The sequence below is a fragment of the Undibacterium sp. Ji50W genome, assembly GCF_049340445.1.
GTDB lineage: Bacteria > Pseudomonadota > Gammaproteobacteria > Burkholderiales > Burkholderiaceae_D > Undibacterium.
Map to the genome: position 1 here is coordinate 114,785 of NZ_JBMPOX010000006.1, position 115,343 is coordinate 230,127.

Annotated in this window: 108 protein-coding genes and 2 pseudogenes (2 of these 110 running past the window's edge); 45 read left to right on the top strand and 65 right to left on the bottom strand. The window is 50.2% G+C overall.

The annotated features are described in order from the left end of the window. The 3 genes from ACO0K9_RS11695 to ACO0K9_RS11705 all read right to left on the bottom strand — a co-directional run. On the bottom strand, nt 1-54 hold the 5' portion of the coding sequence (locus ACO0K9_RS11695; protein ID WP_422984990.1) for a Gfo/Idh/MocA family oxidoreductase. It extends 918 nt beyond the left edge of the window; only the first 54 of its 972 coding nucleotides appear in the window; the start codon lies at nt 52-54; its stop codon lies off the left edge, out of view. A gap of 51 nt (nt 55-105) precedes the next feature. Beyond that, nucleotides 106-2,574 (bottom strand): TOMM precursor leader peptide-binding protein, encoded by a 2,469-nt coding sequence (locus ACO0K9_RS11700; RefSeq protein ID WP_422984992.1) that lies wholly within the window; start codon nt 2,572-2,574, stop codon nt 106-108. A 1,066-nt stretch (nt 2,575-3,640) separates the two neighbouring features. Further along, a complete protein-coding gene (locus tag ACO0K9_RS11705; protein WP_422984994.1) occupies nt 3,641-4,600 on the bottom strand; it encodes a heme-binding protein in 960 nt (319 codons plus the stop codon). Nucleotides 4,601-4,879: 279 nt separating this feature from the next. Between ACO0K9_RS11705 and ACO0K9_RS11710 the strand changes: the two genes are divergently transcribed. Both ACO0K9_RS11710 and ACO0K9_RS11715 read left to right on the top strand, forming a co-directional pair. Beyond that, complete coding sequence (locus tag ACO0K9_RS11710; RefSeq protein ID WP_422984996.1) at nt 4,880-5,116, top strand: hypothetical protein; 237 nt, start codon at nt 4,880-4,882, stop codon at nt 5,114-5,116. Nucleotides 5,117-5,381: 265 nt separating this feature from the next. Next, nucleotides 5,382-5,684 carry a hypothetical protein gene (locus ACO0K9_RS11715; protein WP_422984998.1) on the top strand — a complete coding sequence of 101 codons (303 nt, stop codon included), beginning with the start codon at nt 5,382-5,384 and terminating at the stop codon, nt 5,682-5,684. Nucleotides 5,685-6,088: 404 nt separating this feature from the next. Here the strand turns inward: ACO0K9_RS11715 and ACO0K9_RS11720 are convergent, their stop codons facing one another. The 4 genes from ACO0K9_RS11720 to ACO0K9_RS11735 form a co-directional block, all read right to left on the bottom strand. Next, nucleotides 6,089-6,778 carry a hypothetical protein gene (locus ACO0K9_RS11720; protein ID WP_422985000.1) on the bottom strand — a complete coding sequence of 230 codons (690 nt, stop codon included), beginning with the start codon at nt 6,776-6,778 and terminating at the stop codon, nt 6,089-6,091. Next, nucleotides 6,775-7,686 carry an ABC transporter ATP-binding protein gene (locus ACO0K9_RS11725; protein WP_422985002.1) on the bottom strand — a complete coding sequence of 304 codons (912 nt, stop codon included), beginning with the start codon at nt 7,684-7,686 and terminating at the stop codon, nt 6,775-6,777. Before ACO0K9_RS11725 ends, ACO0K9_RS11720 begins: the two co-directional genes overlap by 4 nt. A gap of 10 nt (nt 7,687-7,696) precedes the next feature. Then, nucleotides 7,697-8,008 carry a GntR family transcriptional regulator gene (locus ACO0K9_RS11730; RefSeq protein ID WP_422985004.1) on the bottom strand — a complete coding sequence of 104 codons (312 nt, stop codon included), beginning with the start codon at nt 8,006-8,008 and terminating at the stop codon, nt 7,697-7,699. A gap of 326 nt (nt 8,009-8,334) precedes the next feature. Continuing rightward, nucleotides 8,335-8,961: a DUF2306 domain-containing protein gene (locus ACO0K9_RS11735; RefSeq protein WP_422985006.1), complete on the bottom strand. Its 627-nt coding sequence runs from the start codon at nt 8,959-8,961 to the stop codon at nt 8,335-8,337. 310 nt (nt 8,962-9,271) lie between these two features. Between ACO0K9_RS11735 and ACO0K9_RS11740 the strand changes: the two genes are divergently transcribed. From ACO0K9_RS11740 to ACO0K9_RS11765, 6 genes are all read left to right on the top strand, one after another. Further along, complete coding sequence (locus ACO0K9_RS11740) at nt 9,272-9,829, top strand: contractile injection system tape measure protein (protein WP_422985008.1); 558 nt, start codon at nt 9,272-9,274, stop codon at nt 9,827-9,829. Nucleotides 9,830-9,901: 72 nt separating this feature from the next. Further along, nucleotides 9,902-10,423: a hypothetical protein gene (locus ACO0K9_RS11745; protein ID WP_422985010.1), complete on the top strand. Its 522-nt coding sequence runs from the start codon at nt 9,902-9,904 to the stop codon at nt 10,421-10,423. A gap of 73 nt (nt 10,424-10,496) precedes the next feature. Further along, entirely contained in the window at nt 10,497-10,841 is a 345-nt protein-coding gene (locus ACO0K9_RS11750) for a type II toxin-antitoxin system RelE/ParE family toxin (protein WP_422985012.1), read from the top strand. Next, nucleotides 10,838-11,173 (top strand): helix-turn-helix domain-containing protein, encoded by a 336-nt coding sequence (locus ACO0K9_RS11755; RefSeq protein ID WP_422985014.1) that lies wholly within the window; start codon nt 10,838-10,840, stop codon nt 11,171-11,173. Before ACO0K9_RS11750 ends, ACO0K9_RS11755 begins: the two co-directional genes overlap by 4 nt. A gap of 365 nt (nt 11,174-11,538) precedes the next feature. Continuing rightward, nucleotides 11,539-12,270 carry a hypothetical protein gene (locus ACO0K9_RS11760; RefSeq protein ID WP_422985016.1) on the top strand — a complete coding sequence of 244 codons (732 nt, stop codon included), beginning with the start codon at nt 11,539-11,541 and terminating at the stop codon, nt 12,268-12,270. 76 nt (nt 12,271-12,346) lie between these two features. After that, complete coding sequence (locus tag ACO0K9_RS11765; protein WP_422985018.1) at nt 12,347-13,060, top strand: hypothetical protein; 714 nt, start codon at nt 12,347-12,349, stop codon at nt 13,058-13,060. A 605-nt stretch (nt 13,061-13,665) separates the two neighbouring features. On the opposite strand, the gene ACO0K9_RS11770 is transcribed toward ACO0K9_RS11765, so the two are convergent. Then, nucleotides 13,666-14,508: a hypothetical protein gene (locus tag ACO0K9_RS11770; RefSeq protein ID WP_422985020.1), complete on the bottom strand. Its 843-nt coding sequence runs from the start codon at nt 14,506-14,508 to the stop codon at nt 13,666-13,668. A gap of 260 nt (nt 14,509-14,768) precedes the next feature. Then, complete coding sequence (locus tag ACO0K9_RS11775; RefSeq protein WP_422985022.1) at nt 14,769-15,734, bottom strand: helix-turn-helix transcriptional regulator; 966 nt, start codon at nt 15,732-15,734, stop codon at nt 14,769-14,771. A 163-nt stretch (nt 15,735-15,897) separates the two neighbouring features. On the opposite strand from ACO0K9_RS11775, the gene ACO0K9_RS11780 reads away from it, so the two are divergent. After that, complete coding sequence (locus ACO0K9_RS11780; RefSeq protein ID WP_422985024.1) at nt 15,898-16,572, top strand: glutathione S-transferase family protein; 675 nt, start codon at nt 15,898-15,900, stop codon at nt 16,570-16,572. Between the two features lie 218 nt (nt 16,573-16,790). On the opposite strand, the gene ACO0K9_RS11785 is transcribed toward ACO0K9_RS11780, so the two are convergent. Continuing rightward, nucleotides 16,791-17,747, bottom strand: a complete 957-nt coding sequence (locus ACO0K9_RS11785) for a tetratricopeptide repeat protein (RefSeq protein ID WP_422985026.1) — start codon at nt 17,745-17,747, stop codon at nt 16,791-16,793. 391 nt (nt 17,748-18,138) lie between these two features. On the opposite strand from ACO0K9_RS11785, the gene ACO0K9_RS11790 reads away from it, so the two are divergent. Continuing rightward, nucleotides 18,139-19,380 carry a hypothetical protein gene (locus ACO0K9_RS11790; RefSeq protein WP_422985028.1) on the top strand — a complete coding sequence of 414 codons (1,242 nt, stop codon included), beginning with the start codon at nt 18,139-18,141 and terminating at the stop codon, nt 19,378-19,380. 182 nt (nt 19,381-19,562) lie between these two features. Here ACO0K9_RS11790 and ACO0K9_RS11795 read toward each other — a convergent pair whose 3' ends face one another. The 4 genes from ACO0K9_RS11795 to ACO0K9_RS11810 form a co-directional block, all read right to left on the bottom strand. Next, the gene (locus tag ACO0K9_RS11795; protein WP_422985030.1) at nt 19,563-20,693 is read right to left on the bottom strand and encodes a hypothetical protein; all 1,131 of its coding nucleotides are present in this window, start codon (nt 20,691-20,693) and stop codon (nt 19,563-19,565) included. A 31-nt stretch (nt 20,694-20,724) separates the two neighbouring features. Then, complete coding sequence (locus tag ACO0K9_RS11800; RefSeq protein ID WP_422985032.1) at nt 20,725-22,362, bottom strand: tetratricopeptide repeat protein; 1,638 nt, start codon at nt 22,360-22,362, stop codon at nt 20,725-20,727. Nucleotides 22,363-22,576: 214 nt separating this feature from the next. After that, nucleotides 22,577-23,560 carry a hypothetical protein gene (locus ACO0K9_RS11805; RefSeq protein WP_422985034.1) on the bottom strand — a complete coding sequence of 328 codons (984 nt, stop codon included), beginning with the start codon at nt 23,558-23,560 and terminating at the stop codon, nt 22,577-22,579. A 218-nt stretch (nt 23,561-23,778) separates the two neighbouring features. Beyond that, nucleotides 23,779-27,264, bottom strand: coding sequence for a DUF4157 domain-containing protein (locus tag ACO0K9_RS11810; protein WP_422985036.1), 3,486 nt, complete (start codon nt 27,262-27,264; stop codon nt 23,779-23,781). 216 nt (nt 27,265-27,480) lie between these two features. Between ACO0K9_RS11810 and ACO0K9_RS11815 the strand changes: the two genes are divergently transcribed. The 10 genes from ACO0K9_RS11815 to ACO0K9_RS11860 all read left to right on the top strand — a co-directional run bounded on the left by ACO0K9_RS11815 (nt 27,481) and on the right by ACO0K9_RS11860 (nt 41,882). Beyond that, complete coding sequence (locus ACO0K9_RS11815) at nt 27,481-27,870, top strand: hypothetical protein (protein ID WP_422985038.1); 390 nt, start codon at nt 27,481-27,483, stop codon at nt 27,868-27,870. A 56-nt stretch (nt 27,871-27,926) separates the two neighbouring features. Beyond that, nucleotides 27,927-28,262 (top strand): hypothetical protein, encoded by a 336-nt coding sequence (locus ACO0K9_RS11820; protein ID WP_422985040.1) that lies wholly within the window; start codon nt 27,927-27,929, stop codon nt 28,260-28,262. Beyond that, the gene (locus ACO0K9_RS11825; RefSeq protein ID WP_422985042.1) at nt 28,198-29,850 is read left to right on the top strand and encodes a DUF4157 domain-containing protein; all 1,653 of its coding nucleotides are present in this window, start codon (nt 28,198-28,200) and stop codon (nt 29,848-29,850) included. Before ACO0K9_RS11820 ends, ACO0K9_RS11825 begins: the two co-directional genes overlap by 65 nt. Nucleotides 29,851-30,156: 306 nt before the next feature. Further along, nucleotides 30,157-31,749 carry a DUF2138 family protein gene (locus ACO0K9_RS11830; protein ID WP_422985044.1) on the top strand — a complete coding sequence of 531 codons (1,593 nt, stop codon included), beginning with the start codon at nt 30,157-30,159 and terminating at the stop codon, nt 31,747-31,749. Beyond that, a complete protein-coding gene (locus ACO0K9_RS11835) occupies nt 31,746-32,519 on the top strand; it encodes a DUF1175 family protein (RefSeq protein WP_422985046.1) in 774 nt (257 codons plus the stop codon). The genes ACO0K9_RS11830 and ACO0K9_RS11835 overlap by 4 nt, the downstream gene beginning before the upstream one ends. A gap of 9 nt (nt 32,520-32,528) precedes the next feature. Further along, a complete protein-coding gene (locus ACO0K9_RS11840) occupies nt 32,529-37,217 on the top strand; it encodes an alpha-2-macroglobulin family protein (protein WP_422985048.1) in 4,689 nt (1,562 codons plus the stop codon). Next, a complete protein-coding gene (locus ACO0K9_RS11845) occupies nt 37,195-38,994 on the top strand; it encodes a DUF2300 domain-containing protein (protein ID WP_422985050.1) in 1,800 nt (599 codons plus the stop codon). Before ACO0K9_RS11840 ends, ACO0K9_RS11845 begins: the two co-directional genes overlap by 23 nt. Beyond that, nucleotides 38,991-39,773, top strand: a complete 783-nt coding sequence (locus tag ACO0K9_RS11850) for a YfaP family protein (protein ID WP_422985052.1) — start codon at nt 38,991-38,993, stop codon at nt 39,771-39,773. Before ACO0K9_RS11845 ends, ACO0K9_RS11850 begins: the two co-directional genes overlap by 4 nt. Nucleotides 39,774-39,783: 10 nt before the next feature. After that, the gene (locus ACO0K9_RS11855; RefSeq protein WP_422985054.1) at nt 39,784-40,608 is read left to right on the top strand and encodes a YfaP family protein; all 825 of its coding nucleotides are present in this window, start codon (nt 39,784-39,786) and stop codon (nt 40,606-40,608) included. A gap of 74 nt (nt 40,609-40,682) precedes the next feature. Then, nucleotides 40,683-41,882, top strand: coding sequence for a serine hydrolase domain-containing protein (locus tag ACO0K9_RS11860; protein WP_422985056.1), 1,200 nt, complete (start codon nt 40,683-40,685; stop codon nt 41,880-41,882). An 870-nt stretch (nt 41,883-42,752) separates the two neighbouring features. Here the strand turns inward: ACO0K9_RS11860 and ACO0K9_RS11865 are convergent. The 3 genes from ACO0K9_RS11865 to ACO0K9_RS11875 form a co-directional block, all read right to left on the bottom strand. After that, nucleotides 42,753-42,995: a hypothetical protein gene (locus tag ACO0K9_RS11865; protein ID WP_422985058.1), complete on the bottom strand. Its 243-nt coding sequence runs from the start codon at nt 42,993-42,995 to the stop codon at nt 42,753-42,755. A 277-nt stretch (nt 42,996-43,272) separates the two neighbouring features. Further along, nucleotides 43,273-43,746 (bottom strand): hypothetical protein, encoded by a 474-nt coding sequence (locus tag ACO0K9_RS11870; RefSeq protein WP_422985060.1) that lies wholly within the window; start codon nt 43,744-43,746, stop codon nt 43,273-43,275. Between the two features lie 43 nt (nt 43,747-43,789). Next, on the bottom strand, nt 43,790-44,074 hold the full coding sequence (locus ACO0K9_RS11875; RefSeq protein ID WP_422985062.1) for a hypothetical protein: 285 nt from the start codon (nt 44,072-44,074) through the stop codon (nt 43,790-43,792). Nucleotides 44,075-44,366: 292 nt separating this feature from the next. On the opposite strand from ACO0K9_RS11875, the gene ACO0K9_RS11880 reads away from it, so the two are divergent. Beyond that, nucleotides 44,367-44,720: a helix-turn-helix domain-containing protein gene (locus ACO0K9_RS11880; protein ID WP_422985064.1), complete on the top strand. Its 354-nt coding sequence runs from the start codon at nt 44,367-44,369 to the stop codon at nt 44,718-44,720. On the opposite strand, the gene ACO0K9_RS11885 is transcribed toward ACO0K9_RS11880, so the two are convergent. The 3 genes from ACO0K9_RS11885 to ACO0K9_RS11895 form a co-directional block, all read right to left on the bottom strand. Next, nucleotides 44,669-47,644 (bottom strand): DUF4157 domain-containing protein, encoded by a 2,976-nt coding sequence (locus ACO0K9_RS11885; RefSeq protein ID WP_422985066.1) that lies wholly within the window; start codon nt 47,642-47,644, stop codon nt 44,669-44,671. The two genes, ACO0K9_RS11880 and ACO0K9_RS11885, sit on opposite strands and share 52 nt — an antisense overlap. A gap of 626 nt (nt 47,645-48,270) precedes the next feature. Next, a complete protein-coding gene (locus ACO0K9_RS11890; RefSeq protein ID WP_422985068.1) occupies nt 48,271-49,671 on the bottom strand; it encodes an alpha/beta hydrolase family protein in 1,401 nt (466 codons plus the stop codon). A gap of 98 nt (nt 49,672-49,769) precedes the next feature. Beyond that, nucleotides 49,770-50,429 carry a TetR family transcriptional regulator gene (locus tag ACO0K9_RS11895; protein ID WP_422985070.1) on the bottom strand — a complete coding sequence of 220 codons (660 nt, stop codon included), beginning with the start codon at nt 50,427-50,429 and terminating at the stop codon, nt 49,770-49,772. Nucleotides 50,430-50,774: 345 nt separating this feature from the next. On the opposite strand from ACO0K9_RS11895, the gene ACO0K9_RS11900 reads away from it, so the two are divergent. Next, nucleotides 50,775-51,659 carry an SHOCT domain-containing protein gene (locus tag ACO0K9_RS11900; protein WP_422985072.1) on the top strand — a complete coding sequence of 295 codons (885 nt, stop codon included), beginning with the start codon at nt 50,775-50,777 and terminating at the stop codon, nt 51,657-51,659. 250 nt (nt 51,660-51,909) lie between these two features. Here the strand turns inward: ACO0K9_RS11900 and ACO0K9_RS11905 are convergent, their stop codons facing one another. The 9 genes from ACO0K9_RS11905 to ACO0K9_RS11945 all read right to left on the bottom strand — a co-directional run bounded on the left by ACO0K9_RS11905 (nt 51,910) and on the right by ACO0K9_RS11945 (nt 63,319). Then, complete coding sequence (locus ACO0K9_RS11905; RefSeq protein WP_422985074.1) at nt 51,910-52,179, bottom strand: type II toxin-antitoxin system ParD family antitoxin; 270 nt, start codon at nt 52,177-52,179, stop codon at nt 51,910-51,912. 124 nt (nt 52,180-52,303) lie between these two features. Beyond that, nucleotides 52,304-54,664 carry a glycoside hydrolase family 31 protein gene (locus ACO0K9_RS11910; RefSeq protein ID WP_422985076.1) on the bottom strand — a complete coding sequence of 787 codons (2,361 nt, stop codon included), beginning with the start codon at nt 54,662-54,664 and terminating at the stop codon, nt 52,304-52,306. A gap of 170 nt (nt 54,665-54,834) precedes the next feature. Then, on the bottom strand, nt 54,835-56,148 hold the full coding sequence (locus tag ACO0K9_RS11915; RefSeq protein WP_422985078.1) for a right-handed parallel beta-helix repeat-containing protein: 1,314 nt from the start codon (nt 56,146-56,148) through the stop codon (nt 54,835-54,837). A 161-nt stretch (nt 56,149-56,309) separates the two neighbouring features. Next, nucleotides 56,310-57,611, bottom strand: a complete 1,302-nt coding sequence (locus ACO0K9_RS11920; protein WP_422985080.1) for a right-handed parallel beta-helix repeat-containing protein — start codon at nt 57,609-57,611, stop codon at nt 56,310-56,312. 249 nt (nt 57,612-57,860) lie between these two features. After that, nucleotides 57,861-58,190, bottom strand: coding sequence for a hypothetical protein (locus ACO0K9_RS11925; RefSeq protein WP_422985082.1), 330 nt, complete (start codon nt 58,188-58,190; stop codon nt 57,861-57,863). A gap of 248 nt (nt 58,191-58,438) precedes the next feature. Continuing rightward, a complete protein-coding gene (gene lepB / locus ACO0K9_RS11930) occupies nt 58,439-59,275 on the bottom strand; it encodes a signal peptidase I (protein WP_422985084.1) in 837 nt (278 codons plus the stop codon). Between the two features lie 54 nt (nt 59,276-59,329). Then, a complete protein-coding gene (gene murJ, locus ACO0K9_RS11935; RefSeq protein WP_422985086.1) occupies nt 59,330-60,883 on the bottom strand; it encodes a murein biosynthesis integral membrane protein MurJ in 1,554 nt (517 codons plus the stop codon). Between the two features lie 91 nt (nt 60,884-60,974). Next, nucleotides 60,975-62,453 (bottom strand): tetratricopeptide repeat protein, encoded by a 1,479-nt coding sequence (locus ACO0K9_RS11940; RefSeq protein ID WP_422985088.1) that lies wholly within the window; start codon nt 62,451-62,453, stop codon nt 60,975-60,977. 44 nt (nt 62,454-62,497) lie between these two features. Further along, a complete protein-coding gene (locus ACO0K9_RS11945) occupies nt 62,498-63,319 on the bottom strand; it encodes a hypothetical protein (RefSeq protein ID WP_422985090.1) in 822 nt (273 codons plus the stop codon). Nucleotides 63,320-63,508: 189 nt separating this feature from the next. Between ACO0K9_RS11945 and ACO0K9_RS11950 the strand changes: the two genes are divergently transcribed. The 4 genes from ACO0K9_RS11950 to ACO0K9_RS11965 all read left to right on the top strand — a co-directional run bounded on the left by ACO0K9_RS11950 (nt 63,509) and on the right by ACO0K9_RS11965 (nt 65,747). Continuing rightward, nucleotides 63,509-64,597 carry a serine hydrolase domain-containing protein gene (locus ACO0K9_RS11950; protein ID WP_422985092.1) on the top strand — a complete coding sequence of 363 codons (1,089 nt, stop codon included), beginning with the start codon at nt 63,509-63,511 and terminating at the stop codon, nt 64,595-64,597. A gap of 108 nt (nt 64,598-64,705) precedes the next feature. After that, complete coding sequence (locus ACO0K9_RS11955) at nt 64,706-65,164, top strand: polymorphic toxin-type HINT domain-containing protein (RefSeq protein ID WP_422985094.1); 459 nt, start codon at nt 64,706-64,708, stop codon at nt 65,162-65,164. Beyond that, nucleotides 65,127-65,213 (top strand): hypothetical protein, encoded by an 87-nt coding sequence (locus ACO0K9_RS11960; RefSeq protein WP_422985268.1) that lies wholly within the window; start codon nt 65,127-65,129, stop codon nt 65,211-65,213. The genes ACO0K9_RS11955 and ACO0K9_RS11960 overlap by 38 nt, the downstream gene beginning before the upstream one ends. Nucleotides 65,214-65,300: 87 nt before the next feature. Then, nucleotides 65,301-65,747, top strand: a complete 447-nt coding sequence (locus ACO0K9_RS11965; RefSeq protein ID WP_422985096.1) for a hypothetical protein — start codon at nt 65,301-65,303, stop codon at nt 65,745-65,747. A gap of 248 nt (nt 65,748-65,995) precedes the next feature. Here ACO0K9_RS11965 and ACO0K9_RS11970 read toward each other — a convergent pair whose 3' ends face one another. The 4 genes from ACO0K9_RS11970 to ACO0K9_RS11985 all read right to left on the bottom strand — a co-directional run bounded on the left by ACO0K9_RS11970 (nt 65,996) and on the right by ACO0K9_RS11985 (nt 70,771). Beyond that, nucleotides 65,996-66,169: a hypothetical protein gene (locus ACO0K9_RS11970; RefSeq protein WP_422985098.1), complete on the bottom strand. Its 174-nt coding sequence runs from the start codon at nt 66,167-66,169 to the stop codon at nt 65,996-65,998. A 131-nt stretch (nt 66,170-66,300) separates the two neighbouring features. Then, nucleotides 66,301-68,391: a hypothetical protein gene (locus tag ACO0K9_RS11975; protein WP_422985100.1), complete on the bottom strand. Its 2,091-nt coding sequence runs from the start codon at nt 68,389-68,391 to the stop codon at nt 66,301-66,303. A 473-nt stretch (nt 68,392-68,864) separates the two neighbouring features. Continuing rightward, entirely contained in the window at nt 68,865-69,794 is a 930-nt protein-coding gene (locus ACO0K9_RS11980) for a lysostaphin resistance A-like protein (protein ID WP_422985102.1), read from the bottom strand. A 425-nt stretch (nt 69,795-70,219) separates the two neighbouring features. Next, on the bottom strand, nt 70,220-70,771 hold the full coding sequence (locus ACO0K9_RS11985) for a suppressor of fused domain protein (protein ID WP_422985104.1): 552 nt from the start codon (nt 70,769-70,771) through the stop codon (nt 70,220-70,222). Between the two features lie 726 nt (nt 70,772-71,497). Here ACO0K9_RS11985 and ACO0K9_RS11990 point away from each other — a divergent pair. From ACO0K9_RS11990 to ACO0K9_RS12010, 5 genes are all read left to right on the top strand, one after another. After that, nucleotides 71,498-71,908 carry a hypothetical protein gene (locus ACO0K9_RS11990; protein WP_422985106.1) on the top strand — a complete coding sequence of 137 codons (411 nt, stop codon included), beginning with the start codon at nt 71,498-71,500 and terminating at the stop codon, nt 71,906-71,908. 148 nt (nt 71,909-72,056) lie between these two features. Beyond that, entirely contained in the window at nt 72,057-73,091 is a 1,035-nt protein-coding gene (locus ACO0K9_RS11995; protein ID WP_422985108.1) for a polymorphic toxin-type HINT domain-containing protein, read from the top strand. A gap of 88 nt (nt 73,092-73,179) precedes the next feature. Next, entirely contained in the window at nt 73,180-73,413 is a 234-nt protein-coding gene (locus ACO0K9_RS12000; RefSeq protein WP_422985110.1) for an HNH endonuclease, read from the top strand. Further along, entirely contained in the window at nt 73,410-73,730 is a 321-nt protein-coding gene (locus ACO0K9_RS12005) for a hypothetical protein (protein ID WP_422985112.1), read from the top strand. The genes ACO0K9_RS12000 and ACO0K9_RS12005 overlap by 4 nt, the downstream gene beginning before the upstream one ends. Before the next feature lie 156 nt (nt 73,731-73,886). Beyond that, nucleotides 73,887-74,342: a DUF6386 family protein gene (locus tag ACO0K9_RS12010; protein WP_422985270.1), complete on the top strand. Its 456-nt coding sequence runs from the start codon at nt 73,887-73,889 to the stop codon at nt 74,340-74,342. A gap of 649 nt (nt 74,343-74,991) precedes the next feature. On the opposite strand, the gene ACO0K9_RS12015 is transcribed toward ACO0K9_RS12010, so the two are convergent. The 3 genes from ACO0K9_RS12015 to ACO0K9_RS12025 all read right to left on the bottom strand — a co-directional run bounded on the left by ACO0K9_RS12015 (nt 74,992) and on the right by ACO0K9_RS12025 (nt 77,971). Further along, a complete protein-coding gene (locus ACO0K9_RS12015) occupies nt 74,992-75,591 on the bottom strand; it encodes a hypothetical protein (RefSeq protein WP_422985114.1) in 600 nt (199 codons plus the stop codon). A gap of 17 nt (nt 75,592-75,608) precedes the next feature. Beyond that, nucleotides 75,609-76,775, bottom strand: coding sequence for a hypothetical protein (locus ACO0K9_RS12020; RefSeq protein ID WP_422985116.1), 1,167 nt, complete (start codon nt 76,773-76,775; stop codon nt 75,609-75,611). A gap of 254 nt (nt 76,776-77,029) precedes the next feature. Continuing rightward, nucleotides 77,030-77,971: a LysR family transcriptional regulator gene (locus ACO0K9_RS12025; protein WP_422985118.1), complete on the bottom strand. Its 942-nt coding sequence runs from the start codon at nt 77,969-77,971 to the stop codon at nt 77,030-77,032. Nucleotides 77,972-78,075: 104 nt separating this feature from the next. Here ACO0K9_RS12025 and ACO0K9_RS12030 point away from each other — a divergent pair, with 104 nt between their 5' ends. Genes ACO0K9_RS12030 through ACO0K9_RS12040 form a run of 3 tightly spaced genes read left to right on the top strand, consistent with a single transcriptional unit; the run spans nt 78,076 to nt 79,576 of the window. Next, nucleotides 78,076-78,741 carry a chromate transporter gene (locus ACO0K9_RS12030; protein WP_422985120.1) on the top strand — a complete coding sequence of 222 codons (666 nt, stop codon included), beginning with the start codon at nt 78,076-78,078 and terminating at the stop codon, nt 78,739-78,741. Further along, nucleotides 78,734-79,267: a chromate transporter gene (locus ACO0K9_RS12035; RefSeq protein WP_422985122.1), complete on the top strand. Its 534-nt coding sequence runs from the start codon at nt 78,734-78,736 to the stop codon at nt 79,265-79,267. The genes ACO0K9_RS12030 and ACO0K9_RS12035 overlap by 8 nt, the downstream gene beginning before the upstream one ends. Before the next feature lie 33 nt (nt 79,268-79,300). Continuing rightward, entirely contained in the window at nt 79,301-79,576 is a 276-nt protein-coding gene (locus ACO0K9_RS12040) for a hypothetical protein (protein ID WP_422985124.1), read from the top strand. Nucleotides 79,577-79,658: 82 nt separating this feature from the next. Here the strand turns inward: ACO0K9_RS12040 and ACO0K9_RS12045 are convergent, their stop codons facing one another. Continuing rightward, nucleotides 79,659-79,874 carry a hypothetical protein gene (locus ACO0K9_RS12045; protein ID WP_422985126.1) on the bottom strand — a complete coding sequence of 72 codons (216 nt, stop codon included), beginning with the start codon at nt 79,872-79,874 and terminating at the stop codon, nt 79,659-79,661. A gap of 126 nt (nt 79,875-80,000) precedes the next feature. On the opposite strand from ACO0K9_RS12045, the gene ACO0K9_RS12050 reads away from it, so the two are divergent. Beyond that, the gene (locus ACO0K9_RS12050; RefSeq protein WP_422985128.1) at nt 80,001-80,672 is read left to right on the top strand and encodes a hypothetical protein; all 672 of its coding nucleotides are present in this window, start codon (nt 80,001-80,003) and stop codon (nt 80,670-80,672) included. A 233-nt stretch (nt 80,673-80,905) separates the two neighbouring features. Here the strand turns inward: ACO0K9_RS12050 and tolB are convergent, their stop codons facing one another. From tolB to ACO0K9_RS12065, 3 genes are all read right to left on the bottom strand, one after another. Further along, nucleotides 80,906-82,174 (bottom strand): Tol-Pal system beta propeller repeat protein TolB, encoded by a 1,269-nt coding sequence (gene tolB / locus ACO0K9_RS12055; protein ID WP_422985130.1) that lies wholly within the window; start codon nt 82,172-82,174, stop codon nt 80,906-80,908. A 496-nt stretch (nt 82,175-82,670) separates the two neighbouring features. Continuing rightward, a complete protein-coding gene (locus ACO0K9_RS12060; protein WP_422985132.1) occupies nt 82,671-82,904 on the bottom strand; it encodes a hypothetical protein in 234 nt (77 codons plus the stop codon). A gap of 183 nt (nt 82,905-83,087) precedes the next feature. Then, nucleotides 83,088-83,621: an NUDIX hydrolase gene (locus ACO0K9_RS12065; protein WP_422985134.1), complete on the bottom strand. Its 534-nt coding sequence runs from the start codon at nt 83,619-83,621 to the stop codon at nt 83,088-83,090. Between the two features lie 268 nt (nt 83,622-83,889). On the opposite strand from ACO0K9_RS12065, the gene ACO0K9_RS12070 reads away from it, so the two are divergent. From ACO0K9_RS12070 to ACO0K9_RS12080, 3 genes are all read left to right on the top strand, one after another. Then, the gene (locus ACO0K9_RS12070) at nt 83,890-84,453 is read left to right on the top strand and encodes a hypothetical protein (protein ID WP_422985136.1); all 564 of its coding nucleotides are present in this window, start codon (nt 83,890-83,892) and stop codon (nt 84,451-84,453) included. A gap of 25 nt (nt 84,454-84,478) precedes the next feature. Further along, nucleotides 84,479-85,252 carry a hypothetical protein gene (locus tag ACO0K9_RS12075; protein WP_422985138.1) on the top strand — a complete coding sequence of 258 codons (774 nt, stop codon included), beginning with the start codon at nt 84,479-84,481 and terminating at the stop codon, nt 85,250-85,252. Nucleotides 85,253-85,358: 106 nt separating this feature from the next. After that, on the top strand, nt 85,359-87,227 hold the full coding sequence (locus tag ACO0K9_RS12080; protein ID WP_422985140.1) for an AAA family ATPase: 1,869 nt from the start codon (nt 85,359-85,361) through the stop codon (nt 87,225-87,227). Between the two features lie 6 nt (nt 87,228-87,233). Here the strand turns inward: ACO0K9_RS12080 and ACO0K9_RS12085 are convergent, their stop codons facing one another. From ACO0K9_RS12085 to ACO0K9_RS12130, 10 genes and pseudogenes are all read right to left on the bottom strand, one after another. Then, nucleotides 87,234-87,845, bottom strand: coding sequence for a hypothetical protein (locus ACO0K9_RS12085; RefSeq protein ID WP_422985142.1), 612 nt, complete (start codon nt 87,843-87,845; stop codon nt 87,234-87,236). Nucleotides 87,846-87,941: 96 nt separating this feature from the next. After that, nucleotides 87,942-89,248 (bottom strand): annotated as a pseudogene (locus ACO0K9_RS12090) (type II toxin-antitoxin system HipA family toxin). Then, the gene (locus ACO0K9_RS12095; protein ID WP_422985144.1) at nt 89,214-89,582 is read right to left on the bottom strand and encodes a helix-turn-helix domain-containing protein; all 369 of its coding nucleotides are present in this window, start codon (nt 89,580-89,582) and stop codon (nt 89,214-89,216) included. The pseudogene ACO0K9_RS12090 and the gene ACO0K9_RS12095 overlap by 35 nt, the downstream one beginning before the upstream one ends. A gap of 135 nt (nt 89,583-89,717) precedes the next feature. Further along, a complete protein-coding gene (locus ACO0K9_RS12100; protein WP_422985146.1) occupies nt 89,718-90,245 on the bottom strand; it encodes a hypothetical protein in 528 nt (175 codons plus the stop codon). 183 nt (nt 90,246-90,428) lie between these two features. Beyond that, complete coding sequence (locus tag ACO0K9_RS12105; protein WP_422985148.1) at nt 90,429-90,866, bottom strand: DUF6691 family protein; 438 nt, start codon at nt 90,864-90,866, stop codon at nt 90,429-90,431. Next, the gene (locus ACO0K9_RS12110; RefSeq protein WP_422985150.1) at nt 90,866-91,294 is read right to left on the bottom strand and encodes a YeeE/YedE family protein; all 429 of its coding nucleotides are present in this window, start codon (nt 91,292-91,294) and stop codon (nt 90,866-90,868) included. The genes ACO0K9_RS12105 and ACO0K9_RS12110 overlap by 1 nt, the downstream gene beginning before the upstream one ends. Before the next feature lie 104 nt (nt 91,295-91,398). Further along, nucleotides 91,399-91,575 (bottom strand): annotated as a pseudogene (locus ACO0K9_RS12115) (long-chain fatty acid transporter); the annotation flags it as partial. A gap of 848 nt (nt 91,576-92,423) precedes the next feature. Further along, nucleotides 92,424-93,539, bottom strand: coding sequence for a serine hydrolase domain-containing protein (locus tag ACO0K9_RS12120; protein ID WP_422985152.1), 1,116 nt, complete (start codon nt 93,537-93,539; stop codon nt 92,424-92,426). Between the two features lie 65 nt (nt 93,540-93,604). Continuing rightward, entirely contained in the window at nt 93,605-94,666 is a 1,062-nt protein-coding gene (locus ACO0K9_RS12125; protein WP_422985154.1) for a serine hydrolase domain-containing protein, read from the bottom strand. A 225-nt stretch (nt 94,667-94,891) separates the two neighbouring features. Continuing rightward, nucleotides 94,892-95,773, bottom strand: a complete 882-nt coding sequence (locus ACO0K9_RS12130; RefSeq protein ID WP_422985156.1) for a polysaccharide deacetylase family protein — start codon at nt 95,771-95,773, stop codon at nt 94,892-94,894. 302 nt (nt 95,774-96,075) lie between these two features. On the opposite strand from ACO0K9_RS12130, the gene ACO0K9_RS12135 reads away from it, so the two are divergent. Beyond that, on the top strand, nt 96,076-96,540 hold the full coding sequence (locus ACO0K9_RS12135) for a hypothetical protein (protein ID WP_422985158.1): 465 nt from the start codon (nt 96,076-96,078) through the stop codon (nt 96,538-96,540). A 101-nt stretch (nt 96,541-96,641) separates the two neighbouring features. On the opposite strand, the gene ACO0K9_RS12140 is transcribed toward ACO0K9_RS12135, so the two are convergent. Next, complete coding sequence (locus tag ACO0K9_RS12140) at nt 96,642-97,127, bottom strand: glycine zipper 2TM domain-containing protein (RefSeq protein WP_422985160.1); 486 nt, start codon at nt 97,125-97,127, stop codon at nt 96,642-96,644. 330 nt (nt 97,128-97,457) lie between these two features. Next, a complete protein-coding gene (locus ACO0K9_RS12145; RefSeq protein ID WP_422985162.1) occupies nt 97,458-98,159 on the bottom strand; it encodes a hypothetical protein in 702 nt (233 codons plus the stop codon). 273 nt (nt 98,160-98,432) lie between these two features. On the opposite strand from ACO0K9_RS12145, the gene ACO0K9_RS12150 reads away from it, so the two are divergent. Then, nucleotides 98,433-99,431, top strand: coding sequence for a type II secretion system F family protein (locus ACO0K9_RS12150; RefSeq protein ID WP_422985164.1), 999 nt, complete (start codon nt 98,433-98,435; stop codon nt 99,429-99,431). Nucleotides 99,432-99,614: 183 nt separating this feature from the next. Here the strand turns inward: ACO0K9_RS12150 and ACO0K9_RS12155 are convergent, their stop codons facing one another. Continuing rightward, nucleotides 99,615-100,265, bottom strand: coding sequence for a helix-turn-helix transcriptional regulator (locus ACO0K9_RS12155; RefSeq protein ID WP_422985166.1), 651 nt, complete (start codon nt 100,263-100,265; stop codon nt 99,615-99,617). Between the two features lie 133 nt (nt 100,266-100,398). Between ACO0K9_RS12155 and ACO0K9_RS12160 the strand changes: the two genes are divergently transcribed. Next, nucleotides 100,399-101,403, top strand: a complete 1,005-nt coding sequence (locus ACO0K9_RS12160; protein ID WP_422985168.1) for a catalase family peroxidase — start codon at nt 100,399-100,401, stop codon at nt 101,401-101,403. A gap of 99 nt (nt 101,404-101,502) precedes the next feature. On the opposite strand, the gene ACO0K9_RS12165 is transcribed toward ACO0K9_RS12160, so the two are convergent. From ACO0K9_RS12165 to ACO0K9_RS12175, 3 genes are read right to left on the bottom strand one after another with little or no spacing between them, the layout of a single operon-like run. Further along, on the bottom strand, nt 101,503-102,261 hold the full coding sequence (locus ACO0K9_RS12165) for a hypothetical protein (RefSeq protein WP_422985170.1): 759 nt from the start codon (nt 102,259-102,261) through the stop codon (nt 101,503-101,505). A gap of 47 nt (nt 102,262-102,308) precedes the next feature. After that, nucleotides 102,309-102,797, bottom strand: a complete 489-nt coding sequence (locus tag ACO0K9_RS12170; RefSeq protein ID WP_422985172.1) for an NUDIX hydrolase — start codon at nt 102,795-102,797, stop codon at nt 102,309-102,311. A 25-nt stretch (nt 102,798-102,822) separates the two neighbouring features. Continuing rightward, nucleotides 102,823-103,302, bottom strand: coding sequence for an Lrp/AsnC family transcriptional regulator (locus tag ACO0K9_RS12175; protein ID WP_422985174.1), 480 nt, complete (start codon nt 103,300-103,302; stop codon nt 102,823-102,825). A 503-nt stretch (nt 103,303-103,805) separates the two neighbouring features. Here ACO0K9_RS12175 and kynB point away from each other — a divergent pair. From kynB to kynA, 3 genes are all read left to right on the top strand, one after another. After that, nucleotides 103,806-104,447, top strand: coding sequence for an arylformamidase (kynB, locus tag ACO0K9_RS12180; protein ID WP_422985176.1), 642 nt, complete (start codon nt 103,806-103,808; stop codon nt 104,445-104,447). Then, nucleotides 104,444-105,715, top strand: a complete 1,272-nt coding sequence (gene kynU, locus ACO0K9_RS12185; RefSeq protein WP_422985178.1) for a kynureninase — start codon at nt 104,444-104,446, stop codon at nt 105,713-105,715. The genes kynB and kynU overlap by 4 nt, the downstream gene beginning before the upstream one ends. 518 nt (nt 105,716-106,233) lie before the next feature. After that, the gene (gene kynA / locus ACO0K9_RS12190) at nt 106,234-107,085 is read left to right on the top strand and encodes a tryptophan 2,3-dioxygenase (protein WP_422985180.1); all 852 of its coding nucleotides are present in this window, start codon (nt 106,234-106,236) and stop codon (nt 107,083-107,085) included. Nucleotides 107,086-107,171: 86 nt separating this feature from the next. On the opposite strand, the gene ACO0K9_RS12195 is transcribed toward kynA, so the two are convergent. From ACO0K9_RS12195 to ACO0K9_RS12210, 4 genes are all read right to left on the bottom strand, one after another. After that, a complete protein-coding gene (locus tag ACO0K9_RS12195; RefSeq protein ID WP_422985182.1) occupies nt 107,172-107,951 on the bottom strand; it encodes an ATP-grasp domain-containing protein in 780 nt (259 codons plus the stop codon). A 69-nt stretch (nt 107,952-108,020) separates the two neighbouring features. Next, on the bottom strand, nt 108,021-108,446 hold the full coding sequence (locus ACO0K9_RS12200; RefSeq protein WP_422985184.1) for a hypothetical protein: 426 nt from the start codon (nt 108,444-108,446) through the stop codon (nt 108,021-108,023). A gap of 183 nt (nt 108,447-108,629) precedes the next feature. Beyond that, the gene (locus tag ACO0K9_RS12205) at nt 108,630-109,058 is read right to left on the bottom strand and encodes a hypothetical protein (protein ID WP_422985186.1); all 429 of its coding nucleotides are present in this window, start codon (nt 109,056-109,058) and stop codon (nt 108,630-108,632) included. Nucleotides 109,059-109,060: 2 nt separating this feature from the next. Continuing rightward, nucleotides 109,061-111,067 carry a hypothetical protein gene (locus ACO0K9_RS12210; protein WP_422985188.1) on the bottom strand — a complete coding sequence of 669 codons (2,007 nt, stop codon included), beginning with the start codon at nt 111,065-111,067 and terminating at the stop codon, nt 109,061-109,063. Nucleotides 111,068-111,177: 110 nt separating this feature from the next. Between ACO0K9_RS12210 and ACO0K9_RS12215 the strand changes: the two genes are divergently transcribed. Then, nucleotides 111,178-111,312: a hypothetical protein gene (locus ACO0K9_RS12215; RefSeq protein WP_422985190.1), complete on the top strand. Its 135-nt coding sequence runs from the start codon at nt 111,178-111,180 to the stop codon at nt 111,310-111,312. A 70-nt stretch (nt 111,313-111,382) separates the two neighbouring features. Here ACO0K9_RS12215 and ACO0K9_RS12220 read toward each other — a convergent pair whose 3' ends face one another. The 5 genes in view from ACO0K9_RS12220 to ACO0K9_RS12240 are tightly spaced (at most 33 nt apart) and all read right to left on the bottom strand, a layout consistent with a single transcriptional unit that may run on beyond the window. Continuing rightward, nucleotides 111,383-113,029 (bottom strand): transglycosylase SLT domain-containing protein, encoded by a 1,647-nt coding sequence (locus ACO0K9_RS12220; protein WP_422985192.1) that lies wholly within the window; start codon nt 113,027-113,029, stop codon nt 111,383-111,385. Nucleotides 113,030-113,062: 33 nt separating this feature from the next. Further along, nucleotides 113,063-113,530: a hypothetical protein gene (locus ACO0K9_RS12225; RefSeq protein WP_422985194.1), complete on the bottom strand. Its 468-nt coding sequence runs from the start codon at nt 113,528-113,530 to the stop codon at nt 113,063-113,065. Further along, nucleotides 113,530-114,618 carry a hypothetical protein gene (locus ACO0K9_RS12230; RefSeq protein ID WP_422985196.1) on the bottom strand — a complete coding sequence of 363 codons (1,089 nt, stop codon included), beginning with the start codon at nt 114,616-114,618 and terminating at the stop codon, nt 113,530-113,532. The genes ACO0K9_RS12225 and ACO0K9_RS12230 overlap by 1 nt, the downstream gene beginning before the upstream one ends. Then, nucleotides 114,581-115,054, bottom strand: a complete 474-nt coding sequence (locus ACO0K9_RS12235) for a hypothetical protein (protein WP_422985198.1) — start codon at nt 115,052-115,054, stop codon at nt 114,581-114,583. Before ACO0K9_RS12235 ends, ACO0K9_RS12230 begins: the two co-directional genes overlap by 38 nt. Further along, nucleotides 115,051-115,343, bottom strand: the 3' portion of a protein-coding gene (locus ACO0K9_RS12240; protein ID WP_422985200.1) for a DUF4214 domain-containing protein. The gene runs 1,744 nt beyond the window's last position; only the last 293 of its 2,037 coding nucleotides appear in the window; its start codon lies off the right edge, out of view — the gene reads right to left on this strand; its stop codon occupies nt 115,051-115,053. The genes ACO0K9_RS12235 and ACO0K9_RS12240 overlap by 4 nt, the downstream gene beginning before the upstream one ends.

Below are 115,343 nucleotides of genomic sequence, written 5' to 3' on the forward strand. Positions count from 1 at the left end.
AAGGGCGCGGATATAGGTTGCGCCGTAGTTGCTGCCACATACCAGTACTCTCATGCAAATTCTCCTTTATAGGACTTGCGCAAATTGATCTTGCACTCTGTCTCTTCAAGCAATCGGATGTGGGTTATTGTTGACGATACGGCCTTTGAGTAATTTGCGTAACCTGGGGTTGTCAATGCGCTTGAACTGTTCGCCGAAATGGATGGGCTGCATATGGATGCCCACTGCGCGCGCCACCCGGAAGGGGCTCAGGGCGACGTCGGGCGCGGTGACATCTACAATCGCCACGTCGACATTCGCTGCTAGCAAACGCTGACGCAGGTCTTCTGCATTCTGGACGTCTGGATAGGGCCAGTGGCTGGCATCCATTGCCATGGCGGCAGGTTGGCGCATGAAGTCGAACGCCCCCAGTTTATTGCTGGAAAAGTAGTAAGCGGCATGGTCTTCCAGCGTTTGTACTTCGTGTACTTGCTGTGGAATTTTATGCCCGTTCCTCATCAAGTGACATAGGTATGGCATCACATGTCCCTGTTCCAGCAAGGCTTTGCGCATCGCCACCTGAATGTCGCCGTGGGTAGCCAATGCGACTGAAACTGCCGGTGTGCCAATGCCATCGCCCAGGCCCAGGCACACCACGGTAGGTACGTGTATGCCGACATCCAGCAGATACAATTCCAGTTGCATGCCGCGCCCGGTAAGATCATCGATCATGAGGCGCATTTTTCCGTGGTACTGGCTATCGAGACTCAAGCGCTGGCAAGGCAACTGGGCATACCAGGTCAGCATCATGGCGTCACGTTCTATCAATTCATACGTGGCGCGAATGGCTGCATCGTCGTTGTTTTGTCCGGCAGCCAGGCCATTGGAGGATACCTGGCTGAACTGTTCTTCATAGGGTGAGCTGAAGTTGAAATAACTGACCAGGGCAGGCACCCATACCGGTTTTTGCAAACCCAGCCAATGTCCTTTCGTCCAATGAATTTTTTGTTTGGCACGCCACTGAGAAAAAGGAAAATTAGGTGTGCCGTATTGGCGTTTCGAGTACAAGACCAGTTTTTCTGGATCGACATAGTCGCCGTTTAATTCATTGACGTTGGCGTACTTGAAATCGCGCATGGTGTAGCGTGCGGCAGAATAGCGCTCTATCGCTTCGCCAATGGCGCTGATGTGGGCAGATACTTCATCCAGCCCTTTTCCTGAGCCAACCTGCCCCATGCTGCGAGGGTCGAATTTGCCAGCGGAAAAAGTCGACATCCCCGCCGATGCGGTGACCGGAAAATCAGGCAGATGCAATGCGTGGCCACTCAATTGACGGATAATTCCAGTGACTGGATCGATCCAGCCTGCCAATAATTTTTTTAGCTGTTCAACTGTGGTGATGTGATTAAGTGGATTGCTGCCCGCCTGTTCATACGACGCCACCGCACTCATTGCACCGAATTGCGGCAGATGGCCGACTGCTGTTGCAGGGATGCGTGGCTGGTCTTGATGTTGATGTTCATGTTGATGACCACAAATTTCACACCACGGCATGGGAATGATTTTGTGTTGTTCACTTTCACCTGTGACCAGGTTTTGTACCCTTACCTGGCCATCCAGGGTAGACGTGGTATAGCGCAGTAATAACTTCAGCACTTCCATCGACATTTGCTGCCCAACCATTACCGCCATCGGGCTTAGTAATGTGCGGGCGCGACTGGTTTGCTGGCTATCGGTCGCCACTTTATCCAGTTCGTGCGCCATCGAGGGCTGGTGTGCCGTACCCAGGCGGCGCAAGCGCAGGCAGTTCCAGCAACTGGTCTGGTTGGGGATGACCCACGGGCCTATCCAGGATTCAAGGCCATCCAGGCAGCCAAACAAGGCTTGGTAGCCGCCTGCATCGATATACGCTGATGCCTTGTGCAACCAGAATTGCGCCTCTTTACTGAGGCTGACTATCACCAGATCCCATTCGCCTTCACCGGCTACAGTCAACTGTTTTTTTTCATCCAGGGCGAGGCGACCTGTGGTGACTTTGCACCATGGCGCTTGTTGCGCCAGTACGGTCTGCAACACGTCGGCGCGCGACTGTCCAATATGCTCTTGTCCAAATGGCCGATGGCAAAGCACATCGTCTTTGGTCAGGGATTCGTTATCCAGCAGGTGTAAGTGACCGATACCGGCGTTGGCCAGTTCATCGATCATTTTGACTGACCAGGGTTCCAGGCCAATCACCAACAACCTGGCATGGCCAAGGTCATCTGTCGATTTTTTATCTGGATGCTGCCAGGCTTTGAGGAAACGTTCATGCGGTGACCATGGCGGCATGAACTGATTGCCCTCGTCAATTTCTTCCAGCAGGCCATGTTTCTTGAGTAAGTCGACTACCGCAATGATGCTGGCATCGGCATAACCGGGAAGTTGGGCGCACAGTTCAGTTTGACTATATTGCCCCTGCAATAGCGGACAAATATTGCTCACAAAATCGCGGACGTCTTTACCATGCAATTGAAAATCGCCCAGATCAGATTGCAATAGCACCCCTTGTGCATTAGGCGTGATCGTGGCAGCGGGAGATAATTGAAGTTTCTTCATCATGAGACGTCACTCTTTAATCAAAATGGTTGTGTCGATAACTAATTATTAGGGCTTAGAGCCTATTAGAACTTAAAACCTGTTGACGATCTTACTGCGGATAGTGGCATACATCTGCCACTATCCGCCTACTACTATCCTACTGCCGCTACCTGCTAACTACTACTGGTCGCACTCAGCACACACATAATTACCGGACTACATTGCGTAGGCTGGCACACTGCGCAGACAACATTCGCGGTCTGGCATTGCGCTGTTGGCTGGCAGGCGACACACTGATACCCGGTAGCACACGGGGTGCAGGGTGTGCATGGGGTGCAGAGGGTGCATGGCTGGCAGCAATAACATTGTGCAGTTGGGTGACACACGGCACACACTACATTCGCGGTTTGACACTGCGTCGTTGGCTGGCAACAGAAACATTGCTGGGTAGGATGACACACCGCACACACTACGTTCGAAGTTTGAAATTGCGCCGCTGGCTGGCAGGCAGTGCATTGAAAGCATGGTGCACAATTGCTACACTGCACGCACAAAGTACAAGGCGTACAGTGCACACACTGTACGCACAGAGTACAAGGAATACAGTGTATGCACTGTATGCACTGGACACACAATGTACAAGGAGTACAGTGTGTGCACTGTGCGCAAAGCGCGTTGGAGGATTGGAACTGCGATGGGTCCGGTTGGCAGGCTACACAAAAATTGATGCACGGTAAACAATAGTAGCAATGCAGGCAATGCACACAAAGTGTGACGCATGGCACACAATGCACAACGCAAGGCGTACATTTCAGACAGGTGTCGCATTTGAATACGGGAGCAGCATTGCTGCTAAGTGTTTCTTCCAGCGCCTTGACTTTTGATGTCAATTCGGTGAGTTGCAATTGAAGCTCTTGAATGTTATCGCTCATGATTTCTCTTCCTGAAATATTGGCGTTAGCCAATGGGTGTTGATAAGACAAGCTATGCCATGAATGGCGGGAGATACCGACCAGCGCTTGAAGCATCGTCTTTAGCTGCATCATTTCGCTCCATTAACGCTGTTGCTACTACAACAAATCAACTATTGGACTTTGCTCAGGCTGTTGGCAGTGATATGCGGGAACACATAAGACTGACCATCAGCCAGGTGTAACTGCAGACTGATATTCTGCGAATATTGCAACATCAACTGCCCGTTGGATAATTCTTCCAGCCACACGGTATGCGTGAACTGCTTCACGTTGTTATGCTCTTTAATGAAGGGATTATTGGTAATGCCACCGTTATTATTCGTATCCACATTGAGCCTGTGGGTGCGCAATACAGTAAGGCCTTGCTGGGACAGCGCCGCCAAAGCATCTTGCAAAACGATGTTAGGATTGATGTTGGGATTGCTTGGAACATCCTCGCCATACGCCGCATTAAAAGCAATCGGTGCATCAATCGGTAATGTGCTGACGTCGGGAATGTCAGGCGCACCATCAATGATCGTTACATCGCCCATCGCCAGGATGGAATTTCCATGCGGTACAGAAACCTGTTTAATGATTTGTCGCGCCGGGTTTTGCGGTGGAATGGGATCAGGTGCCGGCGGGCTGGGGATATAGGGTTGCGTATCGAGCGGCCCCTGACCTTGCTGGGTCGTGATCAAATTAAGCCAGGCACCGTTTTCTGCATGCACCAGGGTATTTGCCTGCACCCCGTCAGAGAAAAATACGCGCTGCTCGTAGAATAAGGTGTAGCTGTCTTGCTCATCCGTACCGCCACGATTGGCGACTTTCCCTTGCAGTGCGCTGAAGGTCATCACTTCATAGTAAAAAACATTCTTCAGGATAAACCCGTTCGGTGCTGTCGCCTGCGGCAAGGGCATGACGTTAAAGCCATTGGTTTTGGGGCTTACCCAGGTGCCAATCAAGCCTGCCAAAGGCCCCAGATTTTGCAACATCGTGGGGTTGTGATCGCCGCCGCCGGGCGCGAGTAAGGGAATGTTGTAGTCGGGTACAAAAGGGGAAACCGGGCCACAGGCACTGCATTTGCTCACAGGGCAATGGCACTGTTGCACAGCATGACTGACTGGACAGCTTGACGCGTGCAAGCGATCAACAACAGAGCTTAGTTGTTCTATGTCAACTCGCAATTGCTCAACTTCATTTTCAGATTTCATGTCGTTCTGGCTCCTTCTAAGGGTGAAATAAGTGTGTAATAAGTGAGAAACACCGGTCGATAAACAGCAGGGGATGCACGTATTGCGGTATTGCGATTTTTTGAAAATGGATATCACCGCTATCGCAGCGCACCACATAAAAACGCAGAAGCAGTCATGCTTAAAAAATTGCATTGCTTCATGCAACTATTTTTCAATGCAATGGGGCAAGTAGATTTTTTTCCGTTTAGAAAAATCTGTCTTGTTATTGAAATTCTGTGGCAGAGCCAAACCAGCAAGCCTTGGCACAGGCTGCCATTTAAAGAACCAAAAGCTTGCTGTAAAAGTCCAGCAGAAATAGGACGTGTGGATATTTTTCTTCGACAACCGAAAGGGATCTTACATTTCCCTTAGTTGAAATTCTTATATCCTTATTTGATAATAATATTATCCAAAAGATAATATAGCAATGTTAATTAATAGTTAAAACTACGTGCTGCTTACCGTAATGCCTTGACGCACTATTTCCAGGGAAAATAAAGACGCACAACCCTGCATCTCTCAAAATGCAAAAAAAAGTGAATCCGATTCGGAAATGTTGCCGTATATCCAGAGTGGCCCAGAGTGATCAAGAACGGCCCCGGTTAATACGAAGATATGAAGATACGAAGAGGATTGCATGACAAATTTGACTATTTCAATATCCGCTGGCAATCGCCGTCGGTTTGCCCGCACCATGTCGAGCATGGCGCTGTCGGCTACGGGTATTGCGCTGGTGACGGAGAATGAGGGGCTGGCGGCGAATGTGGTGGCCACTGCGGCAGTCAATGCTTACCTGGCCGCCAACCCAGCTTTCAAGGAAGGTGAACTGGTAAAAATCGTCGGCCGCCTGGCTACCGATGACACCATGCACTGGACTATTGTGTCAGCTACCCAAGGCACAGCCGTGCCAGAGCAGGCACAGAGTATGGTGCATAAGTGATGGTTTTCACGTAGCATCCAAGTAATTCCGTTACTGCCGTCACAAAGAATCAGGACTTTCGCAAAACTGTGCTAGCCGCGTTGCGCTATAAGAGTACGTAGGTGAGATTAGCGGCGCGTAATCGCACGTATGTTGAGCCTGACAATGACGAAGAAGCTTCAAATTTTCCTGTCTTCTGTCCGACAGGAGGAAATTTCCTGTTTTGTATTTTCTTCAGTAAATCAGCTGTTGAAGGCAGCATGCCGTGATAGACATGCGTACGATTACGCTCCTCTAATCGTACCTACGTTCTGGGACAATTTTGCGTAAGTCCTAAGAATAATTCAAAGGTTTTTACTATTTCCAGCTAGTTCATGGCGTTGCCCTGTCAGGCCTTACGTGATTGTCAGCCTGAGTGCTCCGGATCAGAGAAAGTCTCGTTTTGTGCTTTGAATATGTAGTGTCGCCAAGATCACGGATATAGCAATAATGACCTGGGTCACCACAATGGCAATTGCTGTTGAATTCCATACCATCGCTGAACCATAAACATAAGGTGCAATCGGGTCCAGAAAGGCAATTGTCCATAGATAAGCAGACGTGCCCAACTCGAAGGTCATTATGGACAAAACTGTGATAGCCAACGACTGGAAAAGCAAACTGACGCTGAGGATACAGGTGTAGGCGACAAACACACCCAGAAATACCATGGTGACAAATGGAACAGCACCTGGCGGAAACAGCTTAAGTCCAAAGGCGAAATAAAATGCTACCGCGCTGACCACCAGCCAGAAAATACCGAATACCGGCAGGTTGATCAGCAGCTTTGCCAGGGTGAATTCCTTCACTGAAACAGGAAGACTCATGATGAACGGCTGTGTCGATTTTTCTTTCTCGAACACATTGGTCTTCATAATGAGCACAATACCGCAAGTTGCGGCTGGACCCAGTAGCATCATAAAACCGATATTGACCAGTACCCAATTCGGTATGCGCCCATGGAGCAAGGGCAGGATGCCGATGGCGGTAAGACTCACCAGAGCGAACACGAATATGGTCCGGCTCATGATCTGGAAATCTTTTCTGACCAGTTGGGGGACGATCGAGATATTCATTGCGCAAACTCCCTATTGATACTCGCCTTGGCGCATTTGACGTTGGCCAGGAATATCTCTTCCAGGCTCAAACGCTCGATGGCCTTTATGACCTGACCGGCGCTGTTGAACTGCGCTGGAATGGACTCATCGTAATCATTGACAGTCACGGCACACAGGTGACCGCTCTGCTGGATATCCTTGATATTTGGCAGTTCCGGCAAGGGCTTGTTTTCCATGTTTATCAAACGCAGTCTTCGCCAGCCGTCCATGAAGTCTTCTTTGTTGCGGGATTCGATGATGCGGCCATCATAGATAAAGCTGATGTAATCGGATATCTGCTCTATATCCAATGTATTGTGCGATGAAAAAAGAATGGACCGTGTTTCGTCTTCTAGCGCATTCATCATTTCGTCAAGCACTTCCTTCCTGACAGCTGGGTCCAGGCCGGTGGTCGGCTCGTCGAACACCAACAGCTTGGGGCGGCGGGCAAGCGCTAACAACAGGGTAGCCTTGACTCTCTGGCCGTGAGACAGGCCTTTGACCTTCTGGTCTTTATGAAGGTCGAAGCGGCGCAACAGGGTGTTAGCGTAGTCGGAATCCCAAGAGTCGAATATCGATTTGATAAAGTCCATATGGAAAGTGATCGTCTCGCTCTCGTAGAGCCGCATGTCATCAGAGACAAAGCCGATATGTCGCTTTGCGGCGATTTGCTCGTCGGGCATGGAATGTCCCAATACCCTGACCGAGCCAGCGTCAGGCCCCAACAAGCCCATGACCAGCCGCAAGATCGTCGATTTTCCGGCACCATTCGGTCCGACCAGCCCCATGACGGCACCCTGTTCAAAAGACAGGTTAACGTCTTGCAGCTTAAAATGGTGATACCCCTTGCTGATGCCCTTACACTCTACTGCCAGCGGCAAATCCATCCCGATCTCCCTATTCCATAAATTGCTTTATCATCTGCAATATTTTGTTTTCCGGTATGGCAAGAGATTTTGCCAATTTGCCGGCTTGTTCCAGGTGCTGGATTAACTCTTCTTTCTGAAGTATCGTCAGATCAAGCGTGTCGTTTACCCAGCTCCCTTTGCCTTGTTGAGTAACAATGACACCTTCTCGTCCCAATTCCAGATAGGCACGCTTGATCGTAATAATGCTTAACTTAGTGTCAGTTGCCAGCTCACGCACTGAAGGTAAAGGTGTTTTGGGCGGCCAATCCCCCACAGCAATCCGCTGTTTAATTTGTTCCATGATCTGTTGATACATGGGACTTTTGTCCGTTTGAGAAAATACAAAACCATATTTCATATACACAGTATATACAGATGAACGCGCAATAGGCAAGCATTTAAAAAATTGAATATAGGGAATGTTTGTTTGCTTGCGGCCAATCAACCCTTAGGGTCTTTTTTTAAAATATCAGCGAGCTATAAATAACATGCCTATCTCTATGAGAATCAACGGCTACATTTATTTGAGAGTTGATGGCGGCTTTGACATACCAAAGCATGGCTACCTGGAAATACCAGCTTATGGTTAATTTTAGGTGCGAAAAAATGGTGTTTTTGAGCAAGACGTCAGGCAGCCCCTAACTGCCGGCCCGGCTGCAAGGATATGCACAACAAATCCGCCACCACCAGGGCCATGAAACTGCTGACCCAGATCAGGTTCGCGTTTCCACCAAAGCTGGCGTTGATATCCATTTTTAATACATCGACGAGCATGCGCGTGACAATAAAAGTCAGTGTCAGCGCATAACTGCGGGTGATCCAGATCTGGTGCATGATCAATTGCTTCTTGCAGGCCGTGACCACAGCGGCCAGGGTCGTGCCCAGCCACAAACAGCCTTGCGCAACTGCCGGCCATTTTTCAGCCGGGGCCAGGTGCATCAGCGCAATGTAAATCGCAAGCGGGGCGGCAATGGCTACCGCGATGGCGTACAGCCGCCCAAGTACCCGGTGCATCTGCAAATGCCTGCTACGAAATCCCGGGAAAAACTGTATCGGCGCGGCCAGCAATGCAAGCGTTGCCGCCAATGCATGCACATGCAGGCACCAGCGATAAGCATTTATTTTTTGTTCCCACTGCGGATTCATCCCCAGCAGCAAAGGCAGCTCCACCTTGCCCATCACCAGCATGAACAGCAAACCCACGACGAGGAAAAAAACCAGCTGGGGACGAGCGAATACCTCACGGGTTGCCATGATTTTCTCCCAAAAGATGCAAGCGCAATGGCTATGTGTTAGAGGGGATTAAAAGGTAATCAACGTCATTGACGAGGTTTTGACTGACACCGAAGCTGTAAAGTGTGTGAGCAAAAGTAAGTATCACAATGTAGGTGTGAACAATTTTAAGAAGCTGGGGCGATGGACAGGGTAATTGCCCTGCAAGAGCGTTGGTTGACAATTACGGTCTGTCAGAATGCATAACTATCTCAATCGGGCAGCAAGTGGTAAATTAGCATGTTTATACACCCCGCAACATCTGGACAGGTACAGCGACCAGGCTAGCGACATGTATACGCTGCGCCGGTATGCGGCTACGGCAACTCACAACAGGGACAATATGAACACAACATTCAACGTGAATAATTCAGGACTGGTGCTGCTGCAAAGCTATATCCCCTTGCTTTTTTCACGCTTGCATCTGACAGAGGACGACAGGTTCGTCTCCGCCGACGCGCAGCAACGCGCCGTGCATTACCTGCAGTTTTTAGCAACCGGACATAGCCAGACCGCAGACCACTACCTGGTGCTGAATAAAATCCTGTGCGGCTTCAAACCGCAAGACACCGTTGGCACCGGCATAACAATGCCCACAGCAGACACGGAACTGTGCGAAGGTCTGCTGCACGCCGCCATTAGCCATTGGACCGCCATAGGCGCCAGCTCGCTAGACGGCATGCGTGGCAACTGGCTGGTCAGGGATGGTTTGTTAATCGAAAACGGAGAGTGGCAACTGGCAGTGGAAAAGCGCGCTTACGATATCTTGATCAACAAGAGCCCGTTTAGTTTTTCCGTCATCAAATTTCCATGGATGAATAAGGCGTTGCGGGTGAGTTGGCCGACTTAGGGTGCAAGGGCATTTATTGATGCTGGCGAATGACACGCGCTATCTTGAGTTTATTTTGAAAAATACTCGTATATGAGAATTGCAATTAGTCGGTGGAATCGAACAACACTGCTTGTTATCGTTTTTTTGTTTTTAACCTTCGCTACTACGCTATTTTTCAAGTCGTCATTCACGCTAGCAGAAGTAAAAAATAAAATGGCAGAACATTTTTCTGTTGGCACAGCCAAAAACATTGAAAGGATAGAATGCTACCCTGGTACGAAGGGCCGGGATTTGCATGCATTTCTGGATTGTAATTATAAAATTCGGGGGAAAGACATTTGGAAAGCCAAAGAAGTGAATTACCCTGAGCACTTTTTTGGCGGTGGGGACTTCGGCGTTATTTTTTATGATCAAACTACCCAGCCAAAAGTCGGTCTCACCAGTTCAACAAGTGATAGTGATCTGTCCGTTAGCAGAGTCGATCTTTACTATTGCATGAGCGTAGTTGATCAAATTCTGGATCAACAGCCCAAATATCCGTCCTTGCATTCAGGGCCGAATATGATTCATCAATCCGAGCTTATGTGGACATATCGCCTCACCCGAAGGTAACAATTTATTACTAGAGTCCGGAACAGAATTCAGGGTTTGCATTCAACTCCAGCTTTGTATAAAATTTGATACAATGAATAACGATAAAGAAATTCGCTGGGTCGGGTCCTCATATGACGATCTGCTCAATTTTCCTCATGAACCAAGACGCGAAGCTGGCTTTCAACTAAGTAAAGTCCAGGCGGGCCTTGAACCCGACGACTGGAAGCCGTTTGACGATGTTGGATCAGGTGTACGGGAAATTCGTATTCGGGATGCGACAGGAATATTCCGCGTGATGTATGTGGCGAAGTTTGAAGAAGCGATATATGTGCTGCACAGTTTTCAGAAGAAAACTGAAGCTACCTCCAAACGCGACAAGGATATTACTGAAGCCCGGTATAGAGCGATAGTGCAAGAAAGGAAAGCAAAAAAATGAATAAAATTGACACCCAAGTCAGGCACATTACTAAACCTGGCACAAACTTGTTTGCAGAACTTGGTTTTTCACCAGACGAAGCTAAGCGTTATCAGGATGAATCACGTGACCGGATAGACCATACTCTGGCGCTCAAGGAACAGCTTATGGGAGAGTTGGTAGCCTGGATCAAGGAAAGCCACCTCAAGCAAGATGCCGCGGCTGAAATTTTGCATGTAACACGTCCTCGCGTTTCAGACGTTGTGAACAAGAAAACGAGCAAATTCACGATTGACGCGCTAGTGGACATGCTGGCCCGAGTTGGAAAGCCTGTCAAAGTTGTGGTCGGCTAACCAGGCCCGTTATTAAAACTACTTAAATGAATAGTTCAACAAGTGATAATGATATGTCCGTTAGCAGAGTCGATCTTTACTTTTGCATGAGCGTAGTTGATCAAATTCTGGATCAACAGCCCAAATAGCCGTCCTTGCATTCAAGAGCGAATATATTCTTTCAAGCACAGGCTTGCGGGCGATTTGGCGCTGCTAATCGCCCGTATAGCTTGTGTTTATATTAACTACAGTATTACCAATAGTTTTGTGCTTGGCTCTTCGCTTGTTAAAATTAAACCGAACTCAGGTCACGCGCAGACCATTCGGAATCAGCCACTGATCACATTTGAACTCTTTTTGTCAAGTTGACTACCCTCAAAAATAGTATGAACTCCCTTACCCCATTCTTTCGTTTAATTCGGTTAGCTCTAGGCAGCGGGTTTTTAGCTGGACAGGCCATGTTTCCCTTGTCTTCGTTTGCGACAGTATGCGATGGGGGCAGCAATATATCTGACATTAGGGAGAAAGATGGCGCCCTTAAGGTAATAGGCAAGTTTGGGCAAACCGCGAGCACCTCCGACATGGGTAAAACATGGTCAGTTGATAAACGGCGGGCACCAGATTTCGAGATATTCTGGAACAAAAGCTTCGTCTTGTCGAACGATCAAATGTACCAGAACGTACCAATTGGCGACAACGGCGCCATGTACGTCATTACTAAGAAAAAGAAAGCCAAGCTTTGGGAAGACGGCACCCAAAATTTGATTCTCTTTGCAAGAGACAATCAGCTTTTTAGTTTTAAGGGCAAGTTGTACAGGTCCGGCATGTCAATTAGCTTGCTTTCCGGCGAGATCTACGGCACGACCAGTAACGACAACCAAAGTGAAATCAGAGTGGAAGTCAGTAATAGCTATGTATGCAAGCTGACGTTTGAACACGGCGAATGCCGCAATCCATATTCCTGGGATTCCTTTGACCGGAAAGTCACAGGATTTTACGCACAGGAAAGCGGCAATTTTTTTCTTTCCACGTCTGACAGAATTTTATATTTCGATGCCAAGGCCGACCACTGGTCAAACATTTCCACGCCATATGAGTGGGCAATGCAGTGTACGTGAGATTGACTGCCTGCACCTTTTCAGCAATAACTTGCTGTGACGACAAAATTGACAAAGCAACCGACAAATTATCCGCATGATCTCAATCCGATTATTCTTACAATCCGCAACGCTGTTAATCTCTGCCATTGCGTCCCAACTATCCGTTGCGGCAATTTGCAACGGCCAGCATCTGATAACCAATGTAAGTGTCGAAAAAGATATCCTGTCTGTAACAAGTCAGGCGGGAGCGATTGCAACAACTTCAGACAGAGGTGAAACTTGGATTGTGGGACAACCCACAGGATTGGAGTCACCGCCCTTCTGGCTCAAGACCTACCTCTCAAATGGAACTGTCTTTCAAAATATTAAATTAGAGGAAAAGATGATCGCCATCAGCAAGGGAATCGAAGAGGAGTTTTGGTCCAAAAACAATTATCATGACCTGATCTTGTTTAGCAAAGGCCATCAACTGTTCGGTTTCCGAGGCAACATGTATGCGCGCAACGACTATATCCACTTGGACGCCGGACAAATAACTGGCAGTTCAGAAGATGGTTTTTCTCGGTCCATCACAATCGACATAACACCCCACACGTTTTGCCAACTGGCCAACGATATGACCAATCGGAGGAACGAGTGCCAACACCCCTTCCATGCGAGTGATGAGGACCACGGAGTTACCGGATTTTCTGCACAACCAAACGGCAATTTTTTTATATCTACTCACAAAGACATTCTTTATCTGGATGTGACGGCAGACAAATGGTTGCGCATCCCCCAACCTACAGAGTGGCAATGCACGCGGTGACAAATATCAAGATGAGTGGGTATGTCTGACACTCCAACATTTCTAACTTTGCGGGCGATTACGTGCCGCTAATCACCTCCTGCGCTATCATATGCGTGAGCGTTGCCACACAGTTTCTTTTGAATCTCTCCATGCTTGCCACCCTAACGGTAAATCAAATAACTCAGATAGGCCAGGGTCATGTTTAATTACGCTCTCTAAACTGACCAGGACAACGTCACTCTCCAAAGGATGCGATTCAGGTCCATGAAATTGCCATGTTCCATCATCCTCGTCATGCGAAACATACGCAATCCAGGTTTCAGCAGTAAATATTCTCTTATTTGCTATTACCGCCAAGTTTGGCGGGTCACTAAACATCCATGAATTCATTTTCAATCACTGCGTATAAGGTTAACTTAACGGGACAGGTTCAGGTCAAGATTTATATATTTCCAAGCTTGCGGGCGATTACGCGCCGCTAATCGCACGTGGGCTGACGAGGGGGAGGTGCCGTTCTAGGAAGGCACTAAACGCATAGTTGACGGCCAAGTCCCTCGGAAGCGGTCATCCAAATCTGCATGTACCACCGTTGGTGGTTAGAGGCCCAAGAGGATTGATGCCTCCTATAGTTGGACATGTCTGGGACCGTGGGGGAGCCTTGAACTGACGTCAATTTGCCAAGCAAAAAACGTCTTGGCTTCAAAGCTATAGCGCTCCTGAAAAGAAACTGTCTCGCTAGACATGAGTTCAGCATAGGTTTGCATGAGTGTTACAGCCTGAGTGAAACGTGACTGCGTAAGATATTCATGAATGGCAGAAAGCAGCAGAGGGTAGTCCGTGTTCTCTTTGGCGCCACCATACGTCAATTTGAGTTGAGTCTTGATAACCCAGATCGGGTCACGTTCAACTGAAGCAGTAGTGGGCTGCGAACAGAGCCAACGCAAGGCCTTTTGCGACCTTTCACCAAACGATGGTGGTGAAATAATTGCCTGGATAGCGATAGTGAGCGCTTCTTGGGTGCGACCTGAGCGAACATACTGCGCCCACAAGAGAGACTGCGCTGCCGTGTATTCAGGGATTATGGCAGTGGCTTTCTCAAGAAGATGGATAGCGGACTCAACGTCTTGGTTTTTTATGCTTTCTTTTGCTGCGTAAAAAAGAGCTCGGGGTGATGCAGGATCTTCAGCAAGAGTAGGTGGTTCTGGATATTCGTCTTCAGCAGCTTTCGCCGCTGAAAGAAAGGAGCCTAAGCTGGAGTAAGTCGGTTGAACTTGCCATGAATCGTGCCAAGTTTCAGCCACTATTGGTTCGATATTCTCCCGCCCGATTGGCCAATACAACCCGAAGGTATCTCCGTTACCCAATTCGTTTTCAAAAAAAGGTGTGAATCCAAGCGGCGGGAAAGAGGAATGGCACTCCCAGTTTTTGTGGGAAGTTACTTCTCGTAAGTTGGCTGGCAAAAGCATTGGCAGAACGCCCTAACGTTGGTGTTGGCGACTGGATGGCGATTTTCGATTATAGCAAAACATCAAAACTGTCGGGAGGCACGCCGCAAATCTCGAAGAGGTAACAGGAAGATTTGGGGCATAACCCCACCGGTTGCAACCCCTCAGCACAACGGCCATACAACTTTCCACGTTGCGCACTTTCATTTTAACAAAACCGCGTTCGACCGCCATCCTTACGCACTTTCAGACCGCCGTCAACAAAATTTTAAGCAAATCAATCACTCCCCATACAACGCCCCCATCTTCCCCACCACATCCCTCATCCTGCTACGCAATTCCGGTGGTTCCAGCACTTCTACATCGTCACCAAAGCGCAGTATTTCTGCGCTGGCTTGCCACAGTGTTCCTACCGGGATGGTGGCAGTGGTCCAACCGCGTTCGTCTACTTCTTTGGACAGGTGCATTTCGGCATAGACATACGGCGGCAAAAAGTGTTCGCACATTTTGACGCCCAGGGGTGACAGGCGGATGGTGGCCTGGCTGTTGTAGGTATCTTGTTCCACCCTGCGGGTGGAGGCGCGCCAGTAATGGGTGAGGTCAAAGCTGGTGGGGCGTTCAAAATACTGGTCGAGCAGATCAAAGTCCAGTATGCGTGAGATGCGGTAGGTGCGGGGTTTGTCGTCCACCTGCCCTACCAGATACCAGGCACCGCCTTTCATGACCATGCCCAGAGGTTGGACGGTTCTTTCCTTGATGCCTTTCCAGCTTTGATAGCGGATATGGATCAGGCGTTGCGTCCATACGGCATCGGCCACTTGCGGCAGGTAATGCGGCTGTTCTGTCAGTGAAAACCAGGCAGGCGCGTCCAGGTGAAAGCGCGAACGCATTTGCAGGGCACCATCGCGCAAGGCCACCGGCATGGCAGACAGCAGCTTGTTTTGCGCCGCCACCATGACCGACCCCAAACCCAAGTCAGTGGCAGCACCCGCCAGGCCGCTCATGAACAGGGCTTCGGCTTCTTTAGCAGACAGACCGTTCAATTGCGTGCGATAGCCGTCCAGCAGGCGATAACCGCCGGCAGAACCGCGTTCGCTATAGACCGGGATGCCTGCCTCGCTCATGGAATCAATGTCACGATAAATAGTGCGCAAGGTGACCCCACACTCGTCCGCCAGTTCAGGCGCAGTGGCAAAACCCCGCGCTTGCAGGATGGTGAGGATGGAAATCAGTCGGCTGGCGCGCATGTCTGGATGATATGGGGGACGGGAAAATAAATAATTTTTAAATAATTTTTTTAAATAATAATCTATCCTGACAAAAGATGACAGGTATGAAGCCGTATTCTGCTCACATCGGCCAAACAATGACGCTTTCAAGCCGCCAACCCTGACACAGAAAGGCAAGATCATGAGCAACAATGACAACATCACCCTGTTCTATTCCCCTCAAACCCGCGCTACCGGCGTGCTGACCTTACTGGAAGAACTGGGGGCGCCTTATCAATTGCATGTCTTGAACATGAAGGCAGGCGAACAAAGGCAGGGCCCGTATCTAGCCATTAACCCCATGGGTAAAGTACCGGCGCTGCTGCATCGTGGTGAGCTGATCACGGAACAGGTTGCCGTCTTCCTGTACCTGGCAGAGTTATTCCCGGAAGCAGGCCTTAGCCCTGCCCCAGGTAGCCACTTGCGCGGATCTTACCTGCGCTGGATGGCGTTTTATGCCGCCTGTTATGAACCGGCGCTGGTGGACAAGGCGCAGCAACACCCGCCAGCAGCGCCATCGATGTGCCCTTACGGTGATTTTGAGACAATGATCAATACCGTCACCGCCCAACTGGCAAAAGGGCCTTACCTGCTGGGCGCACAACTGTCCGCAGCAGATATCCTGTGGGGCAATGCCTTGAACTGGGGCACCATGTTCAAGCTGGTGCCTGAAACCCCGGTCATCATGGACTATATACAGCGCATCACCAGCCGCCCTTCATTCGTCAAAGTCAGCGCTATGGATGCCGCCTGGGCTGCTGAGCATGAGCGGGTTGTGAATGAAATGAATGAAGCGAAAGAGAGTAAGGCGGCGTAACTGACTTGCTTGAATTCAATTTGATGAAAATTGGCGAATTCCAGGCAATGCATGAAAACCAGTGCAGGCACAGAATGCCCGCGCTGGCTTTGCTTCATTTTGCGACGCAGAGGAGCAATTATTTTGAACCACCATTCGCAACATTTCCGCCATGCCAGGGAATTTCTTCGGCGAGGATAGGCATGCTCGATGCGAGATCAGAAAATTAGTCGGAATTTTTACATCTTACTTACCATCGATTTTTTCAAATAAGCATCAATCGATTTGGTTACACTTTTCGTTTTCAATATATCGTTTTTCAAGAGCCCTGCAGCGTTTATTTGTGCTGGCGTCATAGATTGAGCGATTCTTAATCGTGCATTTTCAATTTTTTCTGAAGTATCTTTCACCACCATGCTAAGAAGCGCATAAGCTATAACGTCATTGGTCGGGACACCTTTACCACTAAAGTACATAGCACCCAAATTATAGAGCCCACCTGTGTCGTTTTGGTCTGCCGCCTTCCTATACAATTTTATCGCTTCGGCATAGTCTTGTGGCACACCCCTACCAGTTTGGTACATTAACCCAAGATTGCCCTGCGCTTCAGCCAAACCTCTATCTGCAGCTTCACGCAATAGAAGAACTGACTGAGCAAAGTCCTGCTTTACACCAAGCCCTTTATAGTACAGAACACCTAGATTATAGAGGGCATAGATATTTTTCTCCGTCGCCGCTTCGCGATATAGCTTTACCGCTTCCACAATGTCCTGCTTTACTCCCTGTCCATTCTCATACATTGCAGCAAGATTAGTTTTCGCAGTAGTGTCACCTTGTCGGACCGCCCTGTTGAACCACATCATTGCGAGATCATAGTTCTGGTTTACCCCAATTCCATTTTGGTACATCACTCCAAGATTATTTAACGCTCCAGCATGATTCTGCTCTGCTGCTTTCTTTAACCAAGTCATAGCCATTTCATAGTCTTGCGCAACCCCTTTTCCTTCAGCATACATAATCCCCAAGTTGTATTGGGCGGTAGCATTTCCTTGATCGGCCAGAGGGGCGAATTCTCTCAAGGCACTTGGGAAATTGCCTTTTGCCAATGCAGTGAGTCCTTCGTTTACCCCGGCGATCGCCATGGTTGAAAGAAAACTTAAAACTATCGCGATAATTTGACTATATTTTCGGTTCATTTGAGATCATTTAAAAATTTTAGACAGGACTGGTATTCCACAATGAGTATCCACCTGGGCCAGAAATGCAACTATACATTCAGGAGTATTAATATTGTATTCAATCAACGCATTTTGCAATGGTGTAACCCACAATGGCACACACAACCCCCACCAAAGTCTACGCGCACCTTCCCTTACAATGTACATCGACGATATAGTTACCTCCCCCCTGTCAAAGATCAAGTTCACAAAGGCATTGACTTATCGCCCCAAAAAAGTGAGTTTTATAGAATCACTTCGAATTATATTGCGCGATACTGTGTCGTCAAATACCATGCGACTAAGAATGCAACGAATTCCACTAAACAGCCAGACTTAAGCAGATTGCCCGTTCGACACGGGAAAATCAATGAATAAAGTGATAGTAGACGATATGGATGAAGCGCTAACGCGAACTGAGCTAAGGCTCATTGCTACATTTATGGACACAGCGTCGCGCGAATTTTCACAACATGGCAGGAATATTTTCACGCTAAAGGCTACGCCAGAGAATAAAGAAATTGCTCTTGCTGCACACGCACACCATAGCGCAATACCACCTGGCGACTACAAGGAACTATCGACTGAAGACATCGTCGAGGCGACAGATGAAATCATCATATTTGACGATTGGTTAATGGCTCATTTCGCCCATCGCTGCCAGAAAATTAATGACGAAATCCATCCTGAACCTCCGTTTACCAAAGCAGAGTATGCTGTTTTGTCGGAACTTCTGGAACTTGCATATGAAGAGCATGAAAAGTACTCAGACGATGTCTGCTACGACTTAAGTCTGGAGCCAACAGAAGAAAACATCTTGATTATGTCGAAGACGGTAGATTTATTCAATTTGGAACACGTGCACTACCCTAAGAAATATCAACAATCTGTAGCAAAAAAATTGACTGAATTGCGTGTAGCACTAGCGAGCAATGCAGTAATTAATTTTCCAGATTATTGGATCATTCATCACTTCGCTTGTGAATGCCGTAAGCACTCAGGAAACCCCGAACCCATATACGATTTCAATGCCCCAAGAACAGATGAACTCGAATGGAGTCCGGGGTATGAACCCAGTAAGAATCAAATATCTACAGTCGATTTCTGCAAAGAAGTCCGCACCCTCGCCAGGTTAACTTTTGAGGACACACGTTGCGTTTACAATCTGGCAGGGGACAAATATTTGAGCATTGGTATCCTTACAGAGGATGATACGGATCGTGATATTCTGTACCACGACAAGGCATTTATAGAATCGCTGGAATTGATTCGCATGAAGTACGAAACGCAAGACTTGGAACTTCAATGCTTCGCATTTTTTTCAACCAACGCTGTCAATCGCGGTCTTCTCATTTGGTGGTTTGAAGGCGAATGTCCGCAAATTCGCTACGATAATGACGATCCCTCGGATTTAAAAAAATGGGCGCGCTGGGGTATTTCGCCAGAAATTCTCGATCTTGTTTCCAAAAATCATGAACAATCTACTCAAGCTGAGGCGTATATTGGCAGGGGAAAATCGTCAACAAGAATCAAAGCCTTCTTTTTAAAACACTGGATTGCAATAGCATTTGTTACATTTCTCCTTGCTATCCTGCTTTTTGGAAAACGCTAGTCAAATTCTGCAGCAGGTTCTGCATCTCTTAAATAAATCCTATTGATGTATTCCAACTTTAAACAAGCCCTACATAACTTGCCCCTTCGCTCAACGGTCATACTGACAGCCAGTTACATCAGCAGTAGAAATTGAAAAATCTTTCTCTGTCACTCAAATTCCTTTACGCGAATGTCCTTGAATTAGTCAGCGGGTGCTGGTTCATCGAATGCATTACCCAAATCAATATCTGCAGCTGGTTCTGCATCTCTTAAAGCAGCCGCCGCTTTCAACTGATCGTCCCTCTCTTTGTCCAACTCTGCCTGTCTCTTTGCCGCCCTCTCCTTGCCGGGAGCAACAGCATCATCAGGCATGTTCAACATCTTGCTGAAAGAGGCATGCAAATCGTCCCTTATATTCTTCGCGTACGCGTCGTGGTCTGCCTTTAATACAGCGCCATTGGCATTTCGCCCCTGCGGTAACTCCTTGCGGACCACGTCTACCTCAGGGGCAGGCACCGCCCACACATTACCTGCGCCTTTTTCACCTACGAATTTGTGCGATGTTTGGTTGCGCTTGGCTGCCTCAGCTGCATCGTCGCCCTGGACTCCTTTGGCTGTAACTACATGACCTTTCAAGGACACCTTTGCATCTGCCAGTTTCAAGTCAAACGCATGTGCATGACGTTCATCTTTCGACTCTACGTTCAGGTTCCAAGCATAGAATTCGCCCCCATCCCACTGTTTTAATTTCGTTTCACTTTCCGCGACGTCCCCCAACAACGGCAAACTAACTTTTGTACCATCCGTCACCGCCTGCACAACCTTGCTCCCGCCTGCCTGCGGCATCAGTTTCCCCTGTATGGGGACACGCGCCCCAATACCTTCGCTACTGTGCGCTGCCTGACCGTCACGCGCCAGTTGCGCCGTGCCCAGGTTCAGCGCCCTGCCACCCATCACATCTGCTTCACTCGCAAGGCCAGCGTCATCATTCACCGGCACGCCGGCCTTCATCTGGAAAGTTGGCCGGACACGGCCCTGTTTTTGTTGTAGTACGTGCAAGGCCGCATCATCTGCCATGCGCTGCACGGCCTGCATGCGTTGTGCACCTGGGCTGCTACGCATCATGGCTTGCAACGTGCTGGCTTGTGCTGCCTGCGGGCTGTTGTGCATCAGGGTCTGCAATTGCCGCTGCGCGACTGCTGCCGGGCGATTATCTGCAAATGCCGTCCTGGTCTCTGTGCTGAGTTGTGCCGGTTGCGTACCTTGCAATTCAGCCTTGATTGCTTGCTGTGCTGTTTGTGCTTCAGCCGGTGCCGGTAGTTGAGTTTTCATTGGCGTCAACATCTGTATAGGTTAGGGTCACTCAGCACATTTCACTTTTTATAGTGGTCAGCATGACACACGCAGGCTCATAGTGCGGGTCCATTTGCAGGGCGTCGTTAACATATTGCAATGCCTGCGGCAACTGACCCAGGTTGTAGTGGCACATGCCTAGGTTATACAGCGTGGGGCAGGCATTGCCATACAGACGGCAAGACCGTTCCAGATACACGATGGCCTCAGGATAATGTTCAATTTCATACAGCAAGCTGCCCAGCGCAAAGGCCAGGTCACGTACCTCACCCAGCGGATAATAGTGCTGCCATACCTGTGCGGCCATGTTGGCGACTTCCCGCTTGAGCGGGCCTTCCAGCGTTGTTGCATGTTGCATGAGGGCGACATAGCATCCCCAGAAATTGGTGGCATCCCAGCCGCTCATGCGCAGGTAGGCCAGTATTTGTTCCAGTTCCAGGCTGTCGGCATGGGCCTGGATAAAACGTTTTAAACTAAAGAAATCATCGGGACCGATATCGCTGATGTGTTCGGTAAACGCCTGCTGTGTCTCGATAAACTGCGCCGCGCTTTGCGGGATTGAATCAGGTGGTGCGTCAGCAAACACGGCAGCGCAAATATACAAATCCTGATGGCGCTGCGGGGTGGACATCCACAAGCCGCCTTGCTGACCAACGTAATGCGCTACGGCGTGGTAGTTGACCGACAGTGAAATGCTGCCGTGGCTGACCAGGCCAGGCGCGGCACGGAATCGCACGTCCTCTGCACGACCATAACCTTTATCAGCAGAAATCAGTAGCAAGCGCTTGTTGCTGATATGGCGTAAATGCGCGAGATAACGCAGCGACTGCACTGGCAACAGCACATGGCTGTCTGTCAGGTGTTGCTGGTAATGGGCCAATATCTGATTAAATTCTGGCTCGGGATAATAATCGCCAGACACCGGCACATCGCGCCACTGTGCCTGCACGCGCTGCAACAGGCTGACATCGTTCAGATCGGCTTCTGTTTGCTGGCTGTGCAGGCTCACCAGGCTTTCATGTAAGATGCCATCGTTGACGTAAAACGCATCTTGCTCGATGCTGTCAAACACGTAGTTGGCAATGACCACCAGCGGGTTGTTAAGCTGTGCCTGTGATAGCGTCACTTTGGAATTTTGCAAGCTGATGTCGTCGGTCTTGCTCATATCGACCAGGGCAAAATCGAGTACACCTTGGTTTATATAGGTTTGCAAAAACGGGTGCTGCCGCCAGAACGCAAGATTCTTTTCACAAAAATCGCTCATCACATAACACACAGGAATATGGCTGAGGGCCGACTGCTGCCAGACCGTAAAAAACTTTTTGATGAAATGGTAAGAGAAGCGCCCGGAGCCAGCGCCCAGTTCCAGCACGTATATAGGCTGGGTGGGGTCCAGTGGTGATTGCGCATCACGCAGCAAATCGCGCACATAGGCAAACACCAGCCTGGCATAGGCCTGGGCAATAAAGGTATTGCTGGTGATGTAATGCGGCACAATGCTGTGACGCCATGCGTCTATGCTTTGCTCGCTAAAAAAGCGGCGCTGCAAACGCCACAGCAAAGACGCAGACAGGCGCTGGTTTTTTTCCACCACAAAGCCAGGTGCCGGGGCTTCTTGTACGGTGTTTTCTTGCTCTGTGGTTTCCATACAATGGCCGGCTGGTAGGTATTGGGTAAGGAGTAAAAAGGGAGTTAACCTGATGCAACTGCCAGTGTAGATCAAAACATACTGCGCCCTAAATTATCACAATTGCCATTATCCGTCACCCATTTGCGATTTTTTCTGTTGGACTGCACAAGCGGCGTCTGGGGAATTGCCCTGCAAGTATTTCGTTTCAAGCGAATTTCAGTCTGACAATTTCTCAGTCCAGCAATTTCACAGAATAACCCTCTTTCCTGAACACCTCCAGCAATCCGTCACATCGCTCAGGGTTTGCTTTTGATTGAAAGACGTGGCTCAGGCCCAGTGCATAGAATTGCACACCTTCGCCCAGGTTCTGTTTTATTGTCCTTATCCAATTCTTGTTGCGACCACAGATAATCTCACGGTCAGATTCTTTCGAATCGCCTTCCCACAAGGGTGTCAAAAAACCTGTGGATACGCTGTCCGAAAATTCTTTATTGCTGTGAGCAATTCTTTCGTCAGACATGGGCTTGAAGTTGAATGGATCATAGGCCGTGACATATTTTTCCAAAAACTGAAGTCTTGCGTCCCCCATGTTGCAATAAGCTTCCAGCATTTCTGTGGCATTTTCTATAGATGCATTGGTTTTTTCTTTGCGCTCCAGGGCTATAAAGCTGGCAATTTGGGAACGGGCCGTGCGGTCTATACCAAGTTGGCGTTTCAATTCAGGATTTTTGCGCAGTATTTCTGAAAATTTTTCTATCATGGCGGCATGCAGGCCGTACTCAGAAAGATTCTCTACCCTGCTCTTCACAAAATACAAATTGGCCTGGTGAAGTTCGCGTTTTTGCTGCTCGTTTAATTCAAGCCTGGCAGCAGTGGCATCAGCTTGTTCATCCGTTGGCATGGTCATGGCCGCATCCGCTCTTGTCACGCGGTCACGTAGTGCCTGCAAGCGTTGACGGTTGTCGGGCGTATCAGACAGGGGTACCGGGCAAGCAGGCATCTTGAAACTGATCAGCAATGCAGCCTCATGCGAAAAGACATCTGCCTTCAGCGCCAGCGGCATGATCGTTCTTTGCAGATAATGGTCGTATTCCACATCCAGCCCGTTATGGGTAACAGGCAAGATATAGAATTTCCCGCTGACACCAGTCTGGTTTGTTCCAGATATTTCCCACAAGCGGGGTACATCGGCAGCAAATGCCAACCTGCTTCCCATTCCGCCCATCAGCATTGCGATGCACAGATGAAGAATGCAACTGAGGGTATTCTTCCGTTGCGCACGCGTGGTGGTTAGTGATCTGGTTTGTTCGTTGTTCAATTTCTGCAAGGGCTCATCCATACTTTCCTGATTTCAATATCTCGTTTCCATTGAGGGAATGGACTCTGTCCATCTTGTTTTTCCAATCCAGGTTAAATTGGTTGATCCAGTTCACGTCATATCTTCCACTTGGCGCTGATTATTTTTTTCAGTGTTGCGGCCCCAACACCACTTATTGTCGTTAAATTTTTCAGCGTATGGTCACCTGGATTGCTCTTCAACCATTTAACTATCGCAGTTGATCGTGTCATATTTTTAACGACGGCATTTATTTCCGTGGCAGTCATTGTCCGCATATCGTCCGACGCCACCGCCCCGCCGCTCACCGAGGTTTTTTGGCGCGCATATAAATAAACTGATTTCGCCTTTTTATAAGTTGCCTTCGGTTTTTTTGGGGGCTTTACCGGAAAAGGTAGTACGGTTCCGGTAGAACTATCTCCATCAGTAAAGACCGAAAACATGAAGCGTTCTGGTGCTGTCGGACTGTAGATACTACTCGCATTAATTGCAGTCAACACCTGAACACCTTCCTTCCTGCCTGTGACGCTCCCCTCCAGGTTCGAACTCACATCTTTTGCATTCGCATGCCAATATCCAGGTATGCGTGTCATGAACTTGAATTTGGTCGGTAAGCTACCATTTTTTGTATTTTTCTGAATGTAGTCAATGCCATCGTGCCAGGTTATACCGGACCCTCCAATTGTTTCGGTTTTCCCATCCATCACTCTGTCTACCAAATCCGACACAGGTACTTCATAGGTATCAGAGGGGTAACTGACTTCCGCTTTGACATACACTTCTTTTTTCTTCGTCACCGCTTTCGTCGCGCCATTCTCCAACACAGATGAATACACCGGTGCATTAAATTCGTTTTCCTGCGGGGCGAGATTCCATGATTCATATAAATTAAACTTTGTGGGATCCATAATCTGATCACCGATAAGATGCCCACCTTCATACTGCTTACTTAACAAGTCGCCTGTATTAATCAGCTCTTCTTGCACGCCCATCCTGCCCACCTTGGATTCCCCCGTTCCCGAACGTCCTTTCCCGCGGGGTGACGTCGATACAGCCTCGACAGATCCAGGTCTATAAAATGTCTCAGTCACGCTATCATTACCACTGTTTAACAAGGTGTCATTCTTATTCACTTTCGGAAGCGGGCTGCCACCAGCCTCAAACTCTTCTTTCATATAGTGCTTGTTGATATTTTTCAGGAACTGTCCCAATGGGCTCAGTTCCTGTCCATCATACTGGACCGCATCCAATTTATCCGTACCGCCGCCCCCTATCCGCCCGGACACTATTTTCGTAGTGACGGGAACATAAATGGAAGGTGATGCCGTTAACTCTGCATACATTTTGCTGTCTTCTGCATCGTGTACCAGATGTGATGCATCTAAATCAAACTGTGTTTGCAAGCTCTGCAATTTCCGGTTCAACCTGGGTACGTCTTCGTCGGTCACAGCGCCCTGCTTCATCCACGCATTAAAAATATCGCCGGCCGCCTTTTTTCGTCCGTCCGGATTCATCTTAGGCAATATTTTTTCTGTCCATTTTTTATTTGTGTACACCGCTTTTTCAGAATAGACGCCTGTATTGATGACATGAAAGAAAATTTGCTTGTTCTTTTCCGGGGAGTCAGACTCACCCAAATACAAGGCATTGCGTCCAGTTATTGCGGCCGCAATCCGAAGTTGCTGCTTCTGCTGCTCTTCCCATTGGCCATGATCATATTTTTCGTCGCCAAGAGAAATCCCTTCATTTTCTTCTTCAATAATTTCATTGCCATCTTCGTCTTTTTCCGTATAGTTAATTGAAGGAGAAAATCTCATCGCTTCCATTTCCTGGCTAAATTCATCGGATTCATCAAATGAATTAGCTTCCTCTCCTTCCTGGAAAATGTCTTCCTTCACTCCATGCTCTGCCACTGCCTGCCAGCCGTTTTCTTCGATCACATCGTCCACGGCTTCATCAAAAGCGCTTTCAAAATCAGCGAAAAATTCTTCTGTCAATTTCTGCTCAACCACATATTGAATGAAATCCTGATGAACACGATTTCCCTTTTCCTCAACGGTGATCTTTCCATTACTTTCCTCTGCGAATTGCATTCCATGCTCCCGCCCAAGATGGACAGCAAGGTCACTTTGATCTTCGATTTGTTTTTCAGGTACTTGAAGCTCAGGCTGGTAGGAACTAGAGGAAGAAGACCAGTCAATATCATCTTCAATTTCAATGGGAATTCCGACATCTTCAAACAAGTGGTGTTCGCTGAGAGCATCAACGTTCTCCTCTTTTCCCTCATCGATCATGGGGCGTCCTTTTTCCTCTTGCACGGAAAAACTGGAAGAAAACGCCTGTTCACCCAGCAGGAAGTTGTCTATGTAGCCCTGGTCTTCAGGCAAGGCAGAGGAATTCTGATAATCCACAGATTCGTCATCCTCCATGCCGGGCCCTGAACCCTCTGCTGCCTCATTATTGTGAAGCGGAGAACTAAAACTGGGTTCGTAACTGCCTTCATTTTTTAATTTCTTTTTTTGATTTTCAGAAGGCTTTTTCCTTTTTTCATCTCCAAACCTGGTGAATTTTCTTTTCAACGGTATTTCGGTCCGTCTAATTTCCCACTCACCTAACCACTGATCATTGATGAAATAGATGTTCAGTGTTTCCTGCCCACCCAAAATCATCAATTGTATTTTCCCTCCATCTCTGGCAATTTCCTTATAATATTGACCTGCTTCCATGTCTTGCCACAAGCCCCCCACTGTTTGTATAAACGCGCCTTGAACTACTTGCTGGCTCCCGGCACCTGATATCACCGTGGGAACGGTATCCGGCGCAGCACCGTGATATCCGGCACCACTAGTCAAAGCCCGCGCCCCCATGACATCAGCCTCGTTTTCCAGCCCAGCGTCATCATTGACAGGCACGCCCTGCTTCAATTGCGTAGTCGCCTGCACCCTGCCCTGCATTTGCTGCACTACGTGCCAGGCTTCGTGCGGCAAATGCTGTTCTTGCCCCGGTGCCAGGTGGATGTCGCTGCCCTGGGCATAGGCATGGGCCTGTAATTGCGCTGGCTGGGATGAGTTGTAGTGCACCTTGACGTGATTAAGACTCATACCGGACAGGTTTTCCACACCCGTCTTGAGTTCGTCTGGCAAACCCGTACGATTGGGACTGGCAGGTGCTGCCTGCGTGCGTACAGTGCTTGCGGTGCTTGCGCCAGAATCACTGCCCTGTACCTGACGCTGCGACGGTGCTTGCTTCATGGCGTCATCAGTATTGCTGCTGACAGGCAAGCGCTGTATCTGCGGGCTGTTCTGGCTGTTATGGCTGTTCTGGCTGTTGTCTGCCAATTGCCGGATAGATCGCAGTTGCCGTGCCTGTGGGCTGTTGTTGGCCAGTTGCTGCATGGACCGGAGTTGATGTGCTTGCGGGCTGTTGTCAGCCAGCGCCTGCAAGCGTCTTTGCATTTGTGCAATAGGTCGCTGATCAAAAAATTCCCGCCCTGCTTCATCGGGCAGTTGTTGCGCCGGCTGGGTAACAGTCTGCGTGCTGGTAGGTGCCTGGTCGCTGGTGACGCGCGCCGCCGTTTCACTCATGGTGTGATTTCATTCTGGTTTCTAGACGAAGTTACTGACCAACTTACTGACCAACTTACTGACAAGCACAAAGAATTTACATTGTTATTATAATAATTTTGGTGTAATTTATCACTTGTTTCGTTTTTTTCGTGTTGTAGACTGGTGCTTTGGCATTGCCTCAAGCGAGAAAAGCCAAATGCCAGTCAAACCATTCCATACATGCCAGGGTGATTTATGAAATCGCGTCTCTCAGCACCGGTAGAAGCAGCAAGACAAAGTCCTTCGTGGCAAAACACGCCGCTGCAAAAAAAGAAAAATCCGCCCGGCTTCACGGATCAAAGGCCGGCTGCCATCGCACAAATGAAATTGCAAGCCATGGCAAGCAACAGCCCGCAGGCGATGCAGCTCAAGGCAAGAATGGAAATGACAGGCCAGCACAACTTGCCGGTACAGCGGGCAAAAGAGGACGACCTCATGCAGGGCAAGTTTGACACTGCCCAATTGGCGAAGGAAGACGAACTTACGCAGGGCAAGTTTGACACTGCGCAATTGGCCAAAGAAGAAGACTTGATGCAAGGCAAGTTTGAACCTGTGCAGCGGGTGGAAGACGAAGAGCCGGTGTAAGGCAATCTGCTGCAGATTTGTAGCGCGTCATCAGGGAAGCAAGAAAACAGCCCGCCATGCAGACATACACCAGCCAGGACGCCGCCAGCAAAACCCTGTCATCCAGGACAAAAGGGAGCAAGACGCCAAGCCTGGCGGTGATAGACGCCGGCACCCGGACAGTCGATCAGCGCCATGAAGCAGGTGCCATGCGGCAATTGCAAAGCCGGGCAAACCACAGCCCACCGGCATTGCAATTGCAAAGCCTGCAGCAGATGGCCAGGCAAAGCCCGCAGGCTAAGCGGCTCCACACCTTGCAGGCCATGGCGGATGAGCGCAGCCCAACGCATGCAAAACCAGACCAACGATGCCGCAGGCAGCGCGCGCTCAACAAAAATCCACCCAGCAAATAAGCACGGCTTGCCAGCGCAACTGCAGGCAGGCATGGAAAGCCTGTCCGGCATGTCTTTAGACCATGTCCAGGTGCATTACAACTCCGACAAACCCGCCCAGTTACAAGCCCATGCTTATGCCCAGGGCAGCGACATCCACCTGGCACCGGGGCAAGAAAAGCACTTGCCGCATGAAGCCTGGCATGTGGTCCAGCAAGCACAGGGCCGCGTGCGCCCCACCCTGCAGATGAAGCAGGGGGTGGCAGTCAATGACGATGTGGGGCTGGAACAAGAGGCCGATGTGATGGGGGCCAGGGCTCTCGCCATCGCCCCTGTATCTGCTAAAACTACCAGTGGCAAAGAGCCTGGTTCTTTGTCAGTGCAAAAACTTGCCATTGCGCAGGCGATGCCGGTTATTCAGCGTGCGATTGTAACGACTGTTAAATACACGAAGCCTGTTGCAGATCAACACAAAAGTAAGATGGCGGCATTAGAAAAATATCTTGACACATCGCTAGCCGGTCTGGGCAACGAAATCAAAAAAATCAATATCGATGTCATGACCAGAAGCCTTACTGATCCTGCCAGGACCGATAAAAAAGGCGATACCATCGAGGTATATATTGGCGACTGGTTTGTCATTTCCGCTTCTGTGGGAGATCTTTGCGGCATGATCGCGCACGAAATAGGCGTACACACTCTGGCAAATGATCAAATGGGAGTGGGCGATAAAAGTGAAGAGAAAACATACGAGAAAATACCGTTCAATGTCAATGTAGGATGGCACACCCATACAATAAGCCCCTGGGATGACAAAAATAAAAAAGGGGGCCGCCAACAAGACCACGTCAATGTCGTGCGTGACAAGGGGACGGATGAGGGCCCAATGCGACAAATCAAAGGACAAGCCATCACAGATAAAAATGGAAAATCACTCAAGGGTGGGCCCTATGATGAGGATTCAGCCAATCGCCGGGCCGAGGTATATGCCAATACCATGCTAGGCCTGGGTGATGCAATCGATGCTGATAACACCATCAACCAAGAGGAAAAAGACCAGCGTCTGCACGATTTGCTGAATTCTTTCCTGTTCGATTATGGTCGCATGTTGGCAGGCAACGATGTCGCCCTGCGTGTGATAGACAAGACCCCACTTGTTGCACAAGTGTTCAACTGGTACAAGAACGTCATTATCACCCGCCACAGTGCAGCCCACGGCTGGTTACTCAGAAAAACCATGCAACCCGAAGCCAGCACCTGGGGGCTAAGAGCCTATTTACTGGGGCGAATGGCCCAGTCCGCCAGTGCAAAGGTATTACCTGAATCGGTACACAATCTTGGTGCCGGCATTGCCAATGTGGGTGGGCAGGTATTGGGAGGTTTGGGGTCAGTCGCATCCGCAATGACGCCAGGCTTCGTCAAAAAGGGACTCAATTATGGCTTGCGCACGGCTGATTTTTTATACGGTGAAGCAGAAAATCAAGTGTTTCCACGCGTGACTGAAGGCCTTGGCTGGGTCGGGGGCAAAGCGCTTGGAGGCCTTGGTTGGGCCGGCGGTAAAGCGATTGGAGGTCTTGGTTGGGCCGGGGGTAAATTAGGTTTGTGGTGACCAGGCTTGCACGCTGATCGGGATGATTGCCAGAACGGGTAAGCTTTAAAAGCATAGCGTGGTTGGAGTCATTACCTTGCCAATAATCAACATCATCAAAAACAAGCTGGACCGCCATCCCATAACCCCAGCTTATAGTCCCTGTATGCATTTGACGACCTTATTTGGCAACCTTATTGCCAAGCATGTGCATATTTACAGATGCTTACCAAAATTTAAAGCAATATAGAGAAATTCGATTGTCAGCCCTGTCTGCATTCGATAGTATTCGTGCAACTAAAGACCTCTGCGCAAAAGGGAGAATTCATGCGTCGTATTTGGATCGTCACCGGTACTGTTGTCACAGTGGCCGCCGCAGCTCTTGGCTACCAGTTGGGTAAGCACTGGAAAGATTATCACTATGTGGGCGGTCGCCTGAAAGTGGATATGTCACAAGCTGATGCGCTGATACGCACCACCAGCCTGTCTAAACTGCCGCGTGATTTGCTGCGGGTGCCCATCGCCAAAGATGTGCTGACCGAAGACCTGGCCTTTTATTACGAGCAGAACGAAGACCGCATGGGCCTGAACGGTGCCATCAAGCGTATTGCCTATGAGCATGAACTTGACTGGCAAGACAAGCTGTATGCCAGCATTTTTAATGAACCGGCAGAAGTCGCCTTCTGGCGCGATGGCAAAGGTGCGCTGCGCCATTATGCGGTCGTCATGCGCCGTGGCGTATTTACCAAGGCGCTGGAAGAAGCTGCCAAGGTCGCCTTGAAAGATGGCCAGTTGAAAAAAGCGGGCGACATCAGCACCAGCAATGGCAATGCGCTGGTCCTGGCACTGGAAGTCAACCCGCGCCGTACCCTGCTGTTGATCAGCCAGGGCGACCGCCTGGTGGTCTTGTCTGATCCCGGCCTGCTGTTTGATGAAAGCAACAGCATGGTGAAAGAAGCCCGTGCTGCCGTCACCAACTGGCTGGAACATGATGGTGCGCTGGCCAAGCAATTTGACCTGGACAATATAGTAAGCTCTGCGGCCCCGCCTGCGGACACCGCCAGACACACGCTGGCCATCGGTGCGCCTACCATGGCGCTGGGGTATGGCGCTTTTGTGTCGGGCTTTAAAGGTATGCGTTTTGATTTTGGTGGCGACTGGTCAACCTCGGTCTGGCTGGATTCAAATAAACTGACATCGGCCCAATTGCTGGACCCGGCCCTGTGGACAGCCGCCCCGGCCAACCCCAGCGCCTGCGTGGTGATGCCAGTTGACTGGGCGATGGTGAACAAGGTATTGAAAGAAGCATCTGCCAAACCCAATTTACCTGAGCAGGCGCTGGCCAGCCTGTCTGGCCCTGGCCTGGCTTGCTGGTACCGTGAATCGAACTTGTATTCACCGGTATTTATTGCCAAACTGCCCGCCAATACCGCCAACCGCGACACTACCTTGCAAGCCATGGCCACCTGGGCCATCGCCAGTGGCGAACAGGCCGCACCCGGCAAGGGTAAAACCAAGGCCAAGCCTGATCAAAAATTCTGGCGCAATGCCAACAGCAAGGCAACGCTGGCGGCCAGTGCCGATTTTGTGGTGTTTTCGCCGGACGGCGGGTTGGTTGAAAAAGTCATCGACACCATCGCCCGCAGCAACCCCAGCGTGGCAGACCAAAGCCCTGGCACACAGAACACACTGGGCCTGATCACGCCGCGCCCGCTGTCTGAAATGGCGCAGCGTGAAGTGTATGCAGCACTCAGCGGTCCGGATGACACGAATTTCCTGGATGCAGCCAAGACCCATCTGCCAGCGCGTATGAAAGCCCTGGCCAGTTACCCGCCTATCCGCCTGGAATTGAGCAAGACCCAGGCCAGTGGCAAAGCCTGGCAAAAAGTCGATTGGATCAGCAAGGAGAAATCCAATTGAACCGCCGACAAGTCTTGCACACCCTGGCACTGAAGGGCATGCTGGCCAGCAGCACTGCATTAGGCATATTAGGCTGGCAGCGGCTGGCGCTGGCGCAAAAAGTGACGGCACCAGCGGTACCTTTGCCGCTGCCAGTGACGTTGCCGACAGCCGGCAACAGCAAAGCGGCCAGCCTGGCTTCGCCATCAGTGAACAGCACGCCGATGGCACTGACACCAGCACAATCACGCAGTTTTAGAGGCTGGATGACACGCATCATCGCCGCCCAGTTAACCGCAGGCCCCACCCCGCGCTGGCAACAGCGTGACTGTGTGGGCCTGGTGCGTTTTGCCGTGGCCGAATCGCTGCGCGAGCATGATGAAAAATGGAAGCGTGCCAATGGCATGCTGGGCACCGCCTTGCCGCCAGAAATCGAGCTGGACAAAAGTACCCAGTCAGTGCGCCATCAGTGGCGGCTGGCAGATGGTTCGGTATCAGCCTATGTCAGCGCGATAGAAATGGTGCAGGAGAACGCCCGTTTTCGCAGCAAGGACTGTAACCTGGCAGCCCCCGGTGATTTGCTGTTTTATGACCAGGGCGATGCCCAGCATCTGATGGTGTGGATGAATTCTTACATTGCCTATCACACCGGCACCGTCACGCCCACTGACAATGGCTTGCGCGCCGTCAAGCTGCGCGACTTGCAAGCCTGGCGCGATACGCGCTGGCACCCTACCCAAGATAATCCCAATTTTGCGGGCGTGTATCGCCTCAATTTCTTGTCCGCCTGAAAGCGCCCAATGAAAGCCAAACTCAATCAATCTCGCTATTTCACTTTCCTGACAGCGCTGTGCGCCCTGTTATTGTTCATGCCTGCGATAGCGCAGGATGGCAGTAGCGGTTCATCGTTCTTCTTGCTCAGTGATGCGGCCTACGGTTCTGCCGACAATGCCACCGTGCGACTGGAAGCGCAAGACATGGGCCAGATCGCCGAATATGGTGGTGTCGATGTGTACGTCTATAAGGTCAAAGACCCGCTGGACTTTTTGAAGGCACAAAAAAACCTGCACCGCATTGATAGCCAGGGCAACTACAAAGGCAAGGGCATTGCTGATGCGCTGGCCCGTACCTGGGATAGCTGGTGGATGGCGTCGCGCCGCATGTGGCGCAGCCTGTTTTCTGCCGATGCCAGGAAAGCCGTGACCACGCAAGTGCCAGAAGTGCGTCTGCACCCGCTGGTCAAAGCCCCGACACCACAGCAACTGAACCCGCTGTACCAGCCGCTGAAGGCGCATACCCTGGTAGACAGCTTCCGTTACCCTGTGCACGTGGCCCAACCGATACAGCCGCCCAAAGGCGTCCAGCTCGATGGCAGCAGCAGCGAATTTATCGCTTCACCCAAAGGCAATGTCCTGATACCGCTGGGTAAAAAAGAACCCGGCCTGTACCTGGTGGAAGCCATGGTCGGCAGCTATCGCGCTGTGACTTTGGTGTTTGTATCTGATTCCATCGCCGTCACCAAAGTGTCCAGCAAACAAATGCTGGTATGGGTAGCAGACCGCCGTACCAGCCAGCCGGTGGCGGAAGCCAAAACCGTATGGACCGATGGTGCCGGTATCTTAAGTACCGGTAACACCGATGCCAGCGGCATCGCCAATTTTGAGCGCGATGCACCAGAAAAAACCTATGTCTATGGTGAAGACAGCAAAGGCGGTGTCTTTGTTGCAGAAAACTATTATTACGACAGCGAAATCTATAACACCAAACTGTATGCCGTCACCGACCGCCCCCTGTATCGCCCTGGCGAAACTGTATATGTGAAATTTTTGGGGCGTACCTTTGTCTCAGCCCGTGAATCCACACCCATCACCGCAGGTGAATTGAAGTTGCAGGTGTTTGATGCCAATGGCTTCCCGGTCGCGGCCCAGACCCTGCAAATGACACCGCAATCGGGTGGTGATACCGTATTCCAGTTGCCAGACAATGCTGTGGCCGGTGGTTACGAATTACGCTTCAACTACAAGGGCAATAACTACGGTGCCGCTTTCCGCGTGGCCGAATACCAAAAGCCGCATTTTGAAATTAATGTCTTGCCCGGCAAAAAAGATTACAAAACCAATGAAGCCATCAGCGGCAAGCTGCAACTGGTCTACCCCGACGGCAAACCCGTGGTCAATGCCAAGGCCGACCTGACCGTGCGCGCCCAGCGCCTGACGATCGTGGAAGGTGACCTGGGTTATGCAGGCCAGTTTCCCGTTCAGTTGAGCAACACCGTGCTGACCACTGACAGCAATGGCTTTGTCGACTTTAAACTGCCCGCAGCGACTGAACCCAGCCGCTACGTCTTGACGGTGTTGGCGACCGACGGTGCCGCCTACCGCGTGCGCGCCACCAAAGAAATTTTGGTGGAACGTGGTGCCGGTACCTATAGCCTGAAAGCCGAACGCGCCTTCTCTGCCGTTGGTGAAAACATGAACTTTGCCATGACTGCCCTGCCGGTACCCGGCAACGTGGTCAGCACCCTCAGCGCGCCAGCAACATGGGATTGGGTCAGGCTGGAAAACCAGAAAAAATCCAGCGGCAAACTTGGCAACAGCAATAAGCTGGGCCTGGCCTTCCCTGAACCTGGCACCTATACCCTGTCCGTGCGTGATGCTAACGGCAATATCCTTGGTGCGACATCCCATTATGTCAGCGGTGCCGGCGTCGCTGCGCCGCAGGGTTCGATAGAAATGGTGTTTGACAAGGCCAGCTACAAGCCGGGTGAAACAGCCAGTGCCCTGATCACCTTCCCGCAGCAAATCGACCAAGCCCTGTTCACGCTGGAGCGGGACAAGGTAGAAAAAACTGCACTCATGACCAATGCCAATGGCTGGCTCACTGCCAAGCGTTTATCACCGATGCAGTGGAAGGTAGAAATACCGGTGCAGGATACCTATGGCCCCAACATCACCCTGTCTGTGGTGTATGTGAAGGGTGCCGACTATGTGTTCCAGAACCTGGGCTTAAAAGTGGAACAGCCACGCATCAATGTCGCCGTCAAAGCCGACAAGGCCGTGTATGCGCCGGGTGACAAGGTCACGCTAGACCTGACCGCCATGGTCGCTGGCCAACCAGCAGGCGGCAGCCAGTTGACGGTGGGTGTGGTGGATGAAATGATCTATGTGCTGCAGCCTGAAATTGCACCGGACATTTCTGACTTTTTCTATCACCCGCGTCGCAACAACGTGCGCACCTCGGCCAGTCTGAGCTTTATCGCCTATGACCTGGCGGTGCCACCATCCAAGCTGGCCTTGCCGGCCAACGGGCAAACCCATGACCGTGCCATCAAGGTATTGGAAAGACCGCGCCGCGAAGACAAGGACACCGCCCTGTGGCAACCGAATGTCACGACTGATGCATCAGGCCGCGCCCGCCTGAGCTTCACCATGCCTGATTCGCTGACACGCTGGCGCATTACCGTGCGGGCCACGGCAGCCAGCGGCAATGTCGGCCAAAACATTGCCTACGTACGGTCTGACAAAGACTTTTATGTGAAATGGACCAGCCCGAACTGGATGCGCGTGCAAGATGCCCCTAACGCCAGCGTCGCCATCTTCAACCAGGGCAACCAGGATGCCAGCGCCAGCCTCAGTGTTACAGGTTCTGGCGTCAACAAACAAGAAAACCTGAAACTGAAACCGGGTGCCAATTTTGTGTCGCTGCCGCTGAAAGCCAATGGCCTGGACAATAAAATAGACCTGTCGCTGGCTGTGGGCGGCAAGACGGTGGATGCGCTGAACGTACCGCTGAAAATCATCCCCGTGCACTGGCTCAGCCAACGCTCGGTCAGCGTGCCGGTCACCGGCAAGGAAACCATATTGAAACTGCCAGCAGATGCCAGCAACCTGCAACTGCAATTTGCAGACAGCGCCAATGCCCAGTTCCGTCGTTTGATGGATGACCTGATCGACTACCCGTTTGGTTGTGTCGAGCAAACATCCAGCCGCCTGATCCCCTACAGCCTGGCCTTGCAGGCGACGCTGCCAAGTGAAGAGAAACTGACGGCACAACTGACCCAACGCCTGTACAGCTACCGCTTCCGCCTGGCGCAAATGGCTGGCCCCAACGCCAGCTTTGGCTGGTGGAGCGTGCCAGAAAAGGATGGTGATGCCCTGCTGACCACCTATGCCTACTATGCCGACTGGCATGCCAGCCGTGCCCTCAAACTGGCGCTGCCAGACGGCCATTTTGACCGCCTGACCGAAGTCTATCGCAAGGACGGCATCAACCAGCCCGTATGGCAACGCGCCCTGATGCTGTACTGGATGCAGGACATGGGCTTGCCGGTACGTTCACTGGCCGAAGCCCTGAGCGAAGAACTGGGCAACAAGGCTGCATCTGCCAAACCGGCCGCTGTGACCCCTCGCTCTGGTATGAGCAGCATGATCTTCGCCAACCGGGATGATGATCTGCAAAACGCCATGAGCACCCTGCTGGCCGCCTATGTGGTACAGCAAAGCAAGGGCAACCTGACAGCCGCCACCAGCGCAGCCCTGCCGGATGCCGCAGCACGCGTGCACCAGGCCGACCTGCCTTTGGGTGAAGCCCTGCTGATTTTGACTGGCAAACGCCCGGCCAATGAAAGCGCAGCGGTACTTGAATGGGTACGGGCTGAATACCCAACCATAGACCGCGCCTTGGCCCTGCTGTGGACTTACCGCGCCATGGGTGGCGGTACTGCCGGCAAATCTGGCGCCAATGACCCACTGCTGCGCAACAACATGGCCAAGGTAGAACTGGAAGCCGGCTGGCAGGCAAGGGAAACCATCACCGGCCAGAATGTATTCCGCTGGAATGTCACTGCCGCCACACCGGCACCAGGCGTCATCAAGATGACATCGACCCCAAGTGCCGGCATGATAGCAATCGCCCAGTTTGACAGCCGCGAGCCAGAAAAAACCAGCCTACCAGTGAAGCTGGAACGCCGCCTGTACCGCCTGGTACCAGAAGCCATCACAGCACCAAGCACCACGCCAAGCACCGCAAGCAAGCCTGCCGCCAACTCTGCCAGTGCTGTGGCGCAGCCTGTACCTGGCAAAGCTGGCTTCAAGCTGGAATTATTGGGCGATGGAGCCACATTGAAAACCGATGAAGTGTATCTGGATGAAGTCGTGCTGACCCGCACATCTGGCCCGACGCTGAACTTTGGCATCGTTGAAGTACCGCTGCCACCGGGTACCACGGCTGACCGCTCTACCTGGGGCATCAGCGTTCGTTTCCCTGGCGGCAAAGATATGGAAGCGATGGAACGTGCGCGTTATGAACAGACCCCACGCGGCTATGCCGTGCCAGTAGACGCACTGACAAATGAAGTCGTGGTGCGCCACCTGGTCAGGGCCGCGCAGACCGGCAAGTTTGCCCTGCCGCCTGCCCGCTACTACCGCATGTACCAGCCAGACCAGAAAGCCTTTGAGGACAAGCCACGTGCGATTATGGAAATTCGCTGACCCTGCGCGCAAGCTAGTCCGCATCACCATGCTTGCCAGCACAACCATAGGAACCATGGCGATGCTGCCTTTATCCGCACTTGCGGATGAAAGCGGCAACGCCACGGTGGCATGGTTGCGTGATGGCAAAGTAGAGGCGCGCGCCTTGTCGGGTACCTTGCCTGGTACCTCAGCCAGCACATCATCCAATCAGGATGGCAAAGCGGTAGAACAAAAGATTCCCCTCGGTAGCCTGTGGAAGCTGTTTGTCTACGCCTACCTGCAAGACAATCACGTGCAGGAAAGTGCCTATACTTGCAATGCAAAAAAAGACCTGCGCAGCAAGCTGGAAAAAGACGAAGAACGTTATTGCTGTGAACCCGGCGATCAGGTACAGCGCGACAGCGCCCTGGCAAGATCATGCGCGCCCTACTTTTCACCGGCACGCCTTGGCCTGAACGACAAGGACTGGAAAAGCTATTGGCAAACCCGCAGCGACGCCACCTGGTTACAGCGCACGGCGCAACTACAGCCAGACACCCAGATCAGCATCAGGGATTTGCTGGAGACCTTAAACAAGTTTTCACCACAGGCACGCGCCGCTGCCCGCACAGCCCTGCTGGAAACCGCCGTGCAAGGCTATGGCCGCGCAGCCTGGGCGCAACTGGGCACTGGCATCCGCTACAAAACCTATTCCTGGCATCTGCCTGACCAGAGCGCCTTTGGCGGTGCCGCAGGCTGGCTGGCCGATGGCACGCCATTCTGGTTTGGGGCGCGTGGGTCCAGCCGGTCTAGCCTCAGCACCTGGGCCAATGCGCTGGCCACCACCCTGCCCGCACCACGCTGGGCAGGCATCAATAACATGGACAATGTTGGTGACGAAGCCCATTGCGTCGATGTCGATTTTTTTGCGCGTTACCCTTTGCGCGAAGTGCTGCCTCTGCCAGTGCCTGTCAACTCGACCGGCACCACCGCCCGCGCCGGCACCATGACAGGCAAATATCGCCTGCAATTTTCCAATGGCAATACACTGGACATCAACAGCAATGGCAGCCTTAACCTGCAACGTGCGCCCGGCATGGCACCGCAAATCAGTGGCCGCCTCAGCGTCAATGACTATGTCGCCCGCGTGATAGACCGGGAAGGTGATGCCAGCAATGTGCAAGCCGCCCGCAGCCTGGCGATTGCTGCCCGCACTTACCTGGTACAAAATGCCACCCTTGACCATGGCTGCTGGCGCATCGCCGACGCCACCAGCCGCCAGCGCGTCAGCGCTAACCCGCCAACCGAAGCCGCCATGGACGCCGCCTGGTTTACCGATGACCTGATATTGCAAGGCGCAAACGTGCGCTATCACAATGACAGTGCCGGCACCAACCGCATGTCTTTGAAAGACGCGGCAAAGCAGGCCAGCCAGGGCTGGAATTTTGAACGCATCCTGGCCGCCAGTTATCCGCAAGCCAGCATCGCCAGCTTCAACGGCAAATCCGATTGCCAGCCGCTGGCCGCCGCACAAAGCTGGCTGGCCAATAACAGCAGCAAATGGCAAGCCCTGCTGCGCCGCGAGCCCGGTTTTGAAAACCCCGACACACCGCCCGCCGTATGTGCCCTGGCCAGCGGCAACCCGTATTCAGACCAGAAGCGCATGCGTATTTATGCACGCGGCTGGCGCAGCCTGGACGAACGCATCACCCTCGCCCATGAATACCTGCACCTGGCTTTACGATTTCATCCGAACGGCGCCAAAGAAGACTATGTAGAAAAACTGGCGCGCCGCCTCATAGAAGGAAGTACATGATCAAGCTCAAATTCACACGCCTGGCATTCGCCGTTGGCACAACCGTGGCCATGCTATCGGCGACCAGCGCCTTCGCTGCCGATGTCAATGTCGACGCCCCGCGTGGTGGCTGGCGGCATAGCGGTGGTGAATCATCACCTTTTACCCAGCCTGTGCATTACCCGGCATCGTCCGTCAATACCGAAGGCCAGAACGAAATGGCCCTGATCAAAGGCCGCATCAATGGCAACATCAAAAAAGGCCCGGGCAAACTGATCGTCAATGGTGTCGGCATGCCGCTGTCTGTGGGCGCAGCCGGTGAATTTGCCCGCCCCTACTCGTTCAGTTCTGGTTCCAACAATGTCGAAGTGCGCAGCCCTGACGGCAGCGATGTCAAGCGCGTGCAGTTTTTTGACACCAACACCAGCCGCCCATTGACACGCCTGCGCGTGGTCTTGTCGTGGGACAGCGATGGCACCGATCTTGATCTGCACGTTATTTCACCCGATGGCCAGCATGTGTTTTACGGCAACCGCGTGGTAGCCAATGGCGGCGCACTGGATGTCGATGTCACCACCGGCTATGGGCCAGAAATCTATGCCAACACCGCCCCCATCAAAGGCACTTACCATGTGTACGTCAACTACTATGGCAGCGGTGGTAACGACAAAGACCTGACCATCGCCAAGGTCGCCATCATCAGCCAGGAAGGCACGCTCTCAGAAAAGCAGCAAATTTTTCAGGTGCCCATGCGCAAAGCCGGTGAGCTGACGCTGATCAAATCCTTCACCTATCCTTGAGACCCACGCCATGAAGATCCCCCTTTTTTTGCTGGGCTGTGTCGTGCTAAGCGGTGCGATCGGCACCACCCATGCCCTGGCCGATGAAAAACCCGCCGCCACTGAACAACCCACCATCAACAGCCCGCGTGGTGGCTGGAACTATGGCGGCCTGACCGACAAATCCAGTGAAGGACGTGCCTCTTACCCGCTGCCACCGATAGACCGTGGCACGCAAAAAAACCGCACCCTGATCGAAGGCCACATCCGCGACGCCGGCAAGCAAAGAAAGCACACCCTCATCGTCAACGGCAACCCCATGGTACTTAACTATGGCACCGATGGCCGCTATGAACGCCACTATGCCTTTGGCAGCGGTTCCAACAATATAGAAATCATGGGGCCAGATGGCAAGAGCCTGCAACGCGTACAGTATTACGAAGCCAATACCCAGCAACTGTCGCCACAGCTACGCATCATCTGTTCATGGGATGCGCCAGAAGCCGAAGTGGACCTGCACATCATCACCCCCGACGGCCAGCACGCCTTTTTTGGCGTACCCACCTTGAATGGCGGTGGTGGCCTCGATGTGGATAGTGTCGACGGCCCCGGCCCCGAAATGTTCACCACCATCGCCCCCCTGCATGGCGCTTACCATGTGTTTGTCAATTATTGGGGTAACTATACCAGCGCTGGCGGTTATAACTTTGATGAAGGCCAACGCAAACAGCCCATCATCACCGCCCGCGTGACCCTGGTGTTTTATGAAAACACCGCCAGAGAAAAACGCGAAAGCTTCGTCATCCCGCTACGCAAGATCGGGGATTTGAATCTGGTGAAATCGTTCATGTTTTGAGGGTGTAATTTGAGATTTAATCTGAGGTGTAATCTAAAGTCTAATCTAAGGGTTAATCTGATCAGGAGAACCGCATGAAATGGACTAAAGCCATCGCCGCTTTTGTGGTCTTACCCCTGCTGGCCATCACAAATACGCCCACGCTGGCCGAACCAGTCACGATCAAGCGCCTTGATGGTTCCAGCATCTCGTCCACAGAAATAGAAACCCAGGTCACACGCCTGATGGCAGCGTCCTGCGTCACCGGCCTGGGCATCGCCATCCTCAACGACAATAAAATTGTCTACACCAAAAGCTTTGGCTGGCGCGACAAAGACCAGCAATTGCCATTGACCGAAGACACCGTCATGTATGGCGCATCCTTCACCAAGGCCGTATTTGCCACGCTGGTATCGCAACTGGTGACCGAAGGCGTGCTTGATCTGGATGTACCAATACAAAAATACCTGCCCAAGCCCCTGCCAGACTATGGCAATTACCGCGACCTGGCAGACGACCCACGCTACCTGACCATCACGCTGCGCATGCTGTTGAACCATACCGCCGGTTTCGCCAACTTCCGCTGGCTGAACGCCAGCAAGAAACTCGAAATCAATTTTACCCCCGGCAGCCGCTATGCGTATTCAGGCGAAGGTATTTATCTTGCCCAACTCGTCGTTGAAACCGTCACCGGCAAAAAAGCCGGCGACCTGATCCAGGAAAGAATTTTCAATCCCCTTGGCATGCACAACACCAGCATGCAGTGGCAAGACCGCTTCAGCGACAACCTGGCAGTCGGTCACGACAAAAATGAAAAATCGCTGGGCCATGTGAAAAGAAAAAAAGTACACGCCGCCGGTTCCATGGACACCACCCTGAATGACTACGCCCATTTCATCCAGGGCGTCATGCAGGCGACCATCATCAGCAAAGACGCCAAAGCCATCATGCTGGCACCACAAATCACCATCACCACACCCACCCAGTTCCCCACCCTGTCCACCGCATCGACGGATGAGAACAAGCCCATCCAACTATCCTACGGCCTGGGCTGGGGCATCTTCCAGACACCCCACGGCAAAGCCTACTTCAAAGAAGGCCACGACGACGGCTGGGAAAACCATTCCGTCGTCTTCGACGATCAAAAAACCGCCGTCGTCATCATGAGCAACAGCGCCAACGGCGACCACATCTTCAAAAACCTGCTGGAATTGCTGATACAGGATGTGTACACGCCGTGGAAATGGGAAGGGTATGTGCCCTTGCAGTGTAGTCGTGTGGTGGTGGGGAGTTAATATTTACAACCAGTGAAATGCAATCGCCCGCCTATATGTATCTGGCCCTCGGTGCAAATATGCGTCCTCCCGAGTGGGGCGTCATATTAAAACATTATTGGACTCAGTATCCGAATATACGTCTCACTGCATGTTGGAACACGCTCACAGCAACAACAATACGCATACTTCGAAACCAGTGCAGACTCAACGACAACGGATCGGATGAAAATATAGGCAAATACGAAAAAGAAAGTCACTGCAAGAACGTAGCGCAATGGACCAGTCTTTTTTTAAAGTTCACTATTCGGGCAATCAGCCATGCCCCAACTACTCCGCCGACGAAATACAGAGCCATTGTTACGGCCCCTATATAGTCAGGTTCAATCTCAGGGTTGAAGCCAATGAGCCGGAACAAACCAACTGTGTAGGCAGCCGCAATCGCACCCCAAATCAGGGGCGATAACCAAATCAATAAACAGGATAGTAGTGTGCGGCGTAACATATTATTTAGTTTTTGAATTTACCGCCTAAATGGGCATTGCCCCATTAAACTTGGTTTAACGGATATCGGTTCCATCCGAAAGTTTCAATATCTTCGCGACAAGCACTATCAATGTTTCTGCCTTGAAAATCAAAGTGTGTCTTAACATTGATCGACTCTGGATTTAGCCATGCCATTTCACATTCGTCACAAAGCAGAAATAATTCGCCTGATTCCCGAATTTTCACTACCAACAAACGACCTTGCTCACATGCGGGGCATACGCTGTGCCAATACGTCATTTCAAATTCCTAAAAAAGTCCTGTCAAAAGCCATTGGCATAAAGCGCTCATTTTTTTGCACATGTAGACGCATTCTTTTTTGAATTTCATCCTGGATCAAAGAAACTATTCGTAATTGCCCTGCAACTCTCGTCTTGCCAGCATTTCCTTGTATTCCACAGACAGTCGGAACAGAGAATCATGGAGTTCTACCATGCGTTTTTTTGCACCGATGTGTACTTCGACACTGTCGATAGTGACGACTACTCCGGCTGATTTGTCTTCATCTCCCCAATCACCGTCAAACCTGACAGTGGTAATTTCCTGCCCCATATGTCCAGAGTAAGGGATGAAGTAACATGTACGCACAAATTCTGCCGAATCAGGCTTTACGATGATTTTGCATCTCATTCCCAAAGCCAGGACAATAAATATGCCAACGCCCATCAGAAAAGCCTGAATACTCATGAAAGGCAAGCCGGGGACTACGCCTCCTGGTATAAATATAAAAAGGAAAGAAAAGAATACGGCTACGCCATCGCGTCCTGAGTATTCATAGAGTACGTCTGGCTTCACAGGTGTCTTATAGGTTGTGTGCGGTATGGTAACAGTCTAATTGAAAATTTTGCCAGAAACCAGATTTGAATTATTCCTCAGAATGTATAACGCCCAGGCCTTGCCTGATCGCTTCTTCGGCAACCGATCGGCAAATAATTTCGTCTTCTATAATCAGGCTGCGATTGGAAATCTGATTTATCAACCTATACGAAACAACTTGTCTGCCAGTGATTTCTACTTGTAAGCCCTGTGACTCGCACTGCTGAATTAGTTTTCTAGCACAGGCTGATTCATGTTCGCCTAAAGGAAACCGCTTTGCCTTCCTGACCAACGCCACTATCTCGCCTGGCGGCTTATCAGCAAACCCGGGTACAACAGCGCGTAGCGCGTTTATATCGGCAAGCGTCGGTCCTGCATCTGTGAATACAAGCTGAAGATGCTGCAAATTCCTGACGTGACAATGGACGACCCAGCCAAGCTCGGTGCCGTTCCACAGATGGGAAAACTGATGTACTGACTGCATAAATCTAATTTCAATATAGTTCAGCGTAGGCTCTGCCATATTCAGTTCAAGCGTCTACCCGCTGTAGATCTGTTCGAAGAGATTACATTTCAGCATCATGAACAGGTCGCCCAAGCGCAAGCGTCAGCCTGGCACACAATACCGTGAACCAGGCTGTCCAGAGTCCAGGCTCCATTTCACCGTCAAACAACAAGCCACTTGGTTCTGCAGATGCCGAAATATAACGATCACTTCCCTCTTTGCCATACCAGCACGGCCATTCAGAATTTTCTATCCAGCCATCCATTTCTCTATAGACTTTACTTACTTTTTCCCAATCGGATGCAGGCATATCGATGGGCAGGTTTATGGTGATTGTTTGGAACATATCAATTCATTGTGAGTGTGTGCTTTCAAATCCTAACACGGCAACTGAGCATTCAGTGCGTGGCAATCTGCTTAAAGCAATGCAGACACGCCCAACAAAGCCGGGGTCTGATATTCATATATTTCCAACCCGGCGGGCGATTACGCGCTGCTAATCGCCCCTACACAGGCTATCGCCGTCGCCCAGTCTCGTGAATGTCAGACCCTGTTTTTGCTGACCCCGCACCCGTTCTTGACGAAGGTATTTGTCAAGTGCGCCGAATTTATTGGTAAGCGCCAATTCTCTCCCCTAAGTGGAGATAGCCGAGCGGTCGAAAATGATTCTACTCGCGGCAGATGGCGCGACGGACAAGGAGATTAGCGCCGAGTTGGGCGTCTTGCGCGCCACTGTGGCACGTTGGCGTGGTCGCTACATCGAAGATGGTCTTTCGGGAATTGAGCAGGATGGAACGCGGCCAGGACGCAAGCCGCAGATTTCCGAGCGCAAGGTCAAGGCGATCGTGAAAATGACAACCCAGCAAACACCGGCCAGTGCAACGCACTGTACATTAACTCGTTCTGTCCATTTGGCCAGGGCTAGTACCGGCTATCTGAATTACTCAGCAATTTGTTTAATCTTCTCGATAGAAAAAAGTTCATTTAATTGATTGAGCTTAGTCTTCCATTTATTGACAAACGCCCGCGAACCGTTGCTCGTACCAGGTTCCACACGATTCAATTGCCTGTCTTCGATAATTTTCTGGGTTACCCAATTGGCTAGTGTAGGTGGGATATTCCCGTAACGGTCAGCAATCTGCAAAGCAATCATGGTTTGGTCATCTGTAACAAAATTCGATTCTTCCATACCGACGTAACCAGGTACATAGTCAATCAGCGCTTCTATTTGGGCACGCAAAGGTGTAAGTTGGTCATTATTCAAAATAGTAGGTGCAGACAAGGTTTTGACAAGTTGCCGCATTTTTTGTGCATTACCAAGCTGATTCAGATTGTTTGGAATAGTGTTGTTCAATAAAACTATTTCTTTGTTCAATTTTCTTTTATCTGCACCAAGCTTTTTGTAATCTTCCTCTTTTTTATTTCTTTCCCCGACCAGGACATCAATATAATCAAGTAAGCGGATAGCAGAGCCACCTATGATTTCCAGTGAATTATCACTGGCAGCCAAGCCTGTTGCGGTGCCCTCTGATAAAGTGACTGGTGCGAACTCTTTGACTTCCAAAATCTTTTGCGCCGATATCAACAATTTGTCCACACTCTTTATCTGGGTCGTTATCTTACTATCTTTCAACACCTTTTTTACTCGAGGCTCAATGCCTTTCCAGTAGATATTGTAGTTACTATGCTTCAACGATACATCGATACTATCACTCGATGTAGTTGAGCCAGTTGATATACCAAACCGGCCACTCGTATCATATTGCAAGCTCAAGTCCTTTCTGGCACTTGGATCAAAAGTATTCCATACTTTTTCTACTGCTGGTCCTTGGGCTATCACCAGGTAATCGACCAACTTATTCTTGGATTCCGAAACACGCCAACCTCCATTTTTTCTAACGAATTCTTGTCCTGCATTTACGCGGTCTACATCCTTTTTCCATTTTCCAGAAATATCCATCTTCACGCGATCGCCAGAAATAGTCCAGCCATTTAAATAGTCAAAATACAAGTCAACCCAACCTTTGTTCTTGATTTTATTCCCCATCCCCTCGGCAATAGCCGGGCCGCCGGTCACTACCCAGTCTACTCCCATGCCAAGATTGCTCGCGGTATAAGCTGCATCTACACCTGCATTGGGTCCGGCAACACCAATCAAGAGTATTCGCCCGAGCTTTTTCCGCTCGGTATAATCTTGCATGATGTTTGAAGTAGGAACATTCAATTGTCGCTGGAATTCATCAAGATCCATTACCCGGCGTTTTTCAGTATCCCGATCTTTTTCATCTATTTCTTCGTAGTGTTTATTACTTTTAATATTATCGAATTTATGTGGGCCTATACCTAATCCAGACACCACTTTGAGTGCATAGTAGGTGCCACGACCGCTTTGTATCTCATACCATTTGTTTGGCAATCTGCTGACCTTGCTGATTTCCGCATTAACCGTGGTGAAACGACTGCTGAAGTAAGCAATATCCTTTGACAGCGCTAAGGCATTGCCCTCAAACTCTTCATCTGTTCCATCTGATTTCTTGGGCAATTGTGTATGACTGCGCTTTGGCGAAATCATGTGCATAGGGTGATTGACGAAGCTGATTCCCCTGCTCTTGAGTGCTCGTGGATTCCAGGGCTGCACCTGTCCAATAATGACGGTACTGCGCGGGTCCAAAGAGCGACCATTGACATTGATGTAGTTGGCAATACTGGCTCCAGTCCCCAGTAAGGCGACTTGAAATGTTTTAGCGGGATCTAACGTTTGTTTTTTTTGCGCTTCAAATTCCTTATGCAACTCCCAAGGTTTTTTCTTTTTGTCCAGTTCTGAAGACTCCAACTGATCTTTTTTCTGTTGTGCCCGGTAGTTCTTATTAAGGAATTTTTTCGCACTTTGAAAGTAACTGGCCACGTGTTGGGGGTTGTCCAGGTTGATTTCACCATAATCAATAGAACTATTCACCAAATCCCAGAGATTATTGGCAAATGCCAGTTTTCTATCCAGTTCTGCTTTTACTTCTTCATAGTCAGGAAAAAACGCGTTTAATTCAATGAAATTTTTTTCTATCGCCTGCTTCACCTTGGCGTGCAATGCTTCAGCCCGTATATGAATTTGAAGAAAATCTGGGCGCAGAGGGTCCTCTCCAGAAAAATCAATTTTTCTTTGTACTGGAACCTGATGTTGGGTACTGGCCGAGTGAAGTGAATATTGTCCATCTACGTTTGCTGAAGCCCCTTTGTTATTGTCACTCAACTGCACTGGCCGAGACTGCATTGCCTTGAGACCCATCCTGTCTGCCTCTTCTTCCAATCCACGGTCATCGTTGACTGGTATTCCACCTTTCTTTTGCATGGTTGGCCGTACACGCCCCTGCGCCTGTTGCACCACATGCCAGGCTTCATGCGGCACATGCTGCTCCTGACCCGGTGCAACATGAATCTCGCTGCCTTGCGCGTAGGCGTGGGCATTGAGTTGCGCCGGCTTTGAGGAATTGTAATGAACCTTTACATGATTCATGCTGAGGCCGGACAAGTTTTCAATGCCCGATTTGAGACTCTCCGAAAGACCCGTGTTATTGGTTTTGGAGCTGGTCTGTACAACGCCTTTGGCACTATCGGTTTCTGATGAATTGCTTCGGAGCACATGCGCATCCATCATTGTGCGCGTAGCATTAAGTTGCAGGGTCCGCTTACTGGTTTGTGCCATCCGCTGGTAGGCCTGCAATTTCTTGGCCTGGTTACTGTTATTGGCAATGTCCGAAAGCCGACGCTGAGCGATGGCCTGGGCCCGGTTGTCGCTGAGTCCATTCCCCAATTTACCTTCCAACTGACTCCCGTTATCGACGGCAAGTTGTACGCCTTGCGAAGTATCGTTCTTTGGAGCTTCAGTTTGTTTATGTTGCATCGGCAATGGCGAACCCATGAGCAACCTCACTTATTTCTAATGAATTAAGAGACTAAATATGAAACTAAATAATTAGGACTTACGCAAAACCGCCCCAGCTGCGTTGCAGCTCCGCATTTAGCAAGATTCGGTACTAAAGTACTGTCTTCGTCGCTGACGGTGTAGTCGGGGTTTCAGGCAACATGTTGCCTGCCGACGAAACGAACCTCCCTTGCAAGGGAGGTTTCCTAAAAGCGATAGCCTTGCTGGGACAATTTTGCGTAAGTCCTAATAATCGTATTGAAAGGGGCGATAAAGAATGAGAATGTCAATTTTATCGTTTTTATTGATTCAAAAGTGATCCATTAGAAAATAATTTTTAGCAACATTCGTTCACTTGGGGTAAGTAATTTTCGGTCATATAATCAAAGTCGAGCTAGGAAACTAGTAGATTCAACTGATGTAACTTCGTTTGTCTGCGCCCGCAACTATCCAAAAGCCGGGGCCAGGTCTGACATTCATACATTTCCAACCCGGCGGGCGATTACGCGCTGCTAATCGCCCCACACAGGCTGTCGCCGTCGCCCAGTCTCGTGAATGTCAGACCCTATTTTTGCTGACCCCGCGCCCGTTCTTGACGAAGGTGTTTGGCAAGTGCATTGAATTTATTGTTGTAAGATCCAACCAGACATAGCGTCTAAGGCTACAGGCGACAAAGTTTCCTCGATTTTTCCGTATTCAGCCGATGAACCGTTGGTCGCGGTTTGAAACAGATGATTGAGTTTAGGCAGTTCTTTGATGACGACGTTTTTGTTCGCTTTCATATTCGCCCGTATCCCATCAAGATTCATTTTAGCGGGAACTTGCAGATCCAGTTCGCCATTCAAAACCAGTGTTGCTTGCTTCACTTTCGCCAGGGTCGGTGCAGGGTCGTATTTGATAAATGCTCTAAACCAGGGGCTTGCCAAGGTGCTTAATTGTCCCGCGCCTGCCCCCTTGGCCAGATCACCGTTTTTTTCTGCTTGGTCGAAATATGCTGTCAGTCGCTCGCTGATCGTCTTGTCGTCTGCGCCCGAATTCATAATGGCATAAGCTTCACGACTTACTTTCTGCGCTTTCTCGACTTCGGTTTGGCTTTCACCATTGGCAAGTCCAAGTAGTCGCCCCTGTTCCAGCATTAAAGCATCGATGCGTATGCCAGGACCTGCCATCAACACGATAAATTTCAGTTTGGGATCATTTGCTGCCAGCACGGGCGCGATCAGACCACCCTCGGAATGGCCTATCATTCCCAATTTGTCCTGGTTGATTTCAGAGCGGGTGCGCAGATAGTCCACCGCTGTTTGCGCATCGTCGGCAAAGTCAAAGGTCGTAGCACTCTTGTAATCGCCTTTCGATGCTGCGATGCCGCGTTTATCATAGCGCAGCACCGCTATCCCTTGTTTGCTTAAATGATCTGCCAATACCAGAAAAATTTTATGGTCTTTAATGGTTTCGTCTCTATCATTGGGACCTGATCCATGCACCAAAACGACTGCGGGAAATGGGCCCTTGCCTTGCGGTAGTGTCAGTGTGCCAGCCAAACTTATCTTGGCTTTTGCATTTTGAAAACTCACATCTGTACTTGAATAGTTGCGCGGGCTTTTTGCTATTGCTTCTTCCTGTGGGCGCTTTTTCACTTGTGCCGCCAAGGCTTTGGCGTCTAAACGCGTAAGCTTAAGTTTGGCTTGCTGTCCCTGTGTCCACGTGCCGAGCCATGCTTTCTGTGTCTCGTCCCATTTTGCTTCATAGTTGCAATTGAGTTTCGCAATGCTAAAACGCATGAAATTTTCACCGGCGTCTACTTTGTCGGCTTTGATGGTGAAGTTGCCCTGATCAGGGCTGATGACCGTGACTTGGTGTTGCCCACTTTGTGTTTTAGTGACGGAAATATTCAGACGAATCGCACCCTCTATTAAACCTGTCCAATCCCCCACGGGATCTTCCGCGAAAGCAGGCAGACTGGCTGACATGGCGAGCAACGTGCTGCAAGTGATGAGAAATTTTTTCATTTGGTATTCTTTCATAAATAGTGTTTATTTCGCTCAAGGGATATGCTTGTCAGGGGCAAGCTCAAATGGGTGCCCCCGGCTTTTGAACCGAACATACCTATGCATAAGCTAGCTCACACCGGCTCAAGGCCACGTAGCAGCAACAACAGTCCGGACGTAAAATCGGTTTCAAAGTCATACCGCAAGACTTGCAGTTCGGGTAGCGAGAGCACGCCAGCCAGGGCTGAGGCCGGGCGGCTGAGTGGCCATAGGCCGATCAGCATCGCCATCGCCAGGCGTACAAACCTGACATATGATTCAAATGGCAGCGTTGGTGCGCTGAGGTGCAATTGTTCTGCCAGCCCCACCATCAAGGCCAATGAGTTCAGCTTGAATTCGGTCAGGCGTTCGCGCGAAACGTTGTGTTCTATGATGGATGGTAAAACGCTGAACAGGCGACACATCAGCGGATAAGCCACGCTTGCACCGGCGAAAGCCTGGGCGATCTGTTCTGCCGTGGCCTGTGGTGTAATGGCCAGCCGCTCGACCAGTTCATCGCGCCACAGCACCGATTCTTCCTCCAGCAGGGCCAGCAGCAGCGCCTCGCGATTCTCAAAGTAGCGGTACACGTTCGACTTGGTCATCTGCGCCTTGCGCGCCAGCTCGTTCAGGCCCAGATCGCTGACCTCCGTGCCGCCATGCAGGGCCGCCTTGGCCGTTGCCAGCAAATGCATACGGCGCTCTTCTTTTTGTTCTGGCTTGCGTGCGCGCTGGAATGTTTCTGATGTTGTCATAAAAAATAAGCAAAAATAAGCGTACGGCCTGCCACTGTATCGATTACCGTCGTGCTTTACAAGAAACTGGCGGTCTTACACAATAAAGACTACTGGTTGTTTAATTAAGGCATTTTACCCGGAGCACGCTGTGCCCACCCCGCTGATGGTCCAGCCAGAACTGCTCACCAGACTGGGCCCGGTAGAGGCGCTAGCCAGGGCTTGAATCAAATCAACATAGTGAAGCTAAGTGCAAGCCCGGATGACATCATCTTCGGGCTTGCATTATGTTGAATAGTGATTTTTTTACAACCTGTCGGTCATGATTCAATTTATACTTATGTCATCTCCACTGATAAAAAAATCATGCGCTCATTTTTGACTAAGGCAGCTCTGCTCGCCTTTCTGTTTCCTGTTGCATCCACGCCGCTGCTGGCAGGCGCCTTGTATGAACGGGGCTTGACGACTATTCCGCAAAAGAACGTCCCGCCCACCAATCCGCTTGACAAGTTTTTTGCCACATTCAAACCGATGAACCTAGTTGAAAAGACGGAGTTATGTCACGGCATACAACGTAAGCCAGGTATTTTTTCTGATGACAAATACGATATGTACGTGATCCGCACCAAGGTCTATGAAAAGGCCCCTGACGGTGACAGCTATCTCTTTGATATCTATGCGCAGTTCAACGATGATGCCGTCACCGCGACTTTCATTTGGAACGCCGAAACTGCCAGCGGCATGACGACCACTGACATCACGGTCAAAACAATGTACCAAGGTATTTGCAATCAAAGCGCCGTTGTCTTGCGGACCAAGGAAGAGCAACTGGCGATCAGCAGTAAAAATCCTTCCTTTGCCCCTGTCACGGCCAAACCCTGTGAACCAGAGAGGACGGCGCTAAAAGTAGTTGAAGCCAGGCTGGCCAAGGCAGAGCTGGATGCCGAATTTGATCCAGGCAAACGTGAAATATACAGCAGCTCATCACCCGCCTACCGGATTCAGGCTGCGACTGAAAATGCCACTATCCAAAGCAGGCACAATGTCATCATTCAATCCATCATGACAGAGAAAGTGATGGCAGAAAAAACCCTGATGGATTGCAAAAACCCGGGCAAACAGCAAGCAGCCGCGCCAGTTTCCCCTGCACCCGACCCACTGGACCAGATTCGCAAACTGAAAGCCCTGCTCGACGATAAAATTATCACGCAGGAAGAGTTCGACAAGAAAAAGGCGGATCTGTTGAAGTAAGAAAACCCTGCTTCGGCTTATCTCACAAGACAGGCATAGTGGTGACGGACGGTCATCACTTTGCCTGTCCGTCAATAAAGATCATTGATATGAATTTGATGCCCACCTGTGTGGGTAAAGCCAGAGAAAGTGCACCAACACTTTCGTAAAAAGTCACATCACAGATGTCGCTGCACATCCATGCGGTCGTGCAGGATACGGACAATGGCAATTCCATACGTCGTGATGCGGAAGTAAATCATATTTACTTTCAGCAGCAGGGGTAAGACGAAATTCGGCCACGCTTGACCAACATCCTTTGTTTGAAAGCTAGCGCATTAAAGGGGCGCGCTTCACCACTGGCTTCACCCTCTATCAGCGCAGCGCGAATTGCTTCTATTTCAGTATTACGGTCCTGTTCACGCCGTATCAGATCACGTATGTATTCACTGTCGTTGGTGTAATACCCCGCAGCGATCTGCGCTTTTATCCAGTCATCTTGCTGGCCGGTCAAAGTAATAGTCTTGCGCACAGTTGTCATGATATCAACTCCAGATTCGCTATTCCCCACATCAAAAATCATACTATTGGTGCAATATCGCGCATATTGAAGCAATGTGCCAACAGCAGGATATATGGTGTTAATTGGGGAACATGTAGAAGCATCACCTGCACCCTGGCAAAGCCAGTGTCACGCCCTGCCCCGTATATTTAACCTCTTGCACCGCCCTGGATGCGCTGGCAGAACCGGCGCAAGTGATTCTAAAAGCCCGGTTTTTGCTCATGCCGGGGAACTGGCCATCGCGTGGCGCAATGTCCAGGCTGTGGCTGGCGTCGTTCCACACGAATTTGATCACTGAAAACTGGCCTGCCTGGTAGCCATAGCCATCACCGGCATCGTCATACAGTTCAAACTGACCGTTCTTGCCGGCATAGACGCGGATTTCTGTGGCTTCTTCACTTTGCTGGTCGGCGTATTGAATCACCGGCCCCAGCGGCAGGATACTGCCTGCACGTACCAACAGGGGGATGGTGTCGATGTCGGCAGCGACCGTGATGGTCTGGCCGGCCTCGTGGCGCTGGCCGGTTTTGAAATCGTACCAGGGATCGGTACCCGGCAAGTAGACGTTTCTGGCTTTGGTTTTGGGGGTGGTGACGGGGGCCACCATCAGCGCCTTGCCGAACATATATTGATCGGGAATGTTGAGCGCCTGCACATCGGTGCGAAAATCCATCACCAGTGGCCGCATCATGGTGCTCTTGTTGTGGGTCACGTCCCACGACGTTGAATAGATGTAAGGGATGAAGCGGTAACGCAGTTTGTCGTAATCGATCAATATTTTTTGTGTCGCCGTATCAAATTTCCAGATCTCTTTACCAGCCGAGGTGCCGTGGATACGGAACATGGGATTGAATGCCGCAAATTGATACCAGCGGGTGAATAATTCTGCATAGGCAGCATCAAGCTTCCCTGCGCCAAAAAAACCACCAATATCGACCGACCAGTAAGGTATGCCGGTGATGGAGAAATTTAACGCTGCCGGTATCTGGCGACGCAATACATCCCAGGTGCCAGCAACATCACCCGACCAGGTGATGGCGGCATTGCGCTGTTGCCCCAGATAGGCAGAACGGGTCAGGATAATCGGGCGTTTTTCGGGGATGTCTTTTCGCATGCCGTCAAACACGGCGGTGGTGTGCATCAATGGGTAGGCGTTATACACTTCAGCGCCAGGGCCTGCCGCTGTTTGTATGTTGCGCAGCTCGCCCCAATTGCCACCCAGTTCGGCTTCACTAGCATCCAGCCACCAGCCATCAAAACCGACTGTGCCCAGGTTCTTCATGATCTGTGACCAATACATTGCCCGCCCTTTGGGGCCATATGGGTCATACCATTTGCCCTTACCTGCCGGATACACATTGTTATACACCGGTGGGAAGACGGCACCTGCCTGCTCCAGTTCAGCCAGATTGGCAGTACCGACATCAAAACGCGGCCAGACAGAAATGATGGCGTGGATATTTTGCGCATGCAGTGTGGCCAGCATGGCCTTGGGGTCAGGATAGCGGCTGGCCTCCATCACGTGACTGCCCCAATTAACGGGTGCCCAGTATTGCCAGTCCTGGACGACGGCATCGAAAGGAATCTTTAGCTCGCGGTATTTGGCGGCAACGCCCAGTATTTCTGCCTGGGTACTGTAACGTTCTTTGGATTGCCACAGGCCCCAGGTCCAGCGTGCCATCATCGGCGCGTCGCCGGTCAGGCTGCGGTATTCGGCAATGATCTGGTCGGCGTCGGGGCCATAAATAAAGTGATAATCGATGCCACCACCCGCTTCTGAACGAATGCCCAGCCAGCCGTGGTTTTGCGGCAGGCGCACATCGACATTGGTGACGGATGCATTGTTCCACAGGATGCCAAAACCCTTTGATGCCAGCAACATGGGGACGCCGACATCGGTGTTCACCTGCTGTAAACGCACCGAGCTGCCGGTATAGTCCATCAAGCCATTCTGATGCTGACCCAGACCATAAATTGCGCTGCCATCACGAATAGCAAATTGCTGGCTGACTGCGGACGTAGGGGTCGGTTGATCTGCCAGCACGCGGGCATTGCCGGGTTCACTCACTATTTCGTTGCCGGCCTGATCGTGGAAAGACAGCGTGCCCTTGTTACGGTCAATACGCACCTGAAGAAAATCAGTGGCGATCTGATAGGCTGCCGGTGTTTCGCTGATGCTCCATTTGACTGATGTGGGCTGCGCTATCACCACAGGATTATAGGTGCCAGGCCAGGCCGCATCCTTATGGAATCTGACCCGGATGTCCCGTGCGGACCAGGGTTCCAGCGTGATCGTGCCTTGTGCAGTCTGGGCGACGATGCCCGTTTCTGTTTTGGTTATGGTGACTGCCGAGCTCGCTTGTACCACGTTGGCAGATGGCTCGGCTGCGATGACAATGTGGGGGGTGCTGTATGCGGCTAAGGCCAGAATGGAAATGCACAGAGGCCGGACACGAAAAGACATTTTTTTCCTTCATTTTATGTTGGGCGCTCTTACCCAAAGAAAATAAAGGCTAACCAGATGCATCAACAAATACCAATCATATTTTGCGTGTTGCTGATACCGAATCGAATATCAGCAACAAACATTGAACAAACGTAGAACAGATGCTAAACAAACGCTGCGATGCACAATCAGTCGTCAAACGCCCCCAAGTCAGGTGCTGCCCCTTTGTAAGGCAGGTTGACGTTGGTGCCCTTGTTTTTCAGCGCGCTGCCTGGTGCCAGGTGAAAATGCTTGAGCACGGGCAGGCTGCCATCGGCTTGGCGGGGTGCATCCCAACCAGCGTTTGAGATACTCTGGAAGTCGGCTGCAGTGACACTTACCGGCAGGTTCCAGGAATTGAATTGATTATCTGTACCTTCCATATTCGCTACCAGGGTGCCGCCGAAGGCAATGTTATTGCGCAAATTACCCAGATGGACTGGCTTGCCGTTTTCATCAATGCCCAGCATATTGAAATCGATACCGTTGTCAAAGCTGGTATTGTTGAAGAAGTCATTCGCTAGCGGATGATGATTGGCGTAAAAACCCGACACTTTATTATTGAATGCCACTGAATTCCGAATGGTATGCTTGACGCCATTTGCTACATATTTGCCACCATACCCTCCCAGCTTGAAGCCATTGCCATTGCCGTCTGGCAGCGATATGCGGGTGCCCGGTATGTAACCTTGCGACCAGGTCCAGGAATTTTCTATCAGCACGGGTGAAAAGGCATTGATCAAATCAAAACCATCATCGGTATTGGCCCAGGCGCGGCAGCCACGGAATACATTGCCAGGGTTATCGGCCTTGACGTGGGCACCAAAACCATCGGCACTCTGCCCGGCACCATTCGAGGTGTAAGGGTCAAAGTTGTGGTGGGAATCGCTATTGAGGACCAGGTTATAGCCGCCGTTTTTGATGAACACACCTGGCCCCATATTGTGATGGGTATTGAGTTGTTCAAAAATATTATGGCTACCGTTGATCCACACCCCCCATGATTCATGGTTGAGATGATTCTCTGGCTGCTGCGGCACACCGGTGACTTCCAGCCCTTTTAAATGCAGCCAGTTGGCAACGACGTTAAAGCCTTTGACGCGGCAATCGTCTTTCATTTGCGAAAAATCGAATACCGGTGTTTCACCCGGATAAGCCCAGTAACGAATCGGGCTGCCATCACTGCCGCTTTTGTCCAGCGTGACGGCATTGACGGTGTCGGTGCGGGTGGCACAGGTATTGACGCCTGCGGTGTAGGTATAGTTACCGCCCCTGAAGTAGACGGTGTCACCAGCGCTGGCGGCTGTCTGTGCACGGGCTATGGTTTTCCATGGTGCGTCTTTGCTGCCGCTTGCAGCATCGTCACCAGTCGGTGCCACGTAATAGGTGGCGGCGTTGCTTGCTGTGGACAGACTCGCCATCAGACTCAACATCAGGCTGGCTACTATCAATTGCTTGTTCATCTTGCGTGGGCCTCTTGGGTATTTCAATAAAACAAAGGACAAGGTACACGCACCGCATGTACCCCGCCCCCTCATTCCTCTTGGAACCTGTTTACGATCTTACCGCGCATGCGTGATCGTAAACAGGCTTACATCTAGGTCTTACATCTGTTGCAGGTCTATCAGTTTTCAAACGCTCCCAAATCAGGTGCAGCGCCATTGAAAGGCAGGCCGACATTGGTGCCTTTGTCGATCAGGTCACTGCCAGCAACCAGGCGGAACTTGTTCAACACCGGCAAGCTGCCATCGGCCTGACGTGGCGCATCCCAGCCAGTGGTGGATATGCTTTGGAAGTCAGCTGACGACACCGTGACTGCCAGGTTCCATGAATTGAACTGATCGTTGGCACCTGTCATATTGGACACCAGTGTACCGCCAAATGCAATGTTATTGCGCAAGTTGCCCAGGTTAACCGCATTGCCATTCACATCAATACCCAGCATGTTGAAATCGCTATTGTTACCGTAGCTGGTATTGTTGTAGAAGTCATTCGCGATCGGGTGATGATTGGCGTAAAAACCCGCAGCCTTGTTATTGAAAGCGACCGAGAATCGTATGGTGTGCTTGGCGGCATTGGATACATACACGCCACCATAACCACCCAGCTTGAAGCCATTGCCGTTACCCGCTGTCACAGGTGTCGTGGTGCCTGGCAGATAACCTTGCTGCCAGGTCCAGGAATTTTCTATCAGCACCGGTGAATACGCATTGATCAGATCAAAACCATCATCCGAATTGGCCCATGCACGGCAGCCACGGAATACATTGCCGGGGTTGCCCGCTTTGATGTGGGCACCAAAACCGTCGGCACTCTGGCCTGCGCCATTGGAGGTGTAAGGGTCGTAGTTGTGGTGGGAATCACTATTGAGAACGAGGTTGTTGCCACCATTCTGGATGAACAGGCCCGGCCCCATATTGTGGTGGGTATTCAACTGTTCAAAGGTATTATTGCTGCCGTTGATCCATACGGCCCATGATTCATGGTTGAGGCGGTTGCCGGGTTGTTGTGGCGCGCCTGTGACTTCCAGCCCTTTCAAATGCACCCAGTTGGCGACCACATTGAAGGCTTTGACGCGGCAATCATCCGTCATTTGCGAAAAATCGAATACCGGCGTTTCACCTGGATAAGCCCAGTAACGAATCGGGCTGCCATCACTGCCGCTCTTGTTCAGTGTAATGGCGTTGACGATGTCAGTGCGGGTGGCACAGGTGTTGATGCCTGCGGTGTAGATGTAGTTGCCGCCTCTAAAATACACGGTGTCGCCGGCGGCAGCGGCTGTCTGGGCGCGGGCGATGGATTTCCATGGTGCTGCCTTGGTACCGGCAGCGGCATCATTGCCGGTGGGCGCAACGTAATACGTGGCGGCATTGCTTGCAGCAGACAAACCCAACATCAGGCTTGCCAATATCAGTTTTTTATTCATCTTGCGTGTCTCCTTGTTACATCGTTGATATACATTCATATGCCGAATGCGATGTGAATGCGTGAAGGATTCTTACTGATCCTTGATCGCATTATCGAACGTATATCACCGGAATTGTACGAAGTTAACCCGCGTTTTCGATCATCTTGCTGATTCTTTTATCTTATGGCACTGCACAAAAATTTGCTTGTTCGCTTGATGTTCATTTGATGGAAGCCGGTTCTGTACCAGCGCAAGACGGGCTACGCATTACTTCATGCAAGACAGAAAACTCTCTTTGTTCAGTGTGTATTTGCGACTAAATTTGCCGGTCTTGTGTGATTCGGAATGCAGTTCCAGGCAGATATCCAGTCGGTTATTCACTGCCGTCAGACAGGCAGCATCACCGGCACAGGCTGTCTCGGCCAGGCTGCGTGATTCGGCAACAAATTTCGCTTTCTGATCGCTTTTCAGACCGGCGATAAATTGAACGACAACGATCAAAATGATGATCGTCACCACCCAGCCGATTATCTTTGACAACCAGGATTTTTTCGGTGGATCTTCAGCATCGGTAATCTGGGCATGGTTTTCAGACATGGGAGTGCTCTTTCACAGTGAATGGGTTTGATTGACATGGAATACAGCGAGAAAGTGAGAAAGACAGCACAAAAACACATAAGCGCATAAACACATAAGCGCATAAGCAAATGCGTAAATTGCATTCACTTTCCCGACAGGCTTGTGGGCATTGTAATCAGCCTCCGGTCAGGCAACAATGATGACTATGTCAGGTGCGGCTGACGACGGTTGACACCGCGTCAAGTGGCGGGGCAACTCTGTAGAATTTATTTCACTGCCAGGCCCAGTCTGTCCCAGCGCACCGACGATACCCCGTATGAAAACCAGACCAGCTCTACACGGGCGTAAATTTTCTCGGCAGGTACCGGGCCAAAATGGCGGCTGTCAAGACTTGCGTTGCGGTTGTCACCCAATACAAAATAACTGTCGGGCGGCACGGTAAATTGCTGATTGCTGACTTGCTCTGGCTTGCTGAGATCATGAAAGGCGTGTTCATCCGCAATCGCCTTGCCATTGATCAGCACCCGGCCATCACGCATGGACACCTGCTCGCCCGGCAAACCCATGATGCGTTCAACGTATTTGAGTTTGGCCTTCACCGGGTTCTGCAATACCACCACGTCACCACGCTGTGGGCCCTGCCCACCTGATCGACTATAAGCCAGGGTATTGGCAATGAAGTCATCGCCGACCAGCAGAGTAGTTTCCATCGATGAGGCAGGCATATTGAAGATGTCATAGCCAAACAGAACGCCACGAAAAGATATGCAAAATTGCAGCGCAGCGTAAGCACCTATGCCAATTGCCAGCAGCACATACCAGCGCTGCAACCAGCCACGGCTTGCCAGTGGATGACGCCGCGCCAGCCTGAACACTACGATGGCAGACGCCAGCCAGAAACAGGTCAGCAGCAAGGTCACCAGCAAAAACCCCAAGGCAGAAAAAACCAGGCCGGCACGACCAGCAATCAACAGCAACAGCGGAAAGAAAAGAATAGTGGCCGCCGCCAGCGCCAGCCGGTTCAGATACACCAAACCCAGTCCCGGCATAAAGAGATTCAGCAAGACTGCGAGCCAGGGGCGGGATTTATAGTCTGTAGTCATAGCACGCTGTTTTCCATCTTGAACAAGTCATGGGCCGGAATGTGCACTTGCGCATCAGACCCTGGTCACCTTCTTGAAATCCCTGGGCCTGAAACCCATGGCGGCCAGTGCTGCAAAATAGGTGGCGGCAGAAGCCACCAGCACCAGGCCCAGTGCACCGGCACGCAGGATGGGTGTACCGCGCATGGCCATCCACTGGAATTGCTGCGAGGTCCACAAGGCCACGCCCCCCATCAGGATCAGGGCCGCGCACAGTTTGAGCAGGAACATCAGCCAGCCTTTTTTAGGCTGATAAATGCCACGCTTGCGCAAGCCGGTGTACAGCAAGACCGCATTCACACAAGCCCCCAGGCCGACCGAAAGCGCCAGGCCAGCATGCGCAAAGTAAGGCACAAACACCAGGTTCAGCAACTGCGTGACGATCATCACGGCAACAGCGATTTTAACGGGGGTGCGGATATTTTGTTTGGCATAAAAGCCGGGGGCCAGGATCTTGACGACGATCAGGCCCAGCAAACCCAGGCCATAGGCGATCAGGGCATTGGATGTCATGTGCACCGCGTGGGCGCTGTATTTTTCATGGTGATACAGGGTCGCCGTCAAGGCTTCGGGGATGGTGGCCAGGCCGACAGCGGCGGGCATGGCCAGCAAGAAGGTCAGGCGCAGGCCCCAGTCCAGCAGGGAAGAATATTCTGCCGTGTCGCCATCGCTGTTGGCCTTGGACAGGCCAGGCAGCAAGATCGTGCCCAGCGCCACCCCCAGCAAAGCAGTGGGAAATTCCATCAACCTGTCCGCATTGGCCAGCCAGGTGACACTACCGGCTGGCAGCGTGGAGGCGATGCTGGTATTGATGGCGATGCTGATCTGGGTGGCAGATACCGCCAGGATGGCCGGCACCATATTGCGCACGATGCGGCGCACACCCTCATCTTGCCAGGCCGTGCCAACGCGCCAGCTAATGCTGGGCAACATGCCGACACGGATCAGGGCTGGCACCTGGGCCACCAGTTGCAACACGCCACCGACAAAGACCGCAATCGCCAGCGCATAAATCGGCTGATCCAGAAACGGGGCAAGAAACAGAGAGCCGGCAATTGATGACAGATTGTATAAAACCGGGGTAAAGGCTGGCACCTTGAATTCGCGCCAGGTATTCAAGATGCCGCCCGCCAGCGCCACCATGGACATAAACCCGATATACGGGAACATGATGCGCGTCATGACGATGGCAGCATTAAACACATCCGGCTGGCCGACTTTGCCATTGGCCATGAAGTACAACAATATGGGCGCACCGGCAATGCCCAGTATGCAGGTCAGCACCAGCGTCCAGGTCATGATGGTGGACACATGGTCTACCAGGGTCTTGGTGGCGGCATCGCCCTGCTTTTCTTTGTATTCTGCCAGGATGGGCACAAAGGCCTGAGAAAACGCGCCTTCGGCAAACATGCGCCGCAACAGGTTGGGGATGCGAAAGGCGATGTTAAAGACATCCGTATAGGCATCGGCGCCAAAACGGGTGGCAATCAGCACATCGCGCACCAGGCCGGTGAGCCGTGACAGCATGGTCATGCCACTGATGGCAGCAAGGGTTCGTAATAAATTCATGGTGCGGCATTATACTTTGTCATGCCGATGGGGATGGAAAATGACAGTACATGGGGTCAGTATCAACCTATTTTAATGCAAAATTAATAATTCAGGCTTTGCCTGAACCTGCCGCCAGCCCAGCCAGTTGCCTACTGACTTGCTGCACCACACCGGCCCAGTCACCCGCCCTGTCTTGTCTGAACAGGCGCACCACGCCCGGATACCAGGGGCTGTCGTCGCGCCCATCCAGCCAGCGCCAGTCAGGCTGATAAGCGGGCAGCATGACCCAGCAGGGCTTACCCAGGGCCGCTGCCAGGTGCGCCACGGCGGTGTCCACCGTCAGCACCAGATCCAGTTGCATGATGATGGCGGCGGCATCTGCAAAATCATGGATGTGCGGTGCCAAGTTGCTCAGTTGCGTGCTCAGTTGCTTGTTCAGTTGCAGGGGCATGGCAGCAGTTGCATCATCGTCTGCATGCAATTCCCCCGCTCCCTTTTGCAGACTGAAAAAATGCACGCCCGCGACAGCGGCCAGCGGCTGCAAGACTTGCAGTGTGTGGATAGAGCGGTCAGCATCGTTTTCAAATTGCGGATTGCCCTGCCACACCAGCCCCACGCGCAGATCGCTGCCTGCGATGTTGATGATGTCGGTATGGCTTTCCAGGTCTTGCCGGGCTTGCAAAGGCGCGTGCAAATATGGCAGGTCAGCAGGAATATTGTCCAGCCGCGTACCAAACAGGCCGGGCAAGCTCAGCGGCGCCACCCAATAGTCCCAATCATTGATGGCCAGATCTTCATCAAAGGCCCATGCATCATCCAGGCCATGCAGGCTGGCAAACAGTCTTTTCAAGGCCGGGTGGCACAGGCAACTGACACGCACAGCGCCACGCTGCTTCAGCAGGCTGGCATAGCGGGCAAACTGTATCATGTCGCCATGGCCGGATTCAAACAGGATGATAATGGATTTGCCAGCCAGGTCTTGCCCCAGCCAACGCTGCACGGATGGTGCATCAGGCAAATGATCTTGCAGCAGATTTTGCAGCATATCCAGACTGTCCCGCGCTTCCAGCATGGCCCAGCCTTCGTCATAGCGCCCCTGGCGCAATAACAGATACGCCAGGTTGAATGCCGCCTTGCGATAATCCGGCGCTAAGACCAGCGCCTGCCGGTAACAGGCTTCGGCCTCGTCTTCACGCTGCATGCTGGCCAGCAAGACACCCAGGTTGGACCAGGCAGGCACCCTGCCCGCATCCTGCGCCAGTATCTGGCGATACCATTGTTCGGCCTCGACAAAGCGCTTTTGCGCCGCCAGCATGACGGCAAAGTTCAGGGCAATCTGCAGATTGTCGGGGGCCAGTCGCAAGGCTTGCAGATACGCTGCCTCAGCCTGCACAAATCGCCCTTGCTGTTTCAGCAACCAGGCCAGGTTGGCATGTACCTCTGCCAGATCCGGTTCCAACACCAGCGCTTGCCGCAAAGTGGCTTCGGCAGCATCCACCTGGCCCTGCGCCATCAGATCATTGGCCTGATAGAACAGGGCTTCGGCAGAAGTGACGGTGTCAGTATCAGTGTCAGTGTCGGGGTTCATGCATCACTATGCAGGCAAACATCAGGCAAATTGCCATGTATTTTCTACTCAGTTTTAAAAGACAAAATTAACTTCTTGGGGTACAACTCAATTAGCCCTTCCGACCAAAAAGTAAAATAAGCATCCTGAATGTCGTCAGGATAAAAAAAAGTAAGCCAACGACCACTATTTGAATACGTCATTAACGCCTTTATAAATTTACCTGACTTTGCCGCCTCTAAAAATTCCCCGGAATAATGGCGTTTATAAGCTATCGAAATACCTCTTAAACAATCTGTAGATGCTTGCTGAAAATCATCAAATGACATGGGATTTTTATTAGCGTCTTTGAGAATCGCGGCGCGCCTGTTCCTATATATCCGGGAGTAAAGTTTGCTGCCATTTTCAAAGTGTGTCACCTGTAAATCACATTGAACAACGACGTTATTATCCTCAGAGTACAAGTTGACGTGAGGAGAAAACTGTACATAATTTTTTACTCCAAGTTCAAATTTTTCGAATGGCTTCCCAAATAGTTCGTCGCCTAGTTTCTCATAAGATTTAACAATATTCGCATCTGCGAGATTTTTGTATCTTGAGTCTTTAGCAATTGGATTTGGTTCATTTCCCATACCTGCAAAGTTCATCCCAAATTGCGCGCTTCCAGATGCGGAGCCTGCTACGGTAGCAGCAATAACGCCAACAACCCAATCATATTCGTTTGATTTTGTAATCACACTTCGATCGCCAGAAACAAGGAATCTACTATCCTGGCTCGTTCTAAGTGGAAGTTCTACATTCTCAATAAGGAAATTTACAGGGCGAGCGCATCCAACCAATAGACTGAAAAAGGCTATGCATGTAGACAAACGGACTAATGAATTCATATTACTTTCAGATAAATAACACAACTGCCCATGATCTACCAGATGAACAAAAGAGTCAATTTCAAAAAATCGGGATCAATTCTTTGAATGTGTCATTTTCCGATAACACATAGCGCGCATGCTTTTGTTACACTGTGTGCAAAGGTAAAACCGCCGCTGTCTTGCCCCCCTACATCGCACGGAGCATACATGCCATCCATTCGCAAAGCCACCCGCTCTATCCTGGCCAGCCTTGTCGTGCTCGCTGCCCAGTTCGCCACCACCCACAGCATTGCCGCACCGGCCGGCAACATCCCCAGCCTGGAAGTGGCCGTCAAAAACCTGAAAAACAGCGGCTTTCAGGGCATCGTCTTTGCTGCCCGTGGCGATAAAATCTTGCTGGAAAAAAGTCTGGGCGCCGTCAAAGACAGCAAGCAGACCTTCCGCTTTGCCTCTATCACCAAGCAGATGACCGCCCTACTCGTCATGCAGGAAGTGGAAGCCGGCAAGCTGCAACTGGATCAGCCGCTGGGCACCTACTGGCCCGACTACCCCAACCCGCAGGCGCGTGCCGCCACCTTGCGGCAACTGCTGACCCATTATTCGGGCCTGTACAATGACATGAGCAACCCGGCTTTTCACATGCTCAACGCCAATAGCGGTGATGACATCCAGAAATTTGCCACCGGTATTTGTGCCAGCCCCGGCAATGCCGCCCCCGGCACCAAGTTTGACTACAATAATTGCGATTACATCGTGCTGGGCGCATTGCTGGAAAAAATCAACCAGCAAAGTTTTATCACCCTGCTGCAACAACGCATCTTCACCCCCGCCGGCATGAACAGCGCCAGCTACTACACCGCCGCCCTGCCCGACGCCAAACAACATATCCACGGCAACCTGGGCGGTAAACCCGAACCCGAAGTCAATTTCGCCAGCTACGGCCCGGCCGGTTCCAGCTTTGGCACATTAAAAGACCTGCACGCCTTTGACCTGGCCTTTATCAACAACAAACTGCTGTCACAAAATAGCCGTGATGTGATGGTCAAACCGAATGCCGTCGGCGGCGCCATCGGCGTCTGGTCCTACCCCTTCAAAGGCGCAGACGAACGCAACCCCACCATCATCGTCGAACGCCAGGGCTGGATAGCCGGCGTACGCATCCTCAACCTGGTCGATCTGCAAACCCAGAACATCCTCATCCTGGTCAGCACCAACGGCGACCTGGACTTGAGCCAGACCTGGGCGAATCAGGGGCCAGCGGCGGAGGTGTTGAAGGCGTTGATTTTGACGAAGTAGGGGAAACTGGAACTCTACTCCATTGCAATTGCCATAAAAGTCATTGAAAAATCAAGTTATAGGACGTGAAAAACTTGTGAAGATACGTTTATCTAAAGAAAGAAAATTATGACACGTGCGCGATTGCCAATCGCTCAGACGCGGGCGAACACCGAAACGGCAAATGAGGCCGCGTGTTTTATTTATGATACTTATGTTCAGATGCGGTGTGGACATGTAGAAATTCAATTTATAAGCCCAGGCGACGAAGTACTTTCTCGTTGTGAAAGTACTGGTGAAATTGCGTATCGCAAAGTCGCTAAAACTTTTACTCGCGAAAAAAAGCAGATTTATGGCCTTGGTTACATCACTCTGGATGGTCGAGAATTTGGTGAGGGGACAACAGGTGAGCATCCATTTTGGGTGAAAGATGTTGGTTGGACAGAGGTTAGAAATCTTCAACCGGGAAATGTAATCGAAACCTATGACGATAATGCAGTTAAGATTACTTCAGTAAAAAAAAACAGATCATTACTTTACTGTCTACAATCTGGAAGTCGAGGAATTTCACACCTACTTTGTCGGTAGCAGAGGACTGTGGGTACATAACAAGTGCATAAACAGAGGTCAAGTTTAACATTCATATATTTTCAAACAAGTGGGCGATTACTCGATTGCCAAACGCTCCTACGTGCTAAAACGCTCCATCTTAAATAGATAGAATATGAAAAAAATTTGTGATATCTGCGGAAAATATTCAGAATCCGATAAGACTTGCTCAAATTGCGGCGCTAAAATTTTTATGGATGAAGAAATAGCCGCATTACCAATCCGTGATCGTTGGGGCTGGGCGATTTTCAGCCTAGATGCTTTAAACGTTGATTTACGAGTGGATGCATTAAATTTTATGCGTGATCAATGGACTACACTTGAAAGTTTTACGGTATTGCACCTTGTAAATTCACAGCTCGGACAATTTTGTGCAGATGCCACAAAAATAAAGGTCATTATTAGAGAAGATTTTTTCTCGTCTTTATGGCAAGAGCTTTCAATTAAATTTGACGGGCTAACAGTCGAATTTAATCCTGAATTTCATTTTAAAACTACAGACGAAATCAATGAGTTGTTAAGCAAAGAACTGGGGAATTCTGAGGTTAGCAAAACTACATAGGTGCATCTTTAATTATGAAAAACTTTATTTCCCTGTTATCCCCCAGCTTTGTGACCCCAGCTTTCGGCTTTTGCTAAAAAATATTTTTTTCCCCAAAGCCGCCCATGTCCTACCAGAGTCTATGCTTTTAAAAATAACGTCTTCAGTGAGGACGTATAAATATCAATCGCCACTCATTTGGAAATCTCCTCTCTGGATATTCGGATAAACAGGTTCAAAATCGACTCTATTTAATATGCGGAAATTTTTTACATAATAAATAAATTTGTCGTCGTAACGTCAGTATTTATGTCATAACTCGCTGAAGTACCACCAGGGCCTGCAACGCTTACTTTTCCTTGATTGTTACCTTTAACTGCGACACTAATTTTGAATACACCCAAACTAAATACAATGTTGTCGCCCTTGAGTTTTAATGTCATGCTTCTCTTTCTGATGAGAACCTTCGTTCTCTAAAGTAATATTTTTTCCCCGCCCATTGTTACGCGTATGCAAAAAACTAGCGACAGGGGTTTCTATAATCGATCTCTTGACGAGAGTCATTTCTCTTGCTTCAAGGAAGCTGCAATTTGAGAATGGCATTTCCTGAAATGACGGCAAATGTTTTCGGTCCCAATCTGAACAAACTAGAGGGATAGTACAGACTACCTATCAAACCTAATTGCGTGCCATGCGCACGGGTAACACCGGCCAGCGTTGTGATAACGCCGCTGGCTGTTCTTTTACGTATTGTTGAATCAAACGTAAAATAAATATCGTCATTTTTGTCTACGACTATGCTTCGGGGATAATATAAATACTTATAGTCTTTCTGAACTATAAATTCTTCCCCATACTCCCCCCAACTGGAAACGTTCGCTGTAGGGGTAATTTTTCGCAGCACTTGATCATCAAAAACAACCATGTCGCCTCTGCGGTCTAACACTATATTCGTCATGGATAAGAAAACAGCGTCCTGACCAATGCCATCTTTTCTGAAGTGCTCCGTGCTACCTGCGAAGACAGTAGGCAAGCCTTTAGCATTAACCTCATACAAGACAGAACCGGATGTAAAGAATATTTTCCCACTCGAGTCTATAACGACGTTGGCTGGCACAAACCTATGGTCCGCTTCCATTTTTCCAGTTAAGATAGACCGTACTTCGGGGGCTTTAACGACGGTGCTTACGTTTCCTTTTGCGTCTATTTTTCGTATATCTCGATTATAAATCTCAGGAACATACAGGTTACCTTGACCATCCAAAGCCAAATCACGTAACCCATTAAATTTAGCCGATTTTGCCTCACCATCTTCGTGCCCCATACCGGACAAGCCGGGTATGCCAGCAACAGTACTAACTATGCCTTCGGGGCTAATTTTACGAATCAAAAAATTCCCGCGATCAGACACGTACAAATTACCCTGTCTATCTGCTACTAAACCGGAAGGTGAATCGAATCGTGCTTCTGCACCAGCACCATCAACGTATCCTCCTTTCAACTCCTGACCAGCTATCGTGCTTACATCGCCTTGTTGTGTAATTTTTCGAATGTAATTGTCGTCTGCGACATATAGATTTCCGGCCGGGTCAAAAGCAATTTTCCCAATTGCTCTAAATAATGCATCGCTGCCGCGTCCATCTACATGGCCCGCATTATTTTGACCTGCGACAACTATTGCTCGCCCATCTTTTTTGATCAGTCTTACAATTGCACCCTCTGTAATATACAAATTTCCGACATCATCAAAAGCTACGCCATCAGGTGTATGTAAGCCAGGCTCCAAGTCCTCCGCAAATTTTTCTGACTCCACTATTAACTTTAAAGTAGAGACCACACCATCTTTAGAAATTTTGCGTATTTGATTGTTCGATCCGTCAGCAACATAGAGCATGCCCTCCCGATTTACCGCAATATCCATAGCCTTGCCAAACCTTGCATTAGAAGCAGCGCCATCGCTCAAACCCTTTTTACCCGGCTGACCAGCAATGGTTGTTACCATGCCGTTAGGGCTGATTTTACGAATGCAATAGTTGTTCATATCAGTGACAAACACTTCCCCAGAAGAGTTGACCGCGATACCCATGGGACGATTGAACCTGGCTTCAGCGCCAGTACCGTCAGCCCAAGAAAATTGGCCAGAAGATCCTGCCAACGTGGATACAAGGCCGTCTGGCGATATTTTACGCACGGTTGAATTCGCCACATCGGTAACGTAAAGATTATTCTGTGCATCAATCGCCATGCCAGCTGGATATTTGAACCGAGCTGCTGCGCCGATACCATCATTACTACCAACCTGTCCAGCCTTACCTGCGATGGTCGTAACCACGCCTTGCGGCGTCATCTTACGTATGATGTGATTGCCAGAATCAGCAATATACATATTGCCAATCGCATCAGAAACGATACCTTTACGGTCACCACCGAAATCACTTAAGGTTGCACGACTGAACTGGGCGCGCAGACCTATTCCATCAGCCCAACCAGGACCATCCATACTGCCAGCAATCAAGCTCAAGGTACCAGGAGCAATGGTGGGAGCCTTGTTTTCAAGTTTTATATCTGGTTTATTTTTCGTATTCGTTTGCGCATTGCAATCGAAACTAGCTAATCCAAGAGATACGCTAAGCGCAAAGAAAACGCGAGGTATTATTAATTTCATCTGCAATCCTCAATACAATTTAAAAACAACATTGATAATTAGTAGAATTAAGCGCTCATCTTTTCGTTCACTACTTCTACTAGCTACATCAAATTTCAATACAAGAAATAACAATCAATAAAGTTGCTGTTTTCTATAACCATTTCATTCCTTACGTGTGCCTATCCTCACCACCTCATCCACAACCAAATTCTTCGGCAAGGCATGCGTAACAAAGCCGGGGTCAAGTCTTTCATTACGACATTTCTAACCTGATCGCCGTGCCTGTCGATGTTTGAGGCACGACGCCAAGCAAAGAAAACTCTGTCAGTCTGCACGGTCTCACCGCGAGGCCGTGCAACCGCTGCGGTCATCTCGGCCAGAATTTCCTCATGGGGCTTTACGGTGCGGGTCACAGGCCGGGGTCAGGTCGTATATTACGACAATTCTACGTCGGGCAAATGTATGAATGTCTGGCATTGCCCTGGCTTCCCTTAGTGCTGAATGGCTGGATAGGTGAAGGCGAGGAAATGAATTGCGTTCAAAGCAAAATGCAAGCCGATACTGAGCTCAATTCGCTTTGTTTTTTGGTATACATACCCATAACCCAGGCCTGCGACCGTAGCGATAAGAACTGTGTACAGCCCCCAGGGAGGCGGAATTTTGGAAGAAAAGTGCGCTAATCCAAATAAAATACTGATAGCTACCAGCGAAATTTGCGGGCCAAAGCGAAAGCGCTTTAAGCCGTCAGAAAGTCTTTGTTGCAATAAGCCTCTAAAAAAAGCCTCTTCAGCAATACAAGTTACGAACAAATTTAAAAATAAAAATTCGCCAACGTGAGGCTTGATAGATATCTCTGGTCTTGTCCAGCCTAAAAGTACGGAAAACCCCAAAGTCAATGCTACTGTGATTACACATGGCAGCCAGGCGTCTTTTAAGCTTTGACGAAGCTCTGCCACACTTTGGTATCTGGAGCAAAAAAATCCTAGCAAAATAAGTCCGACAAGTCCCTTGTCCAAATTGGCGTACAGAGTGAACGGCATCGCTCCTGGCGTGAGCACTTCATCGATGGTAATTGGAATGTTAGTGAAGCCTGGCCACTTGTGTATTGAGATAGCCAGGGCAAGGACGATCGTCACCGCTAATGATACTGCGCGCACAAAAACCGGCTTTTTAGGCGTAGTCGAAACGTAAGCGGCCAACGCCAAAATGATCACTCCAAGTAAACCAAGTGCATTTACAGCGCCAGTGAGCACACCGGCGACAGAGATGATACCGACACACCATGCGAAAACGGTATCTGAAAATCTGTAATTTAGTCTCTGAAGAATGACTGCCAGAGAAAGAAGCACGAACGGGGTGGATGGATACATGAAAAATAAGTAAAAGTAAAAATTATGGAAAGCCAGGGTCAGGTCGCACATTACGACATTTCTAACCTGGTCACCGTGCCTGTCGATGTTTGAGGCACGACACCAAGCAAAGCAAACTCAGTCAGTCTACCGGTCTCACCGCAAGGCCATGCAAACGCTGCGGGCACCTCGGCCTGAATTTACTCATGCGGCTTCACCGTGCAGGGTCACTGGCCAGGGTGCAGGTCCTATATTACGACAATTCTACGCCGAGCAAATGTATGAATGTCAGCGTAGTAATCGGCCCCTGCCTAAAATCGTGCCGAAGAAAACACGAGATTTTTAATCATTGAAAATCAATGAATTAGAATGTTTGCTTAAGAGGCCTTGGGCCGTAGGCTGGAATTTTATAAAAGCGTCGACAAATTTTATAAAAAATTTCCGTTTCCGCGTTAGTGTTTTTACGAAATGGACGCGGGTGAGACAATGACGACAATTCAACAAACGCTCGTTCGAATCGGATCAAGATAATTAAATTCAGCCGCTTCGAATCGCTCTTCTAGATTTTCAACACCATTAATTTTCTTATATTCGACTTCACGTTGAGTAATGGGAATAAGCCAAAAAAATTTCACGCATTTCCCATTTTCGATCTCCATATCCTCTAGCTGCGGACCATCCAGATAAGGAAGGGAAATCAATCCATACTCGCACTTCGATTCATTTATCCACGATTTTCCAAAATTAACAGAATCGCCAAGACCTAGCCTTGCCCCGGTCCGATGATAGTGGGCAGTCGCCACCATGATCTCCACTATCTCCTCACTTTTCTCTGGACTAAACATGTGTAATTCAATAGGATATTCGTCAGATTCTTGAGACATGCAACACGTTGCATATGTCCACATATTTCTATTCGCGCGCGGCGCAAACTCAAGAACCGAAAATTCCTTTGGTAAGTCACTCACCGGCCCTTTTGCAAAATTGATGCCGACCCCTTTCGATTTCCAAATTTCGGCATAGTGTGAGATTACTTTCTTCTTGTACATTGAGGCCCCTAATATCATAATCCGTGTTCCTTCTTCTTGGCACGAGAATGACATCGCCCCATGCAATCAAAAATATATACGCGCTTTTGCACAGGCCCGTAAAACCAGGGTCAAGTCTCTTAAGCAAACATTCTAAGTCATTGATTTTCAGTTGATAAAAATCTCGTGTTTGCTTCGACGCGATTTTCGCGCAGAGGCAGATTACTACGCTTACAATACGACATTTCTAACCTGATCGCCGTACCTGCCGATGTTTGAGGCACGTCGCCAAGCAAAGCAAACTCACTCAGTCTGCACGGTCTCACCGCGGGGCCATGCAAACCCTGCGGGCATCTCGGCCAGAATTCCCTCATACGGTTTCACCGTGCGGGGTCACAGGCCAGGGACAGGTTCTATATTACGACAATTCTACGCCGAGAAAATGTATGAATGCCAGACCTGCCCCAGGCTTCCGGCTATGTATTCAGAGATTTGGACGCCGTATTGGCAGAAATTGAATGGGGATAAATGGTAGCGAATAACAGTTTGTAATTGTCGTTCTTGCTATTAATTAATTTTTAATTTAAATTAGCAACAATGCACAATTCTGCTGTTCAGGTTGGCAGCCGAGTTCCCTTATTTTCATCGCAAAATGCCTTAAAAGCATAAGCAAGTGTATTGAATGTTTGTAAGAACACTTAAACAATCAACACCATTCGCATTCAGACTCACAAAAAGGAAGATCTAGTGACATCACTAACCGTTTCAGGTTTACCAGCACTTGCTTGGGAAATTGGATTTGTAATCGTTGGCGCGCTACCAGTTTGGTTTGGTGCAAAGATTACAGATGCGACCAATCCGACATTGGTACGTTCAGTTTTAGCACTTTTATTGGGAACAATTGGCAGTATTGCTGGATTCATGATTGGCGGCCCTTTGGGAATAATTTTAGCGCCTGTATCTTACATACTTTCTTTTAAATTTATACTCGGCACTTCTTTAGTCGGTGCATTTTTGTTGGGCATTTTATCTTTGTTTGGCTATTTTTTGATGGCAAAATTAATTGGCGGAGGGTTCTCTGTTAATGAAGAACCTAAAGAAAAAACCGAAACGCAGACTTCCAGTTTTTTAGAACAAAGAGCGACGCAACAAGGCTAGGGATCACAAGGCAAGGCTTAGGGCCGGTTCGTGCATTCATACATTCATACATTTCCAGAGTTGTGGGCGATTACGCGTTGCTATTCGCCCCTACGCGCTGGGACAATAGTGACGCGACTCTTCTCGACTATTCAAAGCATGGAGCAACATGAATAAAGATTTTGCCCGAAAATTAATCGACGACCCAAGTGATCAAATAATCAAACAGCTCTTTCAAGGTGTCGACGGCGTATTCTGGGTCGATTGGCGGGAAGCTGATGAAGCCATTATTGATTTGGCCGCAAAGCTCATTGGCAACGACGAGTTAAGCCACGAATGGCATAACGACAAACTGACCGTGAAATTTCGCGGCAAATTGACGGAAGTTCCCTTGAAGTTTGAACCAGGCGAGCAATATATCACCCTCGCAACTCTGCACGAGGCTATTTACCCTGAATATGAAATACGCTATATCAAGGCGTCCGAGGGTGGTGATACGACCGCCTTCATGATTTTGAAAAAGCAAACCTTGTTCGAGCTTGATGCTGAGTTCGACGCAAGGGTGGCTGATGCCTTGCAAAAAGTTGAACGCGGCTCGGCGCACTTCAAACAAGCAGCCCTGGAGCAGGCTGAAATGAAGGCAGCCAAAGAAGCTGCGGCGCGGGAACTTACCGAGCAAAAAGCGCGCGTCGCCGCAGGTGGGCCAGAGTATCTCACGCTGGTGCATACGAGGGATGGATTGAAACCCATTGATGAGATTCAGGTAGGGGATTGGGTCTTGTCGCATCCTGAGAATGAACCACCACCCATTCCAAAGCCTGGGCCAATTCAACCTAAGCCCGCTGAGGCGTACTTTTACCGGCAGGTTGTGAAGGTCTTTGTGCGGGAGAATCAAAAAGTGTCTCATGTCCAATATATAGATGTCGGCAGAGGCAAAGATACTTTGCAGCTCGCGCCACATCACCTTATCTGGACGAAATACGGCGGCTGGACTCGCGTCGCAAGCATGAAAACGGGGAATGTGCTCTGGTTAGCGAATGACGGGAACGCTTTGGTAGGCAAGGTGAAGCACACCGAGGAAACCGCGCGCGTCTACCATATCGAGGTGGATGAATTCCATACCTATTTCGTTGGAAAAAGTGGGGTATGGGTTCATGATGAAAGCAATGCTACAAGGTCAGGCGTTGCTGACAACCAAACCTGAGGCCAGTCGCAAGGCTAGCGGTCAGACAGTACTTTCGTACATTTCCAGATCCGTGGGCGATTACGCGTCGCCCCTACGGGCTGGGCAAATGAAAATGGCCACGAGAAATCTGCGTGATATGATTGGAGAAGGAATTGTGTTGCCTGATAAATTCGCAGCGGCGCAGTTGAAAGCAATTCAACGTGGGTCAGAAAGAATACCTGACTATACTTGGCATCATCATCAAGACACTAGAAGAATGCAACTCGTACCAGAAAAAATTCATGGTACTGCAAGGCATGTGGGCTGGGAATCTATGAGTAAAGGTCCGTACGTATTATGAGAAATGATTTGGAATGGGGCTCGTACTGGGGAAGTGTCAATAGGTCAATTGTCGATGCATTTGAGATCCAGACTGGGAAGAAATTTCCAGCGGAATATAAAAATGTTGTAACAACATTCGATGGCGCTTATATCAATAATGCGGATGCATATCGGTTTTACAGTAATGAAACGAAAAGTGAAGTGGTCTATGGACTTGGACTATTTCATGCTGTTAGCGGCGGCACGTATTCGCACAAAAATGGCGGTCGAACGCGGTTTTGGCCATTGAAGAAAAGTGTTGGAGGAAAGCGTAGTCCTGAGCTTCGGTTCGATTGATGTCAATCAGAACTACTGCCGTTGAGCTAGACTGGAGTTGCGTTGCCTCCATAAATTGGTGCCGCGGCTGGCGGAACGTTTGGTCTCTGTTGCGAGACATGCACAGAGACGTGACGCCCGCACTTGATGAAGTTCAGTTTGAAAGCTTAATTGAATATGAATGAATCATTTCCATTTTCAACAGATACTGCAACGATTGCAATTTTTGATGTCGCAGCTCTGAAGCATCGGTTAAATGACGTTGGTGATTGGTGGAGTGTTCCGACGTTCGAGCTGGCCGAGGTCAATTTGGGTAACGTTTTAATAATTGCGTTGGGGCAGGACGGCACCTACACCGTGGACGTAACTGATAAAACGTTTGCAGAAGTAAAGTGCCTTTCTGGAATGTTGAAGTGTCCGTCGGGCCAGATCTATATTGGAGCTGGCGAAGATATTTCTGGTGGCGGCTTTGATCCAGAAAATACACGACACCTAAGCGGTCGAGTCATCCATTGCCCTCCTGGAACTTACCAGGTAAATGTTTCTCGCAAGGGCAGCTCTATCTCAATATTTTTTGCCTCGTCACAGGGCTCTGGCAGTAATGCATTTCGGCAACCATTGGAGTTGTCGTGATTGCCCCCTGCATCTGATTTGCCAACCATTGTGGGATGGCGGAACATCGGGAACGCGATAACGCGGACGACAACGGCATTGGCAAGGTGCCTGACTGGATTGTTACTGTGCACGCCTCAATAAATGGGATCGAGCCAGCAACCCGTGCAATGGCCGCCAGCATCAGATCTGACTGCGCTAGGTGTTGTCGACTAACTCAGTTCAGTAAAAAAGCTAGGGTCAAAAAAGCTAGGGTCAAAAAGCTAGGGTCAAGTCTCTTAAGCAAACATTCTAAGCCATTGATTTTCAATAAGTAAATCTAGTGTTTGCTTCGGCGCGATTTTCGGCAGGGGCCGATTACTACGCAAACATGACGACATTTCTAAGCTGATCGCCGTGCATGTCGATGTTTGAGGCAAGACGCCAAGCAAAGCAAACTCAGTCAGTCTGCACGGTCTCACCGCGAGGCCATGCAAACGCTGCGGGCATCTCGGCCAGAATTTCCTCATGCAGCTTCACGCAAGGCGGGCAGTACATTCGTACATTTCCAGAGCCGTGGGCGATTACGCGTTGCTAATCGCCCCTACGCGCTCCCGATAGCCGTCGTTCAATGCGTTACAACGACAGCTATTTATAGATTTTTCGCAACTTGCGCATGCGGGTTACAAAATCAAAACCAGATTCTACTAGCACCACAAATTCGATCGAGTCCCGTATGGGGCGGGGTCGCGATAAGACTGATCAAATGCGTAAGTGAATCAGCAAACGGCTTTCCGCACCAATAGTTAATATCGGGATCCTGATCTGCATACACGATCTTTCCTGCAAGGCTTCCCGCTCTGATCAAAACAAAGTAATTTCCGGTGGCAACGGCTTCACCGATGGCTATACCGTCTGCATAGATCGGCATCTCGCCGCCCATATTGACCATGCTCATGACGGATGAGCGTAAGGTTGCGGTTTCGTTCGCAAGGCGTTCCAAAGGGTAAAATTCGATCGAAGGGATGAAATATTTGCCTGAATCGTCATTATCAGTCTCATTGTGAAAAAGCTTGATTCCATTCGCAAACTGATAGAAGGGCTGAAGTTCCAACTCGAGAATGTCGTGGGGAACGTAAAGGTCGTCGGACAGTTCTCGTGACACTGTTGCGGAGTTCGCCGGTAGCGAAAGAGTGTGTCGGTAGGTCTTGCTGTAGTGCGCACCGTGGAGTTCCAAGTGCATGACCGGCGGTAGTGCTGCAATTGTTTGTAGTAGATCTAGGATTGGCATTTGTTCTCTTGTTCCGGCTAAATTGTAATAGTACATTCAGGCCCTTTGTAATCTGCTCGCTTGGCCTCTTTGTTTAGAAGATGAATTAAATTAGTCCACTGTGAATCAGATTGATAAGTCGGCTCAAATATATACGCTCTTTTTATAGCATTGCACGCCTCACCATATAAGCCCTCGGCTTGATAATGGTAGATGACAGATCTAACTATAATAGGCCATATACGATCACCATATTGCTGAATTAGATTTTCAGTATATTCGATATAATTTTTCCGTTCAGCAGAGGAAAATTGAGAACGATTCTTTGACGATACGTCTAATTTTCTTTCAAAAGCACCCAAAAATATATTAGGGTTTGAACGATTCATTTCCGTTGCTTTAGACAGATCTGCTTTACGTTGTGGCTTTTGTGATGTGTACCCATTGGTATACCCAATAATCGTTTCAGTACCATCCTCTTTTCTAATCACATCCACAGACGGTAAATACGCAAGGTTATAATATGCAGCACTAGCCTTGTCATCTTGATGGCCTTGCTCCAAAATCAGTGCGAGATCCCGTAATTGCTGGTGTGCCCGCAACAAAATCTGACGGCGATCTTCTTGCATAATTTCTGCACCAGTGGCAGCTGGAATATAAGCGCTTGCACGTATCAAATCAAATTGCAACATCTGCGCATCAACCTGCGTTTTTGTATCTGGTTCTAAGACAATCCTTACATCCTGCGTGCTGTTCTTATGTGCGGTATCACTGAACACAGTCGGAACATAACCTCTTTTTATCACAGCATATATGGTAGTGACATCCGATTTCTTATGATAAGTCATGTTCTCAGTATCAATAAGAACTCCTTCTTTATTGGCGTAATCGACTAGCAAATTCGGATGGATATCTTTTTTTATGAAATCAGCATCTGATGCGTAGCGACGAACCATTCTCCGCATCAAATCAACATTCAACTGATCTCTGTCGTCTGGGATCAAGCGCCATACCGTTGCGGCAGGTATGGCCACCCCTTGTTTATCGACCACATGTACGCGCCAAGTTAACGTGTCTGTATTCAGTTTCTTTATCAATTCTGTTAAACCTGCTTCAGACGTATTCGCGCCCAATAAAGCTAGCGTGAAGCAGAATAATTTGAATTGAATGATCCGTCGTCCTTTTCCAGCTTTATAAAACAGCATTTCGCTCTCCGGTAATGCACGCAATATTATTCAGCATTTTTTTGATCTAATGGTCCAGATGTTGGATTACAAAGCTAGCGATAAGGTAATGCATTCATACATTTTCAGGCTGGCGGGTTATTACGAGCTGCTAATCGCCTCTTACGCTGAACAGCACATGCGTGCGAATACGCAGAGCTATTCGCACCTACGCCTACTGGCTATGGTACGCAAACCACAACAAATGTCCATTCGCTTTTTTGTTTACTTTTACCCTATTTAACAACCCGGCTATTTTTAATCATGTCATACAAAAGCTGTGCCGCCGGTGACAGGCGGGCGGCTTTACGGGCGACCAGGACCAGGGTTCTGGAAATGACCGGGTCTTGCAACTTGATCACACGCAGGCGTGGATAGGTGCCTTTTTGCATGGCAAGATTGGGCACGATGGCGGCGGCAATGCCGGCTTCCACCAGGCCCAGGGCCGTGGAGTTGCGCTGTACTTCGTAATGTATCTGCAAGCTCAGGCCAGCTTGGCCACCCTGGCCGCTTTGGCCCATTTGCTCACCTCGCAGGCTTTCGCTACCCAGATAACCGTCGAGCAGGGCACGGTTACCGCTGGCCTGTCCGGCAAAGATCAGCGGGTGTGACTGTAACTGTGTCCAGGTGATGCTCTTGCGTCTGGCCAGTGCATGGTCATCGCGGCAGACCAGCACGAACTGATCTTGCAGCAAAGGCGTGGTGCTCAGTTCAGGATGATTGGGGCCAGCCAGGTTGATGCCAAATTCGGCTTCGCGCCGCAATACGGCTTCGGCAACGCCGACCGATGCGTGATCCAGTATCTTGATACGATTGTCGGGGAACAATGCCGAATATTCACGGATGACCTGCGGCAGGTAACGTATGCCTGCCGTCGGTATGCAGGCAATCGACACATCACCGCGCTGGGCTTTGCCGGTTTCGCGTATCTCGGTCAATGCTGCTGACAGCTCCTGCAGCAGACGTCTGGCTTGCGGCAAAAAATCCTGCCCCGTCCTGGTCAGGGCGATGGAACGCGTGGTTCTTTCCAGCAGCGTCACCCCCAGAAAAATCTCCAGATTGCGCAGCCGCTGCGTCACCGCCGTTTGCGTGACATGCAGCACATCTGCCGCCTTGTTGAAACTGCCATGGTCTGCAATGGCGACAAAAGCCTGTACCCCGAGGATATCGATTTTCATAAGAGAAATGAATCAATTGTCTAAATAAATTCATTGTACTTTTAATTGACCGGGTACGAAGATAGCCATATAGAAAAAATTTTCCAGGCTTTCAAGAGTGTCTTATGTTGAATCCACCATTGCCCACAGTTACCGTTGCCGTTGCTGAACCTGCCAAGCTGTCGGCGATGCGTCTGTTTTTTGCCTTTTCAAAAATTGCCCTGACTGGTTTTGGTGGTGTCATGCCCTTTGCCTACCGCGCACTGGTCGAGCAATACCGCTGGCTGAGTGCAGAAGAATTCGCCCGCTATCTGGCCCTGAGCCAGGTCTTGCCCGGCCCGACGATCTGCAATGTGGCATTAATGATAGGCAAGCGCCATGCTGGCATCGCGGGTGCCCTGGCCGCCATGGCTGGCCTGATCATTGCCCCTTTTCTGCTAGTGATAACGCTGGGTGTCGCTTATCAGCGCTTTGGCCAACTGGCCATGGTGCAGGATGCGCTGACCGGCATGACGGCAGTGGCAGCAGGCCTGGTACTGGCAACCGCCGTCAAGATGGCGATGCAACTGTTTGGCAAAGCTGGGAATGCCGGTAAGGCTGGTAAGACAGTTGGAATTGACTGCCCGCACAAAGACAAAACGCGCAGCCACCAGGCCACTTTGCAGGCGGTCTTGATGGCATTGGCTTTTGCTGGCCTGGCCTTGCTTAAATGGCGTTTGATTGTTGTGTTTTTCTTGCTGGCACTGCCTGGCAGCATCGTTGCGTATTTTTTGAAAGATAAAAATGGATGAGCAATCCCCCCTGCTGGACCTGTGCCTGCACCTGTCCCTGTTGTCGATGATGGCAATCGGCGGCGGCCTGGTGATGATGGCACCCGACATCAGTCATTTTGTCGTGACTGAAAAACACTGGGTGACCAGCGCGCAGTTCGCCTCTGCCTATGCCATCGCGCAGGCAGCGCCCGGCCCCAATTTATTGTTCATATCCCTGGTGGGCTGGCTGATCGCCGGCTGGACGGGGGCGATTGTGACGACCCTGGCAGTCATCATCCCGTCTACCCTACTGACCTTGTCCGTCGTCAGCTTGAAGACCTCAAACTTCAACACCCGTCTGACAGCCGCAGTGCGAGATACCTTTGCGCCGATTTCCATCGGCGTCTTGCTGGCGACAGCCTGCCTGTTCAGCCAGTTGGACCATGCCAGTTGGCGCACCGACGTGATCACGCTGCTGACCGCCGTCATCATCTTGCGCAGCAAGCTTAACCCCGTCATCCTGATTGCTGCCGCCGCCGCCGCAGGGATGCTGCACATCCTATAAGCTAATCTACACACAACTCAGGGGGAATACACCATGCCCGACGCCCACACCAGCCTGACCCTGCAAATGCTGGAATGGATACAGCAACAACCGCGCAGTTATTCAGAAGTACTGGACGCCTGGCACAGCACCTGCCCACGCCTGTGCATCTGGGAAGATGCCTGCGCTGACGGTTTGATCAGTTGTGATGGTGGTAGAGGTGGTCTGGTGACCGTATCGGCAAAAGGCAGGGATATGCTGGTAGGCACAATAGAGGTAACAGCGTCTTTTTCAACCCTGACGCATAGGGGTGAAGGTATTGCAGATTAAGTTGCTAAAATGACGAATAAGGAAACGCGCCTTAACAGGACGGCCGCTCAAACACTTATTAAAGCATCGCAAAAAAACTCAACTATATTTCGAAATCCGGATCAATCTCAGGAAAATTTTTGACTATAGGACGCATTAAAGAAAGATATATTTCTCCCATGGCATTAGATAACTCCACGCGCAATTTTTTTTGAAGATCAACATCGTCAATCGTATCAACAATGAGTGCAATGTTATTGAGATGCACATTGACATCAGCACAGCCACGCATGATTAATTTTGCTTCTTCCAAATCCATAAATTGTCCTTGTAAAAAAAACCGGCATTTTCTGAAAACTTTCTTTCCAAGAATCGGTATGCTGAAAAATCGACTCCGTCAAGTATTCGGCCACCAAAATTTACTAAAATCATCGGCGCACCGAACTTGGCAACAGATAATCTGTCAAGTGATATAGTAACCTCAACTTTGAACGTAAATCAAAATAACGAGGATATTGTCGTGTTAGAAAGTTTATTTTTTCCGAATGCACCTCTGGAATTAACACCAGCTTTGTCGACCGCTAATATGATATTGGCTCAAAATCAAACTAACGGAATTACATTACCTGTTCAAGCAAAACAAATAGATAAACCAGAAATGGTTTTGGCTGAATGTGGTGATGTGCAAGGGGAAGTTCCTCCTCCTAGTGATGGAAGTTTGAGGGAGATATCAGGCACTACACTTGCGCCAGGATCCACTTTGAAGAGATATTGGGGGCTCAAATTTAAAGAGAATTTGGATGTTTCGCTTGCAAAAGTAAATATACTCGATCAGCCGAAAAATGGAAAAGTGACTCGAATAACTACGACTCTTGAATTAGGACCATATTTCCAATACTTTCCCAAGCCGGGCTATCTTGGGCAAGACAAAATCACGTTTTTGGTAGAAGTAGGTGGCAAGAGAATAAAAGTTATAAAGACTCTTTATATTGTTCCTCAAATTTTTGATCGTGAATTGAAGTGCCAAAAACCGAGCCGTATTAGTTTGATTGATGGTAGCCCCAATCAAGCTACGACATGGGCTCTGGAATCGGAACATAGGGGTCACGGAACATAGGGGCCACACGGAACATGGAGGTCTTGCATTACGACAATTCTACGCCAAGGAAATGTGTAAATGTAAGACCTGAACCCGGCTCCGCACCGATTTAGACCAGGACTATGATTTCACCACCTGAGCAGGTCAGAAATGCGTCCGGCATAATCAAAATGGGTTCAGGCTACGCACTTTGATGATGCGGGACCGATCAAAAAAGCAGTTTTGCAACTGGCTCTTTAGGCCAATGGTGGTCATTGCATAAAAGGCCCCCAAGCGGGCTCTATGATGTTGCCCGCCTTTGTGGTCAAGCGTTGTTTCACACGTCCATCTACCGACACTACGACCAGTGATTTGCGGTTACCGGACCGGGTCGCGTAAATGACATATTTACCGTTCGGGGCAAAACTTGGAGACTCGTCATCAGTCGCGTCCGACAGCCGTTGCTCCTGGCCGCTGGCAAGATCCAATGCGAACAGTTGATAGTTGCCGTCACGGCGAGAAATATAAACCAGGGTTTTTCCGTCAGCCGAGATACGCGGGCTGATATTCTCGCCACTGTTGAAGGTCAAGCGCTGGGCCTCGCCGCCGTCTGAGCTCATGCGGTAGATTTGCCCTTTGCTGCTACGGTTACTGGTGAAATAAATGTTCTCGCCGTCTGCGGACCATTGCGGTTCGGTGTCGATGTCAGCGCCGTTTGAGACGCGCCGTAACCCGCTGCCGTCGACGTTAACGGTGTAGATCTGCGTGTGCTCGTCTTTCGACAGCACCACTGCCATCTTGTTGCCCCTCGGTGCCCAAGAGGGACCCGAGTTGTTACCTTTTTCGTTTGCCACCACGGTGCGGGCACCAGTAACCAGATTCTGCACGTAGACCACTGGCTTATTTAGTTCAAATGACACATAGGCCAACTTGGTGCCATCCGGTGACCATGATGGCGACATGATTGGTTCCTTCGAACGTAGCGCCACTTGCTCGTTCTCGCCGTCGGCGTCGGCCACCATCAGATGGTAGTTGCTGCTCTCCTCCTTGACATAAGAAATGCGGGTCGAGAACACGCCGCGGATGCCGGTCAGCTTGAAGTACACGTCATCGGCAATCAGGTGGGCCGACTGGCGCGCGAATTTAGCGGTGACAGCCTTGTCCAGGTCAGATATCTTTTCTTGCTTGACAGTGTCTAGCAGTTGGTAGCGCACGTCATAGTGGCCATCGGCGAAGACATCGACGGTGCCGACCACCAGCGCGTCGGCGCCTTTGGCTTTCCAGCCGCTGTAGTCGATGTTGTTGAGGTCGCTCACGACGCCGGCGTCGATGATCTTGAAGGCACCACTGCGTTCCAGGTCGGCCTTAATGATTTCGGAGATTTTTTGCGGTGAGACGCCTTCGTTGACGAAGCCAGCCACGGCAACCGGAATCTGGTTGCCGCCGACGCCGGAAATCTCAACCCGCATCTGGGCGTGGGTGTCACTTATGGCGGCCACAATAGCCAAGCCGGTGAAAAGCATACTACTCAGTTTTTTCATATCAGTGCAATTTCTTTCAGCTTGAAGTCAAGGAAATGGCCACGCTCTACTCCCATACCGACTCTATTGGTAGCTGCCGAGCGCGTGGAAAAAGGGGCACGGGGAAAAAAGGGCCAGGCCTTATATTACGACAATTCTAGGCAGAGGAAATGTGTGCGTATAAGACCTAACCCAGGCTTCACTGGATACAGCCAAATGAGGGAATTTTCTATCATTGAGTAACCCTGATGCTTTGACGTTTGGTGCCCATCAAAAAATCCGACTAACCTGCAAAAATAAAAGTTGGACAGGATACTCGTTCAATCGAACGTTTAACAGGTTAGAAATTTCCTTAATCCGGTTTTCGTTTATGCCCACATTGAATTATTTCACCGCCTTGCTGCACAAGAAAACTGGAAGAAAAATTCAAGTAAATTTGAATCATATTTTCCTCTCTGATTAATCGTATTTCACTCGCTATATCGATATGATTTAAAGTAGCGACCTTCCTTTAATTTTAATCAGGCACATCTGCATCTTTCCCGAACAGAAGCTTATCAACAATCATGGCTACAATTGTTGCGCCGCAAATCAATCCTAATAATGCTATCGAATTTGTATATAAGGCGTTAAAAAAACCAATTTCTGGAAAAACCGGGATCAACCCAAGGGGAATGCAAACGAGCAGCAAAAAAATTATTGTAAAAATAATTTCCCTTCTTCCTACATTACGAGATTTTTTATTTTTCATTTTCATTTATGAGTAATGTTATAAAACCAGGTCCTGAGCGTACCATTTGGATTATTATTGGTATCACAATACCATGTTCCGGGTGAACTCTTGCACCCGCTAGCAATTGACCACGTTTCATTGATTGCTCGCCCCAACTCGATACCACCAAGGAAGGAAGACGATCATGCTCATCACTCGCTGTCAAACCTGATCCAACGCCATATAGAACGACGCAATGTGTAGTGATTGCGAAAACTCGCCGCTGGTGATCATCGCTTTCACCTCAGATGGATGGGCGAAAGATTCAGTGATGTCTTCGCTGGCATCCAGTGTTTTTTCAGCCTGCCGTTGAAGGCCGCGCGCAATGAACAGGTGGATGCTGTTTGTCTGGCGTGCTGGGTTGGCGTAGTATTTTCCATGCGGGGTCCAGCTTGACGCGACGTAGCCTGTTTCTTCCAGCAATTCGCGCTGTGCTGCATCCAGCACAGACTCACCGGCATCCACTACCCCACCCGGCAATTCGGTACAGACCACATTTGCCGCATAACGGTATTGCCGGACCACGAGAATTTTTCCATCCGCAGCCTGGGCAAACACATGTACCCATTGGGGTTCTTCAACCACATAGTAAGGTTCAATGATCTGGCCATTGTGCAACTCGCAGGTGTCAGCACGCAGGGTGAGCCAGCGGTCATCAATAAGAGATTTGCTAGCTAACTGGCGCCATGGATGCATGTTGATCGCTTTCAATTAAAAAGAAACATATACAGATATCTTGAGGTAGCCAAGCCGGTCTTCCCACCGGTTCATATTGGTGGGTGCATCCTTCACATGGCGGATGAATCAAACTGCCAGCGTCCCGCCTGTAACGTTTGATTACACAATCACCCGTGGTAATTAAATAATTAACATGCCCTTACAATTATAATATCCCGTTGTCAGGCAAGTGCAGGTCCGGCTTGGGCCGCCCCCTTTTTTTAACCAAACGCGAGGTCTATGCAAGATGTTGTCTTTACTAAAGCTGAATTTTGTCAGAAACGTGTTGATCGGTTGCTTTTTGATTTACCTGATAGAACAAACCATCAGCTTCCAGTACATGAAAAATATACTGGCATTGCCGGTGCTGTTGTGGATAGCTGGCAATGTCATTTATGGACTGGGGCACAATCGGCGCGAGCGCAAGAAGTTTGAGAAAAAGGTCCATGCCTTTTGCAAGTTCACTGACGACAATTGCCTGGACATCGATGAAGGCAATGCCATGGCGCTGCATTACGACAGCAAGACCATTTACCTGATCAACAAAACAGGACAAATCGCCCTGCAACCAGAACAGATCTTGCGCTGGGAAATCGGCATGGCCCGTGATCGGATCACAACCACGCTTACCTCTGCCACGGCCTATACCCCAAGCAGCGCGCAGGTCACCATGACACCGGGTGGCGTGTCCCATGTCACATTCTGGATTAACGGCGGCGCTTACCACGTGTTTACCGTGGCCGTGTCTTCTGAAAAGATCGTCAACAGGCTCAAGCATTTTTCGCTGGTCAACAATATTACCATCGTCTGATACTCTTTTTTACCCTGATAACTCTATGAAGACTTTACGCCTTGCCTTGCGCGCGACGCTGGCCAGCATCGGCTTTGCCAGTGCAAGCATCACCTGCCACGCCCAGACCTGGACGGACATGCCTGCCATGGACACCAAATCCAATGTCGTCACCCAGCGTGCAGATAGCCCCATCTACAGCCGCATGGCAACTGATAAGAAATTCCGTGATTTTGCCTACAATGCCATCAACGTCAGAGGTGAAAAACTGAATTATGAGCTGGTGCTGGAATCGCGCGCTGCCTTGTTTAGTACGAGCAACTTGCGCAAGGTCTATGAAACCCGCGCCGGCACATATTATGTCAGCTATTGGGTGAAAGAAGGCCGCGCCTACCGCTCTATGCCTTTCCGTCGCAATGCTTACCTGGCCCTGATCGTGGTCGACACCGTGCCAGCAGACCAGAGCAACCCGCAGTTCAAGGCCGTTGCCAGCAAGCTGCCATATGCGGTGTACCAGATCAAGTGGGAACAACCCAAAAGCAATGACCGTGGCACCATGCGGGTAGACGATAGCGGTTCTGCCGTCAAATGGAATTGCAAGACCAAAGACGGCCGCGCCATGCCGACCATGCTACAAACCATGATCATCCATAAACCCAATTTCGAAAAAGAAACCGAGTACTACCACACCGCGTATTACGTCACCGACGACGGCCAGTTGAAAGACAACGGCTGGGGCAAATCCAACATCTGCACAAACCGCAGCGTGGGGCCGGATGATGAGGTGTCGAAGTGGGTGAGGTTTTTTGGTGGGGAGTGAGACTGTTTGAATAACTACCGTGCTTTAGAGATCATATCCAAAAATTCGAAGCAATAATTTACAGCAGAATGTAATATAGAGAACAATTACAATTTTTGCATCTCATATGCTAATCAGTGAACTACATATCTCGCAAGATGATGCTCATCAATTTGGACTGGATGAAGTACGCATGTCGCGCTTGAGCCAATTTGTAGCTATTGCCGGAAAGAATGGTGCAGGTAAGTCACGATTACTAAAGAAATTAAGTGAGATGATCACATTTCGAGACCAGTCTTTAGGCAAGCTAGATGAATTTTTGGCCAACCCAGGCCTCTTTGGGAAAATGCCAGAGGTACAACAAGGTAAAGAACTCCAAGCAATAAACTGGTCAAATCTTGATCCAACTAAAAAAATTTTTGAAGATGGTCAGTCCGGAGTTATAGTAAAAAACGACACTCGCATCAAATCGCTACGTTTTGTACCGAAAAGCCTGGAGTTATTGGACCCTTTACAATTAAGCACTGGGACACTTATAGAAAAACACTCTTCTACGAGAAGCATCCGGATAGAAGAACTTGCAACATCATGCAATGCATATATCCAGCAAGAGCAAAATCTCTGGTGGAATGCTGGTCACCCTAAATTCACAGAAACTGAAGGTTACCCTAGTAAAAATGAGTCGATCGATTCATATGAACGTTTAAACAGGATGATTTTTGAACTACTGGGAGAAAAACTTAACCGCTCACCTCACAATGAAGTAACGATTTTCAATAAATCATTCATAAATGCAGGGCTTTCAGATGGTCAGATAATTCTCCTGCAAATAGCTGTCGCTATCCATTCAAGAAGTGGGTCATTGAATGACACTGTTTTCATCCTGGACGAACTTGAAAACCATCTCCATCCGTCTTTAGCTATCGATATCATCGAAAAAATAAGTTCGGCAGCACCAAACGCTCAGTTTTGGATTGCCACACATTCCGTCCCTTTACTTGCCTATGTTCACAGTAAAGATCCTTCAGCTTTGTGGTTCATGGAGAACGGACGAATTAGTCACGCTGGCAGGGACCCCGAAAGAGTTTTAAATAGCCTTCTTGGCGATGATGAACGTATAGGTCAACTAAACACATTTACCGGCTTACCTGCGCAACTTGCCACAACAACTTATGCTGTCGAAAGCTTGATGCCCCCCAAGGTCGTTTCCCTACAAAAGAATGATCCTCAAATTAATCAGATTGCTTCATTCATAAAAGAAAAGCAATCTGAAGGTGCTGTTTCCATTCTTGATTTTGGAGCAGGAAAAGGAAGATTGCTTGAGGGTTTGGCTGCAGAATTTAAAGCGGATGGACAATCGCAAATCACTGACAAAATATCCTATTTTGCTTTTGATGAATTTCCAGCCGATAAAGATACCTGTCTGGCGTTAATCAAGGAATACTATCCAGATGACAAGAATAGGTATTTCGGATCTCAAACAGAGTTTTTCGAAAACAAAGACAATGCATCCATTGATATTGTTGTGATGTGCAATGTCCTTCACGAAATACCGCCGAAAGACTGGCTAGAGTTGTTTTCATCTTCAAATTCAGCCTCATCAATAATCAATCAAGCACTACGTGAAAACGGATATTTACTGCTGGTTGAAGATCAACGAATTCCTGTTGGAGAAAAAGCACATGAGCATGGATTTTTGGTGCTGGACACTGCTGAATTGAGGATTTTGTTTAAAGTGACAGAAGCAGATATTAATAACGAGAAATTTATTGCCAATAGTCAGAAAAATGGCCGTCTAAAAGCACACTTGATTTCAAAAGAACTGTTAACCCGAATTGACGCAACCAGCCGAAAAGCTGCGATCACCCAATTGCAGAGCTCTGCACAAGATCAAATAAAAAATATTCGCCAAAAACCTGCTACATATGCAAATGGACAATTACACGGATTTTGGACTCAGCAGTTCACAAACGCGTCCTTGTATCTTAAAGTGTAAAGAAATTTAAACGCTATTTAGCTCAGCAAATACAAACATAAAACCTGACTCAGCTGCATGTCGTAGCAAGGCGAGGTGTGACTTCAATATTCCAAAAGCGTATTCCAGCCCCTCGCCGTCGTCATCATATGGTGGGCAAGGGTCTTCTGAGGACTGAGCGCTCTGTAAATATGCGAGCACTTCAGATTTTTCATAGCTGTACACCCAGCCATCTTTAATCGTGGGGTTGCCCGTATGTACAACCTGAAGTTCAAGTGGTTCAAAACCATCTAACTGTACTTGCATTGTTGGTCTGTATGCTTGCTTGGTCGCTTCCACGACGAAACCTGGGTCATGCTCAATGGCATTGATAAGTGCCTGGATGCTGTCTGCCGCGCGGGAAATGTCATCACCTTCCAACACTGCGGGTTCATTGACGATATACAAATCAGAACCAACAGGAGAATGGTCGCAGATGTCTTTCAACAAATCAAAGACGGCCCCTCTTCTTGAGTTAGTCAAGACAAAGCGACGTTTCTCTATCTGATTGTGCGACAAAATTTTCTCGTGAGGACTTAGGTCTTTATCAAACTCTGCTGAAGGTCCTGCAATTGCGACGGTATAAGAGTGCCAGGCCATGTGTCCCCCACTTTGTAGATGTTAACGATTTTACCGAATAAAACATTCGGCAGCCAGACCAATAAGGCCGCCCACCTGGATGCATTTTCTCATCATTCATTGAGAAAATTCATTAAAAACGTTGGCCATTTTCTGAATCTCGAACGAGGGCATACTCAGGCGGTTGGCCCGGTCACGCCACCCCATGATCACGTCCGTTACTTCTTTCTCTATGGTAGTTGCCTGGTCGCGACTAAGTCGATAAAAGTCCCCCGCAGTTTCACGAACAAGCTTCATATTCGGGGTAGCCACATGTCCGTCCAGGGTCAAAACATGCTCTTGCTTATGGATGTTCGGGTTCATATCAAATGCGGGTGAAAGGCGCCAACCGGTTTTAACGCGTAGGCATCCGTGATTGCGCAAGTGATCATCCCGGTTTCCTACAAGCACATTGAAGACAACGCGGCATAGAGTTGTGCCAGATCGGTGTCGATGTGGTCCTGTGCGCCCTGGTCCGAAATCAGTTCTGCCAGATCGAGATAGCTAGCGCCGTCTTGACCGTCCTGGCGTTCGAGCAGGGTCATTGCGGACACAAACATGCGGCGGCTCTCCCCTATCCGGTCAAAGCGCTCCACACAAAACGTGCGATGCCCTTCCCCTAACTTTTCAAGCCGTGAAGGAGGCACCCAGATACCAGCAGCTAACGCCATCTCATGAACAAGAAATTCCCAGCCACCGACATCGTAACGGTCTTCTTTGGAAGGAAACTTGGCAAACCATAGCTTCCCTGTCAGGTCGGTGAAGTTCACTTTTGGGCGCGCGCCGCCAAGGGACGACCCGGGGGCAATCAGCATGGACAACCAGCGCTCGAATTCTGGAAGCTTTTCAACACCGGGCTCTTCCAGCTTTCTGCTTATTTCGGCAAGTTCACCCAGACTGGTGACAGGAGGTGCGGCTTTCTCCCGGTCATCAAGAAAGTTGCCACCACCAAGCTTTCGAAAACGCAATGCGCCCATGCGGGTGATGTCGTGTACGCCCAACAAGAAGTCCACGTCGCGCAGAACCTTCATTGCTCGCTCTTCGCGGGCGGCTTCGGCTGCCTCGAGCCGCTCCATAAGCATCCGACCCCACCGGTCTGGTGCCGAATCCAGGAAAATCCCAAAGCCTGATGCACCGGCAGCCGGGTACTGTTCCCCCGAATGAATATCGAGCCGGGGATCAAGCATAAACCTTCCTGCATGCTCTTCCCAACTCTGGACGTATTGGAATGAGGCTGGCAGGTCTTCCTTGCGCAAGTTACGATGTAGTAGTCCAACCTGCTGCTGGATGCCCAGTTCTGCCGCGTCCAGATGTACGTCATACGTTTCGCGGTGCTGTGCTGCCTTAGCTTTACTCATCAATTGGGGCCCCATGCGACGGTGCATCTTCTTCGCTGCCCTTGGACTTGGCCGAACGTCCGCGTGGAACCCGGATCAACAGCTTGGCATCTTGAAGTCTTCGGCCAAGCTCATCATTTTTGGCCACCAATTCGAAATCGCTATCCATACCTAGTATGCGCAGAGCACGCAGGTAGGTTCCAATTGCGATTGAGGCATCCCCTTTTTCCATGCGATTCAAGGTGTCGCGTGACACATTCATCCGTTCGCAAAACAGCACTGTTGAAATATCACGGCGCAGTCGAGCCTCACGCAGGCGTTGCCCAAAGGACTTTAGCTGTCGGTCAATGGTGGGAAAGGGGCGTGGTATTCTGGTCTTCATGTCCTATAGGTTAGACAAGAGAGCATTATTTGTCAATTTAATCGGACACTTATTTTTTTAAGTACATTGATCGCCTGATTAAATTGATTAACACAATATTTTTGTGAATTTTATTGAACATCTAAGAAGCCCTCTCTACCCCTCCCCAAACTGCGGATAACTCGCCCCTTCCAGCATGGATTGCACCGAGCAGTTCACGCCTGGCAGGCTGTCCCAACTGGGGTCGCCCGGTTTGGTTTCGAGCATATTGGCCCAATGCAGGGTTTGATCGCCGCCGCCTGAGGTGGCCATTTGCATTTGGAATACCCATTGCTGGTCTAGCTTGCTCATGTGGCCAAAGCCGGTGACGATGGATTCGCGCAGGCCGCTGCCGCGGATAAAGCTGATTTGTACCTGGCCATTGGCGGTGACGGTACCGACCATGCTGCGTTGTTGTGGGCTGCCGGATGCGCTGCTGCCCTGGTCGGCATCAGTAATAATGGCGGACGATACGCCCCAGAAATAGCCGTTTTTATAGCCAGAGATATGCCAGACGGTTTGGTCGACTTTCCAGCTCAGCAGATTATCTGAAGCTGAAAAACCCAGGGCGGGCAGGTCCGGGTAAGTCACGTACCAGTAGGTATCAGCCAAAAAATCCCAGGTAGTGCGATTGATGTCAGACATGTGCATCTCCATTCTCAAGCTAAATACCACGACGTCAGGGAAATACCATGACGCCATTATAATATTAAAATGAAAACTTAAATGCAAATTTACTATGTGCCCAAGGAAGACTCCTTGGGTGGAGGTAGGCAGGCTATCGATGAACATTCGTAGGTATCAAGCCTACCCGGCATGAAACGAGCACTAGTCTTTTTTAACTTTGCCGGCCCGCAAGCTACGATGCAATAGCGCCCCCACCAACATGGCTGGCAAGAATATCCATGTCTCCCAACTGGGACTAGCCAATGAGGCAATGGCAGGGCCGGGGCAATACCCGCTGATTCCCCAGCCGATTCCAAAAATAATGGACCCGACAACTAAATTGCTATCAAGCGCCGTCAGTGTTGGAAGATTGAAATGATCTGAAAACAGTGGCTGCATACGACGCAATATCCACCTGAATGCAATCACCGTCACGCCAACGGCAGCCCCCAATACGAATAGCAAACCCGGATTCCAGTTACCCGCCAGGTCCAGGAAATCAAGGACTTGACCGGGGTCGGTCATACCTGATATCGCCAGCCCTAGACCGAATAAGAGACCTGTAACCAGGCTGCTTAGGTAGAACACGAAGCTAAACATCAAAATACCTTGAATAGATGACGGACAATCATCGCAGTGACGATGCCGGTCGATAAAAAGATCAGTGTTGCTGCGATTGACCGTGTCGACAAGCGCCCTATTCCGCATACACCGTGGCCGCTGGTACAGCCATTCGCCAGCGAGGTGCCAAAGCCGACGAACAAGCCAGCGACGGCAAGTAACCAGGAGGGAAAATGTGCTCGTGCAGTGGGTGCATGACCAAGGACCGCATAGTACATTGCAGCACCGCCAATCAGACCGAACAGAAACAGGCCGCGCCACCACCGCTTACCTGGGTCGGCAGAAAATAAATTGCCCGCTATATTGCTGATACCTGCAATACGCCCCGTGGTCCACAGCAACAGCGCGGCAGACGTGCCTATCAAGGCGCCGCCCGCCAAAGAGGTATAAATAGCCAGGTTAGTCATTCGTTTGTATTTTGTATTTATGGGCTCAACAACTCAATTGCTGATTTTAATTGCTTATTTTAATTGCTCAGTCTGACAGATTTGCTGTTCAACTATTATACCGTCCCAGCCGGATTGCTTGCCGCCGCAAGACCATCCTGCGGCAGCGCGATGCCGACGCCGCCTATCGCTTGCGACTTGACGCCAAAGCCATGTGAGAAATAACCGTCTGTCGCCAATGCAGCAGTCGATACGGTCATTGAAAGCAATAGTATGCTTACTTGGTGGGATGTCTGTCTCATTGCTAGCCCTTTCGATTGCGATGCTGGTGGACAGTGACAGTCCACCAGTTTCTGATTATTTTGTTTTGCTGATGTGCAGCGACACCACTACAACAGCCCAGATTTAAGCGCATATTTTTTATTCGAAAAACTAATTATTCCGAGCTTGAATATCTGTTTTTTAAAAATACCCTCCCTTTCAAGGGGAGGGTTAGGGTGGGGATGGATTTCGGTTGATTTGCGGTGAATGAATTTGCGCCCGAAACCCAGCGCAATCGTTTCACCGAGCAGCTTGCGCCTGGCAATGACGAAGACATTTGAAAATGCCTGGTCTTTTATCCCGCCAGAAGGACTTCACCGTTTTGTATTTTCCTCAGAAAATCAGCAGTTGAAGATAGCAAGCCGTGATGGACATTCGTACGATTACGCTTCGCTAATCGCACCTACGTTCTATTTGTGGCGTAAAGCCAGGATTTGCAAATTCCCGCTTCAGCTTGCGATGCGATTAGATAGCACAGCGTAATCGCACGTAGGTCGTGCCAGGCGATGGCGAAGACATTTCAATCAGCAGTTGAAGTAGAAAACGTGATGGACATTCGTACGATTACGCTGCGCTAATCGTACCTACGCTCCTATCTATTTTCTACACCGTCGGCACCTGACTCGCCCCCAGTGCGTAGGTACGATTAGTGAAGCGTAATCGCACGTATGTTGTGCCTGGCAATGACGAAGATGCTTCAAATTTTCTTGTTTTTTATACCGCAGGATGAACTTCATTGTTTCGTATTTTCTTCAACAAATCAGCAGTTGAAGATAGCGAGCCGTGATGGGCATTCGTACGATTACGCTACGCTAATCGTACCTACGCTCTATGCCGTCGACACCTGGCTCGCCCCCAGCAGGCTATAGGCAAATTCATCCATCGTTTTTTGTGACAGGTCGGTGTTGTTGAGAATGATGACGGTGTCTTCGCCATCGAGTCTATGCCCGAGTACGGAGCGGTAGCCGGTGGTGCGGCCAGTTTCCCAGCCGAAGCGGTGTACCTGACCGGCGATGTGCAGATTCTTGACGCGGCCACCCAGGGCATAGCTTTCGCTGTCGACTTCGATATGCGTCAGTTGGGCCAGCGATGCAGGTGTGATGAAGCCCTGGTTGAAGATGGCTTGTGCTGCCTTCATCAAATCGCTTGCGGTGCTGTAATAACCACCACCGGCGGCCAAATAGGGTTGACGCATATCGGTTTTGCGGGCTGGCGGGTTGATGGTGGCATAGGGCACGGCGGTGGCGGCATCGTCGGCATAAGCCTGATCGGCACGGGTGGCGGACAGCTTCAGCGGATCAAGCGTGATGCTGCGCATGGCTTGCTGGAATGGCTGGCCGGTGACAGCTTCGATGATGCCGACCACGATGATCCAGTTGGTGAGGGCGTAATCGAACTTGCTGCCGGGCGGGAAGATGGATTCGCCCTGGCAAAACTGTTGCATGGCCTGTGCGGTGCTCATGCTGGCGGTGAACAGGCTGCGGTCGGCCTTGATCATGCTGGTAAACTGGTTGGGAATGCCGCTGCTGTTGGACAGCAAATGCCGCAGCGTGACCTTGCTGCCGGTATCGGCGCGGTGTGCTGGCAGGTAGCGATTGATAGGTGCATCCAGATCGAGCTTGCCCATCTCGACCAGCCGCAGCACGGTGACAGATGTCAGCCATTTGGAAATGGAAGCGATGGCAAACGGGGTGTCTGCCCGCAGCGGCTTTTGCGCTTCGATATTGGCCATGCCTATCGCACGTACATAGGTGGGCCGGCCATGCTTGCCCAGCATGACCACACCATAGAATGGCTGAGCTTTGACAAAGGCATCGACGACCGGGTTGTCGGCACCGATCACGTCGCTGCTGCCATTGCCACTAACGCCGTCGGCAAAAGCATGTTTGCCCAATAGCGCGGCGGCACCACCTAGCATGAAGTGGCGTCTGGTCCAGTATGTCATGGCTTACCCTTGGGTGAAATCAATCGGCGATGTGATAGTGACTGCCATACTGACCACCACCCGCCTCATTGGTTCATTTTTTCTGCCAGGATGGATTTCAATATGTTTTCAGAACGGCGTTGGCCATAGCCTTTTCCATAGGCGCTGGAGGTGATGACGACGACGGCATGCAGAGCGGGGATGACATAAATTTTATTGCCGCCGTTGCCGGATGCAAAAAAGACGGGAACCAGCTGCCCTTTGCTCATCTGCGCTGTCTGTGCTTTGACAGTGTGCGACCTGGCATACCAAAAATAGCCATAGCTGTCGGCATAATTATCCACATCAGCAATGCTTACCTGCGGTGCCAGCATGGCGTCTATCCAGGCGGCGCTGATGACGCGCTGCCCTTGAACCATACCTTTGTCGAGCACCAGTTGGCCGATTTTAGCGAGATCGCGGGCAGTCAGCGACAGGTTGCCCTGGCCTTTGGGGTGGCCGGCGATATCACGCCCCCACTGCCAATGGCTGATACCTAATGGTTGGAACAAGGCTGTGCGGGCGAATGCTTCCAGATCCTGGCCGGTGGCCTTTTCGACGGTGATGCCAGCCAGGTAGGCGGTAACAGAGTTATAGCGGTAGCTGGTGCCAGGGGTGCTGTCCCTGGGCACGGACAGGACAAAGGCCAGCGGATCGGAAGCGATGTCGAGCTTGTCTTCATTGCCGGGGGATGCAGCATCTTCATCAAAGGCAGCCAGGCCAGAGCGCATGTTCAACACCTGTGCCAGGGTGGCCTCACCTGCTGCGCTGCCTTTGCTGGCAGGCCAGTACTGCCACACCGGGTCGCTGGTGCTGCGTATGCTGCCCCGGTCTACAGCAGCACCCAGCAGCAAGGAGGTAATGCTTTTGCCGACCGAGCGGGCATCATGCAAGCCATCTGCCGTTGCGCCGTTGTAATAGCGTTCGGCGATGATGTTGCCATCTTGCAGGACCAGGACGCTATGCAAATCCGGGTGTTCATCCTGATCCCATTGCGCCAGCAGGGCCTTGAGTTTGGGATCGGACCGTGGTTCTTGTGCCTGTGCTGAATGAAGCATGGAGATGGCGCAGGCAAGCACCGATGTGATGATGGGTAGATAAAGCCGCATGGCAGGTGTCCGGGCAATCAAATGGCAAAATTGGTGCGAACGGCGCACCCTACCAGGGATGTAAATAGCTGAAGGATATCAGCGGCGTTTGATCGTGGCAAAAAATGACAAGCATTTTCTGCCCGCACCGGAGAACATCGCGTAGGGTGCACCAAGTGCACCGGATACCGAACCCTTTTTGCATGGATGATGTGCACGGCGTACCGTGCATCATATTACAAGCACTCAGGATTTGTCGCGCCTGGTTTTTGGGTCCGGCATTTTTTGCATTTCCACCTGATCCAGGCGGACGAAGACAAAGCCCTGTTTCAGGGCCTTGTTCAATCCGGATGACAGGCCCTGGGCGGATTCGGATTGAGGTTTGTTCATGTGGGCGATGATGACATCGCCGGGCTGCAGGCGTTTGAACTTGTCAGCGATGGCTTGTTTGTGCAGGGTGGCCCCGTGATCAGCATTCAGCGAGAAACCGGCGATCTTGTAGCCCAAGCGTTTAATTTCGGTCATCGCTTCGGCATCATATTTGGCGCCGGCACCGCGATACCATTGTGGCGCGATGCCGATGGTGCTGGTGATGGCCTTGGCACCTTCGGTGACTTCGCGTTGCAGGTGGGCGACGTCGGGTTCGCCGGCCAGGCCATACACGGTTCTGCCGCTGCCGATGATGGCGGGGATATGCTTTTCGCCATGGTCTTCGACATCAAACAAATCCAGGTTGGATTTGATGACGGCGACACCACGGGGATTTTTATCCAGCCATTTTTTGGTGACAAAGATGGTGGCGGGTATGCGCTTGCGTATCAGGAAGGCGAGCAAGTCTTCATCAAAACGGCCCGAGCAGGCATCCAGGGTCAGGGCCACTTTGTTTTCTGCCCTTGCTTGCGGGGCCAGTCTTGCATGCACTTCCACCGGTTTGGCATAGCCGGTGCCGCAGCAGAAAAGCAGGCTGAAAAGCGCAAGAGAAAAAGGCTGATGCAAAGGAAAAATCATCCATAAATGGGTGGTTGCAGGTTTGTGTTCCAGTATACATTTTGCATGCCGAATAAACAGCTCAATTACATTTGGTAAAAATTGCGCAGGGGCTTGCCCGATACCGTCAGGTTCAGACATGGTGTGGTAACGCACAGACCCTGGCTTCAGGATTGGATATGCTTCCCCTACATTGCAGTAACCGGTGTCACTTTGCAGATAGCAAGGGATGCAGGCAAGTATTGTCAGTGGCGCGAAAGACATCAGGGCCTGTCGGTTTATTGATTTATTTATCCATAGGTCTATTTTTTGGGATAAGGACACATCGTACAGATAGTACGGGCTGTCATATTCTCTCCAGAAAATCGGAAACCCGCCAGTGGCGGGTTTTTTAACGACCTGCGTGTCATACATCTGTATTCAAATAACAATAGGGGAACAGCATGGGTAATCCATTCAGATTGGGGCAGCAAGAAAAATATTGCCTGTCCTGCGTATTGACCGCATTCATGGTGTCGATCACGGTACCGGCATTGAGTGCTGAACCGCCAGAAACCAATACCACCTTGCCTGTCAGTGAAGACACGGCAGCACTCACATTGCAACATGAAATCACCACCGCGGTCGATGACAATGCAGTCAGCGTGGAAGTGACATCCAGCCCACGCCAGCTCAGCATTGACTTAATCAACAGCAAGCACAGCAATGCCACGCCGGCGATACGCAAGAAAGAAGCGATCAGGCTGGCATCGATATTGGAAAACCTCATCGCGGGGAAGAAATCGTATGCTGACGTCACTGCCTTGCATGTCAACTACAACAGGGTGAACGAGGGCCGCAACCGGCCAGTACAAAAATTTAATTTCATACGCGCGCAGTCGGGTGGTTTTATACTTAAACGCAATTAGCCATGGCAGCTTAAGGTACACAACAGAAAGGGAGGCACATGGCCTCCCTTTCTGTTGATACCTACGCTGGCCACACACTGGTGTGGCGTTCAGCTTACGGATTATGGATTACGCTTGGCCACTTCATTGCCGACATAACCGCCACCGACTGCACCGGCGATAGTGGCCAGGGTGCGGCCATTGCCATTACCGACCTGGCTACCCAACAGACCACCGACAACTGCACCGACACCGATGCCTACCGCGCTGTTCTGGTTATTGTGGGCCACTGGCTGGGCAGGTGCATCGTTGCTATACGTTCTTGGCTGACTGCTATGGCTGCTCTGTGCCACTTTAGGGTGGTTGACAGGGGCGGCATATTGTTGCGCAGGCTGCATGCTATTCATGCCGGATGTGCTGTTGCCGTTGCTTCCATTCATACCATTGTCAGTGGCAGCAAGTGTGGTGGCGGCTGGTGCTGTGGTGCTGTGCGAGCTGGGCAAAATACCGGTGATGGCTGCGACACCCAGTAAGCTGACCAGTATGACCGAGCAGGCTGCGCCAGCGACCAGAGGATGAATGTGCTTGCCTGTTTGTGCTTGTTCCATGTTGATCTCCTGAAGATGGAAAAAAGTAGTGCTTGCCACATTAACGCATAAGCAAGCAAAAAAGGAGACAGAACAGGGTGTTACAGAAGTAAGCGTTTGTAAGAATCTGCTTACGATCTTAAGCGCGAGCGCGATTGTAGTCCACGCGGGGCTCATGCGCTGCTCAAAATGCTCATGTACCAGAAGTACATTCCGCTTTTTGCGCTGCGCTTTTGTTACCCTTACCCCGCTGACGCTCGCTCGCTACAGATCGTAAACAGGTTCTGACGCATCAATAACAAAAAACACCCAAACCAGAGGGATCAGGCAAATAAATGAATCCGCATCCTATCAACATCCTGTTGCTTTGCGTTGCGCTACCAGCTTCAACAATTCACCTTTGGCAGCACCGCCAGACAGGTACAGGCGCAGTTCGGTGACGTTGTATTGGCTGGATGCGTCGAAGATGAAATCGAGTTTGCCGTCGTGATCAAGATCCCCCACCCAGATGATCTTGGCATTGTTGTCTTCCTTGTTTTCTGTGTAGTCGAACAGGTATTGGGCTACGCCATTCAATTCGAGGTAGATGCGGCCTTCGCGGTTTTGCAGGTGGTATTCGTCACCGTGCAGGTGCATGAGCCGTTCTTGCCCCAGCGGTGGCAGGGTTGACAGTTCAAATTCTTCGTCTATGGAACCATTGACGACCTTGGCTTCATCTGACAAGGTGACGGCACCGGCTTTCAGGCCAGGGTCAGACAATATCATGCGCGTGTTGCTGATATTGGCCGATACCCGCACACCGGATTTGTCGAGAGGGTCGGGGATTTTCTTGAATTGAGGCTTGACCGCCACCAGCCGCCAGCCCTTGGATGCCTGTTGCAAACCCAGCCACGGCCCCTTGCTCTCGGTTTTGGCTTCTGACGCATGATAGTCTTGCAGTTCCAGGATGTCAGATGCAGCCGCTGACCCGCACCAGGCTGTCAAGGACACCGTCAACAAGGCGCAGTACAGCGTGGAGGTGAAGATGGGGGTGGATATTCTGGATAAAGACATGGCGGCTTCCTCGGTGTTTTGCGGCATTGATATGTCATTCGAGCTTCATCAGGTCATGCACAGCTTATACACATGTCATACACGTCATACACGTCATACATAGGCGATCAACAACGAAACATAGCTTTCAGGCATCATTTTACTAGCTTGTGGCCAAGCTTCAAGCTAAGTTTGTGCGAAACAATGATTATTCGTCTTTTTGAACTGGCTCTAACTGTCTCTTCCACCTCAGACAACACTTGCACAAAATTGTTTCATGGCACAATACGATGTATGACTAGTACCCCTCACCTACCGATGCCAATTGGCATGCGCGCCGATATGCTGCATCAGTTGGCCGCTCTCAGCAAAGCCGGCATCGCCCCGGCGCAGGCCATGCCCATGATCAGACTGCCGGGCAGGTATCAGGCCAGGATGGATCGTACCCGGCGTGCCATGCAGAATGGACAGAATATCGCCCAGGCCGGATTGCAACATGGCTTGTGGACACCGCTGGAAGCGGGCCTGCTGGGTGCGGCACTGGCTGCCGGTGACCCGACGCCGATGTACCGCCGTATGGCTGACTATTACACAGAAAAAGCCCGGCAATTGTCTGGTATCCGTTCACGCCTGGTGATGCCGGCGTTCACGTTTGTGGTGTTTTTATTTGTGACACCCCTGCCCCAGCTGGTGGCCGGAACGCTGTCAACGGCTGCCTATCTGTGGCAGGCACTCCGTGCGCTGGGCCTGGTGGCCGCCGTGTTCATGGCCGGGCAATATGGCTTGCGCCGGTTTCAGATGCGCTCTCTGGATGCGCCTGAGTCCTGGGCAGATCATCTGATGCTGCGCCTGCCGGTTTTTGGTGCCATGCACAGGCGGCGTAATCTGGGTGATTTCTGGCAAAGCATGGCTTTGTTGCTGGAAGCGGGCCTGCCGATGTTTGATGCCCTGCCACTGGCGACGCAGGCGGCAGACAATGTATTGATACGGCAAGAACTGGCACGCCTGCTACCGCTGGTGCAGCAGGGCATGACACTCAGCGACGCCTTGCGCAACATGCCATCCATCACCGACAGTACCCTGCAAGGCATGGTGCATACCGGCGAAGCCAGTGGCAGCCTGCCTGACATGCTGACACGCTATGCCAAGACCGAGAGCATCAAACTGGAACAGCAACAAAGGCTGGTGGCAGAATGGATACCACGTGTCATCTACAGCATGATCGCAGCGATGATCGCCTACAGCATTTTTAAAAGCGGCGCATTCATGCCGCACGCGCCTTTGAATCCATAGCAAAACGCATTTCATGAACAGCGACGAGGCGACCAACCCGACTCAGAATAAGTAGAAGGTGTTAAGCCATAGATTCCGCCCAAGTATGACTGAAGATCACAAAATCGAATCTGTCATGCGCGGAGAGAAATTAGAAAACGGGAAGCGCCCACATCGTGAGACTGAATCAGATGGTCCCTGGTTTTATTTTTGATCAGGAAGGGAATTGAGAAATTTTTCTTTCAGTTCTTTTTCAATTTCTATGAAATATTGACAGATCAAACGATCATCGCGCAGGCAGCGTTCCGTTACTGGCTTACCGGTGGCTTCAGAAAATAATGCGGCCAATGTGACGCAGAGACAAGGTTCCGACCGCACGGCACCACCCACTGGGCAACTATAGTTGCGAACCATAATACCACCCGGTACTGCTATTGCTTCAGTACTCGCCCCCATCGAATCGGCCACTTTCATGACGCGCGACAGGTCATCATTAAAGTCTGCGGATGCTGAAAGACCGGCTGTACGCGCCAAATTTCGTCCTGTCTCATCCAGTACATTCAACATCTCATCTGGGTCCAACTTTTTACGCAAGGTTGAAATTAAACCCATTAAAAATACAGGATAAGCTTTTGAAGTCGCATCCTCACTGCCAGGCGCTGCCTCATAGGTAATTGCAGGCTTACCAGGAACGCCCGTCTGCATTCCTTTTTTACGACGAACCCGCCCCTCGGCTTCCAATTGTTTCAGTTGGACGTTGATTGCGTTTCGCGTGACGCCCAAATGCTCGCATAGCTGAATTACTGTCAGCGATTCACGCCGGAGTGCATTGAGGATGTTATTTTTTGTTGTCACTTTGCCGTCTAAATAATTTTTCCTATCGGATTATAGCCGAGAGCAAAAACCAATAATGACAATACATATTGTCATTATTGGTTTTAATGGTTATACTTCCTACCTCCCCTCCTCATCACAAAGAGAGTTTCCTATGTCGATATCCAAATCAATCGTGAAAATTGTTGCCCTTCCTATCATCTTTGCCATGACACAAACGACCTCTGCACAAACAGTGACGACAGCAGAAACAGTCACCCCGGTAGAACTTGTTGATGCCTTAAATGGCGTTTTTGGCAAACACCCTGGAGCACGTGCTGTGCACGCCAAAGGCATTGTTCTTGAGGGCAGTTTTACTGCGAGTAAAGAGGCAAAAACGATCAGTAAGGCCCCACACTTTCAAGGATTCAAAGTCCCTGTCGTTGTGCGGTTATCCAATTTTGCGGGGATACCGGATATTCCAGACAATCATCCACTGGCAGCACCCAGAGGATTGGCAATTAAATTTATGCTGCCCAAAGGCGCGATGACGGACATTGTGGCGCATTCATTCAACGGTTTTCCAACACCAACAGCAGGCGATTTTCATCAGCTACTGATTGCGTTGGGAACGAGTGGGCCAGATGCACCAAAGCCGACACCACTCGATAATTACTTGAGTGGACATCCAGTTGCTAAAACTTTTCTCACCACACCCAAACCTGCTCCCGTCAGCTACGCGAGTTTGCCCTACTATGGTGTCAACACATTTAAATTTATCAATGCAACTGGAAAAATCACCTATGGCCGCTATCAATTCTTGCCTGTGGATGGTGCCGAATACCTGAGCGACGAACAGGCAGCCAAAGTTGCATCTGACTACCTCCAGACTGAGATAAAGCAGCGCACTACCCTCCGTACCATCAAGTTTAAAATGATGCTGCAAATTGCAAGTGCGGACGACAAACTCGATGATCCCTCAATCGCCTGGCCGGACAGTCGCCTCACGCTGGAATTGGGTGTCTTGTCCATCACTAAAGTGGCAGAAGATAACCATGCGGCACAGAGTAAATTACTCTTTCTACCAAATGCATTGCCAAATGGTATTGAAGCAGCAGATCCGATGATCAATGCGCGTTCAAATGCTTACCCTGTTTCGTTCGGACGCAGGCAACAATAAACAACAACGGCCTTTTTCCCCACTACCAATACTTCACCCGGTTAGTATGCGTACTGACCGGGATTAAATCAGGGCGTGTTGACCTAACGTAGTGCTGCACTAATTTTGCTTCAGGTAACGTTGAATATCCGCCACTTTAATCTTGCGCCCCATCTTATGCTTGCGTTCTTTCATTTCACGCACGATGACATTCAATTCGCTGACCTTGGGACGCAAGGGTTTCAGTGAAATCGCCAACACCGGGACGATCTGTTTTTTCACATAACGGCTGCCAGATGTCAGCATTTGCCAGAACACCAGCAGCAAGCTGAAGATCAGGCTTGCCAGCAGCGCCTTGTCGGCATATTGCGGGAAGTATTTCTCAGCCAGGCTGGGCAAGGTCTTGAAAAGCACAATGCTGGCACCGACGGCAAGCCAGAATTCCAGATCAAGCGTGACCTTGGCCAACCGCCTTTCAACCATGGGGGACAAGATATAGAAAGGGCTTTTGATGAGCGAAAAACGGACTTCATCCTTTAAGGTTTCTGGTGATTTTCTGACGATTTCTTCCAGCGCCAACCGGTCTTTCAACACATCCAGCATGTACGGATTGGACATCTTGACCAGCGCAGGCATGGGTTCATTCTTTTTGGGAACGCATGCATAATCCGCCAGGTCAGCATTCAGGATAGTTTTGCATGTCTGACAGGTGCGTTCATAACCGACCAGATCACCCTTGCCGACGGTGATGTAATACACATGGCCAGCCAACCCTATGCGCTTGATTTCAAACGCCCTGGGCTTGCGACAAAGAGGACAAAAATCGGCAACATAGCCAAGCTTTGTGAAAACATGTTTTTTCCCCCAGACGATAACCATCAACGCTCCGTTTTTTACGATTTATTGTACGATTTATTGAAAGGGTATCATTCACTTTCACGCTGCACAATATGTTGTGCAGTAAGTGGTTCATTGCGTTGCAGCCCGGCCAGGGCATGAATGAGGAAGGATGGACGGACATCCAGTTGGTGCAGATCTGCCCGTTTGAACCAGTCAAAATGCAATTTCAACTTGCCTTCCATGCCGGCATAGGGGCCGGGTGTGGTCAGCAGACGTGACCCTGGTTGCAAATGAGTAAGGAAGTACAGGCCTATTTCATGATGACGCTGGCCACGGTAAGTAAAGAAATTTTCCACAGTCCATAGCAGTTTTTCACAGACCACTGATTCTGCCAGTTCTTCCTGCATCTCGCGCACGATGGTAGTAGCAGCAAGCTCGCCTGCATCGACGCGGCCACCAGGCACGAACCAAAAATCATCGCCTTCTATCTGGTGCAGCAATATGCTATCGTCGTTCAGGATCAGGGCGGCAGCGCGCAGGTTGTAGCGGTAATCGTCAATGTCGAAAGAAATCATGGGTTTGTTTTTGGTCTGAAGAAAATTATTCTGCCGCCACCAGCAAGCTGGTGGCGATCTGCTGGGTATCCTTGAGCGTCTGCAAGACGATGTTGGAACGTATGTCCAACACACCGGTGGTTTTATACAGACGTTCCAGCACAAAAGCAGAATAGTGCTTGAGATTGCGCGCACGCACGCGCAGCAGGTAATTGGCGTCACCGGTGATGATGTAAGAACCGACGACTTCTGGCCATTGTTGCAGGGCTTGCGAAAAATTTTCATGCCACTGTTCGACATCACGCCGCATGGTAACCTGGACAAAGGCATCCACTTCCAACCCCACGGCAGCGGCATCAATCACGGCACAATAGTGGTGGATGATGCCTGCTTCTTCCAGCATGCGCACGCGGCGCAGGCAAGACGAAGGCGACAGGAAAACCTTGTCAGCCAGATCCTGATTGCTGATACGGCCATCAGTCTGCAATTGCTGGAGGATTTTAAGATCAGTGGCATCGAGTTGCATCAGTGTCTCCTTTATTTTATTTAAGGCAAGACCACTCACCACAGAGGCACGGAGGCACAGAGTCAGCACAGAGAAAAGCAAAGAAGAAGGGAAGACTGATTGCAAACAGGCTTTGTTTCGTAGACCTGCGGTCATGCCGCATGAATTCCCTTCTACGCCATAGAGAAAGGCACAGAGAAAATCTTAAGCAGGTGAAAGCATAACCTTGGACTTTCCTCGTCTTTGTTTTTCTCTGTGCCCCTCTGTGCCCCTCTGTGTCTCCGTGCCTCTGTGGTGAGAGGTCTTTTTTAATTATTACCGGATATCAGCCCATCCAGATAATTTCAAAAACACAAACAACCTGGTGTCTTTGCGCAATGCACAACGCCATTCTTGCATTATCCATCAATATTTTACTTATTCGACGCAGTATATTCTATAAATATAGGTTTTGATGTAGCAATTTGCAAGAACAATTCAGGCAAAACGGCATAAAATCTCTGCATGTTTTTACAGGAGTCAGCATGTCTCTACCCACCCCACAGATCTGGGATATCACCCCGCCCATACAGCCAGGCATACCGGTCTGGCCGGGGGACAGTGCCTATAGCGCCGAAACCACCTGGCAGATTGCTGACGGTTGCCCGGTCAAGGTCAGCAAGATCACCATGTCCACCCATACTGGCGCACATTGCGATGCCCCATCACATTACGATGCTGCTGGCAAATCCATCGATGAAGTGGCGATCAGTACCTATATCGGCCCTTGTCGCGTGATCCATTGCATGGGTGTGGCCCAGGTACTGCCTGAACATGTGCAAGCGTTTTTGGCGCAGTTGCCGCAGCGGGTATTGTTGCGCACCTACACGCAGGCACCGCAGATGACATGGGACAGCGATTTCCCCAGCGTCGCATCTGCCACCATCGATTTGCTGGCCCAGCATGGCGTGCGTTTGATAGGCATCGACAGCCCCTCGCTGGACCCGCAAGAATCCAAGACCCTGGATGCCCATCTGCGCATGAAGGCGCATCAGATGGCGATTTTAGAAGGCATTGTCCTCGATGACATCGCCGCCGGAGATTACGAATTGATTTGCCTGCCACTGAAACTCGCCGGACTGGATGCCAGCCCGGTACGCGCCATCCTGAGGAGCCTGCAACAATGACACAAACGATACAAACCACTACCACTAGTATCACCCGTAGCGATTGCGTCAAGCTGGATCAGCAAGACCCACTGGCCACCCTGCGTGAAGAATTTGATTTGCCTGCCGGCGTGATTTACCTCGACGGTAATTCGCTCGGTGCCCGCCCCAAAGCTGCGCTGCAAAGAGCACAAGAGGTCATCACCAAAGAATGGGGAACTGACCTGATCAAGAGCTGGAACACGGCAGGCTGGTTTGACTTGCCTTCCACGCTGGGCAACCAGCTTGCGCCGCTGATCGGTGCCGAAGTGAATGAAGTCGTGGTGACGGACACCACATCGGTTAACCTGTTCAAGGCCATTGCTGCAGCCTTGCAGATACAGTCGCCACAGCCCCAGCGCAAGACCATCATTACCGAGCGCAGCAACTTTCCTACCGATATTTATATGGCGGAAGGCATTACCCGCTGGCTGGATCGCGGTTATCAAATTCAATTGATCGACTCGCCGGATGAACTGCCGCAGGTCATGAATGACAGCACGGCGCTGGTGATGCTCACGCATGTCAATTATCGCACCGGCTATCTGCATGACATGGCCGCCGTGACCGCACTGGCCCATCAGCATGGCGCATTGATGCTGTGGGATCTGGCGCATTCTGCCGGTGCCGTGCCTGTGCACCTGAATGTCGCGAATGCCGACTTCGCCGTCGGCTGCACTTATAAATACCTGAATGGCGGCCCCGGTTCACCTGCGTTTATCTGGGTGCCGGCACGCCATCAGGAGGCGTTTCACCACCCATTGTCCGGCTGGTGGGGCCATGCCAGCCCGTTTGCCATGAACCCCGGCTTTACGCCCACCCCGGGCATACGTCGCGCCCTATGCGGCACCCAGCCGATTACCTCGCTGGCGATGGTAGGCTGCGGCCTGGATACCTTCGGCAAGACCGATATGCAAGCCATACGCAAAAAATCACTCGCACTGACTGACCTCTTCATCACGCTGGTAGAGACCCGCTGCGCCACGCATCCGCTGGAACTGGTGACACCGCGCCCGCACCAGCAACGCGGCAGCCAGGCCAGTTTCAAACACCCGCATGCCTATGCGGTGATACAGGCACTGATACAGCGCGGCATCATCGGCGATTACCGTGAACCCGCCATCATGCGCTTTGGCTTTACGCCCCTGTACACCCGCTATGTCGATGTCTGGGACGCCGCCGAGGGCCTGCGCGATATTCTCGATAGCAAGGACTACGATACGACAGCGCAGCGAAATGCGGTGACTTGATTTTTTAATCAAGACCTCTCAACACAGAGGCACAGAGGAAGCACAGAGGGGCACAGAGAAAAACGAAAGAAAAGATTTGAAGTAAATAGGATTTACGCAAAACAGCAGCGCTGCGCATTGAACCTGCGTAGGTACGATTAGCGCAGCGTAATCGCACGCATACCCATCACGGCTTGCGTTCTTCAACTGCTGATTTGCTGATGAAAATACAAAACAGTGAATTTCCTCTTGTCGGATAGAAGGCAAGAAAATTTGAAACGCCTTGGTCATTGCCAGGCACAACATGTGTACGATTACGCTGCGCTAATCGTACCTACGCTCTATCAATTAAGACCTCTCAACACAGAGGCGCAAAGACACAGAGAAAGGCACAGAAAAAAGCAAGGAGGAAACCCTAAAAAAAGACAGAAAATGATTTTGTTTTTCTCTTGCTTTTCTCTGTGTCTCTGTGCCTCTGTGGTTAATGGTTTTAAAACGGTCTTAAAACGGTCTTCAGCTTTAAATTTTAAGGAAACATCATGAGCAATAACGAACAAGCTGGCAAATGTCCTATGTCATGGCATGGCGCACAGATGGATTTTAGTGATTCCATGAGCTATGGCGACTATCTGGGTCTGGACCAGATCTTGACGGCCCAGCATCCACGTTCGCCCAACCACAATGAAATGCTGTTCATCATCCAGCACCAGACCAGCGAACTATGGATCAAGCTGATGCTGCACGAACTGCATGCCGTGCGCCAGCACATCCGCAATAATGATTTGCCACCGGCATTCAAGATGCTGTCACGCGTCGCCCGCATCATGGATCAACTGGTGCATGCCTGGGATGTTCTGTCCACCATGACACCCAGCGAATACACCGCCATCCGCCCTTACCTGGGGGCGTCATCCGGTTTTCAGTCACACCAATACCGCGAGCTGGAATACCTGCTGGGTAATAAAAACGCCGCCCTGATGACCGTACATGAAAGCAAACCCGACGTCCATGCCACACTGGACGCCGCACTGCGCACGCCATCCATCTACGATGAAGCCATCATGCTGATGGCACGCCAGGGTTTTACGATCGATGCAGAACGCCTGCAAGCCGACTGGTCACAAGGCGTGGTCGCCAATGAGTCGGTCAAGGCCGCCTGGCTGCAAGTCTATCAGACACCAGAACAACACTGGTCCCTGTATGAGCTGGCAGAAAAACTGGTGGACATGGAAACCGCCTTCCGCATCTGGCGCTTCCGCCACGTCACCACAGTAGAACGCATCATCGGTTTCAAAACCGGCACCGGCGGCACCGCCGGCGTCAGCTACCTGCGCAAGATGCTGGACGTGGTCCTGTTTCCGGAATTGTTTTCTTTGAGGACGGCGTTGTAACAAGCTTACCACCACGCATTTGGTCTGGCATACAGAGAGGACATCCTCTCTGTATTGGTTGAGCTTGGTTCGAGTGGCATGCTACATCAAACGCTATATGCTTCTTCCAGTGCCAACACCAGCTTCTGCACATCCCCTGCGTAAAAACCGGATGAGTTGAGCGTATTGATTTCCACTATTTTCAGACCATTTTCGGTGTCGCACACATCAATGACAAAAGCGTCATGTGGCTGCCATTCTTTAATTCGCTCTTCGACATAAGCAGTGAAACTGTCATCCACGTCGCTAGCATAGATTACGCGGTCACCTCGTTTATAAATGGACTTGGTAATGACATTACCTTTGACTACCCAAAAGCGTGCTTCGCAATAAATAGTAATAGGCTTGACGACTTGTATCATGGTCTGCGGCGTCAAACTGCTGCCGTCTTCGAGTTTCAAATCGCAGACCTGGCGTTGCCAGGTCTCAAATTCTTCACGCGATAATACACGGCCAGCAAAATACTTGGCGTCGTTGGTTGGACGTATGAACATCAATTCTTCAGTGAACACAGCATCTTCAAAGCTGCTGATAACCGAACCAGCGTTGAGCATATGCTCGCCCCAATGCTTCAATTGCTGCTCAAAATCTTGTTCAAACAAATCAAATACCCCAGGTATCCAGCCTTCACGTTTTGCAACATGGCGCATGGAATACGAGCCAATACAAATGACATTGGTGTGATTGAGCACCGCCGGCGGTTCAAGCTCGCCAACGAATGGCACAACCTTGTGCACCGAATGAGCAAGTCCAAACCGGTCAATCGTCTGCAACAGTTGATCCCAACCAGTTTCGGAGAAAATATTATTTTGTATGATCCAATGCATAGGATGAAAAAAGATTGTTGATAAAGACGGCCATTATTAAGTCAATTCACTCTTTATCATCGAATAAAATTACTCTTCCTCAGCGCGTTCCGCTTTGTAACGTGCGGATTCCTCTCCCGCAACGCGCAGCCACTCGGAAAAATTGGGCAGAAAATACCTATCAGCCCAATCAACTCGTTTTGGATTTGAATAATCGTGGAAATAGACCTTCGGATCCCCGCTTTTGTCATCGCCGTCAAAACACGCCAACACCACGTACCCGCCGTTATAAAAACCGCTCTTATCATTGATGATTGCGAAGGGGATCAATGGATTATCCGGATATTTCTGAAGCATAGCACCATAGTAATTTAGTGAACCAGGCATATTCAAGAACAAAAACCCCCATGGCTCAAGATCGGGAATATCATCACCCTGAGCCAACTCCAAATAATGCTTCGGAAAACTGAATCCGGCGGGGAGAATAGGTGAATCGTAAAAAAATAACTTACTCATTATGGTTTTCCTTTAATGCGAGGCGAATTAGGGGAACCGTGTGGATTTGCGGTGCGTCACTCGCGTCTTGGCAATCTATCGCCAGCCTTGATTGCTGAAATTTCAATCAGCAATCTCAGACCGCTTAGAACATGAGTATCCGCTATTGACAGTACACCTCACTGCTTCGGGTGTTTGGGCAGTTTATTTTTTATTTAATTCCTCATTCAACAAACGATTTACATCTTCTGCATTATCAAAGAAATAAATCGGTTCAAATTCTGCAGACACACCTTCAAACTTATTTGAAACGTTTTGCCATATTGAAGAAAAAAAATCCTCTCTCACCATAACTTTGATCTCATTAACATCAGAACGAAATCTCGAAACCTGTGAATTTAAAAGATGCATCACCGTAAACTCTTCGAGTGCAATCCATTTTTCGCGCAAATAATTTATTGCTTCCTCTTTGAGTAATAAACTGTCAATATCAAATCTAAAAGATGCCCACCCCCATCGGACAGGTAACGCTAAGTGAGGAATTTCGTCTTCAGAAACAATTACACTACCGCAATTTGTGCAGGTCATATCGCTTTTTGAATATTTACCACAAATATCACAAATTATTTTCATACTTAATTCCCCTTAAGAAGAAATGTTTTGGCACCGCCACTATAAGTCTTAAGCATTTCTTCCCAACTCATCGTCTTACCAGTTTGGGCATCATATAAATATCTTTCACCGTTCGGTAGAATCTCTCCATAAATCACATGTCCGTTACCTTTGGTTGCTATGCGAGGGAATACCGCATAATGACCTGCTTGTGCGAGTGGCTCATTGAATGCTGCCGGGCTGCCTTTTAAGCCAGTTGCATTTTCAATATATGCAAGTGATTTTTGCACATTGAATTGACGTTCTTTTCCTGTATAGCCATATTTATTTTCAATTTGGTTTGCAGTCATTGCCTCTTCCGCCGAAAGCCCCTCAATTTGATTGATAATTTTTGCTGTAGTACAAGCCGTACAATTATCCATGCGGGGTGTCGTATTGATACTACTAAAACCTTCTCCTCCCGCGCCTATGTGACTTGTCCCTGCTCGCTCCGCATTATTTGCCCCATACGACGCCAACTGTTTTGCATCACGCAGCGCACTTATTTTACCAGCATTACTCCAGGCACTTGCCCCTCCTGCGGCTGCCATGGTTGCGTCGGTTCCATACTGCCCGAAGCGTTGTGCATCATTACTTGGCGTCCAGGTATGCAATTGCCAGGGTTGCGAATCGCGGAAGGTTTGATAGATGTCATTTGGTACCAGTCCGAATTGATTGCCTATTGCCAGGTATCCTTCGGTAGCCAGCTTGGTACCCATGATGGGTAAATTAATTAGACCAGGACCTATATCCAGGATACTTTTTAATGACCCCTTGCCAGCTTCCAGCGGGTCTTTACCAGCGGCCCTGGATGCGCGCACGATGGCTTCGCCAACCGGATCACGCACAGGGGTATTGTCTACCGGTACCCACTCAGCTCCTGAATAGTTATCCATCGCATCATAGATTGGGCGCGATTCCATTGCTGGGGTATCATTCCCTCCGCCAGGACGGTAAGTAATTGGTCCTGTTGCTTCTGAATTGCGACCGCCCATTTTTTTGCGCGACCCGTCGGCTTCTTCCTGGCTCACGGTGCGGGACTGGCGTGCTGCTTCTTCTGCCTTTGATGCATACAATGCTTGATATTGTGCATCCCTTGCCAGGTAATTATTCTTCTGCTGGTCTGTCATGTCTGCCTGTCTGAGTATATCCAGACTGGGGCTCTCGATAACGCGATTGACAGACAGGTCGTGCGCGCTGCTGAGGTTGTTGTAATTGGCGTATTGGATCAGTTCATCTTCACTTGGGGTGTAGCCGTAATTGCGTTTGAATAAGTCGGTCAGGGTATCGCCTGATTCGGTGACATCGCGGCCATCAAAGCTGCCAGCCTGGTAGGGCGTTTTTTCTGAACGCATCAGGTCATCTTTGGTCGTGGCAACATTACTGTCACCGTTGGCCGCATTGATCGCTGGCAAACTGTTCAGTACCTCGTCAACGCTAGCCCCATTGTAGATATTCATCTCATCAGGCTGGATTCCCTTTACTCTGTCGATTTCACTGCGTAGCCCTGGGCTGATGATGCGTGCTCTATTTGCCTGCGGAGTGTCAGATATTTCCTCTGGTGTTTGTTTATCTTCAGAGGAGTTGTGCCTATCCCCCGCATCTTCAGAATCATCTTCGGATGAAGTGAGGGAGGTGCCAGGACTTGCATTGTCGCGGATCAGCAGATCTGCACCCGATGGGCGTGAAATAATACCGGTGCCGCCCGCAATGTGCATGGCGAGCTGACGGAGAAAATCGTCGATAACATTTGTTTTCTGGGTTAATGCCTCTTGCTGGTCTTTCGCAGTGACATCTGTTTGTGGATAGGTGTGTTCTGACATTTGTTCATTACCAGCGTTGTCATCGAAGGCATAGGGGGCAATGAAATAAGGGACGCTGTGGTTTGCGTACATCGTGTGTTTCCTCTTGCGTTTTCTCAACAGGTGACTACCGCAGTTTGCTTTGTCTGGCGCGCTGTTTTTTTGGGCATAGGTGAGCAGTTGCGTCATGTGGCATCAGGTCAGTGAACCTGTTAACACCTGTTAGCAGATGACGCATGGTTGGCGCGGTTTAATGGGTAGTCGCTATTGTTGTAGCGAGTGATGTCAGCGAGTGATGCATGGATATACCCACCAGCGAGCCTATGAACAAATGGGGTAATGCAAGCCTGTGGTGGCAGGGAGATCAGTATGAAGTCTGGGTGACTACTCCCCTGCCTGACGATGCGGGCATGGGGAGCGAGGGCTTCATGTAATCATGAAAATACTTGTTTGGTAAGATGTTGGGGGGAAAGGAATTTCCCCGCAGTTTAACTAAGCAGCTTGCTATTCCTCTTTTTCTCTGTAGCCAAAAACCTTTTGTGCATATTCCGAAACCTCTTTAAACTTGGTTTTAATTGCCCATTGTTCTGCTTTTTCTTTTGAACCGCCAGGCTTGCCAGGGAGATAGGGGTTAAATTTTTGACCACTACCCTCCGTGTAATACTTGTATATTTCGGATTTTTTTATCGCTGGCTCAAGATATTTTGGATCCAATACAGCCGATCCCGGGTCGCTCTGATGGTCAGCTTTGGCATTTTCGTAGGCATAGTTGATCGTACTCGGACCGCCGTTATAGGCCGCAAAAGATAATTTCTCAAAATTCGGGTCACTGCTTGGAATGTTGATTAATTTTCTGATGTCCTGGAAAGCATAGGCGCCAACCAAAATATTCACCTCTGGGTCTGATCTGTATTTTGCAAAGTCTTTATATTGACTCAACTCTTTATGATTTTTTACGGTGCCCGTCCAGGTAGGCCCATAAATCTGCATGACACCACTTGGGGCTACAGCGCTTTCCCCAGAACGAGCAGTGGCAGGATTTTTCTCCCCGCCTGATTCTGTCTTAGCCATGGCTCTCAGACTTGCTCCATCGACGCCCGTCTTTTTTACGGCTGCATCAAAATAAGACCTGTATCCGTCAATTATTTTAAAGCCGTCTCCATTGGAGCTGGGTGACTTTATCTTTGCTAATTTGTTAAGTTCAATTGAAGGAAGAGGACTTGATTCCTCTTTCTTATCCGAAGACAATTGATCAATTTTCTGGACAATACTGCTGATATCGTCATGCAGTTTTTGCGTATTTCTACTATCCAGTTCTTCAGTATCAGGTTCGTCTTTGCTATCAACACGCTTGTCGTTAACATCGGTGTCTTTTGACGTTTCGGGTTTCAAAAGATCAAAGAAATGGCGGGCCGTTGCCGCTGCCAGCTCTTCTTTGAAAGCCTGGGCTTCTTCCGGTGTGCGTCGTTGTGCGGCTTCGTTGCGCGCATCTGTAAACTCTCTGGGATCAGGTGGTGCGTTCATACGATCTGCAATTTTCTTGGCTTTGTCATACAGGCCACTGACATTCACATTGCCAGCGTCGAGCCGGCGATTGAATGCGGCAAATTCGGGGGTACTAACATCGGTCTGCAATTCATCATCCGGTATGCCTGCAGATTGCATATGATTGATTTCGTCCTGGTTTCTGGTCGCCAGCAGATAAGCCGCGTATCGGTCTTTCAGCGAGGCGGAGGATGCGCCCTTCACCTGGTCGATTTCTTTCTGCATTGCCGGGTTGATGGCACGTGGTTCACTTGCTTCTGCTGGCTCAGGCGTTTGCTCTGCAGTTGGTCCGGCATCTGGAGCGTCATAGCCAGAATCCAACGATGACGGATAGTCGCTATCACTATTATTTGCCAAGGCCAATAGATCAGCGCCTGACGGACGTGAAATAATGCCTTCGCCAACTGGAATGTTCATGGCAAGATAATGCATCAATTCGTCGACAGAATTGGTTTTATTCTGAGTCAATTCGTCTTGCTGGCCTTCCCCTGCTGCGTCATCTTGTGGATCAGCACCCTGCGACTGGTCGGGCATTTGATCTGCGTCGCCATTTTCGTCGTCGGCATAGGGGTCGTTTGAATAAGGGCTTCTGTAGTTTGTGTACATGGTGTATTTCCTCTTGCGTTTGCTAAATAGGGACTAACGTGCCCTGTTCTGTCTGGCGCGCTGCTGCCTGGCGTAGGCGACCAGTTGTGTCATATGGTCTTTGCTGACGCCGAACATGGGTAGCACGGCGTCTGCCACGGCCTGGGTGGTGGCGGCGATGAGGTCGGGCGTGATGGCCAGGCGTTTAACTTTGACCAACAGATCAAGATATTCAAACGCAAAGATCATGGAGGCAGGAACGACGACTTCCAGCGGCATCTGCTTGTTGCTTTGGGCATAGAGGTTGCTGATCATGCGGGCGGCCCCTGCACCGGCATCGCTGGCGGGGTTGCCGGCTTGCGCCATGCGTTGCAGGCGCATTTCTTTATTTTGCGGTGCATACATGATCGTCAGGCCGGCGTTCACCACTTTGGACAAGGCACTTTGAAATTGCGCTGCTACTTTGGATTGAATACCTTGCTCTGCCTGGGCGAGCATGGAATTGGAAGCTTGGCCAAGCATTATGTTCTCCGTATTGAGTTGATGATACCGAAGCGCGGAACGTCGCTGCCGTAGCTGGTCTGTGCCTGTTTCTGGCGTTGAAAATCAAGCGCAGCTTGCTGGTTGCGCTGGTTCATGATGTTGAATGGAAGCGCCAGACCTGACTTGGTAAATTCCAGCTTTTGGGCATCGCTCATGCTGCTCCATTTGCTGCCGAGATTATCGAGAAGCGACGGCGACCCTGACGACGCCCCTGATGGCGATCCTGATGGCGATCCTGATAGCGCCCCTGATGGCGATCCCGACGGCGATGGTGAGGTGTACCCAGTGATCTGGCCTAAATCATTTACCGGGATGATGCCATCTTTATCCAGACCGCCAGCCAGGTCTTCTGCAGATACCGCAAACTTGTTATTGGTCGTGGTGTTGATAGTTCCATCGGTATTAAATGATGGGCCGGGAGCATTTGCGCCGACCACATTACCGCCAACGTCAAGTGACGGGCTGCCTGTTCCTTGCATTGCTACCGTCTGTGATAGTGGCTGAAATGCAGGCTGAAACACCGGCTGAACAAAATTATCAGGCGGATTGACTGCGCCAGTCATATCCGTGTTCATACCCATCATGTTTTGCTGGCTTCCGATGAAGTCATTGCCTGCCATGCCCGGTCCGGCGCCCAGGCCGCTTCCACCCGCAGCGCCAGTAGACGTCATTGCTGGCGCACCACTAGCCATGGTACCGGCATCCGTGCCAAGACCAGCCAAACCGGACCCAGTATCGGCAACCAATCCATTGCCGGCCATATTAGTGACCACGTCATCAGTCGCGCCAGATAATACTGCTTTGCCAGCGCTGTCTATGGCTGCATCAGCACCGGTTGCGGCAAGTCCTTCAGCTGCGCCGCCTGCTGCTGCGCCGATAGCACCATTGACGAGTCCGCCTATGCCGCCGACCATGCTGATCTCGCCGCCGATCTTCATCAGGTTTTTATTGTCGGTGACCGCGCCTACCACGGTGGTAGCCATGCCGACGGCGGATATTGCGGTCAACACGGTGGCGACGGAGGTCACCTCAAATGCCGCTACCACGGCTGTTGCTACCCATGCCATATTGTGTTCCTTCCAGTGTTAAATTTTTACAGTGGTCCAGGTATTCCTGATCGTCTCCCGCAGTAAAATGTTGTTCTATCTTGTCGATATCGGTTTCATCTGTGCCGTGTATGCTGGTCCAGATGCAGTCTGTCAGCGTGGTGGCAATGCGTTTGGTGCCGGCAGGTGAAACAACGGTAAAGGGCGCTTTGACGTGGACCAATCCCGCCTCTGTCGTCACCAGCATTTCACCTTGCGACAAGATGTTGAGGTTGTCGTATTTGTGGATGCGGCCAGTAAGTGTTACCCCGGCAGGAATATGCAATTCGCGCGCATAGACGCCGTTGGCGAAATGGTTGACGACTTTCAATTCCACCTGCGGCAGTTTTTTCATGGCGGCTTCGAGTTCATTCACCTGCTGCCTGGTGATGGGCTTGGCCTCAGTGATCCTGGTCATGGGAATGTCAGTTGATTGCTGACATCAACGTTGGCCTGGTTGATGGCCGCTTGTTGCGTAGGCGTGACGGGGCCGACTAAGCTACCAGATGCGGCACCAGATCCGCCACCAGATGCACTGCCATCGGCACCCACATACATCCCGGTACCGGCCGCTGCTGCCGTACCTTGCAGCGTCACTTTCAAGCCTGCGGCATTGGCTGCATCGGTCAGATTTTGCACTGCAGCCATTTTTGCATTTGCATCCATCGCAGAATTGCTTTGGATATTAGCAATGCCGGCGATGTAGT

What these genes read in the sequence shown, in the direction of transcription:
- ACO0K9_RS12165 (WP_422985170.1), bottom strand. Translation starts at nt 102,261, where the DNA reads ATGGTTATCGTCTGGGGGAAAAAACATGTTTTCACAAAGCTTGGCTAT.
- ACO0K9_RS11905 (WP_422985074.1), bottom strand. Translation starts at nt 52,179, where the DNA reads ATGACAACTGTGCGCAAGACTATTACTTTGACCGGCCAGCAAGATGAC.
- ACO0K9_RS12210 (WP_422985188.1), bottom strand. Translation starts at nt 111,067, where the DNA reads ATGACGCAACTGCTCACCTATGCCCAAAAAAACAGCGCGCCAGACAAA.
- kynU (WP_422985178.1), top strand. Translation starts at nt 104,444, where the DNA reads ATGACACAAACGATACAAACCACTACCACTAGTATCACCCGTAGCGAT.
- ACO0K9_RS11910 (WP_422985076.1), bottom strand. Translation starts at nt 54,664, where the DNA reads ATGTCTTTTCGTGTCCGGCCTCTGTGCATTTCCATTCTGGCCTTAGCC.
- ACO0K9_RS11955 (WP_422985094.1), top strand. Translation starts at nt 64,706, where the DNA reads ATGACACGTGCGCGATTGCCAATCGCTCAGACGCGGGCGAACACCGAA.
- ACO0K9_RS11875 (WP_422985062.1), bottom strand. Translation starts at nt 44,074, where the DNA reads ATGTTCCAAACAATCACCATAAACCTGCCCATCGATATGCCTGCATCC.
- ACO0K9_RS12010 (WP_422985270.1), top strand. Translation starts at nt 73,887, where the DNA reads ATGAATGAATCATTTCCATTTTCAACAGATACTGCAACGATTGCAATT.
- ACO0K9_RS12085 (WP_422985142.1), bottom strand. Translation starts at nt 87,845, where the DNA reads ATGGCCTGGCACTCTTATACCGTCGCAATTGCAGGACCTTCAGCAGAG.
- ACO0K9_RS12215 (WP_422985190.1), top strand. Translation starts at nt 111,178, where the DNA reads ATGGATATACCCACCAGCGAGCCTATGAACAAATGGGGTAATGCAAGC.
- ACO0K9_RS12120 (WP_422985152.1), bottom strand. Translation starts at nt 93,539, where the DNA reads ATGACATACTGGACCAGACGCCACTTCATGCTAGGTGGTGCCGCCGCG.
- ACO0K9_RS11800 (WP_422985032.1), bottom strand. Translation starts at nt 22,362, where the DNA reads ATGGAAACCACAGAGCAAGAAAACACCGTACAAGAAGCCCCGGCACCT.
- ACO0K9_RS11740 (WP_422985008.1), top strand. Translation starts at nt 9,272, where the DNA reads ATGTATACGCTGCGCCGGTATGCGGCTACGGCAACTCACAACAGGGAC.
- ACO0K9_RS11850 (WP_422985052.1), top strand. Translation starts at nt 38,991, where the DNA reads ATGATCAAGCTCAAATTCACACGCCTGGCATTCGCCGTTGGCACAACC.
- ACO0K9_RS11810 (WP_422985036.1), bottom strand. Translation starts at nt 27,264, where the DNA reads ATGAGTGAAACGGCGGCGCGCGTCACCAGCGACCAGGCACCTACCAGC.
- ACO0K9_RS11980 (WP_422985102.1), bottom strand. Translation starts at nt 69,794, where the DNA reads ATGTGCGACCTGACCCTGGCTTTCCATAATTTTTACTTTTACTTATTT.
- lepB (WP_422985084.1), bottom strand. Translation starts at nt 59,275, where the DNA reads ATGACTACAGACTATAAATCCCGCCCCTGGCTCGCAGTCTTGCTGAAT.
- ACO0K9_RS11720 (WP_422985000.1), bottom strand. Translation starts at nt 6,778, where the DNA reads ATGAATATCTCGATCGTCCCCCAACTGGTCAGAAAAGATTTCCAGATC.
- ACO0K9_RS11825 (WP_422985042.1), top strand. Translation starts at nt 28,198, where the DNA reads ATGCAAAACCAGACCAACGATGCCGCAGGCAGCGCGCGCTCAACAAAA.
- ACO0K9_RS11860 (WP_422985056.1), top strand. Translation starts at nt 40,683, where the DNA reads ATGAAATGGACTAAAGCCATCGCCGCTTTTGTGGTCTTACCCCTGCTG.
- ACO0K9_RS12150 (WP_422985164.1), top strand. Translation starts at nt 98,433, where the DNA reads ATGACTAGTACCCCTCACCTACCGATGCCAATTGGCATGCGCGCCGAT.
- ACO0K9_RS11715 (WP_422984998.1), top strand. Translation starts at nt 5,382, where the DNA reads ATGACAAATTTGACTATTTCAATATCCGCTGGCAATCGCCGTCGGTTT.
- ACO0K9_RS11915 (WP_422985078.1), bottom strand. Translation starts at nt 56,148, where the DNA reads ATGAACAAGCAATTGATAGTAGCCAGCCTGATGTTGAGTCTGATGGCG.
- ACO0K9_RS12205 (WP_422985186.1), bottom strand. Translation starts at nt 109,058, where the DNA reads ATGAAAATAATTTGTGATATTTGTGGTAAATATTCAAAAAGCGATATG.
- ACO0K9_RS11710 (WP_422984996.1), top strand. Translation starts at nt 4,880, where the DNA reads ATGCTTAAAAAATTGCATTGCTTCATGCAACTATTTTTCAATGCAATG.
- ACO0K9_RS12065 (WP_422985134.1), bottom strand. Translation starts at nt 83,621, where the DNA reads ATGCATCCATGGCGCCAGTTAGCTAGCAAATCTCTTATTGATGACCGC.
- ACO0K9_RS12105 (WP_422985148.1), bottom strand. Translation starts at nt 90,866, where the DNA reads ATGTTTAGCTTCGTGTTCTACCTAAGCAGCCTGGTTACAGGTCTCTTA.
- ACO0K9_RS11785 (WP_422985026.1), bottom strand. Translation starts at nt 17,747, where the DNA reads ATGAACCGAAAATATAGTCAAATTATCGCGATAGTTTTAAGTTTTCTT.
- ACO0K9_RS11985 (WP_422985104.1), bottom strand. Translation starts at nt 70,771, where the DNA reads ATGTACAAGAAGAAAGTAATCTCACACTATGCCGAAATTTGGAAATCG.
- ACO0K9_RS11945 (WP_422985090.1), bottom strand. Translation starts at nt 63,319, where the DNA reads ATGAATTCATTAGTCCGTTTGTCTACATGCATAGCCTTTTTCAGTCTA.
- ACO0K9_RS11855 (WP_422985054.1), top strand. Translation starts at nt 39,784, where the DNA reads ATGAAGATCCCCCTTTTTTTGCTGGGCTGTGTCGTGCTAAGCGGTGCG.
- ACO0K9_RS11925 (WP_422985082.1), bottom strand. Translation starts at nt 58,190, where the DNA reads ATGTCTGAAAACCATGCCCAGATTACCGATGCTGAAGATCCACCGAAA.
- ACO0K9_RS12025 (WP_422985118.1), bottom strand. Translation starts at nt 77,971, where the DNA reads ATGAAAATCGATATCCTCGGGGTACAGGCTTTTGTCGCCATTGCAGAC.
- ACO0K9_RS11735 (WP_422985006.1), bottom strand. Translation starts at nt 8,961, where the DNA reads ATGGCAACCCGTGAGGTATTCGCTCGTCCCCAGCTGGTTTTTTTCCTC.
- ACO0K9_RS12220 (WP_422985192.1), bottom strand. Translation starts at nt 113,029, where the DNA reads ATGTACACAAACTACAGAAGCCCTTATTCAAACGACCCCTATGCCGAC.
- ACO0K9_RS12075 (WP_422985138.1), top strand. Translation starts at nt 84,479, where the DNA reads ATGAAGACTTTACGCCTTGCCTTGCGCGCGACGCTGGCCAGCATCGGC.
- ACO0K9_RS12000 (WP_422985110.1), top strand. Translation starts at nt 73,180, where the DNA reads ATGAAAATGGCCACGAGAAATCTGCGTGATATGATTGGAGAAGGAATT.
- ACO0K9_RS11700 (WP_422984992.1), bottom strand. Translation starts at nt 2,574, where the DNA reads ATGAAGAAACTTCAATTATCTCCCGCTGCCACGATCACGCCTAATGCA.
- ACO0K9_RS11890 (WP_422985068.1), bottom strand. Translation starts at nt 49,671, where the DNA reads ATGAAAGAATACCAAATGAAAAAATTTCTCATCACTTGCAGCACGTTG.
- ACO0K9_RS11805 (WP_422985034.1), bottom strand. Translation starts at nt 23,560, where the DNA reads ATGGGAAGCAGGTTGGCATTTGCTGCCGATGTACCCCGCTTGTGGGAA.
- ACO0K9_RS11795 (WP_422985030.1), bottom strand. Translation starts at nt 20,693, where the DNA reads ATGAAAACTCAACTACCGGCACCGGCTGAAGCACAAACAGCACAGCAA.
- ACO0K9_RS12070 (WP_422985136.1), top strand. Translation starts at nt 83,890, where the DNA reads ATGTTGTCTTTACTAAAGCTGAATTTTGTCAGAAACGTGTTGATCGGT.
- ACO0K9_RS11830 (WP_422985044.1), top strand. Translation starts at nt 30,157, where the DNA reads ATGCGTCGTATTTGGATCGTCACCGGTACTGTTGTCACAGTGGCCGCC.
- ACO0K9_RS11885 (WP_422985066.1), bottom strand. Translation starts at nt 47,644, where the DNA reads ATGGGTTCGCCATTGCCGATGCAACATAAACAAACTGAAGCTCCAAAG.
- ACO0K9_RS11765 (WP_422985018.1), top strand. Translation starts at nt 12,347, where the DNA reads ATGATCTCAATCCGATTATTCTTACAATCCGCAACGCTGTTAATCTCT.
- ACO0K9_RS11730 (WP_422985004.1), bottom strand. Translation starts at nt 8,008, where the DNA reads ATGGAACAAATTAAACAGCGGATTGCTGTGGGGGATTGGCCGCCCAAA.
- ACO0K9_RS11895 (WP_422985070.1), bottom strand. Translation starts at nt 50,429, where the DNA reads ATGACAACATCAGAAACATTCCAGCGCGCACGCAAGCCAGAACAAAAA.
- ACO0K9_RS12235 (WP_422985198.1), bottom strand. Translation starts at nt 115,054, where the DNA reads ATGACCAGGATCACTGAGGCCAAGCCCATCACCAGGCAGCAGGTGAAT.
- ACO0K9_RS11820 (WP_422985040.1), top strand. Translation starts at nt 27,927, where the DNA reads ATGCAGACATACACCAGCCAGGACGCCGCCAGCAAAACCCTGTCATCC.
- ACO0K9_RS11840 (WP_422985048.1), top strand. Translation starts at nt 32,529, where the DNA reads ATGAAAGCCAAACTCAATCAATCTCGCTATTTCACTTTCCTGACAGCG.
- ACO0K9_RS12040 (WP_422985124.1), top strand. Translation starts at nt 79,301, where the DNA reads ATGCCCGACGCCCACACCAGCCTGACCCTGCAAATGCTGGAATGGATA.
- ACO0K9_RS11780 (WP_422985024.1), top strand. Translation starts at nt 15,898, where the DNA reads ATGAGCAACAATGACAACATCACCCTGTTCTATTCCCCTCAAACCCGC.
- ACO0K9_RS11770 (WP_422985020.1), bottom strand. Translation starts at nt 14,508, where the DNA reads ATGCTTTTGCCAGCCAACTTACGAGAAGTAACTTCCCACAAAAACTGG.
- ACO0K9_RS11940 (WP_422985088.1), bottom strand. Translation starts at nt 62,453, where the DNA reads ATGAACCCCGACACTGACACTGATACTGACACCGTCACTTCTGCCGAA.
- ACO0K9_RS12225 (WP_422985194.1), bottom strand. Translation starts at nt 113,530, where the DNA reads ATGCTTGGCCAAGCTTCCAATTCCATGCTCGCCCAGGCAGAGCAAGGT.
- ACO0K9_RS12200 (WP_422985184.1), bottom strand. Translation starts at nt 108,446, where the DNA reads ATGAGTAAGTTATTTTTTTACGATTCACCTATTCTCCCCGCCGGATTC.
- ACO0K9_RS11970 (WP_422985098.1), bottom strand. Translation starts at nt 66,169, where the DNA reads ATGACATTAAAACTCAAGGGCGACAACATTGTATTTAGTTTGGGTGTA.
- ACO0K9_RS11950 (WP_422985092.1), top strand. Translation starts at nt 63,509, where the DNA reads ATGCCATCCATTCGCAAAGCCACCCGCTCTATCCTGGCCAGCCTTGTC.
- ACO0K9_RS11750 (WP_422985012.1), top strand. Translation starts at nt 10,497, where the DNA reads ATGAATAACGATAAAGAAATTCGCTGGGTCGGGTCCTCATATGACGAT.
- ACO0K9_RS12230 (WP_422985196.1), bottom strand. Translation starts at nt 114,618, where the DNA reads ATGGCATGGGTAGCAACAGCCGTGGTAGCGGCATTTGAGGTGACCTCC.
- ACO0K9_RS11870 (WP_422985060.1), bottom strand. Translation starts at nt 43,746, where the DNA reads ATGGCAGAGCCTACGCTGAACTATATTGAAATTAGATTTATGCAGTCA.
- ACO0K9_RS12080 (WP_422985140.1), top strand. Translation starts at nt 85,359, where the DNA reads ATGCTAATCAGTGAACTACATATCTCGCAAGATGATGCTCATCAATTT.
- ACO0K9_RS11975 (WP_422985100.1), bottom strand. Translation starts at nt 68,391, where the DNA reads ATGAAATTAATAATACCTCGCGTTTTCTTTGCGCTTAGCGTATCTCTT.
- ACO0K9_RS12140 (WP_422985160.1), bottom strand. Translation starts at nt 97,127, where the DNA reads ATGGAACAAGCACAAACAGGCAAGCACATTCATCCTCTGGTCGCTGGC.
- ACO0K9_RS12095 (WP_422985144.1), bottom strand. Translation starts at nt 89,582, where the DNA reads ATGAAGACCAGAATACCACGCCCCTTTCCCACCATTGACCGACAGCTA.
- kynA (WP_422985180.1), top strand. Translation starts at nt 106,234, where the DNA reads ATGAGCAATAACGAACAAGCTGGCAAATGTCCTATGTCATGGCATGGC.
- ACO0K9_RS12035 (WP_422985122.1), top strand. Translation starts at nt 78,734, where the DNA reads ATGGATGAGCAATCCCCCCTGCTGGACCTGTGCCTGCACCTGTCCCTG.
- ACO0K9_RS11900 (WP_422985072.1), top strand. Translation starts at nt 50,775, where the DNA reads ATGCGCTCATTTTTGACTAAGGCAGCTCTGCTCGCCTTTCTGTTTCCT.
- ACO0K9_RS12060 (WP_422985132.1), bottom strand. Translation starts at nt 82,904, where the DNA reads ATGAAAAATAAAAAATCTCGTAATGTAGGAAGAAGGGAAATTATTTTT.
- ACO0K9_RS12130 (WP_422985156.1), bottom strand. Translation starts at nt 95,773, where the DNA reads ATGTCTGAACCTGACGGTATCGGGCAAGCCCCTGCGCAATTTTTACCA.
- ACO0K9_RS11815 (WP_422985038.1), top strand. Translation starts at nt 27,481, where the DNA reads ATGAAATCGCGTCTCTCAGCACCGGTAGAAGCAGCAAGACAAAGTCCT.
- ACO0K9_RS12125 (WP_422985154.1), bottom strand. Translation starts at nt 94,666, where the DNA reads ATGCGGCTTTATCTACCCATCATCACATCGGTGCTTGCCTGCGCCATC.
- ACO0K9_RS12030 (WP_422985120.1), top strand. Translation starts at nt 78,076, where the DNA reads ATGTTGAATCCACCATTGCCCACAGTTACCGTTGCCGTTGCTGAACCT.
- ACO0K9_RS12045 (WP_422985126.1), bottom strand. Translation starts at nt 79,874, where the DNA reads ATGGATTTGGAAGAAGCAAAATTAATCATGCGTGGCTGTGCTGATGTC.
- kynB (WP_422985176.1), top strand. Translation starts at nt 103,806, where the DNA reads ATGTCTCTACCCACCCCACAGATCTGGGATATCACCCCGCCCATACAG.
- ACO0K9_RS11775 (WP_422985022.1), bottom strand. Translation starts at nt 15,734, where the DNA reads ATGCGCGCCAGCCGACTGATTTCCATCCTCACCATCCTGCAAGCGCGG.
- ACO0K9_RS12195 (WP_422985182.1), bottom strand. Translation starts at nt 107,951, where the DNA reads ATGCATTGGATCATACAAAATAATATTTTCTCCGAAACTGGTTGGGAT.
- ACO0K9_RS11760 (WP_422985016.1), top strand. Translation starts at nt 11,539, where the DNA reads ATGAACTCCCTTACCCCATTCTTTCGTTTAATTCGGTTAGCTCTAGGC.
- ACO0K9_RS11725 (WP_422985002.1), bottom strand. Translation starts at nt 7,686, where the DNA reads ATGGATTTGCCGCTGGCAGTAGAGTGTAAGGGCATCAGCAAGGGGTAT.
- ACO0K9_RS11745 (WP_422985010.1), top strand. Translation starts at nt 9,902, where the DNA reads ATGAGAATTGCAATTAGTCGGTGGAATCGAACAACACTGCTTGTTATC.
- ACO0K9_RS12100 (WP_422985146.1), bottom strand. Translation starts at nt 90,245, where the DNA reads ATGTCTGACATCAATCGCACTACCTGGGATTTTTTGGCTGATACCTAC.
- ACO0K9_RS12145 (WP_422985162.1), bottom strand. Translation starts at nt 98,159, where the DNA reads ATGTCTTTATCCAGAATATCCACCCCCATCTTCACCTCCACGCTGTAC.
- ACO0K9_RS12110 (WP_422985150.1), bottom strand. Translation starts at nt 91,294, where the DNA reads ATGACTAACCTGGCTATTTATACCTCTTTGGCGGGCGGCGCCTTGATA.
- ACO0K9_RS12160 (WP_422985168.1), top strand. Translation starts at nt 100,399, where the DNA reads ATGTCGATATCCAAATCAATCGTGAAAATTGTTGCCCTTCCTATCATC.
- ACO0K9_RS12170 (WP_422985172.1), bottom strand. Translation starts at nt 102,797, where the DNA reads ATGATTTCTTTCGACATTGACGATTACCGCTACAACCTGCGCGCTGCC.
- ACO0K9_RS11965 (WP_422985096.1), top strand. Translation starts at nt 65,301, where the DNA reads ATGAAAAAAATTTGTGATATCTGCGGAAAATATTCAGAATCCGATAAG.
- ACO0K9_RS11920 (WP_422985080.1), bottom strand. Translation starts at nt 57,611, where the DNA reads ATGAATAAAAAACTGATATTGGCAAGCCTGATGTTGGGTTTGTCTGCT.
- ACO0K9_RS12135 (WP_422985158.1), top strand. Translation starts at nt 96,076, where the DNA reads ATGGGTAATCCATTCAGATTGGGGCAGCAAGAAAAATATTGCCTGTCC.
- ACO0K9_RS11755 (WP_422985014.1), top strand. Translation starts at nt 10,838, where the DNA reads ATGAATAAAATTGACACCCAAGTCAGGCACATTACTAAACCTGGCACA.
- ACO0K9_RS12175 (WP_422985174.1), bottom strand. Translation starts at nt 103,302, where the DNA reads ATGCAACTCGATGCCACTGATCTTAAAATCCTCCAGCAATTGCAGACT.
- ACO0K9_RS12020 (WP_422985116.1), bottom strand. Translation starts at nt 76,775, where the DNA reads ATGCTGTTTTATAAAGCTGGAAAAGGACGACGGATCATTCAATTCAAA.
- ACO0K9_RS11995 (WP_422985108.1), top strand. Translation starts at nt 72,057, where the DNA reads ATGAATAAAGATTTTGCCCGAAAATTAATCGACGACCCAAGTGATCAA.
- ACO0K9_RS12015 (WP_422985114.1), bottom strand. Translation starts at nt 75,591, where the DNA reads ATGCCAATCCTAGATCTACTACAAACAATTGCAGCACTACCGCCGGTC.
- tolB (WP_422985130.1), bottom strand. Translation starts at nt 82,174, where the DNA reads ATGAAAAAACTGAGTAGTATGCTTTTCACCGGCTTGGCTATTGTGGCC.
- murJ (WP_422985086.1), bottom strand. Translation starts at nt 60,883, where the DNA reads ATGAATTTATTACGAACCCTTGCTGCCATCAGTGGCATGACCATGCTG.
- ACO0K9_RS11790 (WP_422985028.1), top strand. Translation starts at nt 18,139, where the DNA reads ATGAATAAAGTGATAGTAGACGATATGGATGAAGCGCTAACGCGAACT.
- ACO0K9_RS12005 (WP_422985112.1), top strand. Translation starts at nt 73,410, where the DNA reads ATGAGAAATGATTTGGAATGGGGCTCGTACTGGGGAAGTGTCAATAGG.